General features: G+C 73.5%; 114 protein-coding genes (1 of these 114 only partly in view). 70 read left to right on the forward strand and 44 right to left on the reverse strand.

Features of this window, described 5'->3' with window-relative positions:
- The 12 genes from J4557_RS23505 to J4557_RS23560 form a co-directional block, all read left to right on the forward strand.
- Positions 1-594: PP2C family protein-serine/threonine phosphatase (locus tag J4557_RS23505; RefSeq protein WP_208268897.1), on the forward strand; the 594-nt coding region annotated here is incomplete at its 5' end.
- A 181-nt stretch (positions 595-775) separates the two neighbouring features.
- Positions 776-1,498: a TetR/AcrR family transcriptional regulator gene (locus J4557_RS23510; RefSeq protein WP_208268898.1), complete on the forward strand. Its 723-nt coding sequence runs from the start codon at positions 776-778 to the stop codon at positions 1,496-1,498.
- A 199-nt stretch (positions 1,499-1,697) separates the two neighbouring features.
- Complete coding sequence (locus J4557_RS23515; RefSeq protein WP_208268899.1) at positions 1,698-2,924, forward strand: ABC transporter substrate-binding protein; 1,227 nt, start codon at positions 1,698-1,700, stop codon at positions 2,922-2,924.
- A gap of 16 nt (positions 2,925-2,940) precedes the next feature.
- A complete protein-coding gene (locus tag J4557_RS23520) occupies positions 2,941-3,792 on the forward strand; it encodes a branched-chain amino acid ABC transporter permease (protein WP_208268900.1) in 852 nt (283 codons plus the stop codon).
- Positions 3,785-5,578, forward strand: coding sequence for a branched-chain amino acid ABC transporter ATP-binding protein/permease (locus J4557_RS23525; RefSeq protein WP_208268901.1), 1,794 nt, complete (start codon positions 3,785-3,787; stop codon positions 5,576-5,578). Before J4557_RS23520 ends, J4557_RS23525 begins: the two co-directional genes overlap by 8 nt.
- Positions 5,575-6,303: an ABC transporter ATP-binding protein gene (locus J4557_RS23530; RefSeq protein WP_208268902.1), complete on the forward strand. Its 729-nt coding sequence runs from the start codon at positions 5,575-5,577 to the stop codon at positions 6,301-6,303. The genes J4557_RS23525 and J4557_RS23530 overlap by 4 nt, the downstream gene beginning before the upstream one ends.
- Positions 6,300-7,211 (forward strand): alpha/beta fold hydrolase, encoded by a 912-nt coding sequence (locus J4557_RS23535; protein ID WP_208268903.1) that lies wholly within the window; start codon positions 6,300-6,302, stop codon positions 7,209-7,211. Before J4557_RS23530 ends, J4557_RS23535 begins: the two co-directional genes overlap by 4 nt.
- Positions 7,202-8,071, forward strand: a complete 870-nt coding sequence (locus J4557_RS23540; RefSeq protein ID WP_208268904.1) for an alpha/beta fold hydrolase — start codon at positions 7,202-7,204, stop codon at positions 8,069-8,071. Before J4557_RS23535 ends, J4557_RS23540 begins: the two co-directional genes overlap by 10 nt.
- The gene (locus J4557_RS23545; RefSeq protein ID WP_208268905.1) at positions 8,068-9,216 is read left to right on the forward strand and encodes a CapA family protein; all 1,149 of its coding nucleotides are present in this window, start codon (positions 8,068-8,070) and stop codon (positions 9,214-9,216) included. The genes J4557_RS23540 and J4557_RS23545 overlap by 4 nt, the downstream gene beginning before the upstream one ends.
- Positions 9,213-10,451: a CaiB/BaiF CoA transferase family protein gene (locus J4557_RS23550; RefSeq protein ID WP_208268906.1), complete on the forward strand. Its 1,239-nt coding sequence runs from the start codon at positions 9,213-9,215 to the stop codon at positions 10,449-10,451. Before J4557_RS23545 ends, J4557_RS23550 begins: the two co-directional genes overlap by 4 nt.
- Positions 10,448-11,584: a 2-hydroxyacyl-CoA dehydratase gene (locus J4557_RS23555; RefSeq protein ID WP_307800154.1), complete on the forward strand. Its 1,137-nt coding sequence runs from the start codon at positions 10,448-10,450 to the stop codon at positions 11,582-11,584. Before J4557_RS23550 ends, J4557_RS23555 begins: the two co-directional genes overlap by 4 nt.
- The gene (locus J4557_RS23560) at positions 11,584-12,846 is read left to right on the forward strand and encodes a 2-hydroxyacyl-CoA dehydratase (protein WP_208268907.1); all 1,263 of its coding nucleotides are present in this window, start codon (positions 11,584-11,586) and stop codon (positions 12,844-12,846) included. Before J4557_RS23555 ends, J4557_RS23560 begins: the two co-directional genes overlap by 1 nt.
- 71 nt (positions 12,847-12,917) lie before the next feature.
- On the opposite strand, the gene J4557_RS23565 is transcribed toward J4557_RS23560, so the two are convergent.
- From J4557_RS23565 to J4557_RS23580, 4 genes are all read right to left on the reverse strand, one after another.
- Positions 12,918-13,907, reverse strand: a complete 990-nt coding sequence (locus J4557_RS23565; RefSeq protein WP_208268908.1) for an NAD(P)-dependent alcohol dehydrogenase — start codon at positions 13,905-13,907, stop codon at positions 12,918-12,920.
- 103 nt (positions 13,908-14,010) lie between these two features.
- Positions 14,011-14,658 (reverse strand): TetR/AcrR family transcriptional regulator C-terminal domain-containing protein, encoded by a 648-nt coding sequence (locus J4557_RS23570; RefSeq protein WP_208268909.1) that lies wholly within the window; start codon positions 14,656-14,658, stop codon positions 14,011-14,013.
- A gap of 190 nt (positions 14,659-14,848) precedes the next feature.
- Entirely contained in the window at positions 14,849-15,025 is a 177-nt protein-coding gene (locus J4557_RS23575; RefSeq protein ID WP_208268910.1) for a TetR family transcriptional regulator, read from the reverse strand.
- A 69-nt stretch (positions 15,026-15,094) separates the two neighbouring features.
- A complete protein-coding gene (locus J4557_RS23580; protein ID WP_307800155.1) occupies positions 15,095-15,685 on the reverse strand; it encodes a TetR/AcrR family transcriptional regulator in 591 nt (196 codons plus the stop codon).
- Positions 15,686-15,787: 102 nt separating this feature from the next.
- On the opposite strand from J4557_RS23580, the gene J4557_RS23585 reads away from it, so the two are divergent.
- The gene (locus J4557_RS23585; RefSeq protein ID WP_208268911.1) at positions 15,788-16,609 is read left to right on the forward strand and encodes an SDR family oxidoreductase; all 822 of its coding nucleotides are present in this window, start codon (positions 15,788-15,790) and stop codon (positions 16,607-16,609) included.
- On the opposite strand, the gene J4557_RS23590 is transcribed toward J4557_RS23585, so the two are convergent.
- Together J4557_RS23590 and J4557_RS23595 are read right to left on the reverse strand one after the other, a co-directional pair.
- Entirely contained in the window at positions 16,590-17,987 is a 1,398-nt protein-coding gene (locus J4557_RS23590; RefSeq protein WP_208268912.1) for a TolB-like translocation protein, read from the reverse strand. The genes J4557_RS23585 and J4557_RS23590 overlap by 20 nt on opposite strands.
- Before the next feature lie 167 nt (positions 17,988-18,154).
- Positions 18,155-18,802, reverse strand: coding sequence for a TetR/AcrR family transcriptional regulator (locus J4557_RS23595; protein WP_208268913.1), 648 nt, complete (start codon positions 18,800-18,802; stop codon positions 18,155-18,157).
- A 214-nt stretch (positions 18,803-19,016) separates the two neighbouring features.
- Between J4557_RS23595 and J4557_RS23600 the strand changes: the two genes are divergently transcribed.
- The 10 genes from J4557_RS23600 to J4557_RS23645 all read left to right on the forward strand — a co-directional run bounded on the left by J4557_RS23600 (position 19,017) and on the right by J4557_RS23645 (position 28,039).
- A complete protein-coding gene (locus J4557_RS23600; RefSeq protein ID WP_208268914.1) occupies positions 19,017-19,451 on the forward strand; it encodes a hypothetical protein in 435 nt (144 codons plus the stop codon).
- Between the two features lie 157 nt (positions 19,452-19,608).
- Complete coding sequence (locus J4557_RS23605) at positions 19,609-19,782, forward strand: DUF5670 family protein (RefSeq protein WP_243776247.1); 174 nt, start codon at positions 19,609-19,611, stop codon at positions 19,780-19,782.
- 130 nt (positions 19,783-19,912) lie between these two features.
- Positions 19,913-20,461 carry a ferritin-like domain-containing protein gene (locus tag J4557_RS23610; RefSeq protein WP_307800156.1) on the forward strand — a complete coding sequence of 183 codons (549 nt, stop codon included), beginning with the start codon at positions 19,913-19,915 and terminating at the stop codon, positions 20,459-20,461.
- A gap of 339 nt (positions 20,462-20,800) precedes the next feature.
- Positions 20,801-21,985 (forward strand): PP2C family protein-serine/threonine phosphatase, encoded by a 1,185-nt coding sequence (locus tag J4557_RS23615; protein ID WP_307800158.1) that lies wholly within the window; start codon positions 20,801-20,803, stop codon positions 21,983-21,985.
- Positions 21,982-23,796, forward strand: coding sequence for a sensor histidine kinase (locus J4557_RS23620; protein WP_208268917.1), 1,815 nt, complete (start codon positions 21,982-21,984; stop codon positions 23,794-23,796). Before J4557_RS23615 ends, J4557_RS23620 begins: the two co-directional genes overlap by 4 nt.
- On the forward strand, positions 23,793-24,236 hold the full coding sequence (locus tag J4557_RS23625) for a response regulator (protein ID WP_208268918.1): 444 nt from the start codon (positions 23,793-23,795) through the stop codon (positions 24,234-24,236). Before J4557_RS23620 ends, J4557_RS23625 begins: the two co-directional genes overlap by 4 nt.
- A gap of 106 nt (positions 24,237-24,342) precedes the next feature.
- Positions 24,343-24,516: a hypothetical protein gene (locus J4557_RS23630; RefSeq protein WP_208268919.1), complete on the forward strand. Its 174-nt coding sequence runs from the start codon at positions 24,343-24,345 to the stop codon at positions 24,514-24,516.
- Positions 24,517-24,697: 181 nt separating this feature from the next.
- Positions 24,698-26,113 (forward strand): dihydrolipoyl dehydrogenase family protein, encoded by a 1,416-nt coding sequence (locus J4557_RS23635; protein WP_243776248.1) that lies wholly within the window; start codon positions 24,698-24,700, stop codon positions 26,111-26,113.
- Positions 26,114-26,181: 68 nt separating this feature from the next.
- On the forward strand, positions 26,182-26,547 hold the full coding sequence (locus J4557_RS23640) for a hypothetical protein (protein ID WP_208268921.1): 366 nt from the start codon (positions 26,182-26,184) through the stop codon (positions 26,545-26,547).
- Between the two features lie 115 nt (positions 26,548-26,662).
- On the forward strand, positions 26,663-28,039 hold the full coding sequence (locus tag J4557_RS23645) for a hypothetical protein (protein WP_208268922.1): 1,377 nt from the start codon (positions 26,663-26,665) through the stop codon (positions 28,037-28,039).
- Positions 28,040-28,116: 77 nt separating this feature from the next.
- Here J4557_RS23645 and J4557_RS23650 read toward each other — a convergent pair whose 3' ends face one another.
- Positions 28,117-28,695, reverse strand: coding sequence for a TetR/AcrR family transcriptional regulator (locus J4557_RS23650; protein ID WP_208268923.1), 579 nt, complete (start codon positions 28,693-28,695; stop codon positions 28,117-28,119).
- An 88-nt stretch (positions 28,696-28,783) separates the two neighbouring features.
- Here J4557_RS23650 and J4557_RS23655 point away from each other — a divergent pair, with 88 nt between their 5' ends.
- Positions 28,784-29,665 carry an SDR family oxidoreductase gene (locus J4557_RS23655; protein ID WP_208268924.1) on the forward strand — a complete coding sequence of 294 codons (882 nt, stop codon included), beginning with the start codon at positions 28,784-28,786 and terminating at the stop codon, positions 29,663-29,665.
- Between the two features lie 97 nt (positions 29,666-29,762).
- Here the strand turns inward: J4557_RS23655 and J4557_RS23660 are convergent, their stop codons facing one another.
- The gene (locus J4557_RS23660; RefSeq protein ID WP_208268925.1) at positions 29,763-30,224 is read right to left on the reverse strand and encodes an SgcJ/EcaC family oxidoreductase; all 462 of its coding nucleotides are present in this window, start codon (positions 30,222-30,224) and stop codon (positions 29,763-29,765) included.
- Between the two features lie 120 nt (positions 30,225-30,344).
- Positions 30,345-31,202: a helix-turn-helix transcriptional regulator gene (locus J4557_RS23665; protein WP_208268926.1), complete on the reverse strand. Its 858-nt coding sequence runs from the start codon at positions 31,200-31,202 to the stop codon at positions 30,345-30,347.
- Between the two features lie 86 nt (positions 31,203-31,288).
- Here J4557_RS23665 and J4557_RS23670 point away from each other — a divergent pair, with 86 nt between their 5' ends.
- Positions 31,289-32,071, forward strand: coding sequence for an SDR family NAD(P)-dependent oxidoreductase (locus tag J4557_RS23670; protein ID WP_208268927.1), 783 nt, complete (start codon positions 31,289-31,291; stop codon positions 32,069-32,071).
- 104 nt (positions 32,072-32,175) lie between these two features.
- On the opposite strand, the gene J4557_RS23675 is transcribed toward J4557_RS23670, so the two are convergent.
- The 5 genes from J4557_RS23675 to J4557_RS51050 all read right to left on the reverse strand — a co-directional run bounded on the left by J4557_RS23675 (position 32,176) and on the right by J4557_RS51050 (position 36,440).
- Positions 32,176-32,955 carry a polysaccharide deacetylase family protein gene (locus tag J4557_RS23675; RefSeq protein ID WP_208268928.1) on the reverse strand — a complete coding sequence of 260 codons (780 nt, stop codon included), beginning with the start codon at positions 32,953-32,955 and terminating at the stop codon, positions 32,176-32,178.
- Positions 32,956-33,050: 95 nt separating this feature from the next.
- Positions 33,051-34,469: a sensor histidine kinase gene (locus J4557_RS23680; protein ID WP_307800160.1), complete on the reverse strand. Its 1,419-nt coding sequence runs from the start codon at positions 34,467-34,469 to the stop codon at positions 33,051-33,053.
- Between the two features lie 196 nt (positions 34,470-34,665).
- Positions 34,666-35,478 (reverse strand): maleylpyruvate isomerase family mycothiol-dependent enzyme, encoded by an 813-nt coding sequence (locus J4557_RS23685; RefSeq protein ID WP_208268930.1) that lies wholly within the window; start codon positions 35,476-35,478, stop codon positions 34,666-34,668.
- Positions 35,475-36,182: a mycothiol-dependent nitroreductase Rv2466c family protein gene (locus J4557_RS23690; protein WP_208268931.1), complete on the reverse strand. Its 708-nt coding sequence runs from the start codon at positions 36,180-36,182 to the stop codon at positions 35,475-35,477. Before J4557_RS23690 ends, J4557_RS23685 begins: the two co-directional genes overlap by 4 nt.
- A gap of 135 nt (positions 36,183-36,317) precedes the next feature.
- Positions 36,318-36,440 carry a hypothetical protein gene (locus tag J4557_RS51050; protein WP_279576159.1) on the reverse strand — a complete coding sequence of 41 codons (123 nt, stop codon included), beginning with the start codon at positions 36,438-36,440 and terminating at the stop codon, positions 36,318-36,320.
- 437 nt (positions 36,441-36,877) lie between these two features.
- On the opposite strand from J4557_RS51050, the gene J4557_RS23695 reads away from it, so the two are divergent.
- From J4557_RS23695 to J4557_RS23710, 4 genes are all read left to right on the forward strand, one after another.
- Positions 36,878-38,413, forward strand: coding sequence for an SDR family oxidoreductase (locus tag J4557_RS23695; protein ID WP_208268932.1), 1,536 nt, complete (start codon positions 36,878-36,880; stop codon positions 38,411-38,413).
- Between the two features lie 94 nt (positions 38,414-38,507).
- The gene (locus J4557_RS23700; RefSeq protein WP_208268933.1) at positions 38,508-38,726 is read left to right on the forward strand and encodes a hypothetical protein; all 219 of its coding nucleotides are present in this window, start codon (positions 38,508-38,510) and stop codon (positions 38,724-38,726) included.
- On the forward strand, positions 38,723-39,097 hold the full coding sequence (locus tag J4557_RS52220) for a CoA transferase (RefSeq protein ID WP_208268934.1): 375 nt from the start codon (positions 38,723-38,725) through the stop codon (positions 39,095-39,097). The genes J4557_RS23700 and J4557_RS52220 overlap by 4 nt, the downstream gene beginning before the upstream one ends.
- 4 nt (positions 39,098-39,101) lie before the next feature.
- Complete coding sequence (locus J4557_RS23710; protein WP_208268935.1) at positions 39,102-39,557, forward strand: hypothetical protein; 456 nt, start codon at positions 39,102-39,104, stop codon at positions 39,555-39,557.
- Positions 39,558-39,723: 166 nt separating this feature from the next.
- On the opposite strand, the gene J4557_RS23715 is transcribed toward J4557_RS23710, so the two are convergent.
- The gene (locus tag J4557_RS23715) at positions 39,724-40,134 is read right to left on the reverse strand and encodes a hypothetical protein (protein ID WP_208268936.1); all 411 of its coding nucleotides are present in this window, start codon (positions 40,132-40,134) and stop codon (positions 39,724-39,726) included.
- Positions 40,135-40,243: 109 nt separating this feature from the next.
- On the opposite strand from J4557_RS23715, the gene J4557_RS23720 reads away from it, so the two are divergent.
- Entirely contained in the window at positions 40,244-40,921 is a 678-nt protein-coding gene (locus J4557_RS23720) for a TetR/AcrR family transcriptional regulator (protein ID WP_208268937.1), read from the forward strand.
- Between the two features lie 194 nt (positions 40,922-41,115).
- On the opposite strand, the gene J4557_RS23725 is transcribed toward J4557_RS23720, so the two are convergent.
- Positions 41,116-41,574, reverse strand: a complete 459-nt coding sequence (locus J4557_RS23725; protein ID WP_208268938.1) for a PaaI family thioesterase — start codon at positions 41,572-41,574, stop codon at positions 41,116-41,118.
- Positions 41,575-41,725: 151 nt separating this feature from the next.
- Here J4557_RS23725 and J4557_RS23730 point away from each other — a divergent pair, with 151 nt between their 5' ends.
- Positions 41,726-42,187: a pyridoxamine 5'-phosphate oxidase family protein gene (locus tag J4557_RS23730; RefSeq protein WP_208268939.1), complete on the forward strand. Its 462-nt coding sequence runs from the start codon at positions 41,726-41,728 to the stop codon at positions 42,185-42,187.
- Positions 42,188-42,387: 200 nt separating this feature from the next.
- Here J4557_RS23730 and J4557_RS23735 read toward each other — a convergent pair whose 3' ends face one another.
- On the reverse strand, positions 42,388-43,122 hold the full coding sequence (locus J4557_RS23735; RefSeq protein WP_208268940.1) for a hypothetical protein: 735 nt from the start codon (positions 43,120-43,122) through the stop codon (positions 42,388-42,390).
- Between the two features lie 117 nt (positions 43,123-43,239).
- On the opposite strand from J4557_RS23735, the gene J4557_RS23740 reads away from it, so the two are divergent.
- Positions 43,240-43,857, forward strand: coding sequence for a TetR/AcrR family transcriptional regulator (locus J4557_RS23740; RefSeq protein ID WP_208268941.1), 618 nt, complete (start codon positions 43,240-43,242; stop codon positions 43,855-43,857).
- An 80-nt stretch (positions 43,858-43,937) separates the two neighbouring features.
- On the opposite strand, the gene J4557_RS23745 is transcribed toward J4557_RS23740, so the two are convergent.
- Both J4557_RS23745 and J4557_RS23750 read right to left on the reverse strand, forming a co-directional pair.
- The gene (locus J4557_RS23745) at positions 43,938-45,251 is read right to left on the reverse strand and encodes an SGNH/GDSL hydrolase family protein (protein WP_208268942.1); all 1,314 of its coding nucleotides are present in this window, start codon (positions 45,249-45,251) and stop codon (positions 43,938-43,940) included.
- A gap of 128 nt (positions 45,252-45,379) precedes the next feature.
- A complete protein-coding gene (locus J4557_RS23750; protein WP_208268943.1) occupies positions 45,380-46,246 on the reverse strand; it encodes a LysR family transcriptional regulator in 867 nt (288 codons plus the stop codon).
- Positions 46,247-46,319: 73 nt separating this feature from the next.
- Between J4557_RS23750 and J4557_RS23755 the strand changes: the two genes are divergently transcribed.
- Entirely contained in the window at positions 46,320-46,964 is a 645-nt protein-coding gene (locus J4557_RS23755; protein ID WP_208268944.1) for a LysE family translocator, read from the forward strand.
- Between the two features lie 21 nt (positions 46,965-46,985).
- On the opposite strand, the gene J4557_RS23760 is transcribed toward J4557_RS23755, so the two are convergent.
- Entirely contained in the window at positions 46,986-47,840 is an 855-nt protein-coding gene (locus J4557_RS23760) for a helix-turn-helix domain-containing protein (RefSeq protein ID WP_208268945.1), read from the reverse strand.
- Between the two features lie 138 nt (positions 47,841-47,978).
- Between J4557_RS23760 and J4557_RS23765 the strand changes: the two genes are divergently transcribed.
- The 4 genes from J4557_RS23765 (at position 47,979) to J4557_RS23780 (ending at position 51,093) form a co-directional block, all read left to right on the forward strand.
- The gene (locus J4557_RS23765; RefSeq protein WP_208268946.1) at positions 47,979-49,370 is read left to right on the forward strand and encodes an MFS transporter; all 1,392 of its coding nucleotides are present in this window, start codon (positions 47,979-47,981) and stop codon (positions 49,368-49,370) included.
- 211 nt (positions 49,371-49,581) lie between these two features.
- Positions 49,582-50,100: a DUF892 family protein gene (locus tag J4557_RS23770; protein ID WP_208268947.1), complete on the forward strand. Its 519-nt coding sequence runs from the start codon at positions 49,582-49,584 to the stop codon at positions 50,098-50,100.
- Positions 50,101-50,109: 9 nt separating this feature from the next.
- Positions 50,110-50,562 carry a pyridoxamine 5'-phosphate oxidase family protein gene (locus tag J4557_RS23775; protein WP_208268948.1) on the forward strand — a complete coding sequence of 151 codons (453 nt, stop codon included), beginning with the start codon at positions 50,110-50,112 and terminating at the stop codon, positions 50,560-50,562.
- 129 nt (positions 50,563-50,691) lie between these two features.
- Positions 50,692-51,093, forward strand: coding sequence for a hypothetical protein (locus J4557_RS23780; protein WP_208268949.1), 402 nt, complete (start codon positions 50,692-50,694; stop codon positions 51,091-51,093).
- Between the two features lie 124 nt (positions 51,094-51,217).
- Here J4557_RS23780 and J4557_RS23785 read toward each other — a convergent pair whose 3' ends face one another.
- Positions 51,218-51,787: a DoxX family membrane protein gene (locus tag J4557_RS23785; RefSeq protein WP_208268950.1), complete on the reverse strand. Its 570-nt coding sequence runs from the start codon at positions 51,785-51,787 to the stop codon at positions 51,218-51,220.
- 387 nt (positions 51,788-52,174) lie between these two features.
- Here J4557_RS23785 and J4557_RS23790 point away from each other — a divergent pair, with 387 nt between their 5' ends.
- A complete protein-coding gene (locus tag J4557_RS23790; protein WP_208268951.1) occupies positions 52,175-52,876 on the forward strand; it encodes a response regulator transcription factor in 702 nt (233 codons plus the stop codon).
- Between the two features lie 97 nt (positions 52,877-52,973).
- On the opposite strand, the gene J4557_RS23795 is transcribed toward J4557_RS23790, so the two are convergent.
- Positions 52,974-53,387 carry a hypothetical protein gene (locus tag J4557_RS23795; RefSeq protein ID WP_208268952.1) on the reverse strand — a complete coding sequence of 138 codons (414 nt, stop codon included), beginning with the start codon at positions 53,385-53,387 and terminating at the stop codon, positions 52,974-52,976.
- 253 nt (positions 53,388-53,640) lie between these two features.
- Between J4557_RS23795 and J4557_RS23800 the strand changes: the two genes are divergently transcribed.
- The 5 genes from J4557_RS23800 to ppk2 all read left to right on the forward strand — a co-directional run bounded on the left by J4557_RS23800 (position 53,641) and on the right by ppk2 (position 57,729).
- The gene (locus J4557_RS23800) at positions 53,641-54,057 is read left to right on the forward strand and encodes an HPF/RaiA family ribosome-associated protein (RefSeq protein WP_208268953.1); all 417 of its coding nucleotides are present in this window, start codon (positions 53,641-53,643) and stop codon (positions 54,055-54,057) included.
- Positions 54,054-55,073, forward strand: coding sequence for an Acg family FMN-binding oxidoreductase (locus J4557_RS23805; protein ID WP_243776249.1), 1,020 nt, complete (start codon positions 54,054-54,056; stop codon positions 55,071-55,073). The genes J4557_RS23800 and J4557_RS23805 overlap by 4 nt, the downstream gene beginning before the upstream one ends.
- A gap of 51 nt (positions 55,074-55,124) precedes the next feature.
- Complete coding sequence (locus tag J4557_RS23810) at positions 55,125-56,333, forward strand: globin domain-containing protein (RefSeq protein ID WP_208268954.1); 1,209 nt, start codon at positions 55,125-55,127, stop codon at positions 56,331-56,333.
- Between the two features lie 62 nt (positions 56,334-56,395).
- On the forward strand, positions 56,396-56,827 hold the full coding sequence (locus tag J4557_RS23815; RefSeq protein WP_208268955.1) for a pyridoxamine 5'-phosphate oxidase family protein: 432 nt from the start codon (positions 56,396-56,398) through the stop codon (positions 56,825-56,827).
- An 80-nt stretch (positions 56,828-56,907) separates the two neighbouring features.
- Complete coding sequence (gene ppk2, locus J4557_RS23820; RefSeq protein ID WP_208268956.1) at positions 56,908-57,729, forward strand: polyphosphate kinase 2; 822 nt, start codon at positions 56,908-56,910, stop codon at positions 57,727-57,729.
- A 47-nt stretch (positions 57,730-57,776) separates the two neighbouring features.
- Here ppk2 and J4557_RS23825 read toward each other — a convergent pair whose 3' ends face one another.
- Entirely contained in the window at positions 57,777-58,262 is a 486-nt protein-coding gene (locus J4557_RS23825; protein ID WP_208268957.1) for a pyridoxamine 5'-phosphate oxidase family protein, read from the reverse strand.
- 309 nt (positions 58,263-58,571) lie between these two features.
- Positions 58,572-59,969, reverse strand: a complete 1,398-nt coding sequence (locus tag J4557_RS23830) for a tetratricopeptide repeat protein (protein WP_208268958.1) — start codon at positions 59,967-59,969, stop codon at positions 58,572-58,574.
- Positions 59,970-60,338: 369 nt separating this feature from the next.
- On the opposite strand from J4557_RS23830, the gene J4557_RS23835 reads away from it, so the two are divergent.
- The gene (locus J4557_RS23835) at positions 60,339-60,596 is read left to right on the forward strand and encodes a hypothetical protein (protein WP_208268959.1); all 258 of its coding nucleotides are present in this window, start codon (positions 60,339-60,341) and stop codon (positions 60,594-60,596) included.
- 21 nt (positions 60,597-60,617) lie between these two features.
- Here the strand turns inward: J4557_RS23835 and J4557_RS23840 are convergent, their stop codons facing one another.
- The gene (locus tag J4557_RS23840; RefSeq protein WP_208268960.1) at positions 60,618-61,730 is read right to left on the reverse strand and encodes a hypothetical protein; all 1,113 of its coding nucleotides are present in this window, start codon (positions 61,728-61,730) and stop codon (positions 60,618-60,620) included.
- The gene (locus J4557_RS23845) at positions 61,727-62,290 is read right to left on the reverse strand and encodes an RNA polymerase sigma factor (RefSeq protein WP_208268961.1); all 564 of its coding nucleotides are present in this window, start codon (positions 62,288-62,290) and stop codon (positions 61,727-61,729) included. Before J4557_RS23845 ends, J4557_RS23840 begins: the two co-directional genes overlap by 4 nt.
- A 239-nt stretch (positions 62,291-62,529) precedes the next feature.
- Between J4557_RS23845 and J4557_RS23850 the strand changes: the two genes are divergently transcribed.
- Positions 62,530-62,934 carry a PaaI family thioesterase gene (locus tag J4557_RS23850; RefSeq protein WP_208268962.1) on the forward strand — a complete coding sequence of 135 codons (405 nt, stop codon included), beginning with the start codon at positions 62,530-62,532 and terminating at the stop codon, positions 62,932-62,934.
- A 22-nt stretch (positions 62,935-62,956) separates the two neighbouring features.
- Here the strand turns inward: J4557_RS23850 and J4557_RS23855 are convergent, their stop codons facing one another.
- The gene (locus J4557_RS23855; RefSeq protein ID WP_208268963.1) at positions 62,957-63,679 is read right to left on the reverse strand and encodes a dienelactone hydrolase family protein; all 723 of its coding nucleotides are present in this window, start codon (positions 63,677-63,679) and stop codon (positions 62,957-62,959) included.
- 77 nt (positions 63,680-63,756) lie between these two features.
- A complete protein-coding gene (gene thyX / locus J4557_RS23860) occupies positions 63,757-64,554 on the reverse strand; it encodes an FAD-dependent thymidylate synthase (protein ID WP_208268964.1) in 798 nt (265 codons plus the stop codon).
- Positions 64,555-64,719: 165 nt separating this feature from the next.
- Between thyX and J4557_RS23865 the strand changes: the two genes are divergently transcribed.
- Positions 64,720-66,795, forward strand: a complete 2,076-nt coding sequence (locus J4557_RS23865) for a molybdopterin-containing oxidoreductase family protein (protein WP_208268965.1) — start codon at positions 64,720-64,722, stop codon at positions 66,793-66,795.
- Positions 66,796-66,828: 33 nt separating this feature from the next.
- Positions 66,829-68,076: a DUF1266 domain-containing protein gene (locus J4557_RS23870; RefSeq protein WP_208268966.1), complete on the forward strand. Its 1,248-nt coding sequence runs from the start codon at positions 66,829-66,831 to the stop codon at positions 68,074-68,076.
- Here J4557_RS23870 and add read toward each other — a convergent pair.
- Entirely contained in the window at positions 68,073-69,104 is a 1,032-nt protein-coding gene (add, locus tag J4557_RS23875) for an adenosine deaminase (RefSeq protein WP_208268967.1), read from the reverse strand. The genes J4557_RS23870 and add overlap by 4 nt on opposite strands.
- 107 nt (positions 69,105-69,211) lie before the next feature.
- Here add and J4557_RS23880 point away from each other — a divergent pair, with 107 nt between their 5' ends.
- From J4557_RS23880 to J4557_RS23890, 3 genes are all read left to right on the forward strand, one after another.
- Positions 69,212-70,177, forward strand: coding sequence for a helix-turn-helix transcriptional regulator (locus J4557_RS23880; protein WP_208268968.1), 966 nt, complete (start codon positions 69,212-69,214; stop codon positions 70,175-70,177).
- Positions 70,178-70,376: 199 nt separating this feature from the next.
- Positions 70,377-71,906, forward strand: coding sequence for an MFS transporter (locus J4557_RS23885; protein WP_208268969.1), 1,530 nt, complete (start codon positions 70,377-70,379; stop codon positions 71,904-71,906).
- A 9-nt stretch (positions 71,907-71,915) separates the two neighbouring features.
- The gene (locus J4557_RS23890) at positions 71,916-72,395 is read left to right on the forward strand and encodes a MarR family winged helix-turn-helix transcriptional regulator (RefSeq protein WP_208268970.1); all 480 of its coding nucleotides are present in this window, start codon (positions 71,916-71,918) and stop codon (positions 72,393-72,395) included.
- Between the two features lie 61 nt (positions 72,396-72,456).
- Here the strand turns inward: J4557_RS23890 and J4557_RS23895 are convergent, their stop codons facing one another.
- From J4557_RS23895 to J4557_RS23905, 3 genes are all read right to left on the reverse strand, one after another.
- Positions 72,457-73,362, reverse strand: coding sequence for an SDR family oxidoreductase (locus tag J4557_RS23895; RefSeq protein ID WP_208268971.1), 906 nt, complete (start codon positions 73,360-73,362; stop codon positions 72,457-72,459).
- 74 nt (positions 73,363-73,436) lie between these two features.
- Positions 73,437-73,583, reverse strand: a complete 147-nt coding sequence (locus J4557_RS23900) for a GPGG-motif small membrane protein (protein ID WP_190854010.1) — start codon at positions 73,581-73,583, stop codon at positions 73,437-73,439.
- Positions 73,584-73,916: 333 nt separating this feature from the next.
- Positions 73,917-76,070, reverse strand: coding sequence for an anthranilate synthase component I (locus tag J4557_RS23905; protein ID WP_208269104.1), 2,154 nt, complete (start codon positions 76,068-76,070; stop codon positions 73,917-73,919).
- Positions 76,071-76,491: 421 nt separating this feature from the next.
- On the opposite strand from J4557_RS23905, the gene J4557_RS49815 reads away from it, so the two are divergent.
- The 3 genes from J4557_RS49815 to J4557_RS23920 all read left to right on the forward strand — a co-directional run bounded on the left by J4557_RS49815 (position 76,492) and on the right by J4557_RS23920 (position 79,010).
- The gene (locus J4557_RS49815) at positions 76,492-76,716 is read left to right on the forward strand and encodes a DUF3311 domain-containing protein (RefSeq protein ID WP_243776250.1); all 225 of its coding nucleotides are present in this window, start codon (positions 76,492-76,494) and stop codon (positions 76,714-76,716) included.
- 3 nt (positions 76,717-76,719) lie between these two features.
- Positions 76,720-78,330 (forward strand): monocarboxylate uptake permease MctP, encoded by a 1,611-nt coding sequence (gene mctP / locus J4557_RS23915; RefSeq protein ID WP_208268973.1) that lies wholly within the window; start codon positions 76,720-76,722, stop codon positions 78,328-78,330.
- 200 nt (positions 78,331-78,530) lie between these two features.
- A complete protein-coding gene (locus J4557_RS23920) occupies positions 78,531-79,010 on the forward strand; it encodes a hypothetical protein (RefSeq protein WP_208268974.1) in 480 nt (159 codons plus the stop codon).
- A 67-nt stretch (positions 79,011-79,077) separates the two neighbouring features.
- Here the strand turns inward: J4557_RS23920 and J4557_RS23925 are convergent, their stop codons facing one another.
- Both J4557_RS23925 and J4557_RS23930 read right to left on the reverse strand, forming a co-directional pair.
- Positions 79,078-79,521 (reverse strand): phosphomannose isomerase type II C-terminal cupin domain, encoded by a 444-nt coding sequence (locus J4557_RS23925; RefSeq protein ID WP_307800161.1) that lies wholly within the window; start codon positions 79,519-79,521, stop codon positions 79,078-79,080.
- Positions 79,518-80,174 (reverse strand): TetR family transcriptional regulator, encoded by a 657-nt coding sequence (locus tag J4557_RS23930; RefSeq protein WP_208268975.1) that lies wholly within the window; start codon positions 80,172-80,174, stop codon positions 79,518-79,520. Before J4557_RS23930 ends, J4557_RS23925 begins: the two co-directional genes overlap by 4 nt.
- Before the next feature lie 209 nt (positions 80,175-80,383).
- Here J4557_RS23930 and J4557_RS23935 point away from each other — a divergent pair, with 209 nt between their 5' ends.
- The gene (locus J4557_RS23935; RefSeq protein WP_208268976.1) at positions 80,384-81,829 is read left to right on the forward strand and encodes an amino acid adenylation domain-containing protein; all 1,446 of its coding nucleotides are present in this window, start codon (positions 80,384-80,386) and stop codon (positions 81,827-81,829) included.
- Between the two features lie 27 nt (positions 81,830-81,856).
- On the opposite strand, the gene J4557_RS23940 is transcribed toward J4557_RS23935, so the two are convergent.
- The 3 genes from J4557_RS23940 to J4557_RS23950 form a co-directional block, all read right to left on the reverse strand.
- The gene (locus J4557_RS23940) at positions 81,857-83,086 is read right to left on the reverse strand and encodes an acyl-CoA dehydrogenase family protein (RefSeq protein WP_208268977.1); all 1,230 of its coding nucleotides are present in this window, start codon (positions 83,084-83,086) and stop codon (positions 81,857-81,859) included.
- A gap of 134 nt (positions 83,087-83,220) precedes the next feature.
- The gene (locus J4557_RS23945) at positions 83,221-84,204 is read right to left on the reverse strand and encodes a glucosyl-3-phosphoglycerate synthase (protein WP_208268978.1); all 984 of its coding nucleotides are present in this window, start codon (positions 84,202-84,204) and stop codon (positions 83,221-83,223) included.
- A 136-nt stretch (positions 84,205-84,340) separates the two neighbouring features.
- Complete coding sequence (locus J4557_RS23950) at positions 84,341-85,777, reverse strand: helix-turn-helix domain-containing protein (RefSeq protein ID WP_208268979.1); 1,437 nt, start codon at positions 85,775-85,777, stop codon at positions 84,341-84,343.
- 150 nt (positions 85,778-85,927) lie between these two features.
- Between J4557_RS23950 and aceA the strand changes: the two genes are divergently transcribed.
- From aceA to J4557_RS23975, 5 genes are all read left to right on the forward strand, one after another.
- Positions 85,928-87,211, forward strand: a complete 1,284-nt coding sequence (gene aceA, locus J4557_RS23955) for an isocitrate lyase (protein ID WP_208268980.1) — start codon at positions 85,928-85,930, stop codon at positions 87,209-87,211.
- A gap of 220 nt (positions 87,212-87,431) precedes the next feature.
- A complete protein-coding gene (locus J4557_RS23960; RefSeq protein WP_208268981.1) occupies positions 87,432-88,943 on the forward strand; it encodes a M1 family metallopeptidase in 1,512 nt (503 codons plus the stop codon).
- Between the two features lie 154 nt (positions 88,944-89,097).
- Complete coding sequence (locus J4557_RS23965) at positions 89,098-89,886, forward strand: ABC transporter permease (RefSeq protein WP_208268982.1); 789 nt, start codon at positions 89,098-89,100, stop codon at positions 89,884-89,886.
- On the forward strand, positions 89,879-90,694 hold the full coding sequence (locus J4557_RS23970) for an ABC transporter permease (RefSeq protein ID WP_307800162.1): 816 nt from the start codon (positions 89,879-89,881) through the stop codon (positions 90,692-90,694). Before J4557_RS23965 ends, J4557_RS23970 begins: the two co-directional genes overlap by 8 nt.
- 5 nt (positions 90,695-90,699) lie before the next feature.
- Positions 90,700-91,722 (forward strand): ABC transporter ATP-binding protein, encoded by a 1,023-nt coding sequence (locus tag J4557_RS23975; RefSeq protein ID WP_372442520.1) that lies wholly within the window; start codon positions 90,700-90,702, stop codon positions 91,720-91,722.
- Here J4557_RS23975 and J4557_RS23980 read toward each other — a convergent pair.
- Positions 91,671-92,336, reverse strand: a complete 666-nt coding sequence (locus J4557_RS23980; RefSeq protein WP_208268983.1) for a response regulator — start codon at positions 92,334-92,336, stop codon at positions 91,671-91,673. The genes J4557_RS23975 and J4557_RS23980 overlap by 52 nt on opposite strands.
- Before the next feature lie 116 nt (positions 92,337-92,452).
- On the reverse strand, positions 92,453-94,072 hold the full coding sequence (locus J4557_RS23985; protein WP_208268984.1) for a sensor histidine kinase: 1,620 nt from the start codon (positions 94,070-94,072) through the stop codon (positions 92,453-92,455).
- A gap of 158 nt (positions 94,073-94,230) precedes the next feature.
- On the opposite strand from J4557_RS23985, the gene J4557_RS23990 reads away from it, so the two are divergent.
- The 3 genes from J4557_RS23990 to J4557_RS24000 are packed head-to-tail and all read left to right on the forward strand — an operon-like array spanning position 94,231 to position 97,114.
- On the forward strand, positions 94,231-95,088 hold the full coding sequence (locus tag J4557_RS23990) for an ABC transporter ATP-binding protein (protein WP_208268985.1): 858 nt from the start codon (positions 94,231-94,233) through the stop codon (positions 95,086-95,088).
- Positions 95,078-96,022: an ABC transporter permease gene (locus J4557_RS23995; protein WP_243776251.1), complete on the forward strand. Its 945-nt coding sequence runs from the start codon at positions 95,078-95,080 to the stop codon at positions 96,020-96,022. The genes J4557_RS23990 and J4557_RS23995 overlap by 11 nt, the downstream gene beginning before the upstream one ends.
- Positions 96,023-96,061: 39 nt before the next feature.
- The gene (locus J4557_RS24000) at positions 96,062-97,114 is read left to right on the forward strand and encodes an ABC transporter substrate-binding protein (RefSeq protein WP_208268986.1); all 1,053 of its coding nucleotides are present in this window, start codon (positions 96,062-96,064) and stop codon (positions 97,112-97,114) included.
- A 120-nt stretch (positions 97,115-97,234) separates the two neighbouring features.
- On the opposite strand, the gene J4557_RS24005 is transcribed toward J4557_RS24000, so the two are convergent.
- Positions 97,235-97,708 carry a hypothetical protein gene (locus tag J4557_RS24005; RefSeq protein WP_208268987.1) on the reverse strand — a complete coding sequence of 158 codons (474 nt, stop codon included), beginning with the start codon at positions 97,706-97,708 and terminating at the stop codon, positions 97,235-97,237.
- Positions 97,709-98,021: 313 nt separating this feature from the next.
- Between J4557_RS24005 and J4557_RS24010 the strand changes: the two genes are divergently transcribed.
- From J4557_RS24010 to J4557_RS24020, 3 genes are all read left to right on the forward strand, one after another.
- Positions 98,022-100,163, forward strand: coding sequence for a DUF6077 domain-containing protein (locus J4557_RS24010; RefSeq protein WP_208268988.1), 2,142 nt, complete (start codon positions 98,022-98,024; stop codon positions 100,161-100,163).
- An 86-nt stretch (positions 100,164-100,249) separates the two neighbouring features.
- The gene (locus J4557_RS24015; protein WP_208268989.1) at positions 100,250-100,930 is read left to right on the forward strand and encodes a hypothetical protein; all 681 of its coding nucleotides are present in this window, start codon (positions 100,250-100,252) and stop codon (positions 100,928-100,930) included.
- Positions 100,931-100,936: 6 nt separating this feature from the next.
- Positions 100,937-101,491 carry a hypothetical protein gene (locus J4557_RS24020; protein ID WP_208268990.1) on the forward strand — a complete coding sequence of 185 codons (555 nt, stop codon included), beginning with the start codon at positions 100,937-100,939 and terminating at the stop codon, positions 101,489-101,491.
- Positions 101,492-101,574: 83 nt separating this feature from the next.
- Here J4557_RS24020 and J4557_RS24025 read toward each other — a convergent pair whose 3' ends face one another.
- Positions 101,575-103,005 carry an alpha/beta fold hydrolase gene (locus J4557_RS24025; RefSeq protein WP_208268991.1) on the reverse strand — a complete coding sequence of 477 codons (1,431 nt, stop codon included), beginning with the start codon at positions 103,003-103,005 and terminating at the stop codon, positions 101,575-101,577.
- Between the two features lie 99 nt (positions 103,006-103,104).
- Here J4557_RS24025 and J4557_RS24030 point away from each other — a divergent pair, with 99 nt between their 5' ends.
- The 4 genes from J4557_RS24030 (at position 103,105) to J4557_RS24045 (ending at position 106,951) form a co-directional block, all read left to right on the forward strand.
- Positions 103,105-104,514 (forward strand): aldehyde dehydrogenase family protein, encoded by a 1,410-nt coding sequence (locus tag J4557_RS24030; protein WP_307800163.1) that lies wholly within the window; start codon positions 103,105-103,107, stop codon positions 104,512-104,514.
- A 233-nt stretch (positions 104,515-104,747) separates the two neighbouring features.
- Positions 104,748-105,497 (forward strand): hypothetical protein, encoded by a 750-nt coding sequence (locus J4557_RS24035; RefSeq protein WP_208268992.1) that lies wholly within the window; start codon positions 104,748-104,750, stop codon positions 105,495-105,497.
- A gap of 52 nt (positions 105,498-105,549) precedes the next feature.
- On the forward strand, positions 105,550-106,401 hold the full coding sequence (locus J4557_RS24040) for a helix-turn-helix domain-containing protein (protein WP_208268993.1): 852 nt from the start codon (positions 105,550-105,552) through the stop codon (positions 106,399-106,401).
- A gap of 67 nt (positions 106,402-106,468) precedes the next feature.
- On the forward strand, positions 106,469-106,951 hold the full coding sequence (locus tag J4557_RS24045) for a YkvA family protein (protein WP_208268994.1): 483 nt from the start codon (positions 106,469-106,471) through the stop codon (positions 106,949-106,951).
- Here J4557_RS24045 and J4557_RS24050 read toward each other — a convergent pair.
- The 3 genes from J4557_RS24050 to J4557_RS24060 all read right to left on the reverse strand — a co-directional run bounded on the left by J4557_RS24050 (position 106,896) and on the right by J4557_RS24060 (position 109,385).
- On the reverse strand, positions 106,896-107,225 hold the full coding sequence (locus J4557_RS24050) for a DMT family transporter (RefSeq protein WP_190854075.1): 330 nt from the start codon (positions 107,223-107,225) through the stop codon (positions 106,896-106,898). The two genes, J4557_RS24045 and J4557_RS24050, sit on opposite strands and share 56 nt — an antisense overlap.
- Positions 107,226-107,308: 83 nt before the next feature.
- Positions 107,309-108,169, reverse strand: a complete 861-nt coding sequence (locus tag J4557_RS24055) for an LLM class flavin-dependent oxidoreductase (protein WP_208268995.1) — start codon at positions 108,167-108,169, stop codon at positions 107,309-107,311.
- Positions 108,170-108,245: 76 nt separating this feature from the next.
- Entirely contained in the window at positions 108,246-109,385 is a 1,140-nt protein-coding gene (locus J4557_RS24060; RefSeq protein ID WP_208268996.1) for a helix-turn-helix domain-containing protein, read from the reverse strand.
- 145 nt (positions 109,386-109,530) lie between these two features.
- On the opposite strand from J4557_RS24060, the gene J4557_RS24065 reads away from it, so the two are divergent.
- Positions 109,531-109,848: the 5' end (the start) of a class II aldolase/adducin family protein gene (locus J4557_RS24065; RefSeq protein WP_208268997.1), read on the forward strand. It continues 477 nt past the right edge of the window; the window shows 318 of its 795 coding nt (coding positions 1-318); the start codon lies at positions 109,531-109,533; its stop codon lies off the right edge, out of view.

A 109,848-nucleotide genomic window follows, 5' to 3' on the forward strand; every position in this document is an offset into this window, starting at 1 on the left:
TGGTACGACGCCTTCCCCCTGGCGAGCGGGGCCACCGGGCTGGTCATCGGCGACATCGTGGGCCACGATCTGCACGCGGCGTCCCGCATGGCGCAGGTCCGCAACATGCTGCGGGCCCTCGCGTGGGCCCCGGCCGCGCCCCCCAGCACCGTCCTGGAGCGCCTGGACGCGGTGATGGACGCCGTCAGCGACGCCGAACTCGCCACCGCCGTGTTCGCCCGCGTCCACAAGGACGACGGCCACTGGCATCTGCGCTGGTGCAACGCCGGCCACCCGCCGCCGCTGCTGATCACCCAGGACGGCGGCACGACCTTCCTCGACGAGCACGGAATGCTGCTCGGCAGCCCCGGCCTCGACGACGGCCGCCCCGACGGCGCCCGCGATCTGCCGCCGCTGTCGACGCTCCTGCTCTACACCGACGGCCTCGTCGAAGCCCGCGGCACCGACCTGACCGACAGCCTCACCGGGCTGCGCCGCCACAGCGCCCACCTGGCCCGGCTGCCCGTCGGAGACCTGTGCGACCGGCTCATCGAACGCATGGAGCCCAACGGCGAGGACGACGTCGCCGTCCTCGCCCTCCGCATCCCCGCCTGACCCGCACGGCCACCTGACCCGCACGCCCACCTGACCGCACCCCCCGCCTGACCCGCATCCTCGTCTGCGGATCTCCTGGTCGGAGGTATTGACCGATCGATCGATCGATAGGTACGGTCGGGCGCAACAGTTCGATCGACCGATCGATCGACTGACGTCCGCAGCGCATCGAGGAGGCCGGATGAGCGGGAACGGCGAAGGGGCGGCACGGGGGCGGCGCGGCCGCCGGACCGCGGACGACGCGCCCGCCAGCGTCCGGCTCTCGCAGGCGGCGCTGGAGCTCTTCTCCCAGAAGGGGTTCCACGCGACCGGGATCCGCGAGATCGGCGCGCACGCCGGCGTGAGCACCTCGATGCTCTACCACTACCTGAGCTCCAAGGACGAGGCCCTGAGCGACCTCGTCCTGGAGGGGCTCAGCAGGCACGGCCAGGCGCTGGAGAACGCCTGCGCGATCGTCGACCGTCCGGAGGAGCAGCTCGCCGCCCTGATCGGCGTCCACATCATCATCCCCGTCAAGCATCCGCAGATGGGCCAGCTGCTGCAGCAGGAACTGCACGCGCGCGACTGGTCCGACCATCCGGCGATCAGCCGCCAGCGCGCGCACACGAACCGGCTGTGGACCGGCGTCCTCACCCGCGGCCGGGCGGAGGGCGTGTTCACCTTCGGCTCGGCGTCGCTGGCGCGGATCGCGCTCATGCGCTCGACCACGCTGGTCACCCAGTGGTACAAGGCCGACGGCTCGCTCGGCCTGGACGCGGTGACCGCCCAGTTCGCCGACCTGGCACTGGGAACCGTCCGCGCCCACCGGGACGGCCGGCCGCTGCGCTTCGACGACCTCGAGGCACCGTCCGTCGCCCGGCTCGTCGAGGTGGTCGAGGACGCCCACCGCGACGTCTGGTGGTGACCGGCCGCCGAGGCCGCCTCACGCCCGCCCCCCGCGGGCATCGCCCATCCCTCTGACCCACCCGCACGACGCGGCGCACCATGCGCATGCGCCGCCCCTTCCCGCATGCCGTGACGGCGGTGACGTCCACGGCATCGGCACCCACCCCACGCACTCCTTCGCGCCCTACGCGGCGTCGTGTCACCAAGGAGGTACCCGGATGTTCGCCAACACCGGGAGAAGCCGTCCGCCCACCCTCTCCACGCCGTCGTCCCGTCCACCGACGTCCCGCGCGCGGACGCTCGGCGCGGCCACCGCCGCGCTGCTGCTTCCCCTCACCGCGTGCGGGACGAGCGAGGCGGGCGGCGACGGCTCGACCATCAAGATCGGCTACATCGCACCGCTGTCCGGGACCGCCGCGCTCTACGCGGGGGGCTTCACCGGCGGCGTCGAGAGCGCCGTCAAGGTCCACGAGAAGTCCGGCGGCCGGAAGCTCGTCCTGAAGAAGGGCGACGACGCCAGCGATCCGGCCACCTCGACGCAGGTCTGCCAGCGCTTCGTCAACCAGGACCACGTCGACCTGATCGTGGCCGGGCAGCCCGCCGCCAACGCCCAGGCGTGCCGGGCCGTCGCCGCCGCCCGAAAGATCCCGTACGTCTCGTTCGCCACCGGCGCGACCGAGTTCTGCTTCCCGAACATGTGGAGCTACGGCCCGTCCCCCAAGCAGGCGGCGCTGCCGCTCATCGAGTACCTGCTCGCGCACGGCTCGAAGAGGTTCTACCTGATGGGCACCGACTCGGCCTCGCCCAAGGCGACCTTCGCCATCGTGAAGTCGCGGGTCGAGGCCGGCGGGGGCACGGTCGTCGGCACCGGTTACGAGCCGCTCGGCACCTCCGACTTCTCGCCGGACGTCTCCAAGATCGTCTCGTCCGGCGCCGACACCGTGTTCAGCGCCGTCGTCGCGGGCGACAACATCACCTACCACAAGCAGTTCGCCGCGAACGCGGGCACGAAGAAGCTGGTCCAGGGCGACATGCAGATGGTCACCAAGACCGCCCGGGCGCTCGGCTCCGCGGCGGGGGGCGTCGTCTACGCCGGCCCCTACGACCCGTCCGCGCAGAACGCCGCCAACACCGCCTACGTCGCGGCGCTCAAGGCGACGGCGCCGAAGGTGAACCCGGGAGACGCCATCCTCGGCTACCAGGGGATGACGCTGGTCGGCAAGGCGCTCGACGGCCTGCCCAAGGGCGCGAAGCCGACGTCCGCGGCCATCGGGAAGGCCCTGTCGTCGGCGAGCGCCGAGACGCCGAGCGGCACGCTCACGGCCGGCGCGAACCGCTACGTCACGATGCCGATGCGGATCTGGAAGGTCGGTGCGGACGGCGCCGCCTCGTCGGTGCTGCAGACCGTCCCGTCCGCGGACCCGTCCGTCGGGTGCCGGCAGTGAGCGGGCGGGGAACGACATGACCGTCCTCATCAGCATGATCAACACGAGCGCGACCACGCTGCTGGTCGTGATGGGGCTGGCGATCGTGCTGGGCCTGATGCACATCGTCAACCTCGCCCAGACGGGCTTCATGGCCGTCGGCGTCTACACCGGGCTGGAGGTCGGGCCGCGGCTCGGCTTCTGGACGGGGGCGCTCGCCGCCGCGGTGCTCGCCGGCCTGATCGGCGCCGCCGCCGAGACGCTGCTGCTGCGCCGCGTCCGGGAGCGGATGCTGGAGACGATGCTCGCGACCTGGGGCCTGTCGCTGATCCTGACCCAGCTCATCACGCTGCGGTACGGCCCGGACAGCCGCGTCATGGCGACGCCGCTGCACGGTTCGTTCCACCTGTTCGGCACCACCTGGCAGAAGTACCGGGTGCTGCTGGTGGCGGCCGCGGTCCTGCTGGTCGCGGCGATGTGGGCGCTGACCCGCTTCACCCGCGTCGGGCTCCGGGTGCGGATGTGCATGGCCGACCCGGACCTCGCCGAGGACAGCGGCATCAACACGCTGCTGGTCCGGCAGGCGACGTTCGTGCTCGGCTGCGCGCTCGCCGGGTTCGTCGGCGTCCTGCTCGGCCCGATCTCCGGGATCGACCCGAACTTCGCCGGCAACCTGCTCATCCCCGCCTTCCTCGCGGTGATGATGTCCGGCCGGACGCTGCACGGCCTGGTCATCTCCGGCATCACCCTGTCGGTCGTGCAGGTCGGGTTCGCCTACTGGTCCAAGCCCGCGTACGCGACCGTCGCGGTCATCGCCGTGGCCGTCGTCGTGCTCGGCCTCCTGCCGGACGGCATCGACGTGCGGCGGTTCAGGAGGGCCCATGTCTAGGCCGGTCGTCGTCGCGACGGCGGCGGCAGCCGTGGTCGTGCTGGTGGCGCCGTACCTCACCGGCACCTACTACCAGCAACTCCTCGCCCAGGCGTTCCTGTACGCGATCGTCGCGGTGAGCCTGGACTTCGTGTGGGGGTACGCCGGCGTCCCCGACCTCGGGCACGCCCTCTGGTTCGGCATCGGCGCCCTGTCGGTCGGCCATGCCACCACGGTGCTGTCCGACGTCGGGCTGGTCACCGAGGTGCACGGCTCGTTCGGACGCTACGCCCTCGGCACGCTGACCGGGGTCGTCGCCGCCACCGCGCTGGCCGCGATCGTCGCGCGGCTGTGCCTGTCGTCGCGCCGCTCGAACGACTTCTACATCGTCGTCGTGACGCTCGCGCTCGCCACGGCCGCCGTCACCGTCTACGACCAGACCCCGGCGCTCGGCGGCGGCGAGAACGGGCTGTTCGGCTTCAACCTGCAGGACGTCACCCCGCTCGGCTGGTACTACATCACCGCCGCGCTGCTGGCCGTGACGGTCGCGGTGGCGCTGGTCGTCGTGCGCAGCGACTTCGGGCTGCTGATGCGGGCCGTCCGCGACAACGCGCCGCGGGCCCGCTACCTCGGCTACAACGACGTCAACGTCAAGATCGGCGTGTTCACGGCGGGCGCCGCCGTCACCGCGCTCGCCGGGGCGGTGTTCGCGATGATGACCGGCGTCGCCAACGACGGCCAGTTCGGCTTCACGCTCGCCACCTCGATGCTGGTGTGGGTCGCCGTCGGCGGCCGCGCCACCATCGTCGGGCCGATGATCGGCGCGATCGTGATGAGCCTCGCCGGCGCCAAGCTGAACGAGCACTTCCCCGCCCAGTGGACGATCATCGAGGGCGCGCTGCTGATCGCCGTCGTGGTGTTCGTCCCCGGCGGGCTCATCGGCCCGCTCGTCCGGCTCGCCGGGCGGCTGCTCTCCCGCCGGTACCCGCCGCGCGGCCGCGCCGTCGTCGCCGCGCCCGCCCGGCCCGACCGGCCCGCCCGGGAGCCCGGCGGCGGACGGCCGCTGATCCGCATCCGCGACCTGGTGTTCGGCTACGGGTCCCTGCGCGTGCTCGACGGCGTCACCCTCGACGTCGTCGCCGGGGAACTGCTGTGCGTCGTCGGCCCCAACGGCGCCGGCAAGTCCACGCTGACCAGCGTCGTCACCGACCGGCGGCTGCGGTCGCAGGGCGATGTCGAGTACCTCCTGCCGGGGCACCGGCTCGGCGACCGCCCGGCGGCGCACCAGATCGCCCGCGCGGGCGTGGGGCGCAAGTTCCAGATCCCGTCGGTCTTCGCCAGCCTCACCGTGGCCGAGGCGCTGCTGCTCGCCGGCCGGCGCGGCGCGCCGCCCTCGCCCTGGCGGCGCAGCGCGACCGTCGAGGTCGCCCCGGCCGTGGTCGACATCGTGCGGATCGCCGGGCTGGACGGGCGGGCCGACACCCTGTCGTCCGATCTCTCGCACGGCCTGCGGCAGGGCCTGGAGGTGGCGATGGCCGTCGCGGCGCGGCCCCGCGTCATCATCCTGGACGAGCCCACCGCCGGCCTGACCGCCCACGAGCGCCACGACATCGGACAGGTGCTGGAGCATCTGCGCGACATCGGGATCGCGGTCGTGCTCATCGAACACGACCTCGACTTCGTCATCCGGGTGTCCGACCGCGTCGTGGTCCTGCACGGCGGCCGCGTCATCGAGGACGGCCCGCCCGAGACCGTCCGGGGCTCGGAGGTCGTGCGCAGCGCCTACCTCGGGACGGCGGTCCGATGAGCGCGACAACCGCGGACACCCTCGACCTGCACGTCCGGGACCTCGACGCCGGGTACGGCGCCGCGACCGTCATCCACGGCGTCACGTTCGACGTCGCCCCCGGCGAGGCGCTCGCGGTCGTCGGCCGCAACGGCATGGGCAAGACGACCCTGCTCAAGGCGATCATGGGCCATGCCGGGCGGGCCGCCGGCGCGGTCCGCGTCGGCGGCGCCGACATCACCGGCCGCGCGCCGCACCGGATCGTGCGCCTCGGCGTCGGCTACGCCGCCCAGGAGGGGAACCTGTTCGCCGACCTGACCGTCGCGGAGAACCTGCAGGCGGCCACGATGCACGCCCGCCGCGGTCACAAGGCGGAGCGCCGCGAGGAGGTGCTCGCCTACTTCCCGGTGCTGGAGAAGCGGCTCTGGCAGACCGCCGGCACGCTGTCCGGCGGGGAGCAGAAGATGCTCGTGCTCGCCCTGGCGCTGCTCCGCGAACCGCGGTTGCTGATCATCGACGAGATCAGCGACGGCCTGCAGCCCAGCGTCGTCGACACGGTCGGCGACGTCCTGCGGGCCGAGCGGGAGCGGCGGGGCACGTCCCTGCTCATGGCGGAGCAGAACGTCGACCTCAGCCTGCGGGTCGCCGACCGCGTGGCCGTCCTCAAGCTCGGGCGCATCGTGTCGACGGTCGACAGCGCGGCCGGGGGCGTCCGCGACCGGCTGATGAAGGAGCTGGCGCCATGACCCGCCGCACGGCGCCGGCGGCCGAGGGCGTGCTGCCGGTGGACGGCGCCGACCTGCGCTGGGCGCGGCTCGGCGACGGCGCGCGAACGGTCATCGCGGCGCACCAGGGACCGGGCGGCCCTGCCCGTCCGCCGTGGCTGCGGATGCTCGCCGGGACTCCGGGCTGGAACGTGCTGTCCCTGGAGCTCCGCGGGACCGACGGCACGTTGCGCCCGCACGAGGACCTGGGCGACGGCTGGTACCAGCGGTGGGCACTGGACGTCGCCCGCGTGGCCGAGGCCCTCGGCGAGACGGACTACGTCTACGCCGGGGCGTCGCACGGCGCGGTCGTCGGCTGGCACCTGGCGCTCGACCGCCCGCGGGGCCTGCGGGCGCTGGTCTCGGTCGTCGGCGCGCCGCACGGCCGCGGCGGCGAGTCCCGGCCGCCGTCCGGATGGGAGCGGCGGAAGGCCGCCGTCCGCGACCGGCGGCTGGCCGAGGAGGTCTTCGCGTCGATGCGGCCGCCCACGTCCGACCCGGTCAGGCTGCGGCGGCGCGAGAGAGCACGCGAGTCCTACCTGAAGGGCCTGGAGTCGCTCGCCCCGGACGCCCTGCCGCGGCCCGGCGTCGCCCTCCCCCACCTGCGCACCGACGCCGAGGTCGCCGACGCGCTGCGCACCATCGACATCCCGGTCCTGATCGCGGGCGGGATCCAGGACCGGCTCTGCCGGCCCGAGGACAACCTGCGGGCGGCCGCGGCCGTCCCCGGCGCCCGCCTCGCCCTGTTCCAGGACCACGGCCACGCCACGCTTCTGGACGAGGAGCCGGAGCCGCTGATCGACCAGATCCGGCTGTTCCTCGCCTGCACCGAACCACGGTCGACGCCGGACCACCGGCGCGACGACAAGGAGAGCTCCCCATGCCCGTGATGGAGATAGCGGACGCCGACCTCTACTACGACGAGTACGGCGACGGGGACGAGGTCGTCCTGTCGTCCGCGATGACCTTCGACCCGGACGCCTATCCGGCCTGCCTGGCCGCGCCGCCCACCGGCTACCACGTGTACACGATCCAGGCCCGCGGCTACGGCCGGTCCAGCCACCCCGACGAGCCGCCCGCGCAGGGCTGGCTCGACCAGTGGGCCGACGACGTCTGCGCCTTCGCCGACCGCCTCGGAGCCGACCGGTTCATCTACACCGGGATCTCCCACGGCGGCGGCATCGGCTGGCACATCGCCGCCCGCCGGCCCGAGCGGTTGAAGGCGCTGATCTCGGTGGTCGGCACCCCGCACGACCGCGAGGGCGGCACCGCGTCCTCCGCCGGGCGCCGCCGGATGATCGAGAACCGCCGCTCCCCCGAGATCGTCGCCGAGCAGCTCCGGATCATGTACGGGCCGACCGGCGACCCGGTGCGCCGCGCGGCCCGGGAGGAGCAGATCGCCCGCAGGGTCGAGCAGTACCTCGCCCAGCCGGAGCGGGAGATCCTCATCAACCAGGGCAAGCCGTTCCCGGACGCGCGGACCGACGAGGACCTGGCCGGGGTTCTGCGCGGCATCCGCGTCCCCGTGCTGATCCTCGCGGCGATGCGCGACGGGGTCATCTCGCCGGAGTCGGCACTGCGCGCCGCTCGCTCGGTGCCGGGCGCCAAGGCCGTCCTGTTCGAGGACGAGGGCCATTTCATCGGCACCGAGAGCCCGGAGCGGCTCGTCCGGGAGGTGCGCGTGTTCGTGGACGAGCTGAACGGCGTCGCCGAGCCCCTGGCCGCGACCCGGGCCGGGGCCGGCGCATGAGCGCGGAGATCACCGTCATGGCCGTCGGCGACGTCATCCTCGACGAGCCCGGCCCCGCCTCGTTCTTCGACCCGGCGCGCGAGACCCTGCTGGGCGCGGACGTCGCGGTCGCGCACATCGAGGTCCCGCACACCGACTCCACCGAGCGGACCAGCACCGACGTGCCCGCTCCGCCCGCCGACCCCGCCGCCCTGGCGGCGCTGCCCGGCGCGGGGTTCGGCGTCGCGACCCTCGCGGGCAACCACGTCTACGACGCCGGCGCGAGCGGCATCGCCGACACGATCCGGCACCTGGAGGCCAACGGCCTGGCCACGACCGGAGCGGGCCCGAACCTGGAGGCGGCCCGCCGCCCGGCGGTCGTCGAACGCGGCGGGGTGCGGGTGGCGGTGCTCAGCTACAACTGCGTCGGCCCGCGCGAGTCGTGGGCGACGTCCGCCAAGGCCGGATGCGCGTACGTGCACGTCCTGACCCACTACGAACTCGACCACGCGAGCCCCGGCGGGCCGCCGCGCATCTACACCTTCGCCGAGCCCGACGACCTCGACCGGCTCGCCGACGACGTGCGGGCCGCCCGCACGGAGGCCGACGCGGTCGTGGTCGCCTTCCACAAGGGCGTCGGCCACACCCCGGCGGCGATCGCCATGTACGAGCGGCCCGTCGCGCACGCCGCGATCGACGCGGGCGCGGACGCGGTCGTCGGGCACCACGCGCACATCATGCGCGGCATCGAGGTGTACCGCGGCCGCCCGATCTACCACGGCCTCGGCAACTTCGTCACCGTCACCCGCGCGCTCACGCCGACCGGCGGCGACAGCGCCGAGATCGAAGCGTGGGCACGGCGGCGCGTCGAGCTGTACGGGTTCGCGCCCGATCCGGACATGCCGTTCTACCCGTTCCACCCGGAGAGCCGGAACACCGCCATCGCGACCCTGCGCTTCGGCGCATCCGGCATCACCGGCGCGGGGTACGTGCCCTGCTGGATCGACGATCGCGGACGTCCCGTACCGCGCCGCCGCGACGAGGGCGGCGAGGACGTCGCGGGCTACATCGACGGCATCGGCCGACGGGCGGGCCTCGACACCGCGACGCGGTGGCGCGGCGACACCGAGATCGAGCTGACCGGCGTGAACGGGGGCGCACGATGACGGCACGACCGCTGGACGGCAGGACCGTCCTGGACCTGACGACCGCGCTCGCCGGCCCCTACGCCACGCTGCTGCTGGCCGGCCTCGGCGCGACCGTCATCAAGATCGAGAATCCGGCGACCGGCGGGGACAGCTCGCGCGGGAACTCCCCCTACGCCGGCGCGGACGGCCCGGCCGCCGCCCGCGACGACGCGCGCGACATGTCGGTGTCGATGCTGGCCCGCGGCCGCAACAAGAAGAGCATCACCCTCGACCTCAAGAGGCCGCAGGGCCGCGAGGTCTTCGCCGACCTGGTCCGGCACGCCGACGTGGTGGTCGAGAACTACGCCGCCGGCACCGCCGACCGGCTCGGCGTCGGCTACTCCGCCGCGCGGGAGGCCAACCCCCGGATCGTCTACACCTCGATCAGCGGGTTCGGCGCCCAGGGCGGCGGGTCCGGGACGGGCAAGGCGATGGACACCATCATCCAGGCGCTGAGCGGCGTGATGATGACGGCCGGGGAGCCGGGCGACCCCCCGGTGCGGTTCGGCCTGCCCGTCGGCGACCTGCTCGCCCCGCTCTACGCGGTCGTCGGCACCCTCGCCGCCGTCCTGCACGCCGACCGCACCGGCGAGGGCCAGCACGTCGACGTGTCGATGCTCGGCGCGCTCACCTCCCTGCTGTCGTGCGAGCCGTTCGACGCCTTCGAGGCGATGGGGCTGCCGGCCCGCACCGGGGCCATGGTGCCGCGGCTCGCGCCGTTCGGCGTGTTCCCCGCGTCCGACGGCTGGATCGCCCTGTGCGGCCCGACCGACGCGTTCGCCCGCGGCGTCTTCGCCGCGATGGAACGTGCCGACCTGGCCGGCGACGACCGCTTCGCCACCCGTGACCGGCGCGTCCGCAACGCCGCGGACCTGCACGAGATGATCCGGTCCTGGACGTCCGGGCTGCCCCGGGCGGAGGTGGTCAAGCGGCTCGCCGCCCACGGCGTGCCGGCCGCGGAGGTGCGCGAACCGGCCGAGGCCGTCCGGGACGCCTCCGTCCTCGCCCGCCGCGAGGTCGTCGAGCTCGTCCACCCCGACCACGGCCCGACCGGACTGCTCGGCCCCGGCGTCCCGATCACGTTCTCCGTCTCCGGCGCCGGCCTCGACCGCCCGGCGCCCCATCTCGGCCAGCACACCGAGGAGGTGCTCGGCGGGCTGCTCGGCTACTCCGCCGAGCGCCTGGCCGCGCTCGCCGACGAGGGCGTCCTGTGAGCGCCGTCCCCGCCGCGCTCGAGGAGCTGCGCGACGCCTACGACGACCGCGCCGCCGCGATCCGGCGGTGGCGGGCGACCGGCGCGCCCGTCGTCGGCTGCGTGGGCGCCGACGTCCCCGTCGAGCTCGTCACCGCCGCGGGCGCGCTGCCGGTGCGGCTCGCCGGCGACCCCGGCCGCGACCAGGCCCTCGCCGACCACTACCTCGGCACCGGCCTGGACCCCGCGTCCCGCTCCATCCTGGCCGGGCTGCTGCGCGGCGAACCGGACCTCGACCTGCTGCTGGTCTCCAACGACTGCGCGGGCTCGCTGCGCCTGTTCTACACCGTCCGCGAACTGCAGCGGCTCGGCGTCGAGCCCGCTCTGCCGCGCACGCATCTCGTCGACGTCCTGCACCTGCCGCACCGCACCACCACCCGCTACAACCGCGTCCGGCTCGCCGAGACCAAGGAACTGCTCGAACGCTGGTCGGGACGGCGCATCGGGGAGGGCGACCTCGCCGAGGCCGTCCATCAGCACGACGAGGCCCGGCGGATGATGCGCGCGCTGCGGCGGCTGCGCACCGCCGAGCGTCCCGCGCTGCGCGGCGAGGAGGCGCTGATCGCGATCGGCGCCGGGGCCGCGCTCCCGGCCGGGGACCACGCGGGGCTGCTCGACCGGCTCCTGTGCGCCGAGGCCGGCCTGCCCCGCCACGACGGGCGGCGGATCTACCTCACCGGCAGCGCCCATGACGGCCCCGCGGTGTACCGGGCGATCGAGGACGCCGGCCATGTGATCGTCGCCGACGACCACGACTGGGGCGACGCGCTCGCCGATCCCCTCGTCGGCGAGCCCACCCTCGACGCGCTCGCCGAGCGGTACCAGTACCGGGGACCGACCTCCGCGCGGTCGTCGATCCAGGCCCGCGCCCGCCAGACCGCCGCCATCGCCGAACGGTCGCGCCCCGACCTGCTCGTCTGCTACGTCCGCGCCATGGACGAGGCCCCCGCCTGGGACTTCCCGGCCCAGCGCAGGGCGGTCGGCGTGCCCGCGGTGATCCTCGAGCACCGCCGCTACGGCGAACTCGGCGACGACGCCCTGCCCCTCATCACCGGCGCCCTCGGCGGCGCCCACCCGAAGGGAGAGGCCCTCTGATGGCCCGGCGGAACAAGCTCCTGACCTCCTCCGAGGAGGCCGCCCGCCACCAGCGGGAATGGTTCGCCGGACTCCGCGAGGCCGTCGCCGGAGGCGAGCCCCTCGCCCTGGTCAACGCCGACGCCCCGCAGGAGATCTTCCGGACGATGGGCATCCCGTACGTGGTGAACCAGTGGTGGGCGTCCGTCGTGGCCGCCAAGCAGCGCACGGGCGAGTACCTGCGGACCCTCCGCGAGCACGGCTACCCCGACTACTCCGAGCAGTACAGCGCCACATCCCTGGCGTCCGCGTTCGCGGAGGTCCCCGACCCGCCGTGGGGCGGGCTGCCGCGCCCCACGATCGTCCTCGGCGAGACCACCGGCGACGCCTCCCGCAAGCTGTTCGACATCTGGGACGAGCAGGACGGCATCGCGTACTACCCGCTGGAGAGCGCCGCCGCCGACACCGTCCCGGTCAACTGGTGGGACCTCATGCCCGCGCAGTGGGAGACCGCCGTCGGCGCCGCCCGCCTCGACCTGATGGTCTCCGAACTGGAGGGGCTGGTGCGCTTCCTGGAGACCACGACCGGCCGCGTCTTCCGCGAGTCGCGCTTCCGGGAGGTGATGGCGCTGGTCAACGAGCAGGAGGAGTGGAACCGCCGCACCCGCGACCTCATCGCCCGCACGCGCCCCGTCCCGCTGCGCGTCGACGACAGCATCTCCAGCGTCATGATCCCCCAATGGCACCGCGGCACCGTCTGGGCCCGCGACGCCGCCAAGCGCTTCCACGACGAGGTCGCCGAACGCGTCGCCGCCGGCGAGGCCGCCTGCCCCGGCGAGCGCCTCCGGCTGATGTGGATCGGCCGCGGCCTCTGGTACGACATGGACTTCTACCGCCATTTCGAGGAACGCCACGGCGCGGTGTTCGTCTGGTCGATGTACCTCGCGATCGCCGCCGACGGCTACATCCGCCACGGCGACGACCCGATGCGCGCCCTCGCCGCCCGCTTCGCCGCCTTCTCCGACCAGCTCTACCGGCCGCCGTGGTCGACCGAGTGGTACCTCAAGGAGGCCCGCCTGCACCAGGTCGACGGCGTCGTGCACCTGGTCGGCGAGGACGCCCGCAGCGGCTGGTTCGTCACCGAGACGCTCGAACGCGCCGGCATCCCGGTGTTCGAACTGCGCGCCGACAACGTCGACCAGCGCACCTACGACCTGGTGACCGTGCGCGACGAGATCGACCAGTGGCTCGCGACCCGCGTCGCCGCCCGAACACCGAACTAGAAGGACCCGCGCGCCCGGCGGGGGCGAAGGCCGGCCGCCTTCCCCTCGCCGGTCGCCCTTGGGCCGATCGGTCACCGGACCTCGATGACGACCTTGCCCGTGGCGTGGCCGTTCTCCTGGTAGGCGACGGCCGCCGGGATGTCCTCGAAGGAGAAGCCGCGGTCGATGACCGGAGTGACCTTGCCCGCCTCGATGAGCTCGGTCAGCGTCATCAGGCTCTGCTTGTGCTCGGTACAGGCGTACACGTCGGCCATGACCATCCGCTGGGAGACGACCGGCGACATCGCGACCGCCGCGAAGACGTGACCGGCGGGCTGCAGCCACCGCCCTCGCGGCCCGCCGACGGCGACGTAGGTCCCCTTGGAGGTCAGCGCGCGTCGGCATGCCCACGCCGAGCGGCCTCCGGCGACGTCCAGCAGCAGGGCGTGGGGCGGGCCGAGCCGTGTGCAGTCCCGTACCGTGTAGTCGGCGACCTGGTCCGCGCCGAGCGAACGGACCAGGTCCATGTTCCGGGTGCCGCAGACCCCGGTCACCGTCGCGCCGAGCGCGGCGGCGATCTGCACGGCGAACGTCCCGACGCCCCCGGAGGCGCCGTTGACGAGGACGCGCTGTCCGGACCGCATCCGCCCCTGGCCGCAGAGGCCGTACAGTGCGGTGACGCCCGCCAGAGGCACCGCCGCCGCCTGCTCGAACGACAGGTTCTTCGGTTTCGGTGCCAGCCGGTCCTCCGGGACGCACACGTACTCGGCGAAGCCGCCCTGCGCGACCAGCGCGTACACCTCGTCCCCGGGACGGAAGGCCGTCACGTTCCGGCCGACCGCCTCCACGTGCCCCGCCACGTCCGCGCCCAGCACGCCGATCTTCGGTGCGCGCAGGCCGAGCGTGCCCGGCATCAGCCGCGCGACGTACGGCTCGCCTCTCATGTGGTGCCAGTCGTAGGGCTGGACGGACGTGGCGCGCACCCGGACGAGCACCTCACGGTCAGCGGGCACGGGCCGGTCGACGTCGGCGAGCTCCAGGACATCGGGTGATCCGTACGAACGGACGACGAACGCCTTCATGACGGTCCCTTCGTGGAGGGGTCGTTTCGTACGTTGTAAGTCGTACGTCGTAAGGTAAGTCTTACGGCGTAAGACGGTCAAGGGGCAGCGGGGTGTCGGTCCGTCAGCGCAGCCGGTCGAGACCGTCGAGGATCACGTCGAGCCCGAACTCGAACTCGGTCTGGTCGTCGCACCAGCCCAGCGTGGAACCGGGGTCGTCGTGCGCGACCTCCATGAACATGCCGACGAGATGCGGCAGCTCGGCGGCCATGCCCTCGAGCGCGGACGCGTCATCGCCGCCGGCGGCGTCACCCGGGTCGAACAGCTCCTGGGTGAAGCCAAGCGCCCGGCTCCCCAGGGCGTGCAGGGCGTGGTGGCACAGGTCGTTCGAGAAGCCGCCGTCGCGCATGAGGCCGACCAGGCCGTCGTGATACCGCAGGACCGCCGGGCTCATGGTCGTGCGCGACTCGAAGACGCCGGGCGCCCAGGGATGGCGGAGAAGCACCTCGCGGGCCGACAGGATCCGGCGGCGCACCGCCGTCTTCCAGCCGGCGCCCTGGGACGGGACGTCGATGCGGCCGACCACGTCGTTGATCTCCTCGACCACGGCATCCGCGATGCCGTCGAGGACCTCTTCCTTGTTGGCGACGTGGTAGTAGAGCGACATTGCCTCGGCCCCGACCTCTTCGGCGAGCCGGCGCATCGTGAGCGCCCGGATGCCGCCCTCGTCGGCGATCCTGACGGCGGCCCGCAGCACTCGCTCCCTGCTCAACGGGACTCTCGGCTCGGCTCCAGCCTTGTTCCGGGCGACCAATCCAGTCATCCTCCTCGCGCCCGATCGTACCGAGCGGGAGGCCCGCCTCCGGCGCGGCGAGCGCCCGGCGGCGCGACGGACCGTCGGGTACCGCGTTCCGCCCGGAGAACAGGCGCCTGCTGGCGTCAGGGGGCGGCCGCCGGGGCGATCATGCGGTCGGTGAGGACGTGCAGGTAGTCGCGGAAGCGCTCGACCGCGTCGGGGCTGCGCGGCTCGACCCGCCCGCGCCCGCCGCGTCGGCGATCAGGTCGATTCCGGTCGAGTCGAACCCCAGCTCCGCGAACGGCCGGGTCGCCACCGCGATGATCTGCTCTTCATCCCCCACGTCACCACGTTAAGCGATCACTGCACCACGGTCCGCGACGGAAGCGGCCGGCCGGGGAACGCCGCCCCCTCAAGTGAGGCCGGCGAAGCAGGCCATCAGGGCGGCGCTCAGCTGTTCCGGGGTGCCGGGGCATCCGCGGCGCAGCCAGTCGGTCGCGACGCCCAGGACGCCGCCGGCGAGAAAGGCGGCCACCGGGTCGTGAGCGATGCGAACGGGGTCGTCCGCGTGGGTGCCGACGGCGGGCCGGGTGAGGTTGACGTGGACGGCGATGGTGAGCCGTTGGTGCAGGTGGTCGGCCACCCGGGCGCTGCCGTCGGGCCCCAGCAGGGCGCGGTACAGGTCGGCGCGTTCGGCGATGTGGGCCAGCACACCGGTCAAGGCGGCGCGTCCCCGGTCCCGTTCCCGAGGGGTCCCGTCGGGAAGCAGCACCGGTGTGGCGGCGATCAGCTCGTCGAACATCCGGGTGCAGGCGTCGGCGGCCAGTTCGTGGACGTCGCTGTAGTGCTCATAGAAGGTCGACCGGTTGACGTCCGCGCGCTTGGTGACGTCGGACACCGCGATCCGGTTCAGGCCGCGTTCGGTGATGAGGTCCAGCAGCGCGGCTCTCAGCGCCGCGCGGCTGCGACGCGCGCGGCGGTCCTGGGACGGATGGTCGGCCACACGCTCAGCCTACAAGTCTCCATCACCTGTCGGTTAACCGACAGGTGATGGATTATTCTCGGGACGTAGTGCAGGCGCACCCGCACGAGCCCGGAGGAGAACATGACGCAGCCCGTCGCGGTGGTCATCGGAGTCGGCGGCATGGGCCAGGCCATCGCCCGGCGCATCGGTCCGGCCGCTCACGTCCTGGTGGCCGACCACAGCAAGGAGATCCTGGACACGGTCGCCGGGCAACTCGCCGGCGAGGGATATCGGGTGACCGCTCAGCAGGTCGACGTGTCCTCGCGCGAGGCGGTCGCCGCGCTGGCCGAGCGGGCCGCTTCGCTGGGGCCCGTGGTGTCCGTGGTGCACACCGCCGGGCTGTCGCCCGTGCAGGCGCCGGTGCCGGCGATCCTGGCGGTCGACCTGCTGGGCGTGGCGCTGGTCCTGGAGGAGTTCGGCGAGGTCGTCGCGTCCGGCGGCGCCGGGATCGTGATCGCCAGCATGGCCGGCCACTTCCATCCGCCCCTCCCCCGCGAGCAGGAACTGCAGCTGGCCACCACCCCGGCCGACCGGTTGCCGTCACTGCCGATCTGCGACGCCGCCGGTTTCGCCGACAGCGGGGCCGCCTACGCCTTCGCCAAGTACGCGAACCGGCTGCGAGTCAAGGCCGCCAGCACCACCTGGGGCGCCCGGGGCGCCCGGATCAACTCCATCAGCCCCGGCGTGATCGCCACTCCCATGGGCCAGGCCGAACTCGACAGCGAGCACGGCGCCGGCATGAGGATGATGATCGACGCCTCCAACGCCAAGCGGGCCGGCACCCCCGCCGACATTGCGGCGGCCGCCGAGTTCCTGCTCGGCCCCGCCGCCTCCTTCGTCTCCGGCGCCGATCTGCTGGTCGACGGCGGCGCCGTCGCCGCGGTCACGACCCGCACCTCCTGAGGACCGATCGAGCAGCGGGCGCCGAGGGCCCGCCCTTCCTGTCGTCGGGAGGGCGGGCCCTCGCCGAAGGGGCGTTCCGGCCGGCGGCGTTGATCCGCTGGCCCTGGTAGGCGCCGCGGTCGCCGTACCGGTCGATGAGGTAGGGCTGGAAGAAGCGCCGGTCCCCGTTGTTGCGGGTGGAGGAGACGGCGCTGGTGGTGATCAGGTCGGTGACGGGCGGGACGGCGCGCATCGCGGCGAGGAACATCTGGCGGTTCGAGCCGCGCGTGTCCATGGCGACGGTCCAGTCGTCGTCGGGTGAGATGGCGATCGGGTCGGTGTACTCGGGGTTGCTGGTGAGGCGGCGGACCTTGCCGGTGCGCAGGTTCGCGGCGAAGACGTCGATGTTGGACGACTCGTCGGGGTAGCCGATGTAGGAGACCTCGTCACCGGTGCCGGAGAAGCCGCGCAGTTCGCCGACCGAGACGGCCTGCGGGTTGATCTTCAGGCGGCCGGGGTGGCGCGGGTCGACGGTGACGGGCTGCCTGCTCGGGGCGGGGTCGAACAGGCGGGTCACCTTGACCAGGTCATAGCGGGGCGCCAGCGGGGTCCCGGTCTTGGGCGCGGGGTCGAACTCCAGCCGAGCGAAGTAGCCGTACTGGTTGAGCTTGCCGTTCGTGACGGTGGCGGCGTTGAAGCCCAGGTGCACGTTGTCGGGGTGCAGCCGCAGCTCGCGGATGCCGCCGCCCGCACCGGATCCGTCGGCGGTGACGTTCCAGCGGATCGGATAGATGTGCACGCGGTCCGCAGTGCAGGCGGTACTGGTGAGCCGGTAGGGGGCGCAGTCGATGATGTTGGTGCCGGCCAGCGCGCGCCTGCCGTCCCTGAACGCCTGCGGGTAGTCCATCGCCGGGCTGCGGCCGACCGCGTTGGCGTCGGGGACCCCGCAGGTGACGCATTTCCAGGCGTCGCCGTTCGGGAAGGTGCTCCCGTCGGTCTTGACGATGATGAGCTGCTGGCCGGTGTACACGGCGGCGGGGTCGGGCGCGGCAGGCGCGCCGGTGAAGCCCACCGTGGCGAGGACGTGGTGTCCGTCGGGCAGGAAGTCTCCCGACTGCATGCTGGTCGCCTTGCCGATGCACCCGGTGCCGTGCGGGTTGATCGCCGGGGTGCACGAGCCCGCCGAGGTGGACGGTGCGACGGGCGGGAGCGGCAGCTCGTCGACCTTGACGGGCTCGGGCTCGGGCGCTGGTGGAACGGCCCGGCCGTGAGCGGCGCCGGTGGCGCGCCCATCGGGAGCCGCCGTCGCGGGCGACACCGCGCCGCTGATCGTCATCGCGCCGACGACGAGAACGGCAAGGAGCGCCCGCGACACGGTGCCGCGTCGAACGGTTCTCATTTGAGTACGGCCTCCAAAGTGGGGTGGTCACGCAGACAGAAGGTGCCTAATTGGACTCTTCAAATAAGAGAATTTCATTCTCATAAAAGCAGCGTTACGGCTGGGCCGCGCTCAGATCGCGGTCCAGTGATGCGGCTCTAATATCGGTTTCCGAATTCAGCCGGAGATTACGCGTCCGACACTGACGGGGGTGATGAGGAATGGGCGGTCGATGCGGATCGGGCGGGCAGCAGGAGGTGCAGGCAGTGTTCGAAAGCCTCGCCGATGTCGAGCCGCGGGTTCAGCAGCCACTGCACCTGCAACCCGTACAGCACGGCATGGAAGATCATCGCCGCCGTGTCGGGGGCGGTCTCTCCTTCCGCCGGCCGGCCGGACGGCAGGCGCTCGCTCATCATCCGCGCGGTACGGGCGCGCGCCCGTTCGTAGCGGTCGACGAAATAGGTGTGGGCGGGGTGATCGGGCCGCGAGGCCGCGACGGTGAGTTCGGCCCACAAGCGCATCAGTTCGGGTGCCCGCTGATGCTCCCTGAGCAACTCGCCGAAGTACTCTCCGACGGCCTCGACGTCCGGCACCTCCGCCGAGCCGCGCTCCCATTCCTCGGAGTCGCGCTGGGCGAGCACGGCGGCGAGCAACTCGTCCTTGGTGCGGAAATGATGCAGCAGGCCGGTGTGGGTGATGCCCGCCCGCTCGGCGATGTCGCGGAGCGAGGACTGGGCGAAACCGCGCTCGGCGAAGCCGTCGCGCGCGGCACGGATGATGTCGGCTCGCCGGGCGGCCGTCTTGGCGTACGGTCCGCGCGGCCTCGCTGGACTCACGCCGCCTCCTTCGCCGTACGTCGGCTTCGCCCGGACGTGGGGTCCCGGTCGGCGGTCCCGGAGGTCGCGCATCCGTTCCCGCAGGCGTCCGCCGGTCGCGAACACCGACCAGATGGTAATTTTTCGGGCGCGCCGCGTCCACCCCTGCAACGCGGCGCCGTCATTCCCTCCGGGGAATCGCGTCCTCGCAGGCCGGAGCCGCACACTGCTGCGCATGAGCGAAGCACTCGAACTCAAGCAATGGTCCGACCGCTACCTCGCGCAGTGGAACGAGCCCAACCCCGCGACCCGGCAGGCCCTCATCCGGGAACTGTGGGCGCCCGACGGAATCCAGGTCCTGGTCGACCCGCCGCAGGAGATCCGCGAAGCCGCCGCGGGCCTGGCCTTCCCCATCCCACCGCTGGAGGTCCGCGGCCACGACGGCCTGAACGCCCGGGTGTCCCGCGCCTACGACATGTTCGTCGCACCGGGCGAGCACGTCTTCGAGGTCGCCGAGGAGGCCACCGTCCTTCTGCCCAACGTCCTCGCGGTCCGCTGGTCGATGGTCGCGGTCGCCACGCGCCAGGTCGTGGGCGGGGGTCTGGACGTCATCACCCTCGACGACGACGGCCGCATCCGCACCGACCACCAGTACATCGGAACGACCTGACGCCCTCCTGCGGCGGCGTTCACCAGCGGGAACCGATCACGCCCCCCAGGCGGTCCACGAGGTGGGGGGCGTGTTCGACCTGTGATGTTTGTCGCGCATCAAGTGTCCATTAACGGGCATGCCGGGGCGCAGACAACGAGAAGAGGAGGCACCCCCGATGCCCTGGTTGATGATTTTGGTCCTGCTCCTGGCCCTGCTCCTGTTCGGTCTCGGCTTCACCCTGAAGCTGCTCTGGATCGTGGCCGCGATCGTGCTGGTCCTCTGGCTGGTGGGATTCCTGGCCCGCAGCACCGGGCCGTCGGGCAGGCGCGGCCGCTGGTACCGCTGGTAGACCCCCGGAGAAAGCTCCGAGAAGGCTGACGGCCGGTCCGCGCGAAAACGCGTCGGACCGGCCGCCCTCCATCACCCATACGAGTGCCGCCGGCATGGTGCCGGCGAGCCCAGAAAGGCGGTCGTCGTTCGTGGCGGAATTCCTCACCGACATCGAGACGCTCAGGAGGCGCGCCCGGCAGGAGATCGACAAAGGGCCGGTCACCGACGCCTACGGCGCCGACCTCGACCGCGTCCTGCAGGTCCTGAACGAGGCCCTGGCCACCGAGATCGTGTGCACGCTCCACTACAAGCGGCACTACTACACCGCCACCGGGCTGCACTCGGAACCGGTCGCGGCGGAGTTCCTGGAGCACGCGCAGGAGGAGCAGCAGCACGCCGACAAGCTGGCCGACCGCATCGTCCAGCTCGGCGGCGAGCCCGATTTCGACCCGGACACGCTCACGACGCGATCCCACGCGGGCTACGACGCGGGCACGGGACTGATCGACATGATCAGGGAGGACCTGGTCGCCGAACGCGTCGCCGTGGCGTCCTACACCGAGATCATCCAGTGGCTCGGCGACCGCGACCCCACGACACGGCGCGTCTTCGAAGACCTCCTCGCCCAGGAGGAGGAGCACGCCGACGACCTCCGCGGCCTGCTCGAGCGGATCCCCCGCGACGCCGAGAAGGACTGACACCCGCCAGGTGGCGCGTCCGGCCGCACGCCTGGTTCGGCCCCGACCTCCCGGCGGGGCCGAACCAGGCGTGCGCGCGTTCACGGACCTCGGCAGGTCCCAGGGCGAAGGCGTGGCGGGCGTCACCCGGCCATGGACATAGCAGAACAGTGCAAGAGGTGCATATTTGTCATAAGGCAAGTAATATCGCCGCGGTGTCGCTGAGCGAACACGGAACTACGGATCGGGTGGGACGGGGGGTGGCCGATGTCGCACCGGTTCACCACGGCTGCTTCCTTCCAGCCGCCTGCGCCCGGGCCCCAGGAGGCGCGGCCCTCCCCTGCCACCGCGGGCCTCGTCGTGGCCGACGGTGACGTCTCCGCCCCGGGTGCGCTGCGGGTACTGCTGGTCGAGGACGACGCCGGGGACGCGCTGCTGGTCGAGGACACGCTGGCCGACACGGGGCTCGAGGTGTCGCTGCACTGGGTCCGTTCCCTCGCGCAGGCCGAGGGTCCGCTGACGGCCGAGCCCGCGCCCGACTGCGTCCTACTGGACCTGCATCTGGGCCCGGAGCAGGGCCTGGAAGTGCTGGAACGGGTGCTGGAGTGGGCGCCGGGCTCCGCGGTGGTGGTGCTGACCGGGCTCGCCGAAGCGCAGGCGGGAATCGCCGCCGTGGCCGCCGGTGCGCAGGACTACCTGTCCAAGGGGCGGCTCGAGCCCGACCGGCTCGGACGGGCGATCCGCTACGCCGTGCAGCGGCGGCAGGTGCAGGAGGCGGTCGCGGCGCTCCAGGCGGAGCAGATGCGGGCCGCCGAGAACGAGCGTCTGGAGCACGGCCTGCTTCCGACCCCGAGGGTGAGCGACCCCCGGCTCGGCGTGGTCGCCCGGTACCGGCCGGGACGAGCGCACTCGCTGCTCGGCGGCGACTTCTACGACGTGGTGGAGACCGCCGACGGCCTCGTGCACGCGGTGATCGGCGACGTGGCCGGGCACGGCCCGGGATCGGCGGCGCTGGGAGTCGCCCTGCGGGTGGCGTGGCGGGCGTTCGTGCTGGCCGGGACGCGCGGGCCGCGGCTGGTGGAGCTGCTGGAGGAACTGCTGCTCAGCGAGCATGACGGCACCGAGATGTTCGTCACCCTCACCACCGTCACCCTGTCCCCCGACCGGCCGGTGGCACGGGTCGTGCGTGCGGGCCACCCGGGCTTCCTGGTGCACGCCCCCGGCGACGTCCGGCTGGTGGAGCCGCCCGGCGGGCTCGGCGTCGGCATGGCGCCCGGCCTCGAGAGCTGGCACGAGCAGCAGGTTCCGCTGCCGCCGGGTCACGGGCTGGTGCTGTTCACCGACGGGCTGTTCGAAGGGGAGATCGACGCCGAGGGGCAGCGGCTGGACATGACCGGGCTCCTGCGGATCGCACGGCACCACCACGACCTCGGGCCCGACGGCTTCGTCGACGCGCTGATCGCCGACGTCGAGGCGGCCTCGCTGCGGCACGGCGGCCTCGCCGACGACGTCGCCGTCATTCACCTGGGATGGAACACCCGATGACCGACCTGCCCCCGCCGCCGGAGACCGCCCCGGCGGCCGCGCCTCCGGGGCCCCATGCGGGCGGAGGGCCGCCGGCCGAACGGCCGGCTCGCCGGCGTCCCGCCGGGGACGGGCCGGAGGGCGCGGGGCCGTCGCGCCGCGGTCTGACGGTCCGGGCGTGGTTCGTGCTGGCCGGGGCGGTGATCGCCGTGCTGACCGTCGCGGCCGCCGTGGTGATGCACAGCGCGCTCGGGCGGACCGCGCGGGCCTCGGACCGGCTGGTGGTCACCATCGCGCCGGCGCAGGTCGAGGCCGACCGGATGCAGATGGCCATGCTCAACCAGGAGACCGGCGTGCGGGGCTACGCGCTGACCGGTGACCGCCGGTTCCTGCAGCCCTATACCGACGGGCTGGCCACCGAGCGGCGATCGGTGCTGCGGCTTCAGGAGCTGCTGGCCGGCGAGCCCCGCCCGCGCGACGATCTCGCGGCGACGGAGCGGGCCATCGAGGCGTGGCGCCGCGACCACGGGACCGTGGTGATCGCGCAGGTCGCCCGGGACGGCCCCGGGCCGCGGGCGTCGGCGACCGCCGCCCGCGGCAAGAGCGCCTTCGACGCGGTGCGGGCGACCTGGGCGGCCCAGAACCGGCACCTCGCCCAGGCCCGCGCCGACGGCCGCGCCGACCTGCACCGCACCCGCACCGTCCGGAACTGGATCCTCGCCGGGCTGCTGGCCGTGCTGCTGGTCACCGCGGGACTGCTGGCGGTACTCCTGCATTACGCGGTCGGCCGCCCGCTGCGGATACTGCGCCTGTCCTCCCGCCGGGTCGCCGACGGCGACTTCGACCACGTCATCGGCGCGCACGGGCCCGCGGACGTCCGGGACCTCGCCCGCGCCGTCGAGGCCATGCGCGGCCGCATCAAGCGGGCCCTGGACCAGTCCACCGAACGCGAGAAGACCCTTCAGCGCCAGACCGCCGAACTCGACGCCCAGACCGTGGAGCTGCGCCGCTCCAACGCCGAACTGGAGCAGTTCGCGTACGTCGCGAGCCACGACCTGCAAGAGCCCCTGCGCAAGGTCGCGTCGTTCAGCCAGATGCTGGAACGCCGCTACGCCGACCAGCTCGACGACCGCGCCCGGCAGTACATCGGCTTCGCCGTCGACGGCGCCAAGCGCATGCAGGTGCTCATCAACGACCTGCTGGCCTTCTCCCGCGTCGGGCGCCTTCACCAGCAGCAGCAGACGCTCCCGCTGGGCGAGCCGCTGGAGCGGGCGCTGGCCAACCTCGACGACGCCCTCACCTCGTCCGGCGCCCGCGTCGACGCCCCGGACGACCTGCCGGAGGTCACCGGGGACCCCACGCTGCTGACGATGCTGTGGCAGAACCTCGTCGGCAACGCCGTCAAGTTCCGCTCCCCCGGCCGCGACCCGGTCGTGCGCATCGCCTGCGAGCGGGAGGACGACCGGTGGCATCTGACCGTCACCGACAACGGGATCGGCATCCCGCCCGAGTACCAGGAGAAGATCTTCGTCATCTTCCAGCGGCTGCACGGCCGGGACGCCTACACCGGCACCGGCATCGGCCTGGCCCTGTGCAAGAAGATCGTCGAGTATCACGGCGGCCGGATCTGGCTCGATCCCGACCGCCCGGACGGCGCCCGCTTCCACTTCACCCTCCCCGTCCTCGACCGATCCGGCGCCGGGCAGGACGCCGATGGCCAGGACACCCCGTCGGAGACCGTCCTCACCTCCGACCCCGCGGCATCGCCGGACGGACCGTCCGCCGCCGCACCTTCCTCATCCGTCAGCGACCTCCAGGGAGCCGGTTCGTGACCACCACCGTCCAGCCCATCACCGTCCTGCTGGTGGAGGACGACCCCGGCGACGAGCTGATGACCCGCGAGGCGTTCGAGCACAACAAGGTGGGCAACGCCCTGCACGTCGTACGGGACGGCGCCGAGGCCCTGGACTTCCTGTACCGGCGCGGCGACCATGCCGCGGCGCCGCGCCCCGACCTGGTCCTGCTGGACCTCAACCTGCCCAAACGCGACGGGCGCGAGGTCCTCGAAGAGATCAAGTCGCATCCCGGCCTCGCCGCGATCCCGGTGGTGGTCCTCACCACCTCCTCCGCCGAGGAGGACATCCTGCGCAGCTACCGGCTCCATGCCAACGCCTACGTCACCAAGCCCGTCGACTTCGACCGGTTCATCGACGCCATCCGCCAGATCGACGACTTCTTCGTCACCGTCGTCCGCCTTCCCTCGCAGCAGTGACCGGCGTCCCGGTCCCGGCACCGGGTGCAGTCCGCCGGGCGGATCCCCGACCGATAAGCGCAGCGGAGGGTGCGCCCTCCCCCGACCTCAGGAGGCAAGGAGCGCCATGAGCGACGATCCGCCGCAACCGTCGCGGTACCCCGGTCCGTACCGCAGCTTCCAGGGGCGCAACCGCGTCCCCGCCGCGGCCCTCGGCGGCGAGGACGCCGAGCCGGCGGTCGAGTCGGGCCAGGCCGAGGCCGACGGCCAGGAAGACCGGCCTGAGGGTCCGGTCGCCTAGAACCCGCCCGGACGACGGCGGTCGGGAAGCCTCAGGGCGGACACGACGGCATGCGAGAAAGAGCCATGGCCGCGCGCGTCGGCCTGTTCGTGGCGCCCGTCGCAGCGTGGCCGGTCACTGGAGGCCCCGGAGTCCGGAAGGATGCAGGAGACAGGACTGTGCTGTTCGGAGGGCGGGCGTGATGGACGAGTTCGATGTCGTGGTGCTGGGGGCCGGGCCGACCGGGGAGAACCTGGCGGACCGGGCGCACGCCGGCGGGCTCAGCGTGGCCATCGTGGAGAGCGAGCTGGTCGGCGGCGAGTGCTCCTACTGGGCGTGCATGCCCAGCAAGGCGTTGCTGCGCCCCGCCGCCGCGCTGGCGGACGCGCGGCGGCTGCCCGGCGCCCGCGAGGCGGCCGGCGGACGGATCGACGCGGCGGCGGTGCTCGCCCGCCGGGACGAGTTCACCTCGCACTGGAAGGACGACGGCCAGGTCGACTGGCTCAACGGCGCCGGACTCGTGCTGGTCCGCGGCCACGGACGGCTGGACGGGCCCAAGCGCGTCGTGGTGCAGACCCCCGACGGCGGACGGCGGGTGCTGACCGCCCGTCACGCCGTCGCGGTGTGCACGGGCACCCGCGCCGCCCTGCCCGACCTGCCGGGACTGGCCGACGTCCGCCCCTGGACCAGCCGAGAGGCGACCTCGTCCAAGCAGGTCCCGCCACGGCTCGCCGTCATCGGCGGCGGCGTGGTCGCGTGCGAGATGGCCACGGCCTGGCGGGCACTCGGCAGCGAGGTCGTCCAACTCGTGCGCGGATCGCGGCTGCTGCCGCGGATGGAGCCGTTCGCCGGAGAGGCGGTCGCCGACGCACTGCGCGCGGCCGGGGTCGACCTTCGCTTCGGCACGTCCGTCACCGCCGTCCACCGCGACGGACCGGTCACGCTCACCCTGGACGGCGGTGACACGGTGACCGTCGAGGAGGTCCTGTTCGCCACTGGGCGGGCGCCCGCCACCACCGACCTCGGCCTGGAGACCGTCGGACTCGCCGCTGGCCGGCCGATCGAGGTCGACTCCACCGGGCTGGCGACCGGCGTGCCCGGCGAATGGCTCTACGCGGCCGGGGACGTCAACGGACGCGCGCTGCTGACCCACCAGGGCAAGTACCAGGGCCGGATCTTCGGCACGGTGATCGCCGACCGCGCCGCCGGTCGCCCCCTCGACACCGCCGACTGGGGACGCAGCGTGGCGACCGCGGACGAACGGGCCGTGCCGCAGGTCGTCTTCACCGACCCCGAAGCCGCCTCCGTCGGACTCACCCTGGAAGAGGCGACCCGGCAGGGACACCGGGTCCGGGCGGTCGACTATGACCTCGGCAACGTGGCCGGAGCCGCCCTGTACGCCGACGGCTACCAGGGCCGCGCCCGCGCCGTGGTCGACCTGGACCGCGAGACGCTCCTCGGCGTCACCTTCGTCGGCGCGGGCGTCGCCGAACTGCTCCACTCCGCCACGATCGCCGTCACCGCCGAGGTCCCCATCTCCCGCCTGTGGCACGCCGTCCCCAGCTACCCCACCATCAGCGAGATCTGGCTCCGCCTCCTGGAGACCTACCGCGGCTGACGTCCGAGACCGCACGCGTTGAACCGCATGGCTCCGGGGAGTTCGACGGGGACGCTTATGATCGCGGGATGGCGCCCGATGCTTCCGGTTCGTCCAGCGCCTCGCCTGACGCGGCTCGCTCCGCTGCGGCCGCGGGGCGAGTCGCGTCCCGATTCATCACCGGACTGACCGCCTGGTGGCTCGCCTTCCCCGTTGCGCTCTGGATCGGTTCGGCGCTCATCGGCGACAACGTCTATGACGAAACCTTCTGGGACCGGGTCGGCAGAATGCTGATGTGGGTCGGAGTGGGCGGTGCGCTGCTCTCGCCGATCGCCGGCACGGCGGTGGCCCTGTTCGGCCGGCAACGCCGAGCGTGCGTGCGCTTCGCCATGATGGGCGCGCTGTCGTACGGCGTATTCCTGTGGCTCCTCTACGCCTTGCTGACCGCGGATTGACGAGCACCGCCGAAGACCATTGCTTCGTCCCCGCGCTCCGCTGATCGGCGTATCGAACGGCCGGCGATGCGTCATGCTGGGGAGCGGGGAACATCGGCGAGCGAAAGGACCGCCAGTGCGCGATGTCCGCGGTGCCTCCGACCCCAGGCTGATCGGCCTTGCGCGCAACCAGGCCGCTCCACTCCAGATTCTGCTGAGACTCCTGGAGGCGGGCCCGGACGACGTGCGGCGCGCATTGGCCGCGCGCACGACCATGCCGGAACGGCTTGTCGACGGAATCGTCCGTCATCGCGACCGGGGCCTGCGGCGCGCTCTCACCTGGAACCTGTCGGTCGGGCCTCAGGTCCGGTCCCGGCTGGCCGCCGACCCGGATCTCGGGGTGAGGGTGAACCTGGTCGAGCACTGCAATTACCGGTACCAGGTGTCGACTCTCGAGCCGCGGACGCCCCTGACCATCGAGGCGTACGAACTGCTGGCCGCCGACCCCGAACGGGTGGTCCGAGAAGAAGTCGCCCTGCAGCCGTACACGCCTTCGCACGTCCGGGATCTGCTGGCCGCCGACCCCGATCCGGGCGTCCGGCGGCACCTGCTCGATGTCGGGTCGGAGCTGAGCGAGGCGGCCAGGGCGGCTCTGCTGTCGGACCCCGATCCCGGCGTGCGGCGGGCCGCCGCGCAATGCCTGGAGCCCGCGAAGATCGTCGAGTCCGAGAGCGACCTTCCCCGCTGGATCTCGAAAGGGACGATCCTTGCGCGCCCTCTGGCCGAGCGTCTCGCCCGCGACGGCGATGCCGGCACGCGGGCGAGGGCGGCCGCCGAACCGAGCCTCCCGGCCGACCTCGTGGCGGAGCTGGCCGCCGATCCCGATCCGGAGGTGCGGCTCGCCGTGTCCCGGCGGCCCGATCTCACCGAGGAGCAGCGCGCGGCCATCGACTACACCGACACCCCGGACAGGAACTTTCATCCGCTCGACTGGGTGACCGATGCGTGCGGTGACGCGGCGGTCATGCGCAGGTGTGCGACCTCGGCGCATCCCGCGTTGAGGCGCAGTGCGGCGCACTGTCCGCATCTCCCGCCGGACCTCGTCCAGGCCCTGGCCGGCGACGACGACTTTCTCGTCCGGCTCTTCCTGGCCGAGAACCATCCGGACCCGCCCGGTGCGCTGCTGCTCAGGACGGTCCTGGAGTTCGAGGGATACTCCCAGGCCAAGATGCTGCACCACCCGAACTTCCCCCGCGCGGGACTGCGTCGCTTCGCCACCTCGTCCGACCCGCGCGAACGGGCGTTGGCGACCATGGACCCGCACATCCCGCCGCGAACGGTCGAGGCCCTCGGCTACGACCCCGACCTGGCGGTACGGCGTTCGGCGGCCGTCGACGCCCGGCTGCCCGCACCGCGGCTCCTGCAGATGCTGGCCGACGACGAGACCGCCGAAGCGGCCGCACGGAACCCGGCATTACCGGTCGAGGTCATGGAGGAGATCCTCGGCCGATGACGGCGGGCTCCGGTGTGCCGGCCGCACGCCAGGGCCGGTCGTTTCGTGCGCGACCGGTGATGGGCGGGCGGGGTGGATCAGGCCAGTGACGCGCTTGCCGCGCGCAGCTCTTCCAAGGCCGCGAGCGCATGGGGCGCGAGCCCTTCCGCGTCATCGCGGTCACCTTCGCACCATCGGGCGTAGCCCCGCTTGAACGCGAGGACCCCCAGCTCGCCCGCGAGATGCGCGGTGGCGTCGGGGACGCCGCGGGCGATGAGCGCGTCCGTCATGGCGGCCGCGAGACCGACGCTCTTGAGGGCGTCGCGCTCCTGGAGCTCGGTGCTGGCCGCCACGGCCGCCTCGAGACGGGGGCCGATCTCGCGGTTCGCCGGCCCCATGGCGCTCGACGCGCGCTCGAGACCGGCCGCCACCGCCTGGAGCGGGCTCGCGTCGGCGGGCGCCTCGGCGATGCCGTCGGCGAGCAGCCTGCTGAGCGTCTCCTGACCCGCGACCAGCAGCTCGCGCTTGTCGGAGAAGTGCCGGAAGAAGGTGCTCTTGGTGACGCCGGCGCGCTCGGCGATCTGCGCCACCGTGGTGGCGTCGTAGCCCTGCTCGGTGAACAGGTCGACGGCCGCGACGACGAGTCGCTGGGTCGCTCCGGGTTGCCATCTGGCCATGGGACCAAGGATAGATGATGGGACCTTTGTCCCGTCACCGTGTAGAGTCAGTGATGGGACAAAGGTCCCATCACTTCAGGGAGAGCTCATGCACGTCTTCGTCACCGGCGGTACCGGCACCATCGGCTCCGCCGTCGTCGCCGAACTGCTCGGCAACGGCCACACCGTCCTCGCGCTGGCCCGCTCGGACGGCTCCGCCAAGGCCCTCGAGAGCGCGGGCGCCGAGGTGCTGCGCGGGGATCTGGCGGACCTCGACGTCCTGCGGTCCGGCGCCGCGCAGTCCGACGGCGTGATCAGCCTGGCGTTCGGACGCGACTACGGCAGTCCGGACGCGCTCGCCCGGGCCATCGCCGAGGAGAGCGCCGCTCTCGACGCGCTGGGGCGGGAACTGATCGGCAGCGACCGTCCGATCGTCACGGTCTCGGGTACGCCCTGGGTCCCGGGACGCGCCTCGACCGAGGCCGATCCGCTGCCGACCGACGGACCGGTGGGCGGCCGGGGCCGTTCGGTCACGGCGCTGCTCGACCTCGCCGAGCGCGGCCTGCGCGGCATGGCCGTCCGCATGCCGCGCACGGTCCACAACGAGGGGCAGGGTGGATTCGCCGGCCTGCTGGCCGATGCGGCGCGCCGCACCGGGGTGGCGGGTTACCCGGGCGACGGCGCCCAGCGCTGGCCGGCCGTGCACGCGCTCGACGCGGCGGTCCTGTTCCGGCTGGTCCTCGAGTCGGCACCGGCCGGGACGTCCTGGCACGCCGTAGCCGACGAGGGCGATGCCGTGCGGGACATCGCGTCCGTCATCGGCAGGCGGCTGGGCCTGCCGGTCGAGCAGGTGCCGCAGGAGACCTTCGGACCGTTCGGCCCGATCTTCGCCATGGACCAGCCCGCGTCCAGCGCCCACACCCGCGACGCCCTCGGGTGGCGGCCGACCCACCCCGGCCTCCTCGAGGACCTGGAGAACATCCGGCCCTGACGCACGCCCCTTCGGAGGACGCCGCTTGGGGGCCGGTGCGAGGGAGGGGCAGGCCGTCGGTCATGCGGTCGCGGACGGCCTGCCCGCCGAGGTGGCTTCACCTGCGGGGTGCCTCCGCCGGAGCGGCCGGGGCGGGGCAGCTGTGGTAGGCCTCGATCAGCCATCGGCCGTCCTGCTTGGAGAGCGTCCAGGTCGCCGATTCCCACTGCTCGGCCGGGGGCTCGGTCTCACCCGGAGACGTCGTGGCGCTCCTGGTGACGACGACCGCCGCGTCCGCACCGAGGAGGCGGACGCTCTGCACGGCATGGATGCGCCGCGTGCCCTTCAGCGGGTCGGCGAAGGCCGCCCCCATCGCGGTCCGGATCTCGGCGCGGTCCCGCAGGTGGACGCCGGGAAAGATCACCGTCGCGCCCTCCGCGTACCACCGGGTGAAGGCGCCCGCGTCGCCGTCCGCCCACGCCTTGGACGTCTCCTCGAACACGGCGGCCACGGCGCGCTCCTCGCCTTCGACGCTCGGGCTGCCGTCGGCCGTCGCGGCGTACGTACGAACAGTCTTCATGATGTGCTCCAGATGCCGGGGCCGATCTCCTACCTGTATCGACCCTGGCAGCCGGCAGAACGGACCGGTGACGCGGGCCCCGTTCCCGGCCGCGTCCGGACGAGGCCGCGTCCGGCTCCGTCAGAGCGACCTGCTCTCCTTGACGTACTCGGCTCCCAGCACGTCGAGAAGGGCCAGCGCCTCGGCGGCGGGGGACCCCGGAGGCGCGCTGTAGAGCACGAGATGCTGGTCGCGGTCGGTCAGGGCGAGCGAGTCGCAGTCGACGGTGATCTCCCCGACGACGGGGTGCCGGAAGGTCTTCGTGAGCCTCGGCGCGTCCTGCACGTCGTGCCGCTCCCAGAGCCGGGCGAACTCGGGGCTGCCCGCGCGGAGCTCGTCGACGAGGCCGGTCACCGCGGGGTCGGACGGGTACCGGGCGAGGGTGGACCGGAGCTCCATGACGACGTGGTGCCGGAACTCCGTCACGTCGGAGAGGCCGTACCGCGTCGCGTCCCCGGGCGCCCACCCGGCGAAGGCCCAGCGCGCGAGGTTGCGGTCCCGCGGGGCGAGCTCGGCGAAGTCCACCATCAGCGCGGCCGCGAGGTCGTTCCACGCGAGCACCTCGAACGCGGCCGACATCACGAACGCGGCCGTCTGCGGCAGCCGCTCGACCAGAGCGAGGATGCTGGGGCGGACGTCGCGCCGGTGCAGCCCGGTGCGGCTCGGCGCGGTGCCCGCGAGGACGTGAAGGTGATCGGACTCGGCGCCGGTGAGCCGCAGCGCGCCCGCGATCCCGGCGAGGACCTCGCTCGACGGCCGTGGCGCCCGGCCCTGCTCGAGCCGGACGTAGTACTCCGTGGAGATGTGCGCGAGGACCGCCACCTCCTCGCGGCGGAGCCCCGGTGTCCGGCGCCGCGGGCCCGAGGGGAGGCCGACGTCCTCCGGCCTGAGCCGCTCGCGGCGGCTGCGGAGGAACGCGCCCAGTTCCCGTTTGTCCATATCCCAAGTGTGCACGCTGGACGGCGACGGACCCTGGTACCGCCTGTGCCTGCATCCGGCTCGGTGACCGGTCCGACACTGGCGCCATGACCAACGACATCGGCATCGCACCCATCGGCCTGCTCTCGGGCAAGGTCGTGTTCATCACCGGCGCCAGCCGCGGCATCGGGGCGGCGGCGGCCCGGCTCTTCGCCGCCGAGGGCGCCGCCGTCGTGCTCGCCGCCCGCGGCACCGACGCCCTCGAACGCATCGTCGAGGAGATCCGCGCCGGCGGCGGCGCCGCCGACGCGGTCACCCTGGACCTCGCCGACCCCGCGAGCATCCGCGCCGCGGTGGACCGCGTCGAGGAACTGCACGGACGGCTCGACGGCGCCTTCAACAACGCCGCGACGGTCCAGGTGCCCGGCCCGCTCGACACCACCGGCGACAAGGACATCGACGAGCAGTTCGCCGTCAACTTCCGCGCGCACTGGACCGCCATGACCGCCGAGGCCGCCCTCATGGGGCGGAACGGCGGCGGCGCGATCGTCAACACCTCCAGCATCGGCAGCCGCCGGGCGAACCCGGCCCTCCCCGCGTACGGCGCGATGAAGCGCGCGCTCAACAGCCTCACCGAGACCGCCGCCGCGACCTGGGGACGGCAGGGGATCCGCGTGAACGGCATCACCCCCGGCGGCACCGCCACGGAGATGATGGAGGCGTGGGAGGCGGTGTCCCCGGGCATCATCGAGGCCAACAACGCGGCGACGCCGCTCGGCCGGATGGCCGAGCCCCGCGAGGTCGCCGAGGCGGCCGCGTGGCTGCTCAGCGACCGGGCCTCCTACGTGACCGGCGCGATCGTCCCGGTCGACGGCGGCGCCGGCGCCTGAGCGCGACTGCGGTCCTCGGACGCCCGGAAGCCGGACGCCCGAGGACCGCATGAACGATCGCGACGGAGCCGCCCCGGACGGCGCGGCTCCGTTCGGGACGTTCCTCAGAGTGCGACGAAGGTCAGGCCGCGCTGCTTGAGCGCCGGGATGACCGTGCGGAGGGCCGCGACGGTCTGGGAGCGGTCGCCGCCGCCGTCGTGGCACAGCAGGATGTCCCCCGGCGTGGCCTTCTCGAGGTTCGCGGTGATGTGCGGGACGCCCGGGCGGGCCCAGTCGCGGGGGTCGACGCCCCAGTCGACGCAGATCATCCCGAGCGCGGTGGCGGTCTCGATGACCTGCTGCGACCAGTTGCCTCCCGGGGAGCGGAAGAAGCGCGGGGCGGCGGAGGCGGCCTGGGCGATCCGGTCGTGCGCCTCGGCGATCTCCTGCCGGATGCGCGGGGCGGGCAGCTTCGGGAGGTCGATCGGGTGGGTGAGGGTGTGGTCGGCGATCTGGTGTCCCGCCGCCACGATCCGCTGCACCAGCCGGGCGTTGTCCGGCACCTGCTCGCCGATCATGTTGAAGGTCGCGTGCACCTCGTGCTCGGCGAGCACGTCCAGGATCTTGGGCGTCCAGTACGGGTGCGGCCCGTCGTCGATGGTCAGCGCCACCGCGTTCGGCGGCGCGGCCGGAGCCAGGTCGCGCAGGGAATGGACCGGGCTCGTGACGGCCCTCATGGACCGGGCGGGCGCGAACCCGGGATCGGGCGGCGGCGCGGGCGCCCGGCGGGCCACGGCGGCGTGCGCCGACCGGTGCCGTTCCGGCCGCCACAGCTCCGGAGCGGCGGCGGCCGCCACCCCCGCGGTCCCAGCGACGATCATGGTCAGCACCTGGCGGCGATCCATTCCGAGAGTCCTTGTCGTAGAAGGCATCGGCTTGTGAGACGGTCCGGCGCTCCGGCGGGTTTGCGTCCGCCCCGGCTGGATGTCCGCAGGAGAGGTCAGTGAGGTGACGCGTCCGAGGCGGCCTGCGCGCCCGGCTCGGTCAGGAGGGGCAGGCGAAGGGTGAGCCGCGTCCCGGACGCCACGTCGTCGATGACGAGCGAGCCGCTGTGGGCGTGCGCGACCTCGCGGGCGATGGCCAGGCCGAGGCCGGTTCCGCCGGCGTCGCGGCTGCGCGCCGTGTCGAGGCGGGCGAATCGCTCGAAGACGCGTTCGCGGTCGGCGGGGGGAATCCCGGGTCCGTCGTTGCCGACGGTCAGCACGGCGTCGCCGTCGCTCCGGTCCAAGCGCACGTCGACGGTCGTCGCGGCGTACTTCAGGGCGTTGTCCAGCAGGTTGTCCACGAGGCGCTCGAGCTGGGCGCGGACTCCCCTGAGGTGCAGGCCGGGGGCGAGCTCGGCGTTGACGGCGATCGCCGGGCGCCGGTCGTCCGGGCCAGGGGCGGCGGGGCGGCAAGCGCGGAGCTCGCCGTCGACCAGGCCGCTGAAGTCGAGGTCTTCGGGGATGTCGGCCGCCGTGCCGATCTGCGCGAGCAGCAGCAGGTCGGCGACGATGCCCTCCAGGCGGTCGGCGGACAGGAGCGCGGCCCGGGCCGCCTCGCCGACCTCGGCGTCGCCGGGGCGCAGGGCGATCTCCTCGAGGTTGAGCCGGAGGGCGGTGATCGGCGTCCGGAGCTCGTGCGCGGCGTCCGACGCGAACTGCTGCTGCCGGCGCACGGATCGCTCGAGCCGGTCGAGGGTGAGGTTGGCGGTGCGGGCGAGCTGCGCGACCTCGTCCTCGCCCGCCGGCTCGGGCACCCGGCGGGACAGGTCGCTGATGCTGATCTCGGCCAGCTGGCCGCGGACCGCGCCGACGGGGCGCAGCGTCCGGCCGACGACCTGCCAGGTCGTCCAGGTCGCCATGGAGACCAGGAGCAGCGCGCAGGCGGTGAGGATCAGCTCGAGGTAGGGGCCCGCCAGGATCGCCGGCACGGGGCGCGCTCCGTAGACGACGGGCGAGCCGGGGGCCATGGCGACCCGGACGGCCACCACCGTCAGGCAGCTCCCGCCGTGTGCCGGACACGCGTACATGCGTTGGAGCCGGTTGTCCGGCGGCGGGACCACCGCGCTGATCGGCGGCAGTCCGGCGGCGTCCCTGCTCGCGTTGGTGACGCGCCGGCCGGCGTCGACCACCTGAAGGAGCCGGACTCCGTACGGGCCCTCGGGGAGCGGGTTCTGCGTCGCCCCCTGCCGCACCGCGGCGCTCACGCGCCGCGTGGCCACCTCCGTCCGCGTGAACGCGAAGTCGCTCTCCTGGGAGCGGATGAGGACGTCCGCTCCGATCGCGAGCACCGTGGAGACCAGTGTGGCCACCACCACGGTGATCAGCGTGTCCCGTCCGCGGATGGTGCGCGGCCGCGGGAGTCGATGCCGTCCCACCGGTCTCATCTCCTGTTTCCGCGCCGTTCTCGGGTCGCTGCTGATCACGCGGAAGCGCCCCGGCGCGGTGTTCCGTACCGGCGGCCCACCTCCTTCGTGACCGTCACGGGCGGCCGGACTCCCGCGTTGGCGAACCTTTTGCCGAGCCGACCCGGAACGCATGCGGTCAGCGGGGGAACGGCCGGGGAAGCGGTCCTCAGATGGTGAAGGCCAGGTTGTCCAGGATCCGGCGGCCCAGCTCCCGGTCGCCGGCGACCTCCACCTGGTCGTGCACGGCGGTGCGGCCGCCGCAGAGCCGCAGGAACAGCGTCGAAGGCAGACGCAGCTCCGTCGTCGCCGGGCCGCCGCGGCCGTCCACGAGCCGCGCGCGGCCGTCGACCTCGACCGCCAGGCTCCGCCGGACCGGTCCGGTGAGGTCGATGAGGACGGTGCTGCCGTCCGGAGCGGCGGCGCGCTTGCCGACGACGTACCCCAGCGCGCGGGCCGCCTCGTCGACGGCGGCGTCGGCCGCCGGGCCGTCCTCGTTCCCGGGCGCGCCGACGGCGGCGCGGACGTCCTGCTCGTGCATGTAGCAGTCGTAGATCCTGATCTGCATGAACCGGCCGTAGGTCGCCTGGCCGGCGGGCGTCCGGCTCGGCGCGTCGAACTCGGCGTCGGACATCCCGGCCAGCATCGCGGCGCGGCGGGACGTGACGTCGCGGAACCGCGCCAGCATCGCGGCGGGCTCCTCCTCCCGCAGCGCCATGACCCACTGCTCGTTGAAGGCCGCGATGTCGTTGCGGACGTGCGGCAGCGCCGTGACGTCGATGTCCGCGGCGGGCACCGGCTCGCCCGCGAGCATCGACTCCGTCCCGATCAGATGCGCCACGACGTCGGTGACCCGCCAGCCCGGCAGGCAGGTCGGCCGCGCCCACTCCGCGCCGGTGAGGCCGGTGAGCAGCCGGTCGAGCGCCGCCCACTCGCCGACGAGCACGTCGATCACGCGCTTCCGGTCCGCGTCCCCGTTCATGCCGCACCGCCCGCCGTCGAGTCCCGGGGTATGTCGATGACCTTGCCGCGGTCGACGCTGACCCAGTCGCGACCGCTGAGGTAGGGCTGCAGCGCCCGATGGATGCGCTGCCGCTCCGCGGGGCCCTTGGGCCGCTGGATCTCGAAGAGGTCGGGGAACTCCAGCATGCCGGTGACGGTCTCCCAGAGCCGCACGGCGCGGTCGCCGGCGGGCGGGTCGATCAGCACCGGCCCGAACAGGCACTGGCCGTCGGGGAAGAACAGGGTGGGCACACCGAAGCCTCCGGCGTCCACCACGCGCCGGTGGTCGGCCAGGACGTCCTCGTGCGTGCCGGCGTCGGCCAGGGCCTCGTCCAGCGTGGAGGCGCCGAAGCCGAGCTCGTCGAGCAGGCGCCGCGCGACGGCGGGATCGTGCGGCCTGCCGCCGCGCACGTGCAACTCGGCGCCGATCGCGCCGTACCACGCGTCGAGCGCCGCCATGTCGCGGCGCCGCAGCAGCGCGCCGATCCGCATCAGCGACCAGCCGTACGACCACGGCCGCTCCCACGGGTGCTTCTTGCCCTCGGCGCGGTTGATCTCCTCCAGGCTGAAGAACCGCCAGCCGACCTCGATCCCCAGCCGGTCGCGCACCTCGCGCATCCAGACGGAGGTCGCGTAGGCGAACGGGCACATCGGGTCGAGATGGAAGTCCACGGCCGTGGTCATGCGCACTCCCGGAGGCCGGCGGCGAGCACCTGTGTGCGGCGCGACGCCGTGATCGACACTGCCCGCAGCGTACTCCGCCAGGCCGCCGCACGGCACGACGAGGTCGAACGCCTCCTCACCGTCCGCACGGACGGGTCACGGGGCGGTCGTGCGGCCGGCTCGGGCGAGCACGGCGGGCGACAGCCACCGGCGCAGGAAGGGGCGCGGGTCGGTCCCGGTGGCCTCGGGCACTGAGAGGTAGGAGTAGAGCAGGCGCATGAAGAACTCGGAGAGGCCGGTGAGCTCCTCGTCATGGCGGCTCCTCTGGCCGACCGGTCGGCTCGGGAGGGACGCCGCCCATCTCTTTGGCGGGGCGTTGGGGACCAGGCCCGCGGGAGCAGTCGCGGCCTTGCGCGTCAAGCGGCGTGGCTTCGCCGGCAGTGCCGTTCTGCGTCGTCCTTCGACTCGTTCCCGCTCCGACGGTCCATTTCTTCGCTTTGCGGCGAACTTAGCGAGAATTCCATTGGGATCACAAAAAATGCCAGCCTATGACCTGCGGAAACTCACCGTATGAGGCTGGGAAGAAGGCTCGAGTTGGACCACGGCGGGCAAAGACCGGGTCGGGCCGTGCTTGCCCGCACGGGTGCCGGGTACGGGCCGTCCGAGGTCGAGGGGGGGAGCAATGATCAGAGCCGAACTCGTTCCGGCCGCGGGCGATGTCGCCGCCCGCTGAGACGGGCGGCGGGCGCCTGTGCCTGGTCACGGGGGCCAGCGGCTACATCGGCGGCCGGCTGGTGCCCGAACTGCTGGACGCCGGTTACCGCGTGCGGTGCATGGCGCGTTCACCGCAGCGGCTGCGGGACCATCCCTGGGCCGACCGGGTGGAGATCGTCCAGGCCGACGCGACCGACCCCGAGTCGACCCGCCGGGCCCTCGACGGGGTGGACGTCGCCTACTACCTGATCCACGCGATCGGCGGCCCGGGCGGGTTCGGCGAGACCGACCGCCGCTCGGCCCGCACCTTCGCCGCCGCGGCCCGCGACGCCGGCGTCGGGCGGCTGGTCTACCTCGGCGGGATGAACCCGGAGGAGGACCTCTCCCCGCACCTGCGGTCCCGCGCCGAGGTCGGGCGGATCATGCTGGACGCCGGGGTGCCCGCGGTCTGGCTGCGCGCCGCCGTGATCATCGGGTCGGGCTCGGCGTCGTTCGAGATGCTGCGGTACCTGACCGAGCGGCTCCCGGTGATGGTCACGCCGCGCTGGGTGCACTCGCGCATCCAGCCGATCGCGATCCGGGACGTCCTGCACTACCTGGTGGCGTCCGCCGGACTTCCCGCCCGGGTCAGCCGGGGCTTCGACATCGGCGGTCCGGACGTCCTCACCTACCTGGAGATGATGCGGCGCTACGCCGCCGTCGCCGGGCTCAGGCCGCGCCTCATCATCCCCGTGCCCGTGCTGAGCCCGTGGCTGTCGAGCCTGTGGGTCGGCGCGATCACGCCGGTCCCCGGCCGTCTGGCGCGCCCGCTCGTGGAGTCGCTGCGCAACGAGGTGATCTGCCGCGAGCACGACATCAGCCGGTACATCCCGCCGCCGGACGAGGGCCTGACCGGGTTCGACCGGGCGGTGTCCCTCGCGCTGCGCCGCGTCCGCGAGGCGGATGTGGCCACCCGCTGGTCGTCGGCGAGCGTCCCCGGCGCCCCCAGCGACCCGCTTCCCACCGACCCGGCCTGGGCCGGCGGAAGCCTCTACACCGACGAGCGGTCCCGCACCGTGGACGCGCCGCCGCAGCGGCTGTGGGACGTCATCGAGGGCATCGGCGGCGAGCACGGCTGGTACTCCTTCCCCCTGGCCTGGGGCGCCCGCGGCGTCCTGGACCGGCTCGTGGGCGGGGTCGGCCTGCGCCGCGGCCGCCGCGACCCGCGCCGGCTCCGGATCGGGGATGCGGTCGATTTCTGGCGCGTCGAGGAGATCGAGCCCGGGCGCCTTCTGCGGCTGCGCGCCGAGATGCGCTTGCCCGGCCTGGCCTGGCTGGAGCTGTCGGTGTCCGAACGCGACGGCCGCGTCCGCTACTCGCAGCGCGCCCTGTTCCACCCCCGCGGTCTGCTCGGGCACTGCTACTGGTGGGCGTTCAAACCGTTCCACGACCGCGTCTTCGGCGGCATGGGCGAAGGCATCGCCCGCGCCGCAGAGAACGACGGTCGGGTGAAGCCGAGCGGGCACGCGAAAAGCCGGTACAGCGTGTCAGGGCGGTGAGACGGTGTCCGCCGGCGCCGCGCCCCGGCCCGCGCGACCTCCTCGGCCGCCGGGCTGAAGACCTCATTGGCCGTCGCGATCTGGCTGGACCGCCGTGTCCTGCGCCCGTCCGGACGACCCGGCGCTCCTCGGCGCGCTCGCCGGTGCCGACGTCGGCGACGACCCGTGGCCGGCGGTGACGGCCTGGCTGCGCGAGCACACCGGCGCCGACCTGGCCGAGCGCGCCGAGCTCCCGGAATCGCTGCCGGGCCGGTGCGCGGCGTCCCGGCGGCGCCGTCCCCCGTCCCGGTCGCGGCTGCGCCCGGTCCGGTGAAGGACGGGGCGCAGCCGTCGACCTCAGCGCGTTGTGGGGGGCCACTCTGCGCGCATCTCCTCGGCCTGGCGGGGGCGCGCATCGTCAAGGTCGAGACGCCCACCCGCCCGGAGGGGGCCCGGTACGGCGACCCCGGCTTCTACCAGCTCCTGTACGACGACCACCGCTCCGTCGTGCTGGACCCGGCGACCGCGGAGGGCCGCGGGGCGATGGCGGCGCTGGTGGAGGCGGCCGACATCGTCATCGAGGCGGTCCCGCCCGCGCGCCCTCGCCCGGTTCGGGCTGGACGCCGACGCGGCCGTCGCCGCCGGGACGACCTGGGTCTCGATCACCGAGAACGGCCGTGCGTCGGAGCGCGTCGGTTTCGGTGACGACGTGGCAGCGAGCGCCGGGCTGGTCTGCCGCGAACCGGACCTGTCCCCCGTGTTCTGCGGCGACGCCGTCGCCGACCCGCTGACCGGGCTCACCGCGGCGCTGCTGGCGGCGACCGCGCCGCCGGGGCGCGGCGTCCTGTGGGACGTGTCGATGTCCGCCGCCGTCGCGGCGACCCTCGATCCGGGTCCGCCGGTCCCGGGCGTGCCGGCGCTCCGCGGCGGCGGCGGGTGGGCCGTCGAGACGGCGGCCGGCCTCGTCCCGGTCGCCTCCCCTGAGCACCGCGAGCCGGACGGCGACGCGCCCGCCGCCGGCGCCGACACCGCCGATGTGCTGCGGGGACTGGGATCGCGGTCCCGTGAGGCCATGGGCGTGGCGGCGGCCCGTCCCGTGCGGGCCGCCGCAGGTCGGAGGACGCGACGCCTTGGCTGCGGCGCTCCGCGCGGCCGCACCCGATGAGACCGGGTGGGTGCGCGGCGTCGGCTACACCGAGAGCGTCGCCGGGGAGCTGGACGCGGCGCAACGCGCTGCGCGCCGACGTCCCGGCCGCCGACCGCGGCGACCTGTACCGCTGCGGCCGGCTCGCCGCCGCGGGCGTGCCGGTCGCGGTGTCGAGCGACGCGCCCTACGGGCCTCTCGACCCGTGGGCGGTGATCGACGCCGCGTACGCCGCCGCACCCGGTCGGGGGCCATCGTGGCCTGAGGCGAGGCGATACCGGCGCGCACCGCACTCCGGTCCTACCTGACGCCGCCCGGCGATCCCGGCGGACGCGTGCGGGACGTGCGCCCCGGGGCTGCCGGCCGGGGCGCACGACCAGCCCCGTGCCCGGCTCCCCGTCGCGCAGTTCCGCGACGAGCGCGAGCGCGTGGTCGGGACCGGGGCCGCGACCCGGTAGGCGCCCTGGACGACGAGGATGTCGGCGAAGCTCACCGCGGCGGCCCGCACCTCGACGACGACCTTGCCGGGGCCGGCGATCAGCTCGGGGATCTCGTGCACCGTCAGGCCTTCCAGGGAGCCGTGGACGGTGCAGCGCAAGGCTAGAATAGCATTCTCAAACAAATGAGTGATACTCTCAAATCTATTCGCAATTCACGCGGTGAGACTGATAGGAACAGTTCCGAAATCGTGCAGTAAGATTCTTGAAATGACACAGAGGACGGATCCGTCCGCGAGCGCACCGGCCGAGGAACCAGCCTGGAAGCAGCGGGCGGTAGAGCGTTCCACCAAGGCCGCCAAGCTCCGCGCCGAGCAGCGGGTGGAGCGCTTCCTCGACGCGGCGCAGGCGATCATCACGGAGAAGAACACCACCGACTTCACCGTGCAGGAGGTCGTGGACCGCTCACGGCAGTCGCTGCGCAGCTTCTACCAGCACTTCGACGGCAAGCACGAGCTGCTGCTCGCCCTCTTCGAGGACGCCCTGCGCCGGTCGGCCGAGCAGATTCGGGCCGCCGCGGCCGGGCAGTCCGATCCGCTGGTTCGGCTCAAGGTCGCGGTCACGCTGCTGTTCGAGCTCTCCCGTCCCGACCCGTCCGCCCAGCGCCCGCTGTTCACCGACTTCGCGCCGCAGCTTCTGGTCTCCCACCCGGCCGAGGTAAAGATCGCGCACGCCCCGCTGCTGGCCCTGTTCACCGAGCTGATGACGGAGGCCGAGGCCGCCGGACAGCTCCGCGGGGAGGTCAGACCGCGCCGGGCCGCCGCCCTCGTGATACAGACGGTCATGTTCGTCGCCCAGTCGAACGGCGTCTCCGAGGACGAGAACGCCCACCCGATCGAGGCCGACGAGGTCTGGGACTTCTGCACCTTGGGGATCGCCGGCGACTGACCCGAGAATTCTATTCTCAGATCTGGAGAGCCTGACCATAGCCGGGGCATGTCCGATCTCTGGAGCGATTTCCTGGCATGCTTCGACCTCGCCGAGGCGCCTTCGGCCGGCTCGCCGGCGCCGAGGGCGGGCCCATCATGTTCGAAGGGCCGAACCAGCGGCTCGGCCACCACCGCCTGTTCGGGGCCAGATCCTCACTGGTCGGGTCGTCCCTCCACGCAGATCAAGGTCTGCTGGCCGGCCGCCACGAGCTTGCGCCGCTCCTCGCGGACCGCGAACACCTCCAGCCGGCACACCGTCAGCGTCCGTCCGGGCCTGAGGACCGTCCCCTCCGCCTCGATGCGCTCGCCTTCGGCGGGCGCCAGCAGGTTGATCTTGTATTCGACGGTCAGCACGGACGTGCCCTCGGGGAACAGCGTGAACGCCGCGTAGCCGCCGGCGGTGTCGGCGATGGCGCTGGTGGCCCCGGCGTGGAAGTACCCGTTCTGCTGGGTCACTTCGGGCCGGGTGGGCAGGCTGATGTTCACGCGTCCGGGCCCGATATGGGTCAGGCGGGCACCGAGGTGCCGCATCAGTCCCTGGCGGTCGAAACTGGCCTGGATGCGCGCCCGGACCGCGGCGTCGACCTGGTCCTGCTCTGTCTGGTCTTTCACCGTTCTCCTCGGCGGACGTTGCCGGCCTGGTGCCCCCGTACCGATCTTGGACGCTACAGCCCACTCGACCCGGTAGGCCCCGCAACCTCCCGGAGAGTCGTCGCGCCGGTTCCGGCGACGGATTGTCGGTGGCGGCTGCGAGGGTGCCCGGATGGCGACGTGGAAGCAGTTCGAGGAGGAGGCGGCCGACCTGGCCGCCGCGGTGCGGCAGCGGTTCGAGGCGGCGAAGACCCATGTCCTCGCGACGGTGCGCAAGGACGGTTCGCCGCGGGTGAGCGGTTCGGAGGTCGACTTCATGGGCGAGGACCTGTCGTTCGGTTCGATGCTGGGCGCGGTCAAGGCCCGCGATCTCCGGCGGGACGGACGGTGCGCGATCCACGCGCACCCCGCCGATCCCGAGAACGGCGGGGACGCCAAGGTCGCCGGCGTCGCGGTCGAGATCACCGACGCGGAGGAGAAGAAGGCCCGCGCCACCGGGGAGGAGCCGCCCGGCGACTTCCACGCGTTCCGGCTGGACCTGCGCGAGGCCGTCCTGACCTCGGTCGAGGGCGGACAGCTGGTGATCCAGGTGTGGCGCCCGGGCGCCGGCGTCAGCACCGTCCACCGCACCTGACCGGGCACCCGCCCGTAGCGGCGCGGAGCTCGGCGCCCGGCCCGGTGTCCTTGTGCGGGGCGCGGTCTTGCCGGGCGCGGGCCCTGACGAACCGGTCCGGTGACGTCGCACCGGGCCGGCTTCGCCAGGTGGCCGGTGGCCAGTGGCCGGTGGCCGCACCGGCATCCGGAGAGCATGACCGTCGCCGTGGAAGGGGCCGGTCAGGGCCGCATGTGCCAGTCGCCGGGCAGGGTGTTGCGCACGGCTCGGAGGGCTTCGGGGGTTCGCGTCCGGACCCAGATCCACGCTCCGGCGTGGTCGCAGATCAGCGCGTCGCGGCCGTGGAACCAGCGGACCGGCGGGCCGTCGGGGTCCGCCCACATCGGGTAGTCGGGGACGGCGAGGCGGGTGTAGCGGCGCTCGATGACGCCGGGATCGGCGTCGCCGGCCTCCCGGTTGTCGTGGTCGTCGCCGTCGGAGCCGAACAGGGCCTCGTACAGCACCATCTCGACGCAGGCGACGGAGAAGCGGTCGAGGAACGGCCGCCATGGTTCGGGCGCGGAGTAGGTGCCGTCGAGCTGGAAGATCACCGGCGGGTCCGGCAGGCGGAGGTCTTCGACCGGGATGCCCCACCTGGCCACGCCCTGGTTCTCCAGGCGCCAGACGAGGGCCCGGCCGGTCTCGTCGTAATGCAGCTGGTCAGGGCGGAGAAGGCAGTCCTGGTTGCTGGTCAGGTCTTCGCGTCCGCCGAGCAGCGCGAGCGCTTCTCTCAACGCCGCCGGCAGGGGCGTCCCGAGCCGTTGCTCGGCGGCGGCCAGTTCCTTCCGGTACCGGCCGTCGTCGCCGGCGAGGGGAGTCGACCACGCGGCGGCGAACCCGCGCAGGAAACGCCATGCCCGGGTGCGATCGCGGCAGGCGGCCGCCACCTCGGCGGCGACGTCGAATCGCTCGGACACGCCGCCGACTCTAGAGCCTGCGCGAGCACCGGATGCCGGGAAGACGGGCGCCCGACTTGACACCACCCTTACCCGTGGCGACGCTCTGCTTTTGGTGTCTCTACGTACCGTGACGATATGGCAAGTGCCGTCACACACCAGCAGGTCATCGACGTCGCGACCCGGCTGTTCGGCGAACTGGGGTACGACGGGGTCTCCCTGCACCTGATCGCGGACGCCCTGGGCACCAGCCCTTCGGCGATCACCGAGGCCGCGGGCGACAAGCGCGCCGTCTACCTGGAGGTGACGCGCCAGGCGTTCGAGAGCGAGCACCGCATGATGGAGGCCGTCGTGTCCCGCGCGGAGCCCGGGCAGCGCGCCCTGCACCAGATCGTCGACGCCTACCTGGACTTCCACCTGACGCATCCGCAGGTCCGCGCGCTGTGGGCCCATCGCTGGGTGGCGGACGCCGCCGACATCTCCGAACTCGAGGACCAGTACGCGCGCCCCTTGCTGACCATGGCCGCGCGCAAGATCCGCGATGTGGTGCCGCCGGACGTCAACGCCTACTACCTGCTCGGCACCATGGTCTGGTGCGTGCACGGCTACCTGGGATCGGGCGTGCTCGATCGCTCCAAGGGGATGCGGAGCCCTGACGATCCCGAGGTCATCGCCTCCTTCCGCGAGCACCTGCATGTGCTGATGGAGCGGCTGCTGATCCCGCAGGAGCTCGTCCCCCCGCGCGATTCCGGCTGAGCCGGGTCCGGACGGCGTTCGCGGCCGCGGGCGCCGGTCTCGCCGCAGGGTTCTGCGAGGGCGGTCCGGCGACGTGGTGCTCACAGGGCCGCCAGGTCGACGGCGTTCGCTATGGCCTGGTAGCCGGCGTCGTCGGGGTGCAGACCGTCCATGAAGACGTAGCCGGGGCGGGGCATTCTCTGGTCGGCCGGGTCGGACATCGCACGGTCGGCGTCGATGACGGCGTCGTACTCATGGCTGGTGCGGATCCAACGGTTCAGCTCTTCGCGGAGCTGCTCCACCTTCGGCGTCCAGAACGGGAACAAAGCACCCTTCATCGGAGGGAGCGTCATGCCGACGGCCCTGACGCCGTGGGCGTGGGCGGCGCGGATCAGGGCCCGATGGCCGTCGATCAGCTGCTGTGCGGTCACCTGCGGGTTCGGGCGCACGCAGGGATCGTCCACCTGCGGTGCGCCGATGTCGTTCGCCCCCAGATGGACGATCACGGAGCGGACGCCGGGGCGGCCGAGGACGTCGCGGGTGAACCGGGAGATCCCCTTCTCGCCTCCGCAGGGCGAGCTGTTCAGCAGCTTGTTCGAGCCGATGCCCGCGTTGACGACTCCGAGCGGGCGATGGGAGGCGATGAGCCGTTCCTGGAGGTCGTCGGGGAACCGCGCGTCCGCATCCTTGGTGGCTCCGACCCCGTCGACCAGGGAGTCCCCGAAGACGACCACCGAGCCGCGCGCCGGTGCGCCCGCCACCTCGACACCGGTGAGGTAGTACCAGGAGGACGTCGACTCCTTGAAGGCGTCCGCGCCGACGTCGCTCAGGTGGCCGCCGTTCGCCCGGAACGAATCGATCTGGGCGAAGCGGTGGAAGGTGGCGGGGCCGGTCGGGGCGGTGAGGCGCAGGGAGATCGCGAGGCGTTCGAGCGGTGACGCCGGCAGCGCGACCGGGTCGCTCACGAGCTCCCCGCCGGGCGGGATCACCGCCGTCGCGGCGTGGGCGAAGGTGATCGGCGTGATCGTTCTGGGCCACACCAGGGCGCCCCCGGCGGATCTGCCCGCGGTCGCGCCCGCGATCCGCAGCGGCTTCGTCCCGAAGGCGTTCGACAACCGGACGCGGATCCGGGTGCCGCCGATCCCGACCCGGACGACCTGTCGCACGGTCTGGCCGGCGAACCCCCGCGTCGACCAGTTCGGTCCGGAGTCCTCGTCGCCCGCGACGGGCGCCTGCGCGGCGGCGCCCCAGGCGCTCGTCCACCGCGCGCCCGCCGCGGCGGCCTCGTTCGACCGTGCGGAGACCTCGCGGTGGGATGTCGGGGCGTGCGCGATGCCGACGGCCGCCAGCGCGGCGACGACCGGCACCCCTACAACGATCTTGACGAGCCGGGGTGCGGAGAGACGAAGGTCCATGCCGTCGATCCCACCGGCCCGGGGCCCCCGCCCGCATCACGGCGAGCAACACTCTTTCAGGTATGGCTGCCCCTACCTGCCCTCCACACGACCACGAGACCGCGCACCGGCGGCCCCGCCGGGCCGGTTCACACGGCCCGGCGCAGGGCGTCCAGCAGTGCCGCGGTGGCCGGCGGGTCGGGCGGCTCGCCGTAGGTGGCCGCGTACACCCGCCGTGTCGCCGCGGGCACCTCGGTGGCCTCGATGCCGGCGCCACGATGGGCCCGGAGCGCCAGGCCCGGCACGGTGGTGACGCCCAGTCCGGCCGCCACCAGGGACTGCATCACCACCATGTCGTCGGTGCCGTAGGCGATGTCCGGCGTGAACCCGGCTCGGGCACAGAGTTCCAGCAGGTGGCCGCGGCAGCGTTCGCATCCGGCGATCCAGCGCGCCTCGCGGTGCGCCGCCAGGGTCCCGTCACCGGACGGTGCGCGGGTGACCAGGAAGGTGGGATCGTCGAGCAGATGGTGCAGCCGGACCCCGGGTTCCTCCGACGGCGACTCGTCGTAGCGGAACACGACCGCGACGTCGACCCGGCCGGCGCGCAGCAGGCGCAGCGCCTCGTCCGGGTGCGTGTCGGCGAGGTTCACCTCCAGGCCCGGGTGGGTGCGGGCGAGCGCGGTCGCGGCCGCCGGGACCAGGGTGCTCATCGCCGAGGAGAAGCCGGCGAGCCTGACCTTGCCGGCGTTCAGGCCGACGTGGGCCGACAGCTCCGCTGCGGCGGCGTCGACCCGGCCGATGATCTCCACGGCGCGTCCGGCCAGCAGTTCGCCGGCCGGGGTGAGCCGGACGCCGCGGCCGGCGCGCTGCAGCAGCGCGGCCCCGGTCTCCGCCTCCAACCGGGCGATGTGATGGCTCACCGACGGTTGCGTGTAGTGCAGGTCCTTGGCCGCCGCGGTGATGGAGCCGGTCCGGGCCACCGCGGCGAGAACGCGCAACCGGACGAGGTCCAACATATTCACTCCGTCTATGGGTTCCCACGATCATAGGCATTGGACGTCATGAGTCGAAGGCCGCAGGCTGGACGCCATGGAGACCTCGATCCCCGCCTTCGCGTTCGCGGCGCTCGTACTGATCATGATTCCCGGGCCGGACCAGGCGCTCATCACCCGCAGCACGCTCGCCGGTGGCCGCGCGTGCGGGCTGCTGACGATGGTCGGCGGCGTCACCGGGCTCGCGGTGCACGCCGGCGCCGCCGCCGTCGGGCTGTCCGCGCTGCTGCTCGCCTCGGCGAAGGCCTTCGCCGCCCTGAAGATCGTCGGAGCCGCCTACCTGCTGTGGATGGCCGTGCAGACCCTGCGCTCGGCCGCCCGCTCACGCCGGGAGCCCGAGGAGGCGCCGGTCCGGCGGGGACGGCCGCGCCCCGCGAGCGCGCTGAGGCAGGGCTTCTTGAGCAACGCACTGAACCCGAAGGTGGCGCTGTTCTTCGTCACGTTCCTGCCGCAGTTCCTGTCCGCCGGGTCGTCGGCGAGCGCCGCACACGACCGGACGCTGCTGCTGTCGGCGGTGTTCGCGCTGCTCTACCTCGGCTGGTTCAGCCTGTACGTCGCCGCCGTCGACGGTCTCGGGCGGCTGCTGCGCCGGCCCCGTGTGAAGGCGGCGATCGAACGCGTCACGGGCGTGCTGCTGGTCGCGTTCGCGGTCAGGCTCGCGACCGCCCATTCGTCCAGCTGATCCGCCGCCGGGCCCGCCGGTTCAGGTTCGGGCGTCGCTGGTGCTGAGGGAGAGCAGGACCATGGCGTCGTGGTCGGGAGTACCCGGTCGGGCCTGGTAGACCGACATGCGCTGGCGGTCGGGGTCCAGGCGGAGGACCTCGAAGTCGAGGGTGAAGGTACCGACGCGCGGGTGGTGGAAGGTCTTGCGGTCGCTGCGGCGGGCGTGGACGTCGTACCGCTTCCACAGCGCGGCGAACTCGGGTTCCGCGCCGTTGAGCTCGTCAATCAGCGCGGTCAGAGCCGGGTCATGGGGGTCGGTGGCGGTCAGGCTGCGCAGTTGCGCGGCGCTCGTGCAGGCCGCCTTGTCCCAGTCGGCCAGCAGGCTGCGGGCGGCGGGATGCAGGAAGACGTAGCGGATGGTGTTGCGGCGTTCCGGCGGCCACTCGCCCATTCCCGCGAACAGCGCGAGCCCTTCGGGATTGGCCGCGAGCATGTCGCTCGTCCGGCTGAGGACGTAGGCGGGGCACGGGCGGAGCTGCTCCAGCATGCGCAGCACCCCGGTGCGGACGACGGGACGCTCCGGGATGCTGGACCGGGCGGGCGGGACGCGTCCTGCCGCATGGTCGGCGAGTGCGAGCAGGTGCGCCTGCTCCTCGGTGTCCAACCGCAGCGCGCGCGCCAGCGCCTCCAGGACGGCCGGGCTGGGGTTGGTCTCTTTCCCCTGCTCCAGGCGGATGTAGTAGTCGATGCTCACTCCGGCGAGCGCGGCGAGCTCCTCCCGCCGCAGGCCGGGGGTGCGGCGCAGGCCCGGGCCCGCGGGCAGGCCCACGTCCGCGGGGCGCAACCGGGCACGGCGGGCGCGCAGGTAGTCGCCGAGCGCGCTGCTGGAGGGCACGCGCCCAGTCTGCCAGCCGCCCGTTCCGCGTGGGTGGCCGTGTCACTGCCAGGAACACCACCGCCTTCAACCGGGAGGTTCCCGGGAGCACCGTGGATCCGTCTTCGATGCTTCGACCGTCTCCGAGGAGCCGCCCCGATGATCAGTACTGAGGTCGTCCCGCCCTCCGGCGGGGCCGGACGGCGGCCGGTCTTCGGCGGGCGGTTCGTCACCGCGGTGTCGCTCGGCTCGGTGCTGAACCCGATCAACTCGTCCGTCATCGCCGTCGCGCTGGTGGCGATCGGGGAGGCGTTCGGCGCGGGCGCCGACCGGACCACCTGGCTCGTCGCGGCGCTGTACCTGGCCACCGCCGTCGGGCAGCCCACCATGGGCCGCCTGGCCGACCGGCTCGGCCCCCGCCGCGTCCACCTCGCCGGCACGGCCCTGGTCGGCGCGGGCGGCCTGCTCGGCTGCCTGGGCTGGTCGCTGCCCGCGCTGGTCGCCGCCCGCGTGATCATCGGTCTGGGGACCTCGGCGGCCTACCCGGCCGCCATGGCGATGGTGCGCCGCCGCGCGGAGCGGCTGAACGGCGGCACGCCGGGCGGCGTGCTCAGCGCCCTGGCCATCGCCGGGCAGGTCAGCATGGCGGTGGGCCCGCCGCTGGGCGGGCTGCTGATCGCCGCCGGCGGCTGGCGGATGACGTTCCTGGTGAACGTCCCGCTCGCGGCCGCCGGCATGGCCGCTGCGCTGGCCTGGCTCCCCGAGGACGGCCCGCGCGACACCGGCGCCTCGCTGTGGCGCGCGCTCGATCCGGCAGGCGTGCTGCTGTTCACCGCCGCGCTCACCGCGCTGCTGGTGTTCCTGATGGACCTGGGCCATCCCCGATGGTGGCTGCTCGGCGCGTCCCTCGCCTCGCTGGCCGCGCTCACCGCCTGGGAACTGCGCGCCCGCGCGCCGTTCATCGATCTGCGGATGCTGGCGCACAACCGCGCGCTCACCACCACCTACGTCCGCTACGGCGTGACGATGCTGGTGACCTACTGCTTCGTCTACGGGTGGACGCTGTGGCTGGAGCAGGCCACCGACCGCTCCGCGTCGGCCGCCGGGATGCTGATGCTGCCGTCGTTCGTCGTGGCCACCGGTGTCTCCGCGTTCGCCGCCCGGCGCCGCGTCCGGCCGTCACTGGTCGCCGGAGCGGCGGCGCTGAGCATCGGCTGCGGCGGACTGCTCCTCCTCGACCACCGGGCCCCGCTGCGGGCGTTGCTGCTCGTCAGCGTCGTGTTCGGGGTGCAGAACGGCCTGAACATCGTCACCAACCAGGCCGCCATGTACGCCCAGGCCCCCGCCGAGCAGACCGGCGCGGCCGCCGGGCTCCTCCGCACGTTCATGTACCTGGGGGCGATCGCGTCCGCCGGCCTGATCGGCCTCGCCTACGGTCACCGCGCCACCGACGCCGGCCTCCACCGGCTCGCCGCCGTCCTCACGGTCGTCGCGCTGGCGCTCCTGGCCGTCACCGCCGTCGACCGCACCCTCGCCAAGAACGTCACATGACCTCACCAACCGGGGCGATCGGTTTCCCGCTGAAGGGATCGCCCGCGAGTTCGGCGGTGTTTGCACGCGAATCCCGGCGGGCAGGTCGAACTGGTCAACGGCCTCCGGGCGGGAGAACCGCCCGTCCCGGCGATGCCGTCCGGCGGAGCCCGCGCACCGACCGCCGCACCGTGACCGGAACAGGGAGAGTCCGAGCGATGAGAAGACGCCGATGACCGGCCTCGACCGGCAGCTCGTCACCGCGCTCAAAGACGTGCACGCGCAGGAGCAGCACGTGCAGGCGGTGCTGAGCGAGGCCCTGACCTCGGTGGCGGACGAGCCCGAACTGTGCCGCCCGCTCGGCCACTTCGCCGAGCGCGCCCACTTCTACAACAGGGCGATCGAGGAGAGATTGCACGCCCATGGCGCCTCTCCGTCCATCGTGAAGGACGCCGGAACGCTGTTCGCCTCGGTCGCGGAGGCGGCGTTCGGCCCGGGGCACCGCTCGGGCGCCGCGAAGTACCTGCGCGACGCGTACTCCGCCGTGCATCTGCAGATCGCCGCGGGCGAGCTGCTGCGGCGCCTGGCCGAACGCGCCGGCGACCCGGACACCGCACGCGTCGCCGCCGGCATGTGCGCCGACGGCCACGAGATAGCCGAACAGCTGTCGGGCAACTGGGATCTCGCCCTGGAAGTCGCCCTGCGCGGGCACGGCTTCGGCCGCCCCCGGCGCCACGGAAGCGACCCGTAACGGCGCGCCATGACCACCGGACTCCAGATCCTCGACACCGACGCCTGCCTGACGCTGCTGCGCAGCGTCGCGGTCGGCCGCATCGCCTGGGCCACCGACGACGGCACCGCGTCCATCCTGCCGGTCAACTTCATCCTGGACGGCACCACCCTGGTGTTCACCACCGCACCCGGCTCCAAAACGGACGCCATCCAGGCCCGCCGCCCCCTCACCCTCGAGGCCGACGACCTCGAACCGGCACTGCGAACCGCATGGAGCGTCATCGCCACCGGCCCCGCCGAGATCGTCACCGACCCCGCCGAGATTCAACGCCTCAAAACACTGCCGCTCGCCCCGTGGGTCTCCTCCCCCAAGCCGTTCTTCGTCCGCCTCACCCCCGAAAAGATCACCGGACGCCGCATCCCGCTGCACCCCGGCGGCGTCACCACCGAGCACATCGACCCCGGCGGCGAACCGACCTGACGAAGGCCGGACCGGTTCGGACCGGCAAGATCAAACCACGCGTACCGAGCTATATCCTGACCTGCGCAGATTTTGCCCAGGAAGATCGATCGGGGTGGCGGGACAGCGATGCCGACTCACGAGTGGACCATGGCCAATGATGAATACGGCTCGCGTCCGCGCCGCAGGCGGAAGGCCTACTTGATCATCGCCTTGGGTGCGGCGGGGCTCCTGGGACTGCTCGCCGTGCTCTACGTGAGCGGTGCGCCAGGAGGGGGTACCGCGTCCCTCGGCCCGAAGAACTACAGCACCCACGTCGAATGCGAGGTCAACACGACCGGATCGCAGGGCACGGTGACGATCAGCGGCACGATCACGGGCAACGCGACGAGGTACGCCGTCACCGTCGAAGTCTCGGATGCGGCCTCTCACCAGCGGATCGGCCTCCAGACCTTCGAGGTGCGAGGCACGAACACCTTCGGAGGAACGACCGCGGCGCAGGCTCCGATCGGACCCGCAGGCATCGAATGCAAGATCACCAAGGTCGCCTGAGACGCCTTCTCATTCGGCGAGTCGGTGGCGGCGGAGGAGGGCGGCGCAGGAGCAGGAGTACGGGTGGACACGCCGAGAGGCGCTCACCGGGGTGAGCGCCTCTCGCGGGTCTTCGCCTGTCAGGTCACTTCAGGAACGGCAGGCGCTTGACCAGGGGGACCTTGGCCCACCAGCGGCCGAGGCCGAGGGTGTCGCCGGCGCTGACCAGAGCCAGGCCGACGATCAGCAGCGCGTAGACCAGGTGGTCGTCCATGAAGAGGTTGTTCTCCGGGGGCAGCACCGCCGACCACATCATGACCAGCAGCGCCGCGCCGCCCGCGGCGGCGATCCGCATGCCGATGCCCAGGATCAGCGCCGCGCCGACGCCGCCGAGGCCGATCATGAACAGCCAGTCGGCCCAGGCCGCACCGGCGATGTCGTGGTAGAACCCGGCGAACGGGCCCTTGGGCGAGAACTTCAGGAACCCCTCGGTGGGGCTGCCGCCCTTGGTCCACGCCTTGGCTGCGGGGGTCTCGTGGCCCAGCCCGAACAGCTTGTCCAGGAACGCCCACAGGAAGACCCACCCCAGGGCCAGCCGCGCGACCGCCCACACGTACCGGGCCGCAGGCGACTCGGTCAGCGGCCTGGGAGTCACCACCCGCACCAGCGCGTGGTGACCGTGCCGGGTGTTCACCTTGTGCTCGGAGACCGCCATCGCGTCTCACCTTCCATCGCATCGCCTTTTCTCTTGCCACCCCGAACTCAACTCCACGGCGAACCCGCGCTGTAGGACCCTTCGACACATGAACGGCGGGACCTAGGTCCCGGGTTGTCCGACCATTTTCCATGGCCGCTCGGTGACTGTTTTCCGGCCATAGAGGCCGCGGCCTCTTTTAACGTGGTCCGATACTCGGGACGCCGTTTCATCGACCGGCGCCGCACTGGGCCGACCGCGAACGGTCGGCGGCCGATGCGGGCCTTCGCCGGTCCGATGGCCGGCGGGACGTTCGTCCCGGTGATCGCGGGACTTCCGCTGCCTGCGGGGCGGCCCCCTGCGGGGTAGCGTGCAGGGCACCACCACTGACTCGAGGGAACGATCACTATGACGGGGTCGGTCGACCAGAACGCGCCGCAGGAAACGAAGACGATCCGGGTGTTCCTGATGGACGACCACGAGGTCGTCCGCCGCGGCGTCGCCGCCCTGCTGTCCGCCGAGGACGACATCGAGATCGTCGGCGAAGCCGGAACCGCCGAACACGCCCTGGCCCGCATCCCCGCCGCCCGGCCCGACGTCGCCGTCCTGGACGTCCGCCTCCCCGACGGCGACGGCGTCAGCGTCTGCCGCGAGATCCGCTCCCAGATGCCGGGACTGGCCTGCCTCATGCTCACCTCGTTCGACGACGAGGACGCCCTCTTCGAAGCCGTCATGGCCGGCGCCGCCGGCTACGTCCTCAAACAGATCCACGGCTCCGACCTCGTCGGCGCCGTCCGCACCGTCGCCTCCGGCCAATCACTCCTCGACCCCCGCAGCACCGCCCGCATGCTCCAACGCATCCGCGCCCGCCAAGAGAAGAAGGACCCGCTCAAAGACCTCACCGAGCAGGAACGCCACATCCTGGAACTCATCGGCGAAGGACTCACCAACCGGCAGATCGGCGAACACCTCTTCCTCGCCGAAAAGACCGTCAAGAACTACATCTCCAGCATCTTCACCAAACTCGGCATGAGCCGCCGCACCCAAGCCGCCGCCCTCGCCGCACAACTCAAAGCCGACGCCGAAAAGGACCGCGGACGCCGCGGTTGAAAGGGCTCGCCGCCGCTGAGACGGAGGATTTCGTGCTCCGGTCTCCGTCCTGCTCCTGACCTTCCTCCCAGGGAATGGCCTGTCCTTTGGAGAGGACTCAGGCTCTGCCGGCGGTGGAGCGCGGGTTCTGGATTCGCAGTCCCATCTGGACCTTCCACATCGCCTCGGCCAGAGCGTGGAACTGGTAGAGCAGACGGCGCAGTACGGGGAGATCACCGGCGTCCGCGGTCGCGGCGGCGTGCTCAGCGACGATCGTCAGGCGGTTGACGCGGCAGGCCAGGAAGTGCGCGAGGGCTTCGCGCCGCACGCTGCCCGAGAGCGCGTCGAGCAGGACCGCCTCGGCGGCGTCCAGCTCCTCCAGCACCTCGGTGGTGGCGGCCCGGACGTCGGTTCCGGTGCCCCGTCCGTTCCGGGCGAGGAGCTTCAACCGGGCCAGCGCGGGCAGGCAGCGGCGATGGCGTTCTCGTAGGACGTCCTCAAGGGTGGTCGCATCCGCGGCGGTAACGCTCATGCGTCCACGATCGCGGCGGCGGGCCGGGCCACAGCAGGGCGGGAGGTCCCGGTCCCCGTGACGAAGGTCCCGAAGTTCGCGGCCGGCGGGCGCGAGCGCCCATCGGGACTTTCGGACCGAAGGCCCCTCGGCCGGAGGACCAAGGTCCCTGGGGCGGCGATGATCGCCGAGGCCATCGTGGAGGAGCAATCGAGCCGGGACGGTTCCACCGGGCGTCCGGACGAGCCGTCCACCCGAGTCCTCAGGAGAAGCCATGCCACACCAAACCCGGTCCACCGCCGGGTCGCCGACGGAGGCGTCTCCGGCACTGCCGATGTCCTTCTCCCTGTCGGGCGGCGTCGACGCCGACCAGGTGCAGCGGGCCCGCGCGGTGTTCTCCCGGCTACTGGCGCACGCCCACGAACCGGTCCTGTCGGTCCGGGCGGCGCTGACGCTCGCGCCCGCCCACGGCAGGTCGTCCGCGGCGGAGGCGTCGGTGCAGGCCGACGTCAACGGCCGGCGCGTCCACGCGCACGCCGAGGCCGCATCGCTGCACGAGGCGATCGCCGTGGCGGCGGATCGGCTCGAGGTCCAGGTGGCGCGTTCCGCGCGCGACTGGGAGTCGCGCCGGGGACGGCATCCGCGGCCCTCGCGCGGTGACGGCGGCGCACCGGCCCCCTCCCGGTCATGACCGGGGCGCGCACGTCCGGGATGCCCGCGACGCAGGACCCGCTGGCGAGCCCGGAGGGTGTGCGGCGGCTGGTCACGGCCGCGATCGCGGCGCCGTCGGTGCACAACACCCAGCCATGGCGGTTCGTCCTCTCCCGCGGCGCGCTCGAACTGCACGCCGACGCCTCGCGGCGGCTGCCGGTCATCGACCCGCGCGGCCGTTCGATGACGATCAGCTGCGGCGCCGCGCTGCTGAACGCGCGCCTGGCCATGCTCACCACGGGCCACCGCCCCGACGTACGGGTGCTCGCCGGAGACGCGCACGACTCCACGCTCCTGGCCGAGATCCGGACCGGTCCCCGGGTCACCGCCCCGACCGCCGAGCGGCGCCTCTACGCGGCGATCCACACCCGGCACAGCAACCGCATGCCGTTCGCCGCCCGGCGCGTCCCGGACGACGCGTGGGCGGCCCTGGCCGCCGCCGCCCGGACGGAGGGCGCCGAGCTGTGGCCGGTCGACCGCCACGCCGTCCCGGAGATGCTCGACCTGGTCGGAGCGGCGGAGCGGCGCCTGGAGTCCGACCCGGCCTACGGGGCGGAGCTCGACCGGTGGACGACCGACCGGCACCGGCTGGACGGCGTCCCGCGCTACGCGTTCGGTCCCGCGGCGAGCGGGCACGGCGTCCGGGCGCGGGACTTCGCCGCCGACGGCACCGCCGGCGAACCGGCGGACTTCGAACGGCAACCGCAGCTCGCGGTGCTGATGACCCGCGGCGAAGGCCCCGCGACGTGGCTGAGCGCGGGACAGGCGCTGCAGCGGGTGCTGCTGACCGCGACCGATCTCGGTGTCGCGACCAACCTGCTCACCCAGTTGCTGGACGTGTGGGACATGGACCGCCGCGCCGCCGCGCCCCGGTACGGCACGGGGCGCCACATCCAGGCGATCGTCCGCGTCGGGTACGGGCCGAGGGCGCCGTCCACTCCGCGCCGTCCCGTCTCCGACGTGCTGGAGACCGCCCCGCCCGGCACCCGCGGCTGACCCCGCCCGAGCTCCCCGAACCGGCACCAGCGAACGAAGGAAGACAGCACAGTGCTCTCCCCCCGGAACACCGAGATCGTCCAGGCGACCCTGCCCGCCGTCGCGGCCCACGGCGCCGAGATCACCGGCCGGTTCTACCCGTCGATGTTCGCCGCGCACCCCGAGCTGCGGAACCTGTTCAACCAGGGCAACCAGGCCAACGGCGAACAGCGCCAGGCCCTGGCGGGCTCGGTCGTCGCCTTCGCCCGCCAGCTGTGCGGGCTGGACACCGCGGTCGCGCCGCAGCGGCTGCTGTCACGGATCGCGCACAAGCACGCGTCCCTCGGCGTCCGGCCCGAGCAGTACACGATCGTCGGCCGCCACCTCATGGACGCCGTCGCCGGCGTGCTCGGCGACGCGGTGACACCGGAGAGGCACGCCGCCTGGTCGGAGGTCTACTGGCTGTTCGCCACGCTCCTGGTCGCCGAGGAGGCCCGGCTCTACCAGGAGGCCGGCTGCGATCCCGCGGCGGAGTACCGGCCCTGGCGGGTGACCGAGCGCCGCGACGAGGCCGAGGACGTCGTGTCGTTCGTCCTGCGGCCCGCGGACGGCGGAGAGGTCCTCTGCCACCGCCCGGGCCAGTACGTGTCCGTGGCGGTCGACCTGCCCGGCGGTCTGCGGCAGCCGCGCCAGTACACCCTGTCCCGGGCGGCGGACGGTGTCTCGATGCAGATCACCGTCCGGCGGCTGCGCGGCGGCGCCGGGGCCCCCGACGGCGCGGTCTCGACCCACCTGCACCGCAACCTGACGACCGGGGACGAACTGCTGGTCGGGGCACCGTTCGGCGACGTCGTCCTGGACGACGGCTCCGAGCCCCTGGTCCTGGTCAGCGGCGGAATCGGGATCACCCCGATCGCCGCGATGCTGGACCATCTCGCCGCGACGCATCCCGAACGCCGCGTCATCGCCCTCCACGCCGACCGCTCCCCCGCCGCGCACGCGCTGCGCGTCCAGACCGCCCGGTCGGCCCGCCGAATGACCGAACTGGACGCCTTCACCTGGTACGAGCAGCCCGACGGCCCGAGCAGCGACCGGGTCCTGGCCGGACGCGTCGACCTCGGCGCCCTGCCGGTGCGCGTCCCCGCCAAGGCGCGCGCGTACCTGTGCGGCCCCATCCCGTTCATGCGGGACGTCCGGCACGGCCTCCTGAAGGCCGGCGTGAGCGACGAGCGCATCCACTACGAGGTCTTCGGGCCCGACCTGTGGCAGCAGAACGACTGACGAGACGAGCACGGCGGCGGCGCCACGGCGCCCCCTCGGCCTACGGAGGCGAGACCGGAACGATGATCACCGACGAGACCCACGGCTTCCGCCCGCTCGACCGCCCCGACTGCCTGTGGCGGCTGACGCACGCGGTCGTCGGCCGCGTGGCGTGGGCGGGCTGCGGCGGGCGCGCCGTGCTCGTCCCGGTGAACTTCGTCGTCGACGGGCCCGGGGTCGTGTTCCTGACCCCGGGCGCCGGTCACGTCGTCGAGGCGGTCCGCTCCCGCACCCGGCTGACGTTCGAGGCGGACGGCACCGGACCCGCCGCGAACGAGGGATGGAGCGTGCTGCTCAGCGGCCGTCCCGAGATCATCACCGACCACCGGAAGGTCCGGTGGCTGGAGCGGCACCCGCTCGCCGCGTGGGCCCGCGCCCCTCACCGCCGGTTCGTCCGGATACCCGCCGAGGAGATCACCGGGCACGTGATGACGCTGAGCGCCGGCGGCGCGTGAACGCCCCCGTCCCTCCTTGAGATCGCCGGCTCCGGCGCACATGATCTACTTGGCCGGGCACGTCGATACGGGAGGCCGCCATGGGGAAGGCGTCGGGCAAGGTCAAGCGGCTGCCCCGCGACGTCTACGAGCGGGAACTGGCCCGGCTCCAGACGGAGCTGGTGACGCTGCAGGAGTGGGTCCGCGCCGAGGGCGCCCGCGTCGTCGTGGTCTTCGAGGGACGGGACGCGGCCGGCAAGGGCAGCACGATCAAGCGGGTCACCGAGTACCTCAACCCGCGCGTGGCCCGGATCGTGGCGCTGCCCGCGCCGACCGACCGCGAACGCACCCAGTGGTACTTCCAGCGCTACGTCGAGCACCTGCCCGCCGCCGGCGAGATCGTGCTGTTCGACCGGTCCTGGTACAACCGGGCGGGCGTCGAGCGCGTCATGGGCTTCTGCACCCGGCAGGAGTACACGCGCTTCCTCCACCAGTGCCCGATCTTCGAGCGGCTGCTCGTCGAGGACGGCGTCCTGCTGCGCAAGTACTGGTTCTCGGTCAGCGACGCCGAACAGGAACGGCGCTTCCGGAGCCGGCTGGAGGACCCGATGCGCCGGTGGAAGCTGTCCGCCATGGACCTGGAGTCGATCACGAGGTGGGAGGACTACTCGCGCGCCAAGGACGAGATGTTCGTCCACACCGACATCCCCGAGGCGCCCTGGTACGTCGTGGAGAGCGAGGACAAGCGGCGGGCGCGGATCAACATGATCGCCCACCTGCTGTCGACCATCCCCTACCACGAGGTGGAACGACCGCCGCTCGAACTGCCCCCGCGTCCCGCCCCGAAGGGCTACGAGCGGTCGCCGCGCGAGATGCAGACCCAGGTCCCCGACCACTCCGCGACCCTGGGCACCGGCCGCTGACCGCGTGACCGTCGGCGTCGCGGCGCCCGGGACGGCGGTCCGCCGGGTCAGATGAGCGCCGAGCCGTTGTCGCCGCCATGGTGCAGCCCGAGGACCATCGCCGCGTCGTTCGAGGCGACGCCGTTCTCGCCCGGTATGCGACGTCCGGAGAGCATCTGGGGACGCAGCCGGATGAACTGGTCGCGCTGCCCCGGCGCCCAGGTGCGCAGGTCGAGCCTCTCCATCGCGGCGATCTCGTCGGGAGCGAAGACGCGGCGGGCCGGGCCGATCGCCACCACCGACCAGCCGGTCCGCGCGCCGATGTCGAACGCGTCGATCTCGAAGGCGACGATGGTGCCGCTCGCAGCGGTGGCCAGCCGGGAGGTCCGCAAGGTCCGGAACACGATGTCCTCGCCGTCGAGGACGTAGTTGACCGGCTGGATCGCCGGCAGGGCGTTGTGGGTGAAGACGATCCGGCCGACCTCGGCGTGCCGCAGCAGATCCCGGCACTCGTCCGGTCCGAGGATCTCCAGACCACTGCGATCGAGTTGCATCACTCCACCATGCTCGCCCCGCGCATGCCCGGTCAGGGCCTAAGGTCCCGACTCACGACCCTCATGGCACGCCGGTCCGCGACCGGCCCCGGGCGGGCTCGCCGCCCGGCGTCTCGGACCCGATGCCGAAGATCGCGAGGGGGCAGCGGCCACAGCCACCCCACCGGTCCAGGAGGAGGTGACCGCCGGCCAGGCCGCCAACGTCCCGCTCCACGACGTGGAGACGAACCGGACCCGTGAGAGCAGCGGAGAACGCATGGCCTTCGTACCGTAGGACGCGCGGGGCGGCTTGCCGCTGGACGTGGTTCGTCAGGGTTGACGGAGTCGCGTTGCGCGGGTTCGGGCTGTGGTCGCGATGGCGGCATCGCCGAGAGCCTCGGCGACGGCCGCGTGCTTGAGCCAGTTGAAAGGGCTGGACGGCCGCAGGTTGAGCCGCTCGCTGGTCAGGACGCGCGCCAGGTCGAGGCGGCGGGCGCGGAGCGCGGCCTCCAGGAGCGTCTTCTGGACGGCGTCGCGCTGGGCGTGGCTGCCGCCGAACTCGTGGACGCGGTGCCTGATCGGAGCCAGCAGGTCGACCACGGCGCCGTGGTCGCCGCGGCCGAAGGCCACCAGGGCGCGGCAGACCGGCAGCCCGACCCGCGCCGTCATCGCCCGGTTGGTGACGTCCGGACGCGCCCGCTCCAGATAGGCCTCTCGGTCGGCGATCAGCCGGTCGGCGTCGGCGAGCCGCCCGGCACCCACGAACGACATCACCGCGTGCATGTCGTTGAAGGCGGAGAACGCCTCCCGGGACTTCGGCTCCCAGGCGTCCGCCAGCTCCTTCCATCGCGTGGTCTCGTCGCGGCCCTCCAGCAGCAGGCGCCAGAGCAGGGCCGCCGCGTCCAGCAGCTCGAACGCGGAGCCCGTGGCCTGCGGTCCGTGCAGGACGGTGTCGTAGATCTCCAGTGCCCGCGAGGTGTCGCCCGCTTCCAGCGCGTACAGCGCGTAGTGCCACCAGGTGTGGACGTTGAAGAACGTGCCGGTCGACCAGTCGGGCAGGCGTTCGTCCAGGAAGGCGGTTCCGCGGCCGAACCGGCCCTGCATCTCGTAGGTGTGCACGACGGCGTGGATGCCCCACACGTCCTTGGGGTCGAGTTCGACCGCGCGCAGTCCGGCCTCTTCCGACCGGCCGTAGTGGCCGGCCTCCTCCAGCCCGAAGGCGTACATGCCGAGAAGGTGACCGAGGTGCCGGTCGTCCTCATGCCAGGCCGTCAGCGCGCCGCCGATCCGGTCGCGCAACGCGCGGGCGTCGCCGGTGAAGAAGTCGAGCTGGTGGCCTACGAACAGCGCCAGCGCGTCGCGCGGATACTCTTCGGCGATCCGCCCCAGCGCGGCGCCGCAGGCCGGGAGGCCGCCGTCCAGCAGGTGCTCCACGGCCTCGATGTGCGCCTGCTCGCGGGGCAGCAGGCGCACCGCCTCCACGCCGGCGCGGAACTCCCGGAACCGCGCGGCGGCCTCCCGCGCGTCCTCCGGTTCGGTGGTCAGCAGCCCGAGGTAGGCGGACAGGACGTTGGCCATCGGAAAGCCGGGATCCTCGGCCAGAGCCGCGCGCGTCTCGTCGACGACCTGCGCGCGGAAGTGCAGCAGCTCGTCGATCGCGGTGTCGTAGTGCGCGAGTGCGGCGGGCGTCGCCGCCCCGATGGCCAAGCCGTGCTCGTCGGTCCCCATGGTCTCCCCGCCGGTGAGGTATCGCGTCGCTGAGCGGTTTCTTCCCCCGAGTGAAGGTAGTCAACGAATGAACGTACGGGCAGGGGCCGCCGAGACGGGAGGCGACCGGGCCGAGGCCACCGTCCCCTACGACATGGGACTCCATCTCCCGATGGGCCATCGGCGTGCCGGCCGGGCGGTAGCCAAGAGGTCGTAGGCCAACGCCGGCAGGAACGCCAGGAGCAGGACGACCCGCGCAAGGCGGGCAGGCCGCGGGCCACGAGGATCGGGCGGGGCCAGACCGGCATGGCCCGCAACCTGATGAGCATGCCGTCGCGGGCGTCCTGCATCAGTCCCGTCCCGGTCTGAAGGCCGCTCCGCAGCGCCGTCGTGAAGAACGTCCTGGAGCAGGTCGGGCGGCAGGTCCGGCAGCGGCTCCCCCGCCGCAACTCCAGCGCCTCGCGCAGCAGCGCGGCCGCGCGGTGCGGCGTGCTCGTCCGCGCCGGGCGCGTGGCGCCCTTGGCGGACGAGCACACCGAACCGGTGCAGGTCCAGCGACCTCGATCAAGTAGCGCCGGGGTGGGTCAGCACGATCGTCGTGCCGTCCGCGCGGAGCGCGGGTGGCTCTGCAGGGTGCTGCGGGAGTGATCTCACTCTCCCTCGCCGGCGTCACCAGGTGCTCTGCGGCGAGAGGTCGACGATGCCTCGTGGTGTCGGCCGCTTGTGCACGGTGTTGCCGGTGATCTTGTACACGTGGCCGCCGATCTCCGCGACGATGGCGTCGCCGAAACTCACCACGGCCGGGCTGCCGCTGTGGACCGGGCCGAGCGGCACGTCGCGGTCGATCTTCCCGGCCGCCAGGGAGTACCACTTGACGTGGCCCTGCCCCTGCCCGGCCACCAGCGCGACGATGTGCGCGTTGTCGGAGTCGGCGGCGGCGCCGATCAACTCCGTGCCGGGCGGCCCGAGCCGGACGGGGCGGATGACGCCCGTGGCCGGGTCGAGGACGCGCAGCCCGGTGTCGGGCGTCTCGGCGGTGAAGAGCAGACGGCGGCCGTCCGGCGTCCAGGTCAGGTCGTCGGCCACCTGGCCCTGCGGGAGGTCGAAGGCACGGCGGCGCCCGGTGGCGACGTCGATGACGGTGATGCGCTCGCGGATGCGGTCGTCGTCGGTGAGAGAGTATTCACCGTTGCCGGCGGTCAGCTTCGCGCCGCTCTCGGTGACGTAGGCGATCGTGCTCCGGTCGCGTGTCGCGGCCAGCAACCGCGGGCCCTCTCCTGGGAGTCCGTGCAGCGTGAGCCGCGGCAGTTCCGCGAGCAGCGCGGGGGTGCCGTCGGCCTTGAGGGAGAGCCGGTAGAAGCGGATGACGGACTGGCCGACGTCGACCGTGGTGAGGAAGAAGGTCCGGTCGTCACCGGAACCGGCGGCGTCCCAGAATCCGGTAGTGCCGCGCGGGACGGGGACGTGGGCGATCCGCTTCCCGGTGGCGGCGTCGTTCACGGTCACCGGGGTTCCGGGCGGCATCCCGCCGGTGAGGACGTACTTGGCGCCGGCGTAGGCCGCGAGCGTCATGCGCGGCGTCGCGGCCGGGTGGCCGGACGGCCGGACGACCAGCGCGACGATCGCCAGTGCGACGGCCGCGACGGCGACGGCGCCGATCGGGGCGGCCAGGCGCCGGCGGCGCGGGGCGGCCGGGGCGAGCGGCCGCACGGCTCCGGCCGCGACGGTGGCGGCGGCGTCGGCGAGAGCGCCGCGCACCAGGTCCTCGGGCATCGTGTTCACTTCTCCTCCTCGTACCGTGCGCGGAGCGCGACCAGGCCGCGCGAGAGCGTCGACTTGACGGTTCCGGCGCTGACGCCCATGGCGGCGGCGATCTCCGCCTCAGGCAGGTCGAGGTAGTAGCGCAAGATGACGGCCTCCCGCTGGCGTGGGGCGAGCCGGGCGATGGCGCGCAGCACCCGCCGCCGGTCCTCGGCGATCACGACGTCGCTCTCCGCCGAGTTCCCCGCCGACCAGACCGGGGCGGGAGGCTCGGTGAACCTGCGCGTCAGAGCCCGGCGGCGCAGCACGGTCCGACACGTGTTCACCAGGGCGGCACGGGCGTAGGCGAGCAGGTCGTCGGGTGGGGCGGACGACCGCCGGCGGGGGCGTTGCAGGCGGGCGTAGACGTCCTGGACGACGTCCTCCGCGCTCGCCTGGTCGCCCAGCAGCAGTAGCGCCAGCCGGACGAGCGACAGGTGATGCGCCTGGAACAGCTCGGCGACGTCCCGCGCCCGCGCGCCCGGCGCCGGCCCGTCGGAGGCGCCGGCGCCGGGCGCGGCCAGCGCTTGCTCGAATGTCATGCCTGTTAGACCAGCGAACCGCCGAATGGTTGTTCCTCCGGCGCGGAAGTCTCGGCGCCGCGGGGACGGGGCAGAGGAGGCCGGGGACGTGGGCGGCGGCACCCTGCCGATCACGGTCCCGCCCACAATGCCGCTCTGCAGAGGAGCCGTCCTGGCTTTACCTGCGAGGTAATGGACGGTGCGCGGGTGTGATCGTGAAGGTGGGCCGGGTAGGTTCCGGCGCCGTCCGAGGAGGATCCATGACCACCGGGCTCACCCCCGACCAGATCACCGATGCCATGCCGTTCGCCCGCGCGCTCGGCGTGGAGATCGACGCCGCCGCTCCCGAGGAGGTGACGGGGCATCTCGACTGGGCGGCGGACCGCTGCACGGCCGGCGGGCTGATGCACGGCGGGGCGCTGATGGCGCTCGCCGACACGCTCGGCGCGGCCTGCGCCTTCCTCAACCTGCCGCCGGGCGCGTCCACGACGACGCTGGAGTCCAAGACCAACTTCTTCAGAGGCGTGAAGGAGGGCAGCGTCCGAGGCGTCTCGCACCCGCTGCACACGGGCCGGACGTCGATCGTCGTGCAGACCGACCTCTACGACGGCACCGGCCGCCGTGTGGCCCAGGTGACCCAGACCCAGGCCGTTCTGCGAGCGTGACCGAACGCCGGGCCGGGAGCCTTTACGTTGTAGATTTTTTAGCGACGTGCTCGTCGAAGAAGGCGAAGATGCGCTCCCAGGCGACGGGCGCGTTCTCGCGGCCCCTGCCCAGGCCGAACGCGATCTTCGTGACCGGCCCGAGGAGGCCCGGCGCCTCGGGCCCGGTGAGGAAGCTGTGGCCGCTGCCGGGGTACTCCCTCACGTCGTGCGGGACTCCCCCGGCGGTCAGGGCCCGGTCGAGCTTGGCGGCGGCGCCGCGGAGGGTCGGGTCCGCGCCGCCGTAGCTGGCGACGATCGGACATGCCTCCCGCAGCGCCTCCTCCGGCCTTCTCGGCAGCATGCCGTAGTTGACCGCCGCCGCCTGGAAGTCGTACTTCGCCGCGGCGACCAGCGCGAACCCGCCGCCCATGCAGAAGCCGCACACGCCCACGTCGCCGGTGCAGTCGTCACGCGCGGCCAGCCAGGCGCGCGCCGCCTCGACCGCGTCGTAGGTGGGGCCGCGTCCGGCGCGCATCTCCCCCAGCGCCTTGCGGACGCACCGCACCCACGGCGCGCCGCCGTAGAAGTCCGGCAGGACGGCCAGGTAGCCGCGGGAGGCGAACCGGTCGGCCTGCGCGCGCATGTCAGGGGTGGCGCCGAACGCCTCGAACACGATGACGACGGCGGGCCACGGCCCGTCTCCCTCGGGGACGGCGAGGTACCCGGGCAGCTCGCGGGCGCCGGTGGGGATCACGATGTCCGACATGCCGCCCCATCCTGCCGCAGGCGTACATCGTACGTACAGACCCGCGCCGGCGGTGGCTCAGCGCGCCGCCGCGGGCGTCAGACCTTGCGCCACTTCGGGATCCAGGCGCCGTCCTCCACCTCGTAGTCGCCGAACAGGTCGGGCGCCTCCGTGCGCATGAGCTCGCCGATCTTGCCGAAGAGCAGGCGGATCTCCTCCTCGGCGCCGGGCGCGGTCCGGTTCTCCAGGGTGTGCCGCAGGCTGCGGACGTTCGCCGTCCAGACCAGGCCCGTGCCGAGGCCCTCCGGGGCGAAGCGGCGCATGAAGGAGGTCTTGTGCTTCTTCTCCTTGAAGGGGACGCCCTCCTCGTCCAGCCCGAAGTGCTCGGTCATCCACCCCTGGAACTCCTCCATCTGCTCCAGCATCGCGGTGGCGCGCTTCATCAGCTCGGCGTCCTCGCGGGCCCACTCGGGGAACCAGAAGGGGATGTCCGTGAGCCGGACGTACCGCAGCGACTCCTGCGAGATCGCGACACCGGGGCGGTGGCGCACGAGCTCGTGGGTCAGCACGCGGCTGACGTTGTGCAGCACGAAGCTGAAGCTGACGTGCTCCAGCACCGAGCCGTGCAGGCTGCGGAGGATGTTCTCCAGGTAGGCGGACGAGTCGGTGCGGACCTTGGTCACGTTGGGGTTGAGGCCCGGCTCCCAGGACCGGTAGCAGAGCCGGCCGGCGAACTCCGCGAGGGTCTGGGGGTCGTTCAGCTCGTCGTCGAGGTCGCCGCGGTCGAGGCGCTCCAGCCAGCTCTCGCCGCCGACGTCCCGCAGGTACCGGGCCACCTCGCCGTAGTCCAGTTCGGGCCGCGCTACGAGGAACACCTCAGGCTCGACGCTCTTCACTTCGTATCCCCCTACGGGCCGGTTCCGTCGCCCTATAGGAAACCACCCCGCCGGGGGCGCCGCGACCCGGGTGCCCGGCATCGCGTGTAATGGGCGTCCTGGGACGACGCTCATGTGGTCATGTCCGAGACTAGAGAGGCTTCACCTGCTGTGGGGGGTTCGAGGATGGTCGACGGGGACTCGGGGCCGGCCGGGCTGACGGTGCTGGGGGCGTGCCCGCTCGACTGCCCGGACGGGTGCTCGTGGGTGGTGACCGTCCGGGACGGCAAGGCGGTGCGGCTGCGCGGCAACCCGGACCACCCGTACACGCGCGGGGCGCTGTGCACCAAGGTGAACCGGTGGCTCGAACGCGCGGAGCAGCCCGACCGGATCCTGCACCCGATGCGGCGCGTCGGCGCGAAGGGCGAGGGGCGCTTCGAGCGGATCACCTGGGACGAGGCCCTTGACGAGATCGCGGACCGGCTGCGCGGCGTGATCGCCGAGCACGGCGGCGAGGCCGTCTGGCCCTACTGGGGCACGGGCACGCTGGGCTACCTGCAGGGCTGCGAGGGCTTCGGCGGGCGCCGGTTCTTCAACGTGCTGGGCGCGTCGGCGCACGCCGTCGACATCTGCTCGGCGGCCGGGGCGGCCGGGATGACGGCCGCGATCGGGTCGGCGGGCGGCATGGACCCGCAGGACCTGGCGCACGCCCGGCTGGTCCTGTTGTGGGGGACGAACCCGCTGACCAGCGGGCACCATGTGTGGAAGTTCGTCCAGGACGCGCGCAGGGCGGGCGCGCACCTGGTCGCGATCGACCCGGTCCGGACGCGGACGGCGCAGCAGGCCGACGAGCACCTGGCCCCGCTGCCCGGCACGGACGCGGCGCTCGCGCTGGGGCTGCTGAACGTGGTCGTGCGCCTCGGCGCGCAGGACGAGGAGTTCCTGCGGGACCACACGCGGGGGTGGGAGGAGTTCCGGGAGCGGATCGCGGAGTTCCCGCCGGAGCGGGCCGCGGAGATCACCGGCGTCCCGGCGGCGGACATCGTCGCGCTGGGCGAGCGGATCGCGCGCACCCGTCCCACCGCCATCCGGGCGACGCAGGGCGTCCAGCGGCACTCCGGCGGCGGGGCGACGCTCCGGGTGCTGGCCGGCATCCCGGCGGTCACCGGCGACTGGCGGCTGCGCGGCGGCGGCCTCGCGTTCTCGACGTCGGGGCACATCAAGCTGAACAAGGCGGCGCTGTACCGGGACGACCTGCGTCCGGGCCCGGTGCGGACGCTGTCGATGAGCCGGCTCGGCGAGGGCCTGCTGGACGTCCAGGACCCGCCGGTCAAGGCGCTGTTCGTGATCGCGGCGAACCCGGCGGGCAGCACGCCGCACCAGAACAGGGTGCGGCGGGGCCTCGCGCGCGAGGACCTGTTCACGGTGGTGCTGGAGCAGTTCCCGACCGACACCGTGGACTACGCCGACATCGTGCTCCCGGCGACCGCGCAGCACGAGCACGCCGACCTGCACGAGGGGTACGGCCACCTGTACCTGACCTGGAACGAGCCGGCGGTCGCGCCGCCCGGCGAGTGCCTGCCGACGTCGGAGACGTTCCGGCGGCTCGCGCGGCGGATGGGCGTCGAGGAGCCGGCCGTGTACGACTCCGACGAGCGGCTCGCCGAGCAGCTGCTGGCCTCGGACCACCCGTGGATGGCGGGCGTCACGCTGGACCGGCTGCGCGAGGAGGGGTTCGTCCGGATGGCCGTGCCGGACCCGTTCGTCCCGTACGCCGGCGGGTTCCCGACGCCGTCGGGGCGGCTGGAGTTCCGGTCGGCGCGGGCGGCCGGGGCCGGGGCGGACCCGCTGGCCGGGTACGTCCCGCCGTTCGAGGTCGCCGATCCGGAGCGGGCGCGGCGCTACCCGCTGGCGCTGGTCTCGGCGGCGTCGCACGAGTTCCTGAACACCCAGTTCGCCAACAACCCGGAACTGCGGCGCCGCGCGGGCGACCCGGCCGTTCGGGTCCATCCGGACGACGCGGCGGCGCGGGGCCTGGCCGACGGGCAGCGGGTCCGCGTCGGCAACGACCGCGGCTCCTTCGAAGCCGTCCTGCGGGTGTCCGACCAGGTCAGGCCCGGTGTCGCGGCGACCTCGAAGGGGCACTGGCCGAAGTTCGCCGGCGGTTCGAACGCCAACGCGGTGGTGGACGAGCGCGCCACCGACCTCGGCGGCGGCCCGGTGTTCCACGACACCCGCGTCGAGATCACCGCGGCCGGCTGATGCCGGTACGGTATGCGCCGTACGGAGGGATCGATGACGTTTCAGGCCATGCTCGACCGCGCCCGCAAGTACGAGCGGCAGGGCCGCCCGGAGGAGGCCGCGGGGGCGTACGCGTCCGCCGCGCAGGACGCCGAGGCGCGCGGGGACCGGGCGTCGGCCGTCGCCGTCCGGGCCCGGCAGGCGCGCGCGCTGGCCGCGGCGGGCCGGGTGGACGAGGCGCTGCGGGTGCTGGACGGCGCCGAGCGGGCGGCGGCGGCGCTGCCCGGCGGGCCTGAGGTCCGCGCGGTGCTGGACGGGCAGGCCGCGCACGTCCTGGCCGCGGCCGGGCGGACGGGCGACGCGGCGCGCCGGGCGTGGGGCGCGATGGCGGGCTTCCGGTCCGCCCAGGACCACAAGCGCGCCGACGTCGCGGGCGTGCACGCCGCGCGGCTGATCGTGAAGGACGCGGGGCCGCGCGGCGCGCTCGGGCCGCTGCGGGACCTGCTGGCGAGGATGCCGGCGGGCGGCGACGGGCACCGGCAGGTCGCGGCGCTGCTCGCCGACGCCGAGCGCCGCCCCGACCGCGACTACGACGTCCTGATCACCGACCCGGACAGCGCCTCGTGGGGGCGGCTCGCCGCGGCCCTCGCGGTCGGCGCGCACCTGGCGGTCGGGAACGCGGTGCCGTGGAACACGCTGTCCACCCCGGACGGCGCCCGCGACGACCGCGTCCTGCTGGAACGCGACTGGGGCATCACGGACGCGGCGGGCTGGCGCGAGCAGATCGACCGGCTGCTGGACGCCGAGAACAGCGACCCGGCCATCCAGATGGTGCTCGACCAGCGCGGCCGCGGCACCGAGCCGCACGCCTGGCGGGCGGCGATCGTCGCCTGGTGCCGCGAGCGCGACATCTCCGACGAGACCATCGAGCACGTCGTGGCGCTGTCGGAGCTGATCCGGCGGTACGAGGCGCGGTTCCGCGCGGACGGGCTGCTGGCGCCGGACGGCCGGGTCGAGAGCGTGTACGGCTACGACTTCGGCCGCGCGGTGAACATGGCGCGCTGGGGCCTGAACGCGGGCTACTGCGACGCCGAGGAGGCCGAGAAGTGCGTGCTGGTCGCGGGCCACCGCGCCGGCCAGGTCTACGGATCGTGGACGTCGTTCTCGTCGGGGTACGTCCTCGGCCGGATGCTCCGGTTCGACGACGGCGAGTTCGGCGAGTGGTACGACCGGTCGCTGGCCGGCCACCGCATCCTCGCGGACGACCCGGCGAGCCCCTGGCGCCGCATGGCCTGGGGCTAGCCGTCCGCCAGGGCGTCGATCTCGGCGGTGACCTCGCGGCGCCCGGCGTCGTCGAGGGACGAGGCGGCGACGGCGTTGCGGGCGAGCGCGGCCAGATCCGCCCGGCCGAGCCCGAACACCTCGGCGGCGACGCGGTACTCGCCGGTCAGCGTGGTGTCGAACATGGGCGGGTCGTCGCTGTTCAGCGTGACGAACAGGCCCTCCTCCAGCATGCGCGGCAGCGGGTGCTCGTCGAGCGAGGCGACCTGCCCGGTCCTCAGGTTCGACGTGGGGCACACCTCCAGCGGGATCTGCGTCTCGCGCAGGCGGGCGGTGAGGCGGGGGTCCTCCAGGCAGCTGGTGCCGTGGCCGATGCGCTCGGCGCCGAGCCCGTCGAGGGCCTCCCAGATCGTCTCCGGGCCGGTCATCTCACCGGCGTGCGGAAGGCTGCGCAGGCCCGCGGCGCGTGCGGCGCGGAAGGCGTCCCGGAACGCGTCCCGGTGCGGCGGGCGGCACTGCTCGATGCCGCCCAGGCCGAACCCGACGAGCGCCTCGGGCGGGTGGGCGAGCGCGTGGTCGAGGGTGCCGCGGGCGCCCTCGGCGCCGAACTCGCCGGGGATGTCGAAGACGTAGGCGACGCGGATCCCGTGCCGGGCGCGGGCCTCGCGGACGGCGTGGTCGAGCGCCTCGGTGATCGCGGGCATCGGCATGCCGGCGCGCTGGTGGGTGTACGGGGTGACGGTCAGCTCGACGTACCGGACGTTCTGCGCGGCGAGGTCGCGGGCCGTGCCGAGCACGAGGGTCCCGACGTCCTCGGGGGTCCGGACGAGGCTCGACACCGACTCGTACACCTCGGCGAAGTGGGGGAAGTCGCGGAACTCGTAGAAGGCGCGCAGCTCGCGCTCGTCCGCGGGGACGGGGCCGTCGGGGTGGCGGCGGGCCAGTTCGAGGACGGTGGGGACGGAGGCGGAGCCCACGAGGTGGACGTGGAGCTCGACCTTCGGCAGGGCGTCGATGAACGCCTCGATGGGGGACGTGTCGGTCAGCACGCCGCGAAGCTAACAGCCGTCCCAACGGCGGGGACAGGGATATCCGGGGTACCTGCCACAAGATTGTCAGGAACGACCGGGGCCGCCCGTCCGGCGAGAATGGGGGCATGCGCGCCGCCCGGTTGATCTCGCTCGTCCTGCTCCTGCAGTCGCGGGGGGCGATGACGGCCGGGGAGCTGGCCCGGGAGCTGGAGGTCTCGGAGCGGACCGTCTACCGGGACGTGGAGGCGCTGTCGTCGGCCGGGGTCCCGGTGTACGCCGACCAGGGCCGCAACGGCGGGTACCGGCTCGTCGGCGGGTACCGGACGCGGCTCACCGGCCTGAGCCGGGAGGAGGCCGAGGCGCTGTTCCTGTCCGGCCTGCCCGGCCCGGCCGGGGAGATGGGGCTCGGCGACGCGGTCGCGGCCGCCGAGCTGAAGGTCCTCGCGGCGCTGCCCGCCTCGCTGCGGGACGCGCCGGCGCGGGCCGGGCAGCGGTTCCATCTCGACGCCCCCGGCTGGTTCGGCGAGGCCGGGACGCCGCCGCTGCTGCGCGACCTCGCGCGCGCGGTGTGGCGGGACGAGACCGTCGTCCTGCGCTACCGCAAGGGCGGCGAGGTGGCCCGGACGGTGGACCCGTACGGGCTCGTGCTGAAGAACGGCACCTGGTACCTCGTCGGCCGGGTCGGCGGGCAGCCCCGCACGTACCGGGTCGACCGCGTCACCGCCGTCGAGGAGACCGGCGCGGTGTTCGAGCGGGACGAGGCGTTCGACCTCGCCGGGCACTGGGACGAGCAGGCGGCGGCCTTCGTCCGGTCGATGCTGCGCGAGGAGGTCGCCGTGCGGCTCAGCCCGGCCGGGATGCGGCTGCTGCGGTTCGCGGTCGAGCCGGTCGCCGCGGAGCGGGCCGCTGGGAGCGCGGGCGAGCCCGACGACCGGGGCTGGCGCTCCGCCGTCCTGCCGGTCGAGTCGCTGGAGGTGGCGGCCTCGCAGCTCATGCGGCTGGGTCCGGAGGTCGAGGTGCTCGGCCCGCCGGCGCTGCGCGAGCGCATGGCGAGCGCGGCGGCCCGCCTCGCCGCCCTCTACGCCGTCTGACCGGCGCGGCCGGTCCCCCGTCGCCCTGACCGGCGCGCTCCGTTCGCCGTCGCCCTGACCGGCGCGCTCCGTTCGCCATCGCCGCTGTGACCCCGGACACATCGGTCGGTAACCGAACATTTCGGTAACCGATGTATCTTGGGCGGCGGGAACGGCGAGACGTGCCGCGGCGCCCGGGGCGGCCGCGGCCGGAGGTGACGTGAACGGTGAACTGACGGAGCGGCCGGTCCTGCGGAGGCTGCCCGCCGTGCTGGTCCAGGAGCGGCCGCGGCCGGACCGGGTCCGCGAGCACCCCCGCGCCTGGTGGCTCGCGGTCGCCACGGTGTGCTTCGGCGCGTTCATGGGGCAGCTCGACGCCAGCGTCGTCACGCTCACCTACGGCAGCCTGGGCGCGGAGTTCGGGACCTCGCTGGCCGCCGTGGAATGGGTGTCGCTGGCCTACCTGCTCACCCTGGCGGCGCTGCTGATCCCCGTCGGGCGGTTCGCCGACGCGCGCGGCCGCAAGCTGCTCTACCTGCACGGGTTCGGGGTCTTCGTGGTCGCGTCGGCGGCGTGCGGGCTGGCGCCGTCGCTCGGGACGCTGATCGCGTTCCGGGTCGCGCAGGCTGCCGGCGCGGCGATGATGCAGGCCAACAGCGTGGCGCTGGTGGTGACCAGCGCGCCGGCCGAGCGGACGCGCGGGGCGCTCGGCGTGCAGGCCGCCGCGCAGGCGCTCGGGCTGGCGCTCGGGCCCACGGTGGGCGGGGCGCTGGTGTCCACGCTGGGCTGGCGCTGGGTGTTCGGCATCAACGTGCCGATCGGGATCGTCGCCCTGGTCGCGGGCCACTACCTGCTGCCGCGGACCCGGGAGCGCAACCAGGCCCGCGAGCTGGACCGGGCCGGCGCGGTGCTGCTGACGGTCGCGACGACCGCGGGGCTGCTCGGCGTCTCGGCGGCGTCCGGGCTGCCGGTGCCGGAATGGGGCGTCGCGGCGCTGTTCGCCGTGGCGGTCGCGGGCGGCTGGGCGTTCACCGCCCGGCAGCGCAGGGCGCCCTCTCCCCTGCTCGACCTGGACCTGCTGCGGGTGCGCGCGGTGTCGGCGGGGCTCGCCGGGGCGCTCGGCGCGTACCTGGTGCTGTTCGGCCCGCTGGTGCTGGTCCCGATCGTGCTGACGGGCCGCGGCTCGTCGGAGCTGCTGGCGGGGCTGGTGCTGACGGCCCTGCCCGCCGGGTTCGGGGCCGGCGCGGTCGGCGGCGAACCGCTGCTGCGGGGGACGACCGACCGGGCCCGCGGGGTGCTCGGCGCCGGGACGGCGGCGGCGTCCCTGGCGGGGATGCTGTTCCTCCCCCTGTCCCCCGGCTGGCTGGCCGCCCAGGCGGCGGTCCTCGGGCTCGGGCTGGGCGTGTTCACCCCCGCCAACAACGCGCTCATCATGAAGGCCGTACCGGCGCGCTGGTCGGGCACGGGCGGCGGCCTTGTCAACATGGCCCGCAGCCTCGGGACGGCGCTCGGCGTCGCGCTCGTCGCGCTGGCGCTGCACCTCGGGCCGGACGGCGGGCGCCTCGACGGGGCGCGCTGGGCGATCGCCGTGCTGCTCGCGGCGTCGGCGGCCACGGTCGCCGCCGCCTGGGCGGCGACCGGCGGGCGGACCCGGGCGGACGGCGAGCCCGACGGGGGCCGGGAGACGAGCGGGTGCCGGGAGCCGGAAGGGTGCCGGGAGCCGGGCGGCGAGGGCGGCGGGCCGGGCTAGAGTTGCGCCATGTCCCAGCAGCCGCCCGCCGAGACCGGCACGCACGCGCGCGCGACGGACACGCGCCTGCTCACCGAGACCGTGACCCGGCTGCGGCGGGCGCTGCGCGCCTCGATCCGCACCGAGTACCCGTGGGAGACGCTGCCGATGGCGCAGGTCGAGCTGCTCCAGGTGCTCGCCGAGCGGTCGCCCGCGCGGATCGGCGACCTCGCCGCGCGGCAGCGCCTCGCCACCAGCACCGTCAGCGGGCTGGTCGGCCAGATGATCGGCGCGGGGCTGGTGGCGCGGGCCGTCGACCCCGCCGACCGGCGGGCGTCCGCGGTCACCCTCACCGACGCCGGCCGCGACCAGCTCGCCGCGTGGGCGCGGGCGCACGAGCGGCGGCTGAACACGGCGCTGGAGGGCCTGGACGAGGCGGACCGCGCCGCCATCGTGGCCGCCCTGCCCGCACTCGCCCGTCTCACCGACCGGCTCGACGGCCTGGTCTGACCCGCCCGGCCGCCGGCGCGGGCCCGCGCCCGCGGACCGGCGCCGGCCCGAGGGGCCGGGACTAGCGGTAGCCGGTGAGGTCGGCGGGCCGCCCGTCGGTGATGTAGCGCCAGCAGTCGGGACGGCTGCCGTCGGCGTCGGTGAAGCCGTAGACCTGCGCGAGGCCGCCGCTGGACAGCGACGCGCCGTTCCAGCGGGCCCGGTCCGGGTCGGCGGCGAGCGCGGCGACGGCCCGCCCGACGAAGGCGGGCGACTCGGAGATGGCGAAGCCGGGTTCCCTGGCGACGCCGTCCCGCCAGGTGTCCTCGGTGACGCCGAAGTGCTCCAGCATCGCCTCCGACCGCAGCCAGCCCGGCGTGAGCGCGACGGCGGTGGCGCCGTGCGGCGCGATCTCCACGGACTGGGCGAGCGCCATCCGGATGACGGCGCTCTTCGCGAGGTCGTAGAAGAACCCGACGTCCTCGCGGTAGCGGGCGTTGTACTCGGCGGTCCCGTCGGTCATCTCGACGACGAGCCCGCCGGGCTCGCGGATCAGCAGCGGCAGGGCGCGGTGGCTGGTGACGGCGTGGGTGTCGACGGCCAGCCGGAGCAGCCGGAGCCCGTCCTCCAGCGACTGCTCCCACAGCGGCTTGCCGAAGCGGAACAGGTGGTCGGAGCCCCACACGTCGTTGACCAGGACGTCCAGCCGCCCGTGCTCCTCGTCGATCCGCCGGACGAGGGCGGTGACCTGCGCGGGGTCGAGGTGGTCGACCTGGACGGCGATGCCCTCGCCGCCCGCCGCGGTCACCAGCTCGGCGGTCTCCTCGATGGTCTCGGGACGGCCCATCTCGGACCGGTGCGCACGGGTGGTGCGCCCCGTCACGTAGACGGTGGCGCCCGCGGCGCCCAGCTCGGCGGCGATGCCGCGGCCGGCGCCGCGGGTGCCTCCCGCGACCAGTGCGATCGTGCCTTTCAGTTCACGGCTCATGGGGACGATGCTGGCGCGAAAACCTGACAGCCCGCGTCAGTGTTCTTCCATGTCCCCGGCCCGGTTCACCACGCTCAGGTGAAGATGCTCACGCCGCCGGGGCCGACGAGCAGCCCGACGACGATGAGGACGATGCCCCAGATCAGCTCGCGCCGGGCGAGGATCACGTAGATGCCGGAGATCACCAGGATCACGGCGATGAGCCACAGGATTGTCATCATGGCGAGCGGGATCCCCGGTACGAAAGCGGTAAAACCGCCACCCCGATTCGGTCAAGCCGAATCGGGGTTTCGGGCGGAGGGGGGATCGCTCCCCCCTCCGCCGGGATAACGGCGATCACGCGCGCCGCGCGGCGCGGCGCCGTGGCCGGAAACCGAGTCTTCCGCGCCCGGCGCCACCGGTCCAGGAACCACGGGACCATTTCCGGACGTCCGCGATGATGCTTCAGGACGAGAACCGGGTCCTGCGTCCGGCGGGTTGACACTGGGGACCGAACGAGCACCGCCGGTCCCCGCACGGCTCCGGCCGTCCCGGACGAGCGGGCCCGGCCGTCGTCACCGGGCCCGGCAGAGGCGCAGCACGTTCGCCACGATCCGGTGCCCCGCGCCGCCCGCCGCGGTCAGGATCGACTCCGGATGGAACTGCACCGCCCACCGCCGCCTGCCCGCGTCCTCGATCGCCATCACGACGTCCCCGGTCAGCGCCGTCACCTCGAAGCCCTTCACCCGGTCCGGGGTGGCGTGCAGGGAGTGGTAGCGGGCCGCGGTGAACTCGTCGGCGAGGCCCTCGAACAGCGCGCCCCCGACCACCTTCACCTGGCCGGGCTTGCCGTGCGACGGCTCGGGCAGCAGGGTCAGCTCCCCGCCCGCGTGCTCGACCATCGCCTGCAGGCCGAGGCACACCCCGAAGACCGGCAGGTCCCGCTCGCCGAGGGCGTCCAGCAGCCCGCGGGTCGCGAAGTCCTCCGGGCGGCCCGGGCCGGGCGACAGCACCACCAGGTCCGGCGCGTGGTCGTCCAGCATCCGCACCGGGAACCCGTGCCGCAGCGTGACCACCTCGGCGCCCTGCTGCCGGAAGTAGTCGGCGAGGGTGTTGACGAACGAGTCCTCATGGTCGACGAGGAGCACCTTCAGGCCCTCGCCGGGCAGGTCCGGCTGCGGCGCCGGCTCCTCGGCCGCCGCTCCGGCGGACGGCCGCCGCGACGTCTCCAGCGCGCCGAGCAGCGCGCTGGCCTTCAGGTGCGTCTCGCGCTCCTCCTCGTCCGGGTCCGAGTCGTACAGCAGCGTCGCGCCGGCCCGCACCGTCGCGATCCCGTCGCGGATCTGCGCGGTGCGCAGCGTCAGCCCGGTGTTCATCGACCCGTCGAACCCGACGCAGCCGACCGCGCCGCCGTACCAGCGGCGCGGCGAGTCCTCGTGGTCCTCGATGAACTGCATCGCCCACGCCTTTGGCGCGCCCGTCACCGTCACCGCCCACATGTGGGTCAGGAACGCGTCGAGCGCGTCGAAGCCCGGACGCAGCCGGCCCTCGATGTGGTCGACGGTGTGGATCAGCCGCGAGTACAGCTCGATCTGCCGGCGGCCGAGCACCCGCACGCTGCCCGGCACGCAGACCCGCGACTTGTCGTTGCGGTCGACGTCGGTGCACATCGTCAGCTCGGACTCGTCCTTGGCGGACGACAGGATCGCGCGGATCTGGTCGGCGTCCTCCAGCGCGTCGCCGCCGCGCCTGATCGTCCCGGCGATCGGGCAGGTCTCCACCCGGTCGCCGGTGACCCGGACGAACATCTCCGGCGACGCGCCGACCAGGTACTCCCCGTCACCGAGGTTGAACATGAACTCGTACGGGGCGGGGTTCGTCTCGCGGAGCCGCTCGAAGAAGACGGCGGGCGCGTCGCAGCGCCCGTACATGGCGTGGCCCGGCGTCACCTCGAACAGGTCGCCCCGCACGAACTTCTCCTTGGCGTCCCGCACCATCTGCGCGTACACGCCCGGCACCGGCTGCGGCGGCAGCTCGCCGCGCGACGGGACGGGCGTCGGCTCGGTGGCGCGCGGCATGCCGGCCGTGCTCGCGCCGCCCACCTCGAACTCGTAGGACATGCGGTGCGAGGTCTCGCGCTTGCGGTCGACCACGACCATCTCGTCGGCGAGATGGAGCACGAGGTCGCGCTGGTCGGCGGGCCGCTCCAGGCGCGTCCGCAACGGCTCGAACTGCAGCGACAGGTCGTACCCGAACGCCCCGTACAGGCCGAGGTGCGGGTCGTCGCAGCGGAACAGGTCGATCACCGCGCGCAGCGCCGTGAAGACGGTCGGCTGGCGGCTGCGGTCCTCCTCGGCGAAGAACTCCTCCGTCGGCGGGACGAAGACCCCGAACTCCTCCGGTCCGTCCGCGCGGACCTCGCCGACCGGGCGCAGCGCCTCCGCCACCGCCGGAAGGACCACGCGCCCCCGGCCGTTCAGCGCGCGGACGGACACGTCCCGCCCCCGCGCGAGGATCTCCAGGCACGGGTCGACGTAGGCCATGTGCCAGCGGCTGTAGCGGCCGGGATACTCCATGCCCGAGCTGAGCACGCCGCCGCGCCGCTCCCCCACGGCGGCGACGAGGGCGTTCAGCACGTCGGACTTGCGCTCGGAGTCGACCGGGACGGCGGTACGGGTGACCCGTACGCCCCCGGCGGTGACGAACTCGCCGACTCCCGCCTGGCGGATGTCGGCGTGCTGTGAGTCGGCGTGCTGTGAGACGGTCTCCACCGCGGTGGCCCCTCGTTTCGGGCCCTGCACCGGCGGACAACGGAAAACGACCGCCGATGAGGGCGGTCGCCTGGTCAGGACATGCAGAACCGGCGCCGCCTCAGCGGCGCCACCACCACCGGCGGGTCGCGGTTCGCATACGGCGAGGCTACCAGTGTCCGCCCGGGGGCGGCGACCCCGCGGCCGGCCGCGCACCGCGCCGCCGGGGTCCGGGCCCGCGGACGAGCCGGGCGTCCACCAATTGGAACGATCCAGCCAAGTCGTGCCGAGGTCGATATCGAGCCGTTATCGCAGGCGGATAGCCTTTCCCGGCTCCACCCCTGGCAGAGTCCGTCTCGCGATCCGGGCGGACCGCGCCGCACGCACGAGGAGGATCCCTTTGGCCTCGCAAGACCCACCGGAGCCGGCACAGCGCTCCGACCGCAGCCCGTGGAACTGGCTCCTGCTGGTCCCCGTCGTCGTCCCGCTGCTGACCTTCCTGTTCAACAGCGACGGACCGCGCCTCGCCGGTTTCCCGGCCTTCTACTGGATGCAGCTCGCCTTCATTCCGCTCGGCGTCGCCTGCACCGTGATCGTGTACCTCATGACGCGGAAGAGGGACTGACCCATGGCGCACGGGCACACGACCGAGATGGTCGTCTTCGTGGTGCTGTTCCTGCTGGTCAGCGGGCTTGGCTTCGTCGCCGCCCGCTGGCGCCGGCCCGACAGCATGCACTCGCTGGACGAGTGGGGCCTCGGTGGCCGCAGCTTCGGCAGCTGGATCACCTGGTTCCTGATCGGCGGCGACCTCTACACCGCCTACACGTTCGTCGCCGTCCCGGCCCTGGTGTTCGGGGCGGGCGCCGCCGGCTTCTACGCCGTCCCCTACACGATCGTCGTCTACCCGCTCGTGTTCCTCGTGCTGATCCGGCTCTGGTCGGTGTCGCACGTGCACGGGTTCGTCACCCCCGCGGACTTCGTCCGGGCCCGGTTCGGCTCCCCGACGCTGGCGCTGGTCATCGCGATCACCGGCATCGTCGCCACGATGCCGTACATCGCGCTGCAGCTCGTCGGCATCCAGGCCGTGCTGAAGACGATGGGCGTGAACGGGCACTGGCCGCTGATCATCGCGTTCCTCGTGCTGGCGGCCTACACCTACCAGTCCGGGCTGCGCGCCCCGGCGCTGATCGCCTTCGTCAAGGACCTGCTGATCTACCTGGTGATCATCGTCGCGGTGCTGTACATCCCGTCCAAGCTCGGCGGCTGGGGGCACGTCTTCGACGCGGCGCAGGCCAAGTTCGCCAAGACCCCGGCGCCGACCGACGGCGTCCTGCTGAACGGCACCAACCAGCTGAACTACGCGATGCTCGCGCTCGGCTCGGCGCTCGCGCTGTTCCTCTACCCGCACAGCGTCACCGGCGTGCTGGCGAGCAAGAACCGCAGCGTGATCAAGCGGAACATGGCGGCGCTGCCGGCCTACAGCTTCGTGCTGGGGCTGATCGCGCTGCTCGGCTTCATGGCGATCGCCGCGGGCGTCAAGCCGGTCGTCACCGACGGCAACCCGGACACCAACACGGTCGTCCCGCTGCTCTTCGACCACATGTTCCCGGACTGGTTCGCGGGCGTCGCCTACGCCGCCGTCGGCATCGGCGCGCTCGTCCCGGCGGCGATCATGTCGATCGCGGCGGCGAACCTGTTCACCCGCAACATCTACAAGGAGTACCTGCACAAGGAGGCGACGGAGAAGCAGGAGGCGCTGGTCAGCAAGCTGGTGTCGCTGATCGTCAAGGTCGGCGCCGTGCTGTGCATCCTCGTGCTGGACCCGCAGTTCTCCATCGACCTGCAGCTGATCGGCGGCGTCATCATCCTGCAGACGCTGCCGTCGGTGGCGCTGGGCCTGATCACCCGCTGGTTCCACCGCGGCGGGCTCATCGCCGGCTGGGCCGCGGGACTGATCACCGGACTGTGGATGCTGTACGACGTCCCGAACCCGGCCAAGCACAAGGAGCACTTCGGCGGCTCGGCGTTCAAGCTGAGCGACCTCGGGCTCGACACCGACAAGACCGTCTACGTCGGCATGCTCGCGCTGGCCGTGAACCTGGTCGTCGCCGTGGTGGCGACCCTCGTCTTCCGGGCGGCCAAGCTCAAGGACGGCGAGGACGCCACCCGCGAGGCCGACTACCTGGCCGACGAGGGCGACCCGAAGGTGAAGGACCTGGAGCTCAGCAGCAGCACCTGATCCGGCCCTCACCGGCACCGTCCCGGCCCGCGGCGCGTCCACGCGCGCCGCGGGCCGGTTCCGTGCGGGGCGCCTTCCCGGACGGGCGCCCTCCGGACGGGCCGGCCGCGGCGGACGCGCCGGAGGGAACGCGGCAAGAGTCGGCAAAGTCGGCGAGTGCCGCCCCTTGAGCGGGCGCCCGCACGGGCATCATCCGCGATGTGAGAGCCATCGTGCGCGCCGGGCTGCTGCCGGGCGCCGTCGTGTGCGGCGCCATCGTGTGCGGCGCCGGACCCGGCGCGCGGGCCGCCGGCCCCGTCGTCACGCCGGGACGCGCCCGTCCCGGCGAGACCGTGGTGGTGTCGGGGACCTGCCCGGCCGGAGACCGGAGCGTCCGGGTCTCCGGCGCCGCGACCGGCGAGGGCTCGGTGCGGGACGGCCGGTTCCGCGTGGAGGCCAAGGTGGCCCGGGAGACGGGCCGCCGGCCCGTGGCGGTCGCCTGCGTCCCGTCGGGACGGGCCGGGAAGGCGCCCCTGGAGGTGCGCCGGCCGCGACGCCCCCGCCCGCACGGCTGGGCCATGGGCGGCGGGGACGGGTTCCGCGTGCCGTGGACCTCGGTGGCGCTGGTGCTGGTGGCGGGCGCGGCCGGGACCGGCGCGACGGCGCTGGTGCGGTCCCGGTTCCGCCGGACGCGCGGCTGACCGGCGCCCCGCCGCACCCGGGCGGCCGGGGCCGGGAGGCCCGGCACGGCCCGACGGTCCGGCGAGGTCAGGCCCGGCCGTAGGAGTCCTCGAGCCGTTCGATGTCGTCCTCGTCGAAGTTCCCGAACGCGATCTCCATGACCCGGACGGCGGGGCCGTCGGAGCCGAGGCGGTGCGTCTGCCCGGCCCGGATCAGGACCCGTTCCCCCACCTCCGGCAGCGTCCGGCGGCCGGCCACCTCGAACACCGCGCCCGGGTCCAGCGCGACCCAGAGCTCGTCGCGGTCGCGGTGCCGCTGCAGGCTGAGCCGCTGCCCCGGCTCCACGTAGATGATCTTCACGGTGGACGGCTCGTTCAGCGTGAACTGCTCGAAGGCGCCCCAGGGCCGCCGCTCGGTCAGCACGTCCGGCTCCGGCCGCACGCCCTCCGGCGCGGGGGCGTCGCTCTGCGCGGGCACGCGGGTCTGCGCGCGGGCGTCGGTCTGCACGGGCACGTCGGTCTGCACGGTCACCTCGGGGATCGCGGATCGGGGAACAACTGCGGGACGCGGGCGCCGGACACGGCGGCCGGCAGCCCGCCGAGGACGAGGTCGGCGAGGCCGTCCACGACGGCCTCGCGGGGCACCTCGTCGGCCTGGTCGAGCCACCAGTCGCCGGCGGTCTGCACCATGCCGACGATCGCGTGGCCCCACACGTAGGCGCGGGTACGGTCCGCCATCTCCCCCTCGGCGATCATCACCTCGGCCAGCTCCCGGCTCACGTCGCGGATCATCGTGCTCATCGCGCTGTGCGTGGCGGTGTCCTCCGCGCTCGCCCGGTGCATCAGGAAGCGGTAGAGGTTGAGGTTCTTGGAGATCGTCGCCAGGTAGGTGTCGATGGTGGACCGGGTGCGCGCGCGGACCGAGTCGTCCCGGGAGAACTCCTCCCGGATGCCCTCGATCAGCTTGCGCGTGTGCCGCTCGGCGAGCGCCTGGTAGAGGCCGCTCTTGTCGCCGAAGTGGCGGTACAGGATCGGCTTGCTGATGCCCGCCTCGGCGGCGATCGCGGCCATCGACGCCTCGGGCCCCTCGCGCTGGATGACCCGGTCCGCCGCCTCCAGCAGGGCGCGCCGGCGGCCGGGATCGCGCCTGGATCCCGGTGCCCTCCCGCCCGCTTCGCCCGTCATGGTGCGATCACCGTAGCCGGGCGGTGCGCGCGGGACGCGCGTGGGGCGGGGTGAGCGCTGGGCATGCGGGCATACACCGAACGGTATCCGCGGGTGTTACCCGGCGACAACACCGCCTGGCCTGGGAGTTGTCCGCCGTCTCGCGCCCTTCCCGGCGGGAGGCCCGAGCGGCTACCGTGATCGGTGGCCGGCGTGAGGAGGTCGCGGGGGTGCGGACGCTCTACTCGGTGCGGCTGGAGGGCGTGGCGACCAATCCCGCCGCCCCGGTCGAGTACCTGCTGCTGATCCTGGAACGCGCGGAACCGCGCATGCGGCACGCCCTGCTGCGCCGCGCCGGCGTGCCGGACGCGGTCTACGAGGCCGCCGCCCGGCATCCGGACCCGCACGCCCGGCGGCTGGTCGCCGTGTCGGGCCACGCGCCGGCGGAGATCCGCGCGCTGCTCGCCGACGATCCCGACCCGGACGTGCGCCGGTCGCTCGCCGCGATCCCCGAGCACCGGCAGCCCCGCAGGCCCCTGCCCATGGACGTCGTCCTGCGGCTGGCCGCCGACCCGGACCCGCGCGTCCGCGACGCCGTCCTCGACCGCGACCTCCCCGACGGCGTCCGCGCCGCGCTCGCGGCGGATCCGGACGCCCGGGTCCGGCGCGGCGTCCTGCGCACCTGGCCGGACCCTCCGGAGGAGATCGTCGACGCGGCGCTGGACGACCCCGACCCGGAGGTCCGGCGCGCGGCGGTCGTGCTCGCCGCCCGCCGCCGCCCCGAGGCGGCCGCGGCGCTGCTGGCCGCCGGGGACGCCGACACCGTGGCCCGCGTCCCGCTCGACGCCGGGCAGGCGGCCGCGCTCTGCCGGGACGGGCGGGTCGGCGTCCGGGAGGCCGTCGCCGCCAACGCGAGCGTGCCGCCCGGCCTCCTCGAGGTGCTCGCCCGCGATCCCGAGCGCGCGGTGCGGCTCGCGGCGGCGGCCAACCCGGGCCTGCCGCCCGGCCTCGTCGCCGTCCTCGCGGACGACCCCGAGCACGACGTGCGGCTCGAGGTGTCGCTGCGCCCCGAGCTGACCGAGGAGCAGCGCGCGGCGATCGACTACCGCGTGGGGCCCGAGGATCATCTCCGACCTCCCGGATGGTTCTGGGACCGGCTGGACGACCTCGACCTCATGCGGCGGTACGCCACCTCCGCGCACACCGGCCTGCGCCGGTTCGCGGCGTACAGCCCGCACCTGCCGCCCGACCTGGTCGCGCGGCTGGCGGGCGACGAGGACTTCGTCGTCCGGCTGCTGCTGTCGGAGAAGCATCCCGATCCGCCCGGTGAGCTGCTGCTGTCGGTCGCCCTGGAGTCGCCGTTCATCACCCGGCTGGACCGCACCGGGCATCCGAACTTCCCGTGCGCGGGCCTCGCCCGCCTCGCGGAGTCGGACGATCCGGTCGCGCGGACGCTGGCGCTGCGCGACCCGGAACTGCCGGTGCGGGCCGTCGAGCGGCTCAGCCGCGACGAGGAGCCGGGCGTGCGCGCCGCGGCGGCGCGCGACGCCCGGCTGCCGGAGTCCCGGCTGCTGGAGCTGCTCGACGACCCGGACGCGGCCGGGAGCGCGGCGCGCAATCCCGGCCTGCCCGTGCCGGCGATGAAGCGGATCCTGTACGACGCCGCCATCCTGTAGCGGCGCCGTCCGCCCGCGGGAGGGCCGCTAGCGGACCGGCAGGCCGGTGACGGTGCGGCCGATGACCAGGCGCTGGATCTCGCTGGTGCCCTCGAAGATCGTGAAGATCTTCGAGTCGCGGTGCATCCGCTCGACCGGGTACTCGCGGGTGTAGCCGTTGCCGCCGAGGATCTGGATCGCCTCCTCGGTGACGTACACCGACATCTCGCTGGCCATGAGCTTGGCCATCGAGCCCTCGGCGTTCTCGAAGTCCTTTCCGTTGCGCGCCATCCAGGCGGCCCGCCACACCATCAGCCGGGCGGCGTCCAGGCGGGTCTTCATGTCGGCCAGCTTGAAGGCGATGGCCTGGAAGTCGCCGATCTTCTTGCCGAACTGCTCGCGCTCCCGCGCGTACTCCAGCGCGTAGTCGTAGGCGGCGCGGCCGACGCCGAGGGCCATCGCGCCGACGGACGGTCGGGTGGTCTCGAACGTCTTCATCGCGGCCTGGCCCTTGGAGCTCTTGCCCTCGCGGGTCCGGGCGATGCGCTCGTCGAACTTCTCCTTGCCGCCGACGATGTGGTGGCTCGGGACGCGCACGTCGTCGAGGACGACCTCGGCGGTGTGCGAGGCGCGGATGCCGTGCTTCTTGAACTTCTGCCCCTGCCGGAGGCCGGGGGTGTTCGGCGGGACGATGAAGCTGGCCTGGCCGCGGCTGCCGAGCTCGGGGTGCACCGAGGCGACGACGACGTGGACGTCGGCGATGCCGCCGTTGGTCGCCCAGGTCTTGGTGCCGTTCAGCACCCACTCGTCCTTGGCCTCGTCGAAGACGGCGCGGGTCCGGATGGAGCCCACGTCGCTGCCGGCGTCGGGCTCGGAGGCGCAGAACGCGCCGAGCTTGATGTCGTCGGCCGTGCCGAACATCTGCGGCACCCACTCGGAGACCTGCTCGGGGGTGCCGACGGCGGCCACGGACGCGGCGGCGAGGCCGGTGCCGACGATCGACAGCGCGATGCCGGCGTCGCCCCAGAACAGCTCCTCGAAGGCCACCGGGATGCCGAGGCCGGTCGGCTCGAGCCACTGGGTGGCGAAGAAGTCCAGCGAGTAGATCCCGACCTTGGACGCCTCCTGGATGAGCGGCCAGGGGGTCTCCTCCCGCTCGTCCCACTCCTCGGCGGCCGGACGGATGACGTCCTTGGCGAACTCGTGCACCCAGTCCCTGACCTCGCGCACGTCCTCGCTGAGCTCCAGCGAGAACGGCGTGGACTCCGCGCTCGTCATGATTATTGACCCTTTCTCCAATATCGCCTGTTACCAACGGTAGCACGTGCTACCGTTGGTAACACGTGGCCGGCGTCACAGCGGAGGAGAAGCGCCGGCGCCGGGCAGGCGGGCGCTGCGCCGGGGCGCGGGGGTCAGCCGCGGCCGGGCGAGAAGGAGCGCGAGGCGGCGTAGCCGGGCACCTCGATCATCGGCGGGCGCTCCCCCACGGCGACGTCGCTGGTCCGGGCGTCGTGACCGGCGGCGGACCGGCTGAACTGGGTCAGCGCGGTCGCGGGCGCGCCCAGCGGGATCATCCGGCCGTGCCGCTCCAGCCGCGACCAGGCGGTCAGCATGATCTGGCCGGACATCGCGCCGAGCGCCTCGGTGGACTGGTGCGCGTGCACCCGCCGGCCTAGGTCCACCTGGGCGATCGCGTCCAGCCCGGCGTCCTGGTACACGTCCAGCAGCAGGCCGAGCTCCACGCCGTAGCCGGTGACGAACGGCAGGCGCTCCAGCAGCGCGCGGCGCCCCGCGTACTCGCCGCCGAGCGGCTGCATCACCCCGGCCAGCAGCGGCCAGTGCATGTTGATCAGCGGGCGGGCGACCAGCTCGGTGACCCGTCCGCCGCCGCCCTCGACGCGCCGCTCCCCCTCGATCAGCGGGCGGTCGTAGCAGCCCTTCACGTAGCCGACGGACGGATCGGTCAGCAGCGGGCCGAGCAGCCCGGTGACGTAGGAGGAGGTGAAACCGCGCAGGTCGGCGTCCACGAACACGATCAGGTCGCCGGTGGTGGCGGCGAGGGACTTCCACAGCGCCTCGCCCTTGCCGGACATGCGGCCCTCCCCGGGCAGCACCTCGTCCTGCGCGACGACCTCCGCGCCCGCCGCGGCCGCCACGGCGGCGGTCCGGTCGGTGGAGCGGGAGTCCACCACGACGATCTCGTCCACCAGCGGGACCCGCTCCATCAGGTCGGTGCGGACGGCGGCGACGATCGCGCCGACGGTCGCCTCCTCGTCGTGCGCGGGCAGCACGACGCTGATCCCGGCGCCGCCCTTGGCGTCCAGCAGGACGTGCGCCGGCCAGTCCTCGGCCGCGCTCGTACGGCGCCGCAACCACGAAGCGACCTCTGGCAGCACGCGCTCTCCCTCCCGTGCGGACGATCCCGTGACCGGCCCTCACCTCGAGTGAACACCGGACACGTCCAGATCATTCACCGTCCGCGCGGCGAGCGGGCGGCCGACCCGAAGAGTTGACACCGGCGCAACGCATCCGTCATTCGGCGGCGTGCCTGTCGAGGAACTCGTAGACGTCGGCGTCGTCCACGCCGGGGAACGCTCCGGGCGGCAGCACCGACAGCACGTGCGAGTGGGCGCGGGCGGACGGCCAGGCCATCCCCTCCCACCGCTCGGACAGCTCCTTGGGCGGGCGCTGGCAGCACTCGCCGTCCGGGCACGCCGACTTGACCCGGCGGGTGGTCTCCCGGCCGCGGAACCAGCGCGAGTCCTCGAACCGGACGCCGAGCGTGATCGCGAAGTCGCGCTCGTGGCTCGGGTCGATGTGCGACAGGCACCAGTAGGTGCCCTTCGGGGTGTCGGTGTACTGGTAGTAGACGGAGAAGCGGTCCTCCGCGCCGAACACGTGCCGGCCGGCCCACTCGCGGCACATCCGCTGGCCCTCGATCGCGCCGTCCTCGTCCTGCGGGAACGCCAGGCCGTCGTTGGCGTACGCCTTGTAGATCGTGCCGTTCTCGTCGTTCTTGGTGAAGTGCAGCTGCAGCCCGAGATGGTGGGTCGCGACGTTGGTGAAGCGGTGCGCGGCCATCTCGTAGGACACCGAGAACACGTCGGCGAGGTCCTCCACCGAAAGCTCGCGCGCGGCCTTGGCCTCCTGCAGGAACGGCACGACGCTGCGCTCGGGCATCAGGATCGCGGCGCCGAAGTAGTTGGCCTCGACGCGCTGGCGCAGGAAGTCGGCGAAGTCGCGGGGCTGGTCGTGGTCGAGCGCGATGTGCCCGAGCGTCTGCAGCAGGATCGTCCGGGGGGTGTGCATGCCGAGCTGCTCGCGCTCCAGGTAGATCCGCCGGTTGCGCAGGTCGGTGACGGACCGGACGGAGCGCGGCAGGTCCTGGACGTACTGCAGGCTGAAGCCGAAGTGGCCGACCAGGGTCATCAGCATGCCCTGGGAGACCGCGCCGCCCCGGTAGCCGACGGCGTCGAGGGTCTGCGCGGCGACCCTCTCGATGTCGGGGAAGTGGTTGCCGCGCTCGTGCATCTGGCGGCGCAGCTCGGCGTTGGCCTTCCGCGCCTCCTCGGGGCTGGCGGTCGGCTTGGTGCGGCTGCGCTTCAGCTCCCCGTAGAGGGCCAGGATGTGCTCGATCACCTCGTTCGGCATCCGCTTGCCGACCTTGAGGTGCGACAGCCCGAGGGTGCGGTACAGCGGGTCGCGCTGCGCCTCCTCCAGCTGGATCTCCAGCTGCGCGCGGCGGCTCGGCGGCTGGCGGCGCAGCAGCTCCTCCACCGGGCACTCCAGCGCGGCGGCGAGGGACTGCAGCAGCGACAGCTTGGGCTCGCGGCGGCCGTTCTCCAGCAGCGAGAGCTGGGACGGGGCGCGCCCGACGCGCTCGCCGAGGTCCGACAGCGTCATGCCGCGGCCGCGCCGCAGGTGGCGGAGCCGCTGCCCGAAGGTGACGAGGTCTACGTCACTCGTCAAGTTGAGGGGTTCTTCTGGCCGCAAGGTCGTCACGGCTTCATCGTAGCGGAAATTTCGCGATTCTTCTGTTACTCACGAGTTCATTAAGGGGTTGAAGTCCGGGCATAGTCATGTCCAAGCACCCAGGGGACGACACGGAAGGGCAAGACGATGAGCGACAGTCGCCTCAAGGGCGCGGCCGAGGAGCTGCAGCGGCAGTGGGAGACCGACGAGCGCTGGAAGGGCGTCGAGCGGACCTACTCCGCCGAGGACGTCGTCCGCATCCGCGGCTCGGTCCAGGAGGAGCACACCCTCGCGCGCCTCGGCGCCGAGCGGCTCTGGAAGCTCCTGCACGAGGAGGACTACGTCCACTCCCTCGGCGCGCTCACCGGGCTCCAGGCCGTCCAGCAGGTGAAGGCCGGTCTCAAGGCCATCTACCTGTCCGGCTGGCAGGTCGCGGCGGACGCCAACCTGGCGGGCCAGACCTACCCGGACCAGAGCATCTACCCGGCGAACTCGGTCCCGGCCGTCGTGCGCCGCATCAACAACGCGCTGCTGCGCGCCGACCAGGTCCAGTGGGCCGAGGGTGAGGGCGACACGCACTTCCTCGCCCCGATCGTGGCCGACGCCGAGGCCGGCTTCGGCGGCGTGCTGAACGCCTTCGAGCTGATGAAGGGCATGATCGCCGCGGGCGCCGCGGGCGTGCACTGGGAGGACCAGCTGGCCTCCGAGAAGAAGTGCGGCCACCTCGGCGGCAAGGTCCTCATCCCGACCTCGCAGCACATCAAGACCCTCAACACCGCCCGCCTCGCGGCGGACATCTCCAACGTGCCGTCCCTGATCATCGCGCGGACCGACGCCGAGGCCGCGACCCTGATCACGACGGACGTGGACGAGCGCGACCGCGAGTTCATCACCGGCGAGCGCACCGCCGAGGGCTTCTACCGGGTCCGCAACGGCATCGAGCCCTGCATCGCCCGCGCCAAGGCCTACGCGCCGTACTCCGACCTCATCTGGATGGAGACCGGCACCCCGGACCTGGAGCAGGCGCGCAAGTTCGCCGAGGCGGTCAAGGCCGAGTACCCGGACCAGATGCTGGCCTACAACTGCTCGCCGTCCTTCAACTGGAAGGCGCACCTGGACGACGCGACCATCGCGAAGTTCCAGCGCGAGCTCGGCCACATGGGCTTCAAGTTCCAGTTCATCACCCTGGCCGGCTTCCACGCCCTGAACTACGGCATGTTCGACCTGGCGCACGGCTACGCCCGCGAGGGCATGACGGCCTACGTCGAACTGCAGGAGCGCGAGTTCGCGGCGGCCGAGAAGGGCTTCACCGCGGTCAAGCACCAGCGCGAGGCCGGCACCGGCTACTTCGACATGGTGAGCACCGCGATCGCGCCGGACTCGTCCACCACCGCGCTGAAGGGCTCCACCGAGGAGGGCCAGTTCCACTGAGCCGATCCGGAACAGTGAGCTGATCCAGACCTGTCGCCCCAGGTCTGATCCCCAGCAGAAGGCCCCCGCGTCCCTACACCCGCGGGGGCCTTCTGATGCCCGGACGAGGGGCGCGGCACCCGGACCAAGATCGGCCAAATGGGGAGCAAGTCTCGACATATGGCGCCATTGCGGGCATCGTAAGCACGCTTGTGATCACTCAAGGGAGAGGATCCTTCCGATGGCGCAGCGCCACCCCCGCCTCCATCCGCTCCGGGCGATCCCCGGGCGCACGCTCCCGATCGCCGTCGCCGCCCTCTGCGTGGTCGCGCTCGCCCCCTCGGCGTCCGCCGCCGCGCGGCACCACTACACGCCCGGCGCCGAGGGCGTCGGCGACGCCTACTTCCCGCTCGAGGGCAACGGCGGCTACGACGCGCAGAACTACTCCCTGGACCTCACCTACGACCCCGACTACGACCAGCTCGACGGCGTCGTCACCATGACGGCGCGCGCGACCCAGGACCTGTCGAGCTTCGACCTGGACCTGTCCGGCATGGACGTGCAGCGCGTCAAGGTCGACCGGCACAAGGCCGACTTCAAGCGGCGCGGCCAGGAGCTGATCATCACGCCGCGCAAGGGCCTGCGCAAGGGCGCGACGTTCACCACCGCGATCACCTACGGCGGCGTCCCGCAGACGATCGTGGGCTCCCCGATCGTGTTCGGCTCCCCCTACGGGTTCCTGCACACCCCCGACGGCGCGTTCGTCGGCGACGAGCCCAACGGCGCGTCCAGCTGGTTCCCGGTGAACGACCACCCGAGCGACAAGGCCACCTACGACTTCGAGGTCACGGTGCCGAAGGGGCTGACCGTGGTCGCCAACGGGCTGCCGGACGGGCAGCGCAGCGGCGACGCGGCGTTCAGCCGCCGCTCCGCGGCGACCGCCGCCAGCACGTTCAAGTGGCGCGAGCGCTACCCGATGGCCAGCTACCTGGCCACCATCGACATCGGCAAGTGGGACGTCAAGCAGGGCAAGACGCCCGGCGGCGTCAACAACTACACGGCCGTCGACCCGGTGCTGCTGCAGGACCAGCCGGACGCGGTGAACTTCTTCTACGACACCACGAGCGAGGCCACCGACCTGTGGTCGCAGCTGTTCGGCAAGTACGCGTTCGAGACCACCGGCGCGATCGGCGACGACGCCCGCTACAACGGCGAGCCGCTCGGCTTCTCCCTGGAGACGCAGAGCAAGCCGGTGTACTCCGCCGTCCGGAGCACCTCCACGATCGCGCACGAGCTGGCGCACCAGTGGTTCGGCGACGCGGTGTCCCCGGAGCGCTGGAAGGACGTGTGGCTGAACGAGAGCTTCGCCACCTTCGCGCAGTGGTACTGGAGCGAGAAGCACGGCGGCGCGACCGTCCACGACCAGGCCCGCACCACCTACAACTCGCGGCCCTTCCCGGACCCGGCGGGCCGTCCCTTCTGGTCGGTCGTCACCGCGGACCCGCAGCGCGACACGATGTTCAACCAGCGGGTCTACAGCGGCGGCGGCATGGCGCTGGAGTTCCTGCGTGAGAAGATCGGCGATGACAAGTTCTTCACCGTGCTGCGCACCTGGTACGCCCAGCACAAGTACGGCAACGGCCGCACCGAGCAGTTCACCGCCCTGGCCCAGAAGGTCTCCGGCCAGGACCTGACGCAGTTCTTCAAGGACTGGCTGTACTCCCCGATCAAGCCGGACCTCCCGCAGGGCTGACGCCCACCCCTCGTCGAACTCGCGGCGGGTCGTCGTCATGACGGCGCTCATGACGGCGGCCCGCCGCGAGTGAACGTCGTCCGGGTGGACCGGCGGCGGGGACTGTGCGAAATTACGTGGTCGCCGGGGCGGGCCTTGTCTAGGCTCTCGGCGAGTGGGCGTCCTTCCGTGGGTGTGGTGGTACGGCTTCCGGCGCCACACCGCCTACCCGCTCGGCTCCCTCGCCGAGTCGCTGACCAACACCGCCTTCGGCTTCATCCGCGCCTACGTGCTGCTCGCGCTCTGGCACGCGCGTCCCGCGCTCGGCGGCTACGCCGCGGCCGACGCCGTCACCTTCTGCTTCATCACCCAGGCGCTGATCGGCCCCGTGCAGATCTTCGGCGGGATGGACCTCACCGAGCGGATCCGCAACGGCGACGTCGCGATCGACCTGCACCGCCCGGTCGGGCTGCAGGGCTGGTGGCTGGCCGAGGACCTCGGGCGCGCCGCCGGGTCGCTGGTGCTGCGCGCCGGGCCGCCCCTGGTCGCGGGCGCGCTGGCGTTCCCGTTCCGCGTGCCGGGACCGGCGGGCCTGGCGGCGTTCGCGGCGGCGGTCCCGCTGGGCGCCCTGGTCGGCTTCGGGATCCGCTACCTGGTGGCGCTCGGGATGTTCTGGCTGCACGACGACCGGGGCCTCAACGCGGTCGCGCTGGTGATGTCGCTGTTCTTCTCCGGGATGATCCTGCCGCTGGTGGTCTTCCCCGGCCGGCTCGGGGACGTCGCGCGGGCGCTGCCGTGGTCGGCGCAGATCCAGGTGCCGGCGGACGTGTTCCTCGGCCGCCGCTCCGGCGCCGGCCTGCTCGGCGCGCTCGCGTTCCAGGCCGGGTGGGCCGCCGTGCTGCTCGCGGCCGGATGGCTGCTGACCCGCGCCGCGCGGCGGAAGCTGGTGATCCACGGTGGCTGACGGGGGCGCGCGGCCGGTGCGGACGTACGGGCTGCTGGCGTGGACGTGGCTGCGGGCGGCGGGCCGGTTCCCGGTGTCCATGGCGCTGCTGTCGCTGGCGACCGCGGTCGTCAGCGGGCTGGACGCGGTGGCCGTCCTGGTGCTGTTCTCCCGCGCGCCCCGCATCGCCGGCTTCACCGCGCCGGAGGTGCTGTTCCTGTACGGAACGAGCGCGCTCTCGTTCGCGATCTCCGACATCGTGCTCGGCACGACCGAGCAGCTCGGCGAGCGCGTCCGGCTGGGCACCCTGGACGCGGTGCTGGTCCGGCCGGTCAGCCCGCTGATCCAGATCGCGACCGAGCAGTTCTCGCCCCGCCGGCTCGGCAAGCTCGTCCCGGCGGCCGTCGTCCTGGCGCTCGCGCTGCCGCGGCTGGACGCGCCGTGGACGCCGGGACGCGCGGCGATGGTCCCGCTGATGGTCGCGTCCGGGACGGCGATCTTCGCGGGGCTGTGGGTGCTGACGGCGGCCGTGCAGTTCGTCATGGTCGACAGCCACGGCGCCACGAAGTCGCTCACCTACGGCGGCGCGTACCTGACGCAGTACCCGATGACGATGTTCGGCCGCGACTTCGTGCGCGGGGTGACCTTCGTCGTGCCGCTCGCGTTCGTCAACTGGCAGCCCGCGCTGTACGTCCTGGACAGGCCGGACCCGCTGGGCCTGCCGGCGGCGGCCAGGTTCGCCGCGCCCGCCGTCGCGGCGGCGCTGTGCGGGGCGGCGGCGCTGGCGTGGCGGGCGGGGATCCGGCACTACCGATCGACGGGGAGCTGAGGCCGATGCGGGAGACGGGGACCGGCACGCGGTCCGGGACCGAGCCGATGATCCTGGCGGCGGACGTCGTCAAGTCGTTCACGGTCCGCGGGCGAGCGGGCGGGCGGCGGCGCGCCCGGACGACCCTGCGCGCCGTGGACGGGGTGTCCTTCACGGTCGCGCCCGGCGAGTTCGTCGGCTACCTCGGGCCGAACGGGGCCGGCAAGTCGACGACCATCAAGATGCTCACCGGGATCCTGACCGCCTCGTCCGGCGCGCTCCGGGTGTGCGGCCTGGACCCCTCGCGCCGCCGGACGGCCCTCGCCCGCCGGATCGGCGTCGTCTTCGGGCAGCGCACGACGCTCTGGTGGGACCTGCCGCTGCGCGACAGCCTCGCCCTCGTCCGGCGGCTGTACCGGGTCGACGCGGCGGCGCACCGGGCGCGGCTGGCGGAGCTGACCGCGCTGCTGGAGCTGGAGCCGTTCCTGCACACGCCGGTCCGGCAGCTCAGCCTCGGCCAGCGGATGCGCGGGGACCTGGCCGCCGCGCTGCTGCACGACCCGGAGCTGCTGGTGCTGGACGAGCCGACGATCGGGCTCGACGTGGTCAGCAAGACGACCGTCCGGGACTTCCTCGAGCGGATCAACGCCGAGCGCGGCACCACGATCCTGCTGACCACCCACGACCTCGGGGACATCGAGCGGCTCTGCCGCCGCGTGCTGATCATCGACCGCGGCCGGCTCGCCTACGACGGCGGGCTGGACGAGCTGCGCCGCACCGTCGACGCCGACCGGACGCTGGTGGTCGAGCTGGCCGAGCCGGCGCCGCCGATCGTCCTCGGGGAGATCCGGGCCGAGCGGGTCGAGGGGCCGCGGCAGTGGCTGCGGGTCCCCCGCGAGGAGAACGCCGCGGCGCTGGTGGCGGCGCTCGCGCAGCACCACGAGGTCCGCGACATCTCGCTGCGCGAGGCCGGCATCGAGGACGTCCTCGCCGGCCTCTACCGCGGCGACCACGCGTACTGGTGCTCGGGACGGCCGGTCGCGCCGTAGCGCAGCGTCACCACGACCCGCCCGGCCTCGGCGAGCCCCGCGAGGTAGCGCTGCGCGGTGGCGCGGGAGATCCCGACCAGGTCGGCGACCTCGGCCGCCGAGCGCGGCTCGTCCGCCGCCCGCAGCGCCTCGGCGATCAGCCGGGCCGTCACCGGCGACTGCCCCTTCGGCGCGGCCGGCTCGGCGTGCAGCGGCGCGTACAGGGTGCGCAGCGCGCCGTCGACCGCCGCCTGCGACAGCTCGCTCCCGCCGGCCAGCGCCGCCCGGTAGCGCGCGTAGGCGGTGAGCCGCTCGCCGAGCGCGGCGGCGGTGAACGGCTTGATCAGGTAGTGCAGCGCGCCGCCCGCGAGCGCCTCCCGGACGACGCCGGGGTCCGCCGCCGCGGTCGCCATGATCACGTCCGCGGACAGCTCGGGCAGCAGCGCGAGGCCCGGCTCGTCCGGGAGGTAGACGTCCAGCAGGACCAGGTCGGGCGCCAGCTCGGCCGCCATCGACCGGGCCTCGGCGGCGGTGTGCGCGAGGCCCGTGACGGCGAAGCCGGGCAGGCCCGCCACGAACCCGGCGTGCACCTGCGCCACCCGGAAGTCGTCGTCCACCACCAGCACGCCGATCACCGCGCCGCCTCCCCGCTCCGCCGCCGCGCCGCCGCCTCTCCCGGTCGCCGCGCCGGCCCCGCGCCCGGTCGTCCGATCGCCTCCGCGCCCGCTCGCCGGACCGCCTCCGCGCCCCGTCACCGGACCGCCTCCGCGCCGAGGACGCCGGGCAGCCGGGCCACCGCGACCGCGCCCGTCCCGTCCCCGCCGGGATCGACGAACGCGACGTCGCCGCCGCGGGCGCGGGCGGTGCGGCGCGCGAGCCCCAGCCCGAGGCCGCGCGAGCGGCCGCCGGCCGCGTCCCGGGTGGACACCCCGTCGTCGAAGACGGCCTCGCGCAGCCCCTCCGGCAGCCCGTCGCCGGAGTCGGCGACGGTGACGTGCAGGTCGCGGCCGTCGCCGAGCAGCTCGACCTCGACCCGGGCGGGCCGCCGACGGCCCAGCCGGGCCGCCTCGACGGCGTTGTCGACGAGGTTGCCGACGACCGTCGTCACGTCCAGCGGCTCGGCGACCCGGCCCGGCACGTAGCTCGTGGAGCCGATGTCCAGCCGGACGCCCTTCTCCGCGGCGACGGCGGACTTGGCGGCCAGGAACGCCCGCAGGTAGGGGTCGGTGAGCGGGTCGGGCAGCTCCTCCGCCGCGGGCAGCCGGCCCACCTCGTCGTCCATCAGCGCGCCGAGGTAGCCGGCGGCCTCCTCCGCGTGCCCGAGTTGGAGCAGCCCGGACAGCGTGTGCAGCCGGTTGGCGTACTCGTGCCGCTGCGCGCGGAGCGCGTCGAACAGCGTGCTGACCGAGTCCAGCTCTCGGGCGAGGGTCTCCAGGTCGGTGCGGTCGCGCAGGGTGACCACGGCGCCGAGGTCGCGGCCGTCGCGGCGGACCTCCCGCCGGTTCACCACCAGCACCCGCTCGCCGGCGGTGACGAACAGGTTGGCCGCCTCGCGGGCGCCGGTCAGCGCGTCCCGCAGCGCCCCCTCCGGCGCGAGCCCGGCGGCGGCCGCGCCGCGCTCGGGGGCGACGCCGAGGAGCCGGGACGCCTCGTCGTTGCAGACCGCGATCCGGCCAGCGGTGTCGACCGCGACCACGCCCTCCCCGACGCCGTGCAGGACGGCCTCCCGCTCCTGCACCAGCTCGGCCAGCTCGTACGGCTCCAGCCCGAGCGTCTGGCGCTTCAGCCGGCGGCCGATCGCGGCGGAGGCCAGCACCCCGAGCAGCACGGCGCCGGCGATGAACAGCGTCAGGTCGCGCAGCAGGCGGTCGAGCTCCCGGTCGATCGCGCCGGCGTCGAACCCGACGCTGACCTCGCCGAGCACCCGGCCCTGCGGCCCGTACAGCGGCACCTTGCCGCGGGCCGACAGGCCGAGCGTCCCGCGCTCGACGTTGACGACCTCGTGCCCGGCGAGCGCCTCCGACGGGTCGGTGCTGACCCGCTTGCCGACCTCGCGGAGCGTCGGATGCGAGTACCGGATGCCGCGCCGGTCGGTCACCACGACGAAAAGGGCGCCGGTGCGGATCCGGACGCGCTCGGCGCGCTCCTGCACGACGTGGCCGGGGTCGCCCGCGGCGACCGCGGCGTCGATCTGCGGGTCGACGGCGACGGCGCGCGCGACGGTGAGGGCCCGCTGCCCGTACTGGTCGCGCAGCTCGCCGTCCAGCATCCAGGCGACCAGCCCGTAGCCGAGGCACGCCACGACGACGACCACGCCCACCTGCAGGATCAGCACCTGCCGGGCGAAGGGGATGCGGGGCCGCACGGACATGACCCGCACCGTACGTCACGCCGGGCCCCGCCGCCCAGACCCCGGCGAGCAAAATGAGCAGAAGCATGGAATACGCGCTCAACGTGGGAATTCGCGGCTTGCGAGCACATCGCGGGCAAGGGTTCCGGTGACGCGGGCCACATCCCTACGGTTCCGCCATGCCCAAGCGAGCAACCACCCCCGAGAAGGCGGACGACGGCCGCGTGAGCACGGGCGATCCCGTCATCGAGCTGCGGGGCGCGACCAAGCGCTTCCGCTCGTCCGGCGGCGGCGTGCACACCGCGGTCCGCGACCTGAACATGACCGTCCGGGCCGGCGAGTTCGTCGCCGTGGTCGGGCCGACCGGCTGCGGGAAGTCCACCACCCTGTCCCTGGTGTCCGGCCTGGAGCCGGCGTCGGAGGGCGCCGCCCTCGTGCACGGCAGGCCCGTCGAGGGGATCCCCGACGGCGTCGGCTACATGTTCCAGAACGACGCGGTGCTGCCGTGGCGGACCGTCCTGGACAACGTCGCGACCGGCCCCCGCTACCGGGGGGCGGGCAAGCGCGAGGCGCGCGAGCGCGCCCGCGACTGGGTCGCCCGGGTCGGCCTCGCCGGCTTCGAGGGCTACTACCCCCACCAGCTGTCCGGCGGGATGCGCAAGCGCGTCGCGCTCGCCCAGACGCTGGTGAACGAGCCGTCGGTGCTGCTGATGGACGAGCCGTTCTCGGCGCTGGACGTGCAGACGCGCGGGCTCATGCAGGACGAGCTGCTGCGGCTGTGGTCGGGCTCGGGCGCGGCGGTCGTGTTCGTCACCCACGACCTGGAGGAGGCGCTCGTCCTCGCCGACCGGGTCGTGGTGATGACGGCCGGCCCGGCCACGATCAAGGGCGTGTTCACGGTGCCGCTGGAGCGGCCGCGGGACGCCGAGGAGGTCCGGCTCACCTCCGGGTTCCTGGACATCTACCGGGAGGTCTGGGACTCGCTGCGCGAAGAGGTCCAGATCACCAGGGAAAGGGGCACCGGCAATGCCGCGTGAGTCGGAGACGGTACAGGCCGCCGGGACCGGGCGGAACGCGCGGGCCGGGCAGGACGTCCTGAGCGCGGGCGCGGCGGCCCAGGCCGGGCCGTCCGGCGGCGCGGACGAGTCCGCCGCGATCGCGCGGATGCGCTCGGCCGGGCTGCGCCGCCGGCTCGGCGTCAACGGCGTCCGCGTGCTGCTGGTCGCGGCGTGGCTCGGCTCGTGGGAGCTGGCCGCCCGCAACTGGATCGACCCGTTCTACTACTCGATGCCGTCGAAGATCTGGAGCCGGCTGGCCGGCTGGTTCACCGACGGGACCTCGCAGGGCTCGATCTGGGAGCAGATCTCCTACACCCTGCAGGAGGCGGTGGCGGGCTTCGTGCTCGGCGCCGCGGGCGGCGTGGTGCTCGGCATCGTGCTCGGCCGCAGCCGCTACCTGTCCGACGTGTGCGCGCCGTTCATCAAGGCCGTCAACGCGATCCCGCGGATCATCCTGGCCTCGCTGTTCGTGATCTGGTTCGGGCTCGGCATGGAGTCCAAGATCGCGACCGCGTTCGTGCTGGTGTTCTTCGCGGTGTTCTTCAACGCCTTCCAGGGCGCCCGCGAGGTCGACCGGAACCTGGTGAACAACGCCCGGATCCTCGGCGCCGGCCGGATGCAGGTGCTGTGGACGATCGTGGTGCCGAGCGCCACCTCGTGGATCCTCGCCTCGCTCCACTCGGCGTTCGGGTTCGCGATCATCGGCGCGATCGTCGGCGAGTACAGCGGCGCCGACAAGGGCCTCGGCCTGCTCATCAACCACTCCCAGGGCACCTTCGACTCGGCCGGCATCTACGCCGGAATGATCATCATCACGGTGCTGGCGCTGCTCGCCGAGTGGCTGCTCACCGCGGTCGAGGGCCGGCTGCTGCGCTGGCGCCCGCCGGCCGCCGGCGCCGACCCGCAGATCTGACCGGCCCCACCCCACCCCCGCACGACCAGGAGAACCACCATGCGCACCACCCCGATCCGCGTCACCGCCGCCGCGGTCGCCGCCCTCACCGCCCTGTCCGTCTCGGCCTGCCGCGACTCGCACGGCGGCGGGGACGGCGGCGGGAAGGACGGCGGCACCGTCAAGATCATGGTCGGCGGCATCGACAAGGTCATCTACCTGCCCGCCAAGCTGACCGAGCAGCTCGGCTACTTCAAGGAGCAGGGGCTGGACGTCCAGCTGCTCACCGAGCCGGCCGGCGCGCAGGCCGAGAACGTGCTGATCTCCGGGGACGTGCAGGGCGTCGTCGGGTTCTACGACCACACCATCGACCTGCAGACCAAGGGCAAGTGCGTGGAGAGCGTCGTGCAGATGGCCGACGTGCCCGGCGAGGCGGAGATGGTCGCCTCGAAGAAGGCGTCCTCGCTGGCGTCGCCCGCCGCGTTCAAGGGCAAGAAGCTGGGCGTGACCAGCCCCGGCTCGTCCACCGACTTCATCACCCGGGCGCTCGCGGTCCGCAACGGCGTGAAGACCTCCGACTACACCACGGTGAAGGCGGGCGCCGGCCCGACGTTCATCTCGACGCTGGACAACGGCGGCATCGACGCCGGCATGACGACCGACCCGACGATCGCCAAGCTGGTCGGCACCGGCAAGGCGAAGGTCATGGTGGAGATGCGGACCGAGGACGGCACCCGCAAGGCGCTCGGCGGGCTGTACCCGTCCAGCTCCCTCTACATGGACTGCTCCTACGTGAAGTCGCACGCCGAGACGGTGCAGAAGCTCGCCAACGCGTTCGTCAAGACGCTCGGCTGGATCAAGCAGCACAAGCCGGCGGAGATCGCGGCGAAGATGCCGGCCGACTACGCGGGCGGCGACCCGGCGCTGTACGAGAAGGCCATCACCGACTCGATCAGCATGTTCAACGGCGACGGCGTGATGCCCGCCGAGGGCGCGAAGAACGTGCTTGAGGTGCTGGCCCAGTTCTCGCCCAACGTGCAGGGCAAGAAGGACCAGGTGGACCTGTCGAAGACCTACACGACCCAGTTCGTCACCAAGGCGAAGCAGTCCTGACGGACGGCGCCCGCAGGGCGCGGTGAAGGCGGGCCGGACCTCGTGGAGGTCCGGCCCGCTCGTGTCGGAGGCGGTCCCGTCTCCGCACCCGGGAGGCGGGGCGCCGGAGGCGGCCGGCGGTCAGCGGCGCGCGGTGGAGGAGAACTCCGCGTCGGCGGCCTCGTCATCGCGGCGCCCCGAGCCCCAGCGGCGCGGCGCCCAGGACGGCACCAGCAGCGCGAAGCCCATCATCGCGTACATCCCGGAGCCGAGCAGCGTCCGCAGCCCGTCGTCCATGTCGCCCGACGGCGGCACCTTGGAGGGCAGGTCCAGGACGCGGCCCGGGTCGACGAGGAAGGCCACCGAGAAGCCGAGCAGCGCCAGCGCGGGCACGAGCGAGACGAGCGGCGACGCCCAGCGCGCCACGATGATCACGCCGGTCACCAGCCCCACCGCGGCCAGCAGCGCGAAGGCCCCGTAGATGCGGGTGCGGTCGGTGATCTCCTGGCCGGTCCCGTCGAAGGACTGCCCGCCCTGCACGAACCCCCACGCGGCGCCGTACGCGAGCGCGGGGGTCAGCAGGACGCCGAGGACGAAGCCGAACGCGTGGCGCACCGCGCATCACATCCCATCGAACGCGCACCCTGTGGTACCGGTCCATCAGAACACCCCATCAGAACACGCGCAGCATGCACGGCGCAGTAAATCCGGACTTATTACCTTTCGCGGTGCGATGACCGGCACAGCATGCAGCTGATCTTCAGCGAACCTCCAGGAACGGGCCGCGGGCGGCCAACCGCCCGGGAAGTCCGGACGTCCTACGGAACAAGATCGATCCTGCGGCGCCGCGAACGCTTTCCGCCCGCGCGGCGAAGAAAGAGGCAAGGACAGCACACAGGGACAGCACACCATCGCTTTCGGGGGAAGCATGATCAGATTGAGGGTGCCCGCCGCCGGCGGGCACGGCGGCGCCGCGCCGGACGCGGGCCGCGCCGGACGCACGGGACGGGCCGTGGACGCCGCGGTGGACGCCGCCGTCCTGCTCTTCGCGGTGTGGACGGTCGTCTACCACCTCGGCCTCCTGCTTCGGCCGCCGACCTGGGCGCTGCTCGCGTGCTGGCTCGGCGTGTCCGCGGCGGCCGCCGCCGCGTGGTCGCTGCGCTGGCGGCGGGACGGCCCGGCAGGCGGGGCGCCGTGGCCCGAGCCCGCCGCGCCGCGCTCCGCCGCTCCCCCGCGCGCCCTCGCCTTGGTCGCCGTCCTGGCGGGGATCGTCGCGGGCTTCTGCGCCGGCCTGCAGACATCCGGCGCCCCGTGGTGGTGCGCCTGGGCGTTCGGGCTGGTCTCCGCCGCCGCGTCCGCCGCCTGCCTGCTCTTCCGCCGCGCACCCGCCGGCGGCCCGTCCGCACCGGACGAGCCCCCCGCACACGAGCCCCCCGCGCATGAGCCGCCCGCGCCCGCTCTCGCCGACCCCGGTGGACCGGTCGGCGGCGGGACGTCCGCGAGCCGGTGGGGGACGCCGCTCGCGCTCGCCACCGCCGCCGGGTTCTCGGTCGCCTCCCTGTTCATCGTGAACTCCGACGGCGACGACGCCTACTTCGTCTCGCGGTCCGTCGCGACGGCCGCGCTCGGCCGCATCCCGTTCAGGGACACCATCTTCACCTCCGGCGCGACCGGTCCCATCGCCGGCGAGCCGCCGGTCTCGTCGATCGAGGTCCTCGCCGGGAGCCTCGCGCGGATCGCCGGCGTCCCGGCGGCCTCCTTCGTGTACTACGTGCTGCTGCCGGTCGTGACGTTCATCGCGGTGTGGGCCGTGTGGCGGCTGGCGCGCGCGTGGGCGCCGCGCCGCGCGGTGGCGTGCTTCGCGGTCGCGGCGGTGTACCTGCTGTGGTCCGGCCTCGGTCCCGCGTCGCTCGGCTCGTTCCACCTGCTGCGGATGTGGCAGGGCAAGGCCGTCATGGTGTCGGCGCTCGTCCCGCTGCTGTACGTCCACCTCACGCGCTGGGCGGAGCGGCGGACGCGGCGCGAGCTGGTGATGCTCGCCGCCTGCGGGGTCGCCGCGACCGGGCTGACCTCCTCGGCCGCGTTCGTCCTGCCGCTGGCCGTCGGCGCCGCCGCGGTCCCGCTGATCGCGTCCGGCCGGGTCCGGACCGGCCTGGCCGCCTGCGCCGCACTGGCCTATCCCGTCACCGCGGGACTGGTGGTGACGCTGCAAAACCACGACACCACCGTCACCGGGTTCGTCGGCGACGCCTCCGACGACTACCGGTGGGTCCTGCTGTACTCCGCTCCCGGAGTCCTCGCGGGGTGCGCGCTGTGGCTGGCGCCGTGGACGGCGCGGCGCGGCGTCCCCGCGCTCGTCGGCGCAGGCTTGGCCGCGGTGACCACGCTCCTCCTGCTGCCGGGCGTCCTGCGCCTCGCGGCGGACGTGACGGGGGCGGGCCAGGTGCTGTGGCGGACGATGTGGATCGTGCCCGCGCCCGTCCTGATCGGGCTGCTCGCGACGGTGCGCCTCCCCCTGCCCGCCAGCGTGCGCACGGGCGGGAAGGAGGTGCTCGGCGTCCTCGCCGCACTGCCGGCCGCCGCCTTGGCTGTCACGATGATCGTGGGCGGGACGCCCCTCTGGTCGGCGGAGAACGGCTCGATCCTCGCGTCGCGTCCGTCGTGGAAGCTTCCCGCGGAGCAGGTGGGGACGGCCCGCGCCGTGGTCGGGCTGGCCCGGACGGGCGGCGTGGTGGTGATGCCTCAGGGCTACATGCGGGCGGTGCCGCTGCTGACCGCGCGCGTCCACGCGGCCGATCCCAACACCCACTACCTCCGGAACCTGCCCGTTCCGGCCCGGTTCGTCGACGACCGGCGCGTGCTGACCGCGGCGGTGCGCCGGCCGGGCGGATGGAAGCCCGCGCTCGCCGCCCTCGAGGGCGCGCTGCGCCGGACCGATGTCGTCGTGGCGTGCGCGCACCCGCGCGACCTGCGGGGACTCGCCCTGCTGGAGCAGGCCGGGCTGTCGGGGCGGCGGCGGGTCGGCCAGTTGGTCTGCCTCTTCGCCGGACACGGACCCCGCACCCCTTAGGGCAGTTTCCCCTATAGGTCTGTTTCGACCGCGTCTGTCCGGGCATCGGCGCTCCATTCGATCCGACGCACGTTGGAGGACAGACAATGTCGACCGCCGTCATGGTCGTCATCGCACTGATCATCATCGCCGCCGTCGCCGCGGTCGCGTTCCTCGCCTGGAAGCAGGCGCGGACGGGGCGGCTGCGCAAGCGCTTCGGCCCCGAGTACGACCGGGCCGTCGAGCAGCACGGCGGCCGCGCCGCCGCCGAGCGGGAACTGCTCGACCGCGAGCGGCGCCACCGGGACCTGGAGCTGCGCGACCTCGACCCCCGGCGCCGCGAGCAGTACCGCGAGCAGTGGGTGGCCGTCCAGGAGCGCTTCGTGGACGCGCCCGAGTCGGCGGTCGAGCAGGCGGACGGCCTGGTCACCGTCGTCATGGGAGAGCGCGGCTACCCCACGAGCGGGTTCGAGGAGAAGGCCGCCCACCTGTCGGTGGAGCACGGCCGCACCCTCGACCACTACCGGCGCGGCCACGCCATCGGCGGCCGCGCCGCAGAAGGGAAGGCGTCCACCGAGGAACTGCGGCAGGCCATGGTGCACTACCGCGCGCTGTTCGAGGAGCTGCTCTCGGTTCCCGTCCAGCGCACCGCCCCCGACGAGCGGGGCACCGCCCCCGACGAGCGGCGCACCGCCCGCGACGAGGAGGTCCGGGTGCCCGGTCCGCGCGCCGGCGAGCCCGACGACGGGCGCACCGGCCGGGACGACGAGCGGACCACGAGGAGCTGAGCGCCGATGCAGCACAGGCAGCAGGAGCAGGTGGCGCCCCCCGCCGGCGGGACCGCCGAGGACGAGCGGGCCCGCGCCGCCGGGACGGCGGACCCGGGCATGGCCGGCGACGTGCACGTCGCCGGTCCGCCGCCGCCGGCCGCGGACTCCACCCCCGCCGAGGACACCTCGCCCGATCCCGTCCCGGCCGCGGAGCTGGGCGAGGACGAGGTGGCGACCGGTTTCCCGAGCCCCGGCACCGGCGGGGCGCGGCCCGGCCTCCGCCCCACGCCCGCCGGGCTCGGCGGCGTCCCCGAGCGGCTGTTCGACCCGGCGGACGCCGAGCGGTTCCGGGAGCGCTGGCACGAGGTGCAGTCCGGCTTCATCGACGACCCCGCGGAGTCCGTCCGCGCGGCCGACGCCCTGGCCTCCGAGGCGGTCGAGGCGCTGAGCCGCTCGGTCGGGACGCACCGCCGCGCGCTCTCGGAGGAGGTCGGCCGGCACGAGACCCCGGACACCGAGCGGCTCCGCCTCGCGCTGCGCGGGTACCGCGACCTGCTGGAGCGGATCTTCGCGGCCTGACCGGAAGGCGGGCCTCCCCCGCACGGGAACACCGACCGGCGCCCCGGACGACGGGGCGCCGGTCAGCCGTTGAGGACCGGTGGTCAGCCGTTGAGGAACCGGTAGACGGCCTCGCGGCCCTGCGTGCCGCGCTCGCGGTTCTGGATGGAGTGCGAGGCCCCCTTCACCACGACGAGCCGGCCGAGCGGGGCGCGGCGGAGTTCCTCGCGGGCCCACTCCAGCGGCGTCGACAGGTCGCGGTCCCCGTTCAGGAGCAGGATCGGGACGGCGGGGAGCCGGTCCTGGGCGGGCTCGGCGGTGTGCCGGGCCCACGGCCAGTTCAGGCACTCCTGGACGAACCCGTCGCCCACGGCGGTGTCCGCAGTGAACGGCCAGGTGGCGGAGGCGGGCAGGGTCCGGCGGACGCGCTGGAGGGCGGCCTCGCGCCCGGCCTGCGGCGCCTCGGAGGTCCCCCATGGGAAGTGGCCATCGCCGCAGATGGTGGCGATGTGGAGCCCGGAGCTGTACCCGGCGACCGGGTCGCCGCCCGAGTCCATCATCCGGAGCAGCGCGTCCAGCCGGGCCGGGTCGCCGTGCCGGGCCTGGTGGAGCGCGGTGACGACGTCGCCGGACCCGGCGGGGAGGCCGCCCGGGTCGGGGTCGCGGTAGGTGGGGTCGAGGAACTCGTAGCTGACGAGCATGTCCCAGATCAGGACGTGGTCGGAGCGGTGCCGGGCGAGCCAGGCGAGGTCCTGCGCGGGATCGAACCCGCAGGCCGGTGCCGTCTCGCAGGCGTCGCGGAGCACGCGCGCCGTGGCGCGCAGGCCGGTGAGGTAGAGCATGTCGTCGTTCTGCGGGTCGACGTGCGGCAGCACCGAGTCGAGGACGACCTTGCCCACGTTGTGCGGGTGCGCGACGGCGTAGCTGGCGGCGGTCATGGTGCCGTAGGAGACGCCGTCCAGGACCATCGTGCGGGCGCCGAGCGCGCGCCGCAGCACCTCGAGGTCCCCCACGGTCTGCTCGGTCGTGTAGTAACTGCGCCGGTCGCCGAGAACGGAGGCGCATTCGCGGACGGCGCCCGGGCTGGGCGGCTCGATGTCGCTGCTGCCCACCTCGGCCTGGAGCTTCGGGCAGTCGATGGCGCCGTACTCGCCGGTGCCGCGCTGGTCGATGGTGACGAACCGGTAGTTCTTCGCCAGTTCCGGGAGCCTCTGCTCGGCCATGCGGGAGATGAACGGCACGCCGGGCTGCCCCGGCCCTCCGGTCAGGAACAGCAGGACCCCCTTGGGCGCGCGGACGTTGTCCCCGGTGGCCACCTGGAGCTTGAGCGTCCCCTTGCCGGGGTCGCGGTGGTCGAGCGGGACGGTCAGCGTCGAGCAGGTGTAGCCCGGCTGGCCCGCGCACGGGTGGGGATCTTCCAGCCCGGGCGCTCGGCCGGAGGAGTTCGCGTGGGTGGTGGTGGCGGCCGCCGGCGCCCCGCCGGATGCGGCGAGGGCGAGGGCGAGGGCGAACACCGCGGTGAGACGTGATCGCATGAGCTGATCATCCGCCGCAGGGGACGCTCGTCAAGAGGGCGGTCCACGGTGAATACTGAACGTCATTCGGTTACACGCCACCCGAGCGGAGGAGCAACGGTGTCCGAGAACTTCGCGATGACCATCGACGGCGCGGCGGTGGACGCGCCCGCCACCTTCGGAGTGATCAACCCGGCGACCGGCGAGGTGGCCGAGCAGGCGCCCGACGCCTCCCGCGAGCAGCTGGACGCGGCGATGGCCGCCGCCCAGGCGGCCTACCCCGCGTGGCGCCGCGACGAGTCGGCGCGGCGCAAGGCGCTGCTGGCCGCGGCCGACGTCATGTTCGCCCGGTCCGAGGAGATCGGCCGCATCCTCACCCTGGAGCAGGGCAAGCCGCTCGCCGACGCGACGATGGAGGTCGTCGGCGCCGGGGTGTGGCTGAAGTACTTCGCCGAGCTGGACCTGCCCCGCGAGGTCATCCAGGACGACGACAACGCGTTGGTCGAGGTCGTCCGCCGCCCGATGGGCGTCGTCGCCGCCATCACCCCGTGGAACTTCCCGCTGCTGCTGGCGGTGTGGAAGATCGCGCCCGCGCTGCTGGCGGGCAACACGATGGTGCTCAAGCCGTCCCCGTTCACGCCGCTGTCCAGCCTGAAGCTCGGCGAGGTGCTGCGCGACGTGCTGCCGCCCGGCGTGCTCAACGTCGTCACCGGCGGCGACGAGCTCGGCGCCTGGATGACCGGGCACGAGGTGCCCCGCAAGATCAGCTTCACCGGCAGCGTGGCCACCGGCAAGCGGGTCGCCGCGGCCGCCGCCCCCGACCTCAAGAGGGTCACCCTGGAGCTCGGCGGCAACGACCCGGCGATCCTGCTGGACGACGCCGACCCGGCGGCCGTCGCGCCGAAGCTGTTCGGCGGCGCGTTCCAGAACAACGGCCAGGTCTGCTCGGCGATCAAGCGGGTGTACGTGCCGGAGGCGCTGTACGGCGACGTGGTGGACGCGCTGGCCGAGCAGGCGAAGGCCGCCAAGGTCGGCAACGGCATGGAGGAGGGCGTCCAGTACGGGCCCATCAACAACAGGCCGCAGTACGAGCGGGTCGGCGAGCTGGTCGCGGACGCCCTGGCCGGCGGCGCCCGCGCGGCGGCCGGCGGCAGGCCGATCGACGGCCCCGGCTACTTCTTCGAGCCGACGATCCTCGCCGACATCGCCGACGGCGCCCGGATCGTCGACGAGGAGCAGTTCGGCCCGGCGCTGCCGATCATCAAGTACACCGACCTGGACGAGGCGCTCGCCCGCGCGAACGGCACGCACTTCGGGCTGTCCGGCTCGGTGTGGAGCGCCGACGCCGACCGCGCCGCGGAGGTCGCGGCGGAGCTGGAGTGCGGCACCGCCTGGGTGAACACCCACCTCGCGCTCGCGCCGCACCAGCCGTTCGGCGGCTTCAAGTGGAGCGGCGTCGGCGTCGAGAACGGCCCGTGGGGCCTGTACGGCTTCACCGAGATGCAGGTGATGCACCGCTCGAAGCACTGAGCGGACGGCGTGAGGGGGCCGGCGGGAACGCCCGCCGACCCCCTCGTCCGGAGTCCTCGCCGGGGCCTTCGCCCGCGTCCTCCTCCCGGGCGCTCCACGCCTCTCGACATGTGCGGAAAGTCACGACTTCGAGTCCGGAAAGTGACATCACCACTACTGGCGGTCCGGTGCCGGAATGGGACACTTTCTGAGCGGGGGCCTCGGGACCGCACCGCCGACCGTGGAGGAGCCGGATGCAGACATGGGACGTCATCCGCCAGGACGACCTCGGCAACAAGTTCCATGTGGCCGCGCACGACTCCCGGGTCTCGGCGCTTGCGCAGGTCCTGGCCCTGGAGTGCGGCGTCCCGCACAAGCAGGCGTACTGGGTGGAGGGGCCGCCCGGCCCGTCCGTCCGGACCAACCGCGACCTCTACCTGATCTTCCTGCACCTCGGCCAGGAGGCCCGCGCGGCCTCGTGGTCGCTGTCGGCGTTCCTGCGCGCGCTGTGGAAGGTGTCGGCTCCGCTGCGCGACAACGAGCGCCTCGAACCCGACGACGTCGCGGCGATGTTCGCCGCCGCGTCCACCACTCCGCCCGCCCCCTACGACCCCGCGTGGAGCGCCAAGGACCTGTCGCTGCCCGGTGACGAGCCGGACGGGTACGCCGACTGGGAGCGGGTCGTGCTGTCCCAGCTCGCCGACCTGGAGGACTTCCTCGCCCGCCCGCCGGGGCCGCAGGCGCGGTTCGGCGTCGACGCGCCCCGCCCGCCCGGCTCGGGGGCCCGCGCGACCCCGGCCCGCTGGTACAACTTCGATCCGGCGACGTACCTGGAGTGCGCGGTCGCCGGGAGCGTCGGCGGCTGGGACGCGGCGGACGGCGCGCGGGTGCCGGTGCCCACCGCGGCCGGGGAGCCGCCCGCCCGCTCCTACGTCCGCGAGATCACCACGATGACCTGGGGCGACCTCGCCCGGATCGCGGTGTGCGGGCAGATGTACGAGTGACCCCGCCCCGCCGGCGGGGCGATGTCGGCGGCCGGTGGTAGTAGTGGGGGTCATGGTCGACAGGCCGGTCGAGATCCGCGACCGGGGAGGATGGCTGGAGGCGAGCGGGCCGCCGCACCGCGCGCTGCGCCCCCTCCTGCGCGTCTACCAGGGGTACTGGGAGCCCGTGGCCGTCCCGTCCCGGATGCGGACGCTCCCGACCCGCGGCGCCGTCGTCATCGTCAACCTCGGCCCGCCGATGCGGCTGGCGACGCCCTCCGCCCCCGGCACCGAGTACGGGTCGTTCGTCGCGGGCATGCAGGACGGCCACGGGGAGTACACGACCCCGGGCGGGCAGCACGGCATCCAGCTCGACGTCACGCCGCTCGGCGCGTACACGCTGCTCGGCGTGCCGATGGCCCGGATCACCAACGCGGCCGTCGAGCTGCCGGACCTGCTCGGGCCGGGCGCGGCGGCGCTCGTCGAGCGGCTCGCGGAGACACCGTCCTGGGCGGCCCGGTTCGACCTGATGGACGCGTTCCTGCTGCGCCGGCTGGAGATCGGCCCCGTCCCGGACCCGGAGGTCGCGCGGGCGTGGCGGCTGCTCGACGGCACCGGCGGCGCGGTCGGGGTCGCGCGGCTCGCCGAGGAGGTGGGCTGGAGCCGGCGCCACCTCACCCAGCGGTTCACCGAGCAGGCCGGGCTGCCTCCGAAGGTGATGGGCCGGGTCCTGCGGTTCCAGCGCGCCGTCGGGCTGCTGTCGCGCGGCGGCCTCGGCCCGGCCGAGGCCGCCGCGGCCTGCGGCTTCTACGACCAGGCGCACCTGAACCGGGAGTTCCGCGCGCTGGCGGGCTGCACGCCGTCGCAGCTGCTCGGCGGCATGCTGGAGGAGCAGCGGACCACCACCGCCGCCGAACCCGCCTGACCGCCGTCCGCGCGAATGGAACGCGCCTGAACGGCAATACCGCAGACGACTCCCCCGGAGGTGCACGATGGCCTGGTTCGGAGTGGTGCTGCTCGTCGCGGGCGGCGTCACCGTCCTCACCGCAGACGGACGCCTCGCCGGCGTCGACCTCACGCTCGCGGGCGCCGTCGCGCTGTCCGCCGGAGCGGTGCTGCTGGTCGCGGGAATCCTGCGGCTGCGCCGCCGGCGGCGCCTCGGCCCGGTGGGCGGCGGCGCGCAGGCGTACTACCGGACGTCCACCGGCAAGATCGTCGCGATGGTCGTCGCGGTGGTGTACATCGTGTCGCCGGTCGACCTGATCCCGGACGTGTTCCTGCCGGTCGGGATCGTGGACGACGCCACCGCGCTGGCCTGGCTGCTGTTCGCGCTCGGCCAGGAGTACACCCGCCGTTCCGGCGCGCGGCGCGCGGTCGCCGCCGGCCCGGCGCGCGCGCCGGAGCCCGGACCGGCGCCGCCTAGCCCCGGCTCACTCCGCCGCCGAGGTTCATCACGACGACGCCGAGGACGATGATGACCGCGCCGGCGATCGTCAGCGGCCGGACCTGCTCGCCGAACAGCACGACGCCGCCGGCGAACGCCCCGATGGTGCCGAGCGCCGACCAGATCGCGTAGACGGGCCCGACGTTCAGCGAGGTGAGCGCCTTCGCCATGAACGCGAACGAGATCAGGTAGCCGGCGACCACCAGCACGGACGGCCCGAGCCTGGTCATCCCCTCCGAGGCGCGCATCGCGAGCGTGGCGGTGACCTCGAAGGCGATCGCGAGGGCCAGCAGGACGTACGGCACCGCAGGAGTCTAACCGCGCGCCTCCGGGCCGGGCCCGGCGCCCCCGCACGCCGTCCCGTCCCGGTCCCGCCCGGCGTCCCGGTTCACCGGCCCTGCGCGGCGACCTCCTCGAACACCTTCATGTCGGCGTCCCACGGGGTGTCCGGACGCGGCCAGTGCAGGGCGATCTCGGTGATGCCGAGCTCGGCGTACCGGCCCGCGAGGTCGGCGAACGCGCCGGCCGACGCGAGCCAGGGCTCGTCGCTGAACCCGGTCAGCAGGATCCGGTCGGCCGGTGCGCGCCCTTCCGCCTCGCACGCCTCGCCGAGCCTCGCCAGCCGCTCGCGGACCACGTCCAGCGGCTCGCTGCCGTCGCCGTGCGGGCTGGTCACCCAGCCGGAGCCGTGCCGGGCGGCGAGCCGCATGCCGCGCGGCCCGTCGCCGGCGATCACGAACGGGACGCGGGGCCGCTGGACGCAGCCGGGGTCCGACACCACGTCCCGCGCGGTGTAGTAGGCGCCCTCGCTGGTGGTCTCGGGGCCGCGCAGCAGCCGGTCGAGCAGCCCGACCCATTCGGCGAACCGGTCGGCGCGCTCGCCCGGCGTCCAGTCGCCGCCGCCGAGGACGCCGGCGTCGGACTGCCGTCGCGTCCCGCCGGAGCCGATCCCGACGGTGAGCCGGCCGCCGCTGACGTGGTCGATCGTCCTGATCGCGTGCGCGGTCGGCACCGGGTGCCGGAAGTTCGGCGAGGTGACCAGCGAGCCGAGCCGGACCCGCGAGGTGACGGCCGCCGCGGCGGCCATCGTGGTGTACGCGTCGTACCAGGGCGTCGTCCCGCGCCAGGCGAGGTGGTCGTAGACCCAGGCGTGGTGGAACCCGAGCTCCTCGGCGCGCCGCCACAGCTCGCCGGCCTCCGGCCAGGACTGCATCGGCCACATCACCGTGCTGATCCTCGGTGCGGTCACTGCTCCCCCGTTCTGTCTCCGGGACGCCCCGCCCCGGGGCGCCGCGTCCATCCCATCACCCGGCACCGACGGCCGGTCACGCGCCCGGTGCGGCGAGCCAGCGGCGCAGTGCCCACCACCAGTGCGCCGTCCGCTCCACCGCCGCGCCGCCGGACGGGTCGAGCAGCGGGCGGCCGGTCAGCTCCTGGAACCGCCGCACCCGGTACTTCACCGTGTTGCCGTGGACGTGCAGGGCGGCGGCGGTCGGCTCGATCCGGCCGCCGTGGTCGAGGTAGGCGAGCGCGGTCCCGGCGAGCTCCCGGTGGAACGGGTCGTCGCGGTCGAGGCCGCCGAGCAGCCCGTCCGCGAGGAGCCCGCCGAGGTCGGGCTCCGCCTCGGTCACGGTGAGCAGCGCGAGGCCGGCCAGCTCCCGCAGCCCGGTGAGACCCGCCGCGGATCCGGCGCGCAGGGCGCGGCGGCCGAGGTCGTACAGCGGCGCGACGCCGCCGGGCCGCGCGGGCGGCGCCGCGACGAGCAGCGGCCCGGACCGGACCGGCCCCGGCGCGGGCAGCCGCGCCACCAGCGCGGCGAACCGCCCGTCCACCAGCCCGCACAGGCCGGGGCCCGCCGCGGCCAGGCGCGCCTCCAGCCCCGCCGCGACGGCCGGGTCGCTGACGTCCGACACGACGCAGTGGTACTCGGCGTCCGGGTCGAGGGGGGCGAGGACGGGGACGGCCTCGCCGTGCAGGAGCTGCCGCAGCATCTGGACGCGGCCCTCCCGCGTCGTCCGGGCCATCTCCAGTTCGGCGACCCGGTGGGCGTGCACCATCCGGTGGACGAGCGCGGTGTTGATCTCGTCGATGCGGCTGACGCCGTCCAGCAGCAGCGCGTCCGGCACGCCGCGGCGGCGGCCGTCCTCAATGAGCGTGCGGACGAGGTGGGCGCGGCCGGCCTGGAACCCGTCCAGGAACGCCGCGACCGGCACGCCCTGCCGCGCCCGGTCCGAGCCGAGCCGGCCGGCGGCGTCCAGCAGCTCCTCGCCGGGGGCGCCGTCCGCCAGCGCGGCGAAGACGCCCCGCAGCAGCGCGCGGGTGTGCCGCCGCGTCTCCTCCTCGGGCAGCGCCGCCACCATCTCCGACCGGCCGCGCGCCGCCCGCACCGCGCCCTCCAGCAGCCGCGGGTCGTCGCCGCGCTCGCGCACCAGCCGCAGGAACCGGTCGCCCTCGGTGGACTCCATCCCGCCATTGTCCCCCGCCGTTGTCCCGCTCGGACAACGAGCGGGGCGGCGCTTGGGCCGCCTCCCCTAGCGGGGAGCCCGCCGCCTGGTGTTCGCTGGCGGTAGTGCCCAGCGGTGTCCCGCCCAGAGCCCGAGGAGTTCGCCGATGTCCGACGACGAGCAGTTCCTGGAGAAGCTGCCCACCGACCTGATCTTCCGGCTGCCGCCGACCTTCGACAACGTGGAGGACGAGCGCCGGCACCGCAAGGAGCGGCTGGCGGCCGCGCTGCGGATCTTCGGCAAGTTCGGCTTCGAGGAGGGCGTCGCCGGGCACATCACGGCCCGCGACCCCGAGCGCACCGACCACTTCTGGGTCAACCCGTTCGGGATGTCCTTCAAGCACATCAAGGTCAGCGACCTCATCCTCGTCAACCACCAGGGCCAGGTCGTCGAGGGCCGCTACCCGGTGAACGAGGCCGCGTTC

Origin of the sequence: Actinomadura nitritigenes, assembly GCF_017573545.1 — a bacterium.
Lineage (GTDB): Bacteria > Actinomycetota > Actinomycetes > Streptosporangiales > Streptosporangiaceae > Spirillospora > Spirillospora nitritigenes.

Excerpts from the sequence above, each read along its gene's own strand:
- J4557_RS23510 (WP_208268898.1), top strand. The coding sequence starts at position 776 with ATGAGCGGGAACGGCGAAGGGGCGGCACGGGGGCGGCGCGGCCGCCGG.
- J4557_RS23515 (WP_208268899.1), top strand. The coding sequence starts at position 1,698 with ATGTTCGCCAACACCGGGAGAAGCCGTCCGCCCACCCTCTCCACGCCG.
- J4557_RS23520 (WP_208268900.1), top strand. The coding sequence starts at position 2,941 with ATGACCGTCCTCATCAGCATGATCAACACGAGCGCGACCACGCTGCTG.
- J4557_RS23525 (WP_208268901.1), top strand. The coding sequence starts at position 3,785 with ATGTCTAGGCCGGTCGTCGTCGCGACGGCGGCGGCAGCCGTGGTCGTG.
- J4557_RS23530 (WP_208268902.1), top strand. The coding sequence starts at position 5,575 with ATGAGCGCGACAACCGCGGACACCCTCGACCTGCACGTCCGGGACCTC.
- J4557_RS23535 (WP_208268903.1), top strand. The coding sequence starts at position 6,300 with ATGACCCGCCGCACGGCGCCGGCGGCCGAGGGCGTGCTGCCGGTGGAC.
- J4557_RS23540 (WP_208268904.1), top strand. The coding sequence starts at position 7,202 with ATGCCCGTGATGGAGATAGCGGACGCCGACCTCTACTACGACGAGTAC.
- J4557_RS23545 (WP_208268905.1), top strand. The coding sequence starts at position 8,068 with ATGAGCGCGGAGATCACCGTCATGGCCGTCGGCGACGTCATCCTCGAC.
- J4557_RS23550 (WP_208268906.1), top strand. The coding sequence starts at position 9,213 with ATGACGGCACGACCGCTGGACGGCAGGACCGTCCTGGACCTGACGACC.
- J4557_RS23560 (WP_208268907.1), top strand. The coding sequence starts at position 11,584 with ATGGCCCGGCGGAACAAGCTCCTGACCTCCTCCGAGGAGGCCGCCCGC.
- J4557_RS23565 (WP_208268908.1), bottom strand. The coding sequence starts at position 13,907 with ATGAAGGCGTTCGTCGTCCGTTCGTACGGATCACCCGATGTCCTGGAG.
- J4557_RS23585 (WP_208268911.1), top strand. The coding sequence starts at position 15,788 with ATGACGCAGCCCGTCGCGGTGGTCATCGGAGTCGGCGGCATGGGCCAG.
- J4557_RS23590 (WP_208268912.1), bottom strand. The coding sequence starts at position 17,987 with ATGAGAACCGTTCGACGCGGCACCGTGTCGCGGGCGCTCCTTGCCGTT.
- J4557_RS23600 (WP_208268914.1), top strand. The coding sequence starts at position 19,017 with ATGAGCGAAGCACTCGAACTCAAGCAATGGTCCGACCGCTACCTCGCG.
- J4557_RS23605 (WP_243776247.1), top strand. The coding sequence starts at position 19,609 with ATGCCCTGGTTGATGATTTTGGTCCTGCTCCTGGCCCTGCTCCTGTTC.
- J4557_RS23620 (WP_208268917.1), top strand. The coding sequence starts at position 21,982 with ATGACCGACCTGCCCCCGCCGCCGGAGACCGCCCCGGCGGCCGCGCCT.
- J4557_RS23630 (WP_208268919.1), top strand. The coding sequence starts at position 24,343 with ATGAGCGACGATCCGCCGCAACCGTCGCGGTACCCCGGTCCGTACCGC.
- J4557_RS23635 (WP_243776248.1), top strand. The coding sequence starts at position 24,698 with ATGGACGAGTTCGATGTCGTGGTGCTGGGGGCCGGGCCGACCGGGGAG.
- J4557_RS23640 (WP_208268921.1), top strand. The coding sequence starts at position 26,182 with ATGGCGCCCGATGCTTCCGGTTCGTCCAGCGCCTCGCCTGACGCGGCT.
- J4557_RS23650 (WP_208268923.1), bottom strand. The coding sequence starts at position 28,695 with ATGGCCAGATGGCAACCCGGAGCGACCCAGCGACTCGTCGTCGCGGCC.
- J4557_RS23655 (WP_208268924.1), top strand. The coding sequence starts at position 28,784 with ATGCACGTCTTCGTCACCGGCGGTACCGGCACCATCGGCTCCGCCGTC.
- J4557_RS23660 (WP_208268925.1), bottom strand. The coding sequence starts at position 30,224 with ATGAAGACTGTTCGTACGTACGCCGCGACGGCCGACGGCAGCCCGAGC.
- J4557_RS23665 (WP_208268926.1), bottom strand. The coding sequence starts at position 31,202 with ATGGACAAACGGGAACTGGGCGCGTTCCTCCGCAGCCGCCGCGAGCGG.
- J4557_RS23670 (WP_208268927.1), top strand. The coding sequence starts at position 31,289 with ATGACCAACGACATCGGCATCGCACCCATCGGCCTGCTCTCGGGCAAG.
- J4557_RS23675 (WP_208268928.1), bottom strand. The coding sequence starts at position 32,955 with ATGGATCGCCGCCAGGTGCTGACCATGATCGTCGCTGGGACCGCGGGG.
- J4557_RS23685 (WP_208268930.1), bottom strand. The coding sequence starts at position 35,478 with ATGAACGGGGACGCGGACCGGAAGCGCGTGATCGACGTGCTCGTCGGC.
- J4557_RS23690 (WP_208268931.1), bottom strand. The coding sequence starts at position 36,182 with ATGACCACGGCCGTGGACTTCCATCTCGACCCGATGTGCCCGTTCGCC.
- J4557_RS51050 (WP_279576159.1), bottom strand. The coding sequence starts at position 36,440 with ATGCGCCTGCTCTACTCCTACCTCTCAGTGCCCGAGGCCACCGGGACC.
- J4557_RS23695 (WP_208268932.1), top strand. The coding sequence starts at position 36,878 with ATGTCGCCGCCCGCTGAGACGGGCGGCGGGCGCCTGTGCCTGGTCACG.
- J4557_RS23720 (WP_208268937.1), top strand. The coding sequence starts at position 40,244 with ATGACACAGAGGACGGATCCGTCCGCGAGCGCACCGGCCGAGGAACCA.
- J4557_RS23730 (WP_208268939.1), top strand. The coding sequence starts at position 41,726 with ATGGCGACGTGGAAGCAGTTCGAGGAGGAGGCGGCCGACCTGGCCGCC.
- J4557_RS23740 (WP_208268941.1), top strand. The coding sequence starts at position 43,240 with ATGGCAAGTGCCGTCACACACCAGCAGGTCATCGACGTCGCGACCCGG.
- J4557_RS23745 (WP_208268942.1), bottom strand. The coding sequence starts at position 45,251 with ATGGACCTTCGTCTCTCCGCACCCCGGCTCGTCAAGATCGTTGTAGGG.
- J4557_RS23750 (WP_208268943.1), bottom strand. The coding sequence starts at position 46,246 with ATGTTGGACCTCGTCCGGTTGCGCGTTCTCGCCGCGGTGGCCCGGACC.
- J4557_RS23755 (WP_208268944.1), top strand. The coding sequence starts at position 46,320 with ATGGAGACCTCGATCCCCGCCTTCGCGTTCGCGGCGCTCGTACTGATC.
- J4557_RS23765 (WP_208268946.1), top strand. The coding sequence starts at position 47,979 with ATGATCAGTACTGAGGTCGTCCCGCCCTCCGGCGGGGCCGGACGGCGG.
- J4557_RS23770 (WP_208268947.1), top strand. The coding sequence starts at position 49,582 with ATGACCGGCCTCGACCGGCAGCTCGTCACCGCGCTCAAAGACGTGCAC.
- J4557_RS23775 (WP_208268948.1), top strand. The coding sequence starts at position 50,110 with ATGACCACCGGACTCCAGATCCTCGACACCGACGCCTGCCTGACGCTG.
- J4557_RS23780 (WP_208268949.1), top strand. The coding sequence starts at position 50,692 with ATGGCCAATGATGAATACGGCTCGCGTCCGCGCCGCAGGCGGAAGGCC.
- J4557_RS23785 (WP_208268950.1), bottom strand. The coding sequence starts at position 51,787 with ATGGCGGTCTCCGAGCACAAGGTGAACACCCGGCACGGTCACCACGCG.
- J4557_RS23790 (WP_208268951.1), top strand. The coding sequence starts at position 52,175 with ATGACGGGGTCGGTCGACCAGAACGCGCCGCAGGAAACGAAGACGATC.
- J4557_RS23795 (WP_208268952.1), bottom strand. The coding sequence starts at position 53,387 with ATGAGCGTTACCGCCGCGGATGCGACCACCCTTGAGGACGTCCTACGA.
- J4557_RS23800 (WP_208268953.1), top strand. The coding sequence starts at position 53,641 with ATGCCACACCAAACCCGGTCCACCGCCGGGTCGCCGACGGAGGCGTCT.
- J4557_RS23805 (WP_243776249.1), top strand. The coding sequence starts at position 54,054 with ATGACCGGGGCGCGCACGTCCGGGATGCCCGCGACGCAGGACCCGCTG.
- J4557_RS23815 (WP_208268955.1), top strand. The coding sequence starts at position 56,396 with ATGATCACCGACGAGACCCACGGCTTCCGCCCGCTCGACCGCCCCGAC.
- ppk2 (WP_208268956.1), top strand. The coding sequence starts at position 56,908 with ATGGGGAAGGCGTCGGGCAAGGTCAAGCGGCTGCCCCGCGACGTCTAC.
- J4557_RS23825 (WP_208268957.1), bottom strand. The coding sequence starts at position 58,262 with ATGCAACTCGATCGCAGTGGTCTGGAGATCCTCGGACCGGACGAGTGC.
- J4557_RS23830 (WP_208268958.1), bottom strand. The coding sequence starts at position 59,969 with ATGGGGACCGACGAGCACGGCTTGGCCATCGGGGCGGCGACGCCCGCC.
- J4557_RS23845 (WP_208268961.1), bottom strand. The coding sequence starts at position 62,290 with ATGACATTCGAGCAAGCGCTGGCCGCGCCCGGCGCCGGCGCCTCCGAC.
- J4557_RS23850 (WP_208268962.1), top strand. The coding sequence starts at position 62,530 with ATGACCACCGGGCTCACCCCCGACCAGATCACCGATGCCATGCCGTTC.
- J4557_RS23855 (WP_208268963.1), bottom strand. The coding sequence starts at position 63,679 with ATGTCGGACATCGTGATCCCCACCGGCGCCCGCGAGCTGCCCGGGTAC.
- J4557_RS23865 (WP_208268965.1), top strand. The coding sequence starts at position 64,720 with ATGGTCGACGGGGACTCGGGGCCGGCCGGGCTGACGGTGCTGGGGGCG.
- J4557_RS23870 (WP_208268966.1), top strand. The coding sequence starts at position 66,829 with ATGACGTTTCAGGCCATGCTCGACCGCGCCCGCAAGTACGAGCGGCAG.
- J4557_RS23880 (WP_208268968.1), top strand. The coding sequence starts at position 69,212 with ATGCGCGCCGCCCGGTTGATCTCGCTCGTCCTGCTCCTGCAGTCGCGG.
- J4557_RS23890 (WP_208268970.1), top strand. The coding sequence starts at position 71,916 with ATGTCCCAGCAGCCGCCCGCCGAGACCGGCACGCACGCGCGCGCGACG.
- J4557_RS23895 (WP_208268971.1), bottom strand. The coding sequence starts at position 73,362 with ATGAGCCGTGAACTGAAAGGCACGATCGCACTGGTCGCGGGAGGCACC.
- J4557_RS23900 (WP_190854010.1), bottom strand. The coding sequence starts at position 73,583 with ATGATGACAATCCTGTGGCTCATCGCCGTGATCCTGGTGATCTCCGGC.
- mctP (WP_208268973.1), top strand. The coding sequence starts at position 76,720 with ATGGCGCACGGGCACACGACCGAGATGGTCGTCTTCGTGGTGCTGTTC.
- J4557_RS23930 (WP_208268975.1), bottom strand. The coding sequence starts at position 80,174 with ATGACGGGCGAAGCGGGCGGGAGGGCACCGGGATCCAGGCGCGATCCC.
- J4557_RS23940 (WP_208268977.1), bottom strand. The coding sequence starts at position 83,086 with ATGACGAGCGCGGAGTCCACGCCGTTCTCGCTGGAGCTCAGCGAGGAC.
- aceA (WP_208268980.1), top strand. The coding sequence starts at position 85,928 with ATGAGCGACAGTCGCCTCAAGGGCGCGGCCGAGGAGCTGCAGCGGCAG.
- J4557_RS23960 (WP_208268981.1), top strand. The coding sequence starts at position 87,432 with ATGGCGCAGCGCCACCCCCGCCTCCATCCGCTCCGGGCGATCCCCGGG.
- J4557_RS23975 (WP_372442520.1), top strand. The coding sequence starts at position 90,700 with ATGCGGGAGACGGGGACCGGCACGCGGTCCGGGACCGAGCCGATGATC.
- J4557_RS23985 (WP_208268984.1), bottom strand. The coding sequence starts at position 94,072 with ATGTCCGTGCGGCCCCGCATCCCCTTCGCCCGGCAGGTGCTGATCCTG.
- J4557_RS23990 (WP_208268985.1), top strand. The coding sequence starts at position 94,231 with ATGCCCAAGCGAGCAACCACCCCCGAGAAGGCGGACGACGGCCGCGTG.
- J4557_RS23995 (WP_243776251.1), top strand. The coding sequence starts at position 95,078 with ATGCCGCGTGAGTCGGAGACGGTACAGGCCGCCGGGACCGGGCGGAAC.
- J4557_RS24000 (WP_208268986.1), top strand. The coding sequence starts at position 96,062 with ATGCGCACCACCCCGATCCGCGTCACCGCCGCCGCGGTCGCCGCCCTC.
- J4557_RS24010 (WP_208268988.1), top strand. The coding sequence starts at position 98,022 with ATGATCAGATTGAGGGTGCCCGCCGCCGGCGGGCACGGCGGCGCCGCG.
- J4557_RS24015 (WP_208268989.1), top strand. The coding sequence starts at position 100,250 with ATGTCGACCGCCGTCATGGTCGTCATCGCACTGATCATCATCGCCGCC.
- J4557_RS24020 (WP_208268990.1), top strand. The coding sequence starts at position 100,937 with ATGCAGCACAGGCAGCAGGAGCAGGTGGCGCCCCCCGCCGGCGGGACC.
- J4557_RS24025 (WP_208268991.1), bottom strand. The coding sequence starts at position 103,005 with ATGCGATCACGTCTCACCGCGGTGTTCGCCCTCGCCCTCGCCCTCGCC.
- J4557_RS24035 (WP_208268992.1), top strand. The coding sequence starts at position 104,748 with ATGCAGACATGGGACGTCATCCGCCAGGACGACCTCGGCAACAAGTTC.
- J4557_RS24040 (WP_208268993.1), top strand. The coding sequence starts at position 105,550 with ATGGTCGACAGGCCGGTCGAGATCCGCGACCGGGGAGGATGGCTGGAG.
- J4557_RS24045 (WP_208268994.1), top strand. The coding sequence starts at position 106,469 with ATGGCCTGGTTCGGAGTGGTGCTGCTCGTCGCGGGCGGCGTCACCGTC.
- J4557_RS24060 (WP_208268996.1), bottom strand. The coding sequence starts at position 109,385 with ATGGAGTCCACCGAGGGCGACCGGTTCCTGCGGCTGGTGCGCGAGCGC.